The 115,343-nt window shown below is 66.1% G+C and carries 96 protein-coding genes and 1 tRNA gene (2 of these 97 cut by a window edge); 63 read left to right on the top strand and 34 right to left on the bottom strand.

Translation table 11 applies throughout. From position 1 onward, the window contains the following. From ACZ9BC_RS16085 to ACZ9BC_RS16075, 3 genes are all read right to left on the bottom strand, one after another. On the bottom strand, positions 1 to 422 hold the 5' portion of the coding sequence (locus tag ACZ9BC_RS16085) for a GntR family transcriptional regulator (protein ID WP_476246795.1). It extends 238 nt beyond the left edge of the window; 422 of the gene's 660 nt are visible here — the first part of the coding sequence; its start codon is at positions 420 to 422; its stop codon lies off the left edge, out of view. A 111-nt stretch (positions 423 to 533) separates the two neighbouring features. Further along, on the bottom strand, positions 534 to 1,247 hold the full coding sequence (locus ACZ9BC_RS16080) for a response regulator (protein WP_476246794.1): 714 nt from the start codon (positions 1,245 to 1,247) through the stop codon (positions 534 to 536). After that, on the bottom strand, positions 1,244 to 2,896 hold the full coding sequence (locus ACZ9BC_RS16075; protein ID WP_476246822.1) for a sensor histidine kinase: 1,653 nt from the start codon (positions 2,894 to 2,896) through the stop codon (positions 1,244 to 1,246). Before ACZ9BC_RS16075 ends, ACZ9BC_RS16080 begins: the two co-directional genes overlap by 4 nt. A 170-nt stretch (positions 2,897 to 3,066) precedes the next feature. On the opposite strand from ACZ9BC_RS16075, the gene ACZ9BC_RS16070 reads away from it, so the two are divergent. From ACZ9BC_RS16070 to ACZ9BC_RS16025, 10 genes are all read left to right on the top strand, one after another. Continuing rightward, positions 3,067 to 4,416 carry a cation:dicarboxylate symporter family transporter gene (locus tag ACZ9BC_RS16070; RefSeq protein WP_476246793.1) on the top strand — a complete coding sequence of 450 codons (1,350 nt, stop codon included), beginning with the start codon at positions 3,067 to 3,069 and terminating at the stop codon, positions 4,414 to 4,416. Positions 4,417 to 4,646: 230 nt separating this feature from the next. Further along, positions 4,647 to 5,546 carry a ParA family protein gene (locus ACZ9BC_RS16065; protein WP_476246792.1) on the top strand — a complete coding sequence of 300 codons (900 nt, stop codon included), beginning with the start codon at positions 4,647 to 4,649 and terminating at the stop codon, positions 5,544 to 5,546. 7 nt (positions 5,547 to 5,553) lie between these two features. Then, complete coding sequence (locus ACZ9BC_RS16060; protein WP_476246791.1) at positions 5,554 to 6,366, top strand: segregation and condensation protein A; 813 nt, start codon at positions 5,554 to 5,556, stop codon at positions 6,364 to 6,366. Then, the gene (gene scpB, locus ACZ9BC_RS16055; protein ID WP_476246790.1) at positions 6,363 to 7,013 is read left to right on the top strand and encodes an SMC-Scp complex subunit ScpB; all 651 of its coding nucleotides are present in this window, start codon (positions 6,363 to 6,365) and stop codon (positions 7,011 to 7,013) included. The genes ACZ9BC_RS16060 and scpB overlap by 4 nt, the downstream gene beginning before the upstream one ends. Before the next feature lie 109 nt (positions 7,014 to 7,122). Continuing rightward, positions 7,123 to 8,319, top strand: coding sequence for a pseudouridine synthase (locus ACZ9BC_RS16050; RefSeq protein ID WP_079597203.1), 1,197 nt, complete (start codon positions 7,123 to 7,125; stop codon positions 8,317 to 8,319). A gap of 3 nt (positions 8,320 to 8,322) precedes the next feature. Continuing rightward, complete coding sequence (locus ACZ9BC_RS16045) at positions 8,323 to 9,432, top strand: prephenate dehydrogenase (protein ID WP_476246789.1); 1,110 nt, start codon at positions 8,323 to 8,325, stop codon at positions 9,430 to 9,432. Next, the gene (cmk, locus tag ACZ9BC_RS16040; protein WP_476246788.1) at positions 9,432 to 10,145 is read left to right on the top strand and encodes a (d)CMP kinase; all 714 of its coding nucleotides are present in this window, start codon (positions 9,432 to 9,434) and stop codon (positions 10,143 to 10,145) included. The genes ACZ9BC_RS16045 and cmk overlap by 1 nt, the downstream gene beginning before the upstream one ends. A 31-nt stretch (positions 10,146 to 10,176) precedes the next feature. Continuing rightward, positions 10,177 to 10,857 (top strand): lysophospholipid acyltransferase family protein, encoded by a 681-nt coding sequence (locus ACZ9BC_RS16035; protein WP_476246821.1) that lies wholly within the window; start codon positions 10,177 to 10,179, stop codon positions 10,855 to 10,857. 10 nt (positions 10,858 to 10,867) lie between these two features. Next, a complete protein-coding gene (gene der / locus ACZ9BC_RS16030) occupies positions 10,868 to 12,418 on the top strand; it encodes a ribosome biogenesis GTPase Der (RefSeq protein ID WP_079597199.1) in 1,551 nt (516 codons plus the stop codon). A gap of 148 nt (positions 12,419 to 12,566) precedes the next feature. Then, positions 12,567 to 12,640, top strand: a tRNA-Pro gene (locus tag ACZ9BC_RS16025). Between the two features lie 94 nt (positions 12,641 to 12,734). Here ACZ9BC_RS16025 and ACZ9BC_RS16020 read toward each other — a convergent pair. Both ACZ9BC_RS16020 and ACZ9BC_RS16015 read right to left on the bottom strand, forming a co-directional pair. Then, positions 12,735 to 13,046: a hypothetical protein gene (locus ACZ9BC_RS16020; RefSeq protein WP_476246787.1), complete on the bottom strand. Its 312-nt coding sequence runs from the start codon at positions 13,044 to 13,046 to the stop codon at positions 12,735 to 12,737. A 431-nt stretch (positions 13,047 to 13,477) separates the two neighbouring features. Beyond that, positions 13,478 to 14,347, bottom strand: a complete 870-nt coding sequence (locus ACZ9BC_RS16015; RefSeq protein ID WP_476246786.1) for an Fpg/Nei family DNA glycosylase — start codon at positions 14,345 to 14,347, stop codon at positions 13,478 to 13,480. A gap of 164 nt (positions 14,348 to 14,511) precedes the next feature. Here ACZ9BC_RS16015 and gcvH point away from each other — a divergent pair, with 164 nt between their 5' ends. The 5 genes from gcvH to ACZ9BC_RS15990 all read left to right on the top strand — a co-directional run bounded on the left by gcvH (position 14,512) and on the right by ACZ9BC_RS15990 (position 17,600). Beyond that, a complete protein-coding gene (gene gcvH, locus ACZ9BC_RS16010; RefSeq protein ID WP_079597196.1) occupies positions 14,512 to 14,898 on the top strand; it encodes a glycine cleavage system protein GcvH in 387 nt (128 codons plus the stop codon). Positions 14,899 to 15,054: 156 nt separating this feature from the next. After that, the gene (locus tag ACZ9BC_RS16005; protein WP_476246785.1) at positions 15,055 to 15,531 is read left to right on the top strand and encodes an FHA domain-containing protein; all 477 of its coding nucleotides are present in this window, start codon (positions 15,055 to 15,057) and stop codon (positions 15,529 to 15,531) included. A 23-nt stretch (positions 15,532 to 15,554) separates the two neighbouring features. Further along, positions 15,555 to 16,271: a transcriptional regulator FtsR gene (gene ftsR, locus ACZ9BC_RS16000; protein WP_079597194.1), complete on the top strand. Its 717-nt coding sequence runs from the start codon at positions 15,555 to 15,557 to the stop codon at positions 16,269 to 16,271. Then, entirely contained in the window at positions 16,271 to 16,774 is a 504-nt protein-coding gene (locus tag ACZ9BC_RS15995) for a bifunctional nuclease family protein (protein WP_079597193.1), read from the top strand. Before ftsR ends, ACZ9BC_RS15995 begins: the two co-directional genes overlap by 1 nt. A 232-nt stretch (positions 16,775 to 17,006) precedes the next feature. Further along, positions 17,007 to 17,600 carry a MerR family transcriptional regulator gene (locus ACZ9BC_RS15990; protein WP_009358601.1) on the top strand — a complete coding sequence of 198 codons (594 nt, stop codon included), beginning with the start codon at positions 17,007 to 17,009 and terminating at the stop codon, positions 17,598 to 17,600. Positions 17,601 to 17,664: 64 nt separating this feature from the next. Here ACZ9BC_RS15990 and ACZ9BC_RS15985 read toward each other — a convergent pair whose 3' ends face one another. Then, the gene (locus ACZ9BC_RS15985) at positions 17,665 to 18,483 is read right to left on the bottom strand and encodes a ParA family protein (protein ID WP_476246784.1); all 819 of its coding nucleotides are present in this window, start codon (positions 18,481 to 18,483) and stop codon (positions 17,665 to 17,667) included. A 301-nt stretch (positions 18,484 to 18,784) separates the two neighbouring features. On the opposite strand from ACZ9BC_RS15985, the gene ACZ9BC_RS15980 reads away from it, so the two are divergent. Continuing rightward, on the top strand, positions 18,785 to 22,183 hold the full coding sequence (locus ACZ9BC_RS15980; RefSeq protein WP_476246783.1) for a pyruvate carboxylase: 3,399 nt from the start codon (positions 18,785 to 18,787) through the stop codon (positions 22,181 to 22,183). A 63-nt stretch (positions 22,184 to 22,246) separates the two neighbouring features. Here the strand turns inward: ACZ9BC_RS15980 and ACZ9BC_RS15975 are convergent, their stop codons facing one another. Beyond that, complete coding sequence (locus tag ACZ9BC_RS15975; protein WP_476246782.1) at positions 22,247 to 24,055, bottom strand: AMP-dependent synthetase/ligase; 1,809 nt, start codon at positions 24,053 to 24,055, stop codon at positions 22,247 to 22,249. Positions 24,056 to 24,352: 297 nt separating this feature from the next. On the opposite strand from ACZ9BC_RS15975, the gene ACZ9BC_RS15970 reads away from it, so the two are divergent. Continuing rightward, the gene (locus ACZ9BC_RS15970; protein ID WP_476246820.1) at positions 24,353 to 25,327 is read left to right on the top strand and encodes an ROK family glucokinase; all 975 of its coding nucleotides are present in this window, start codon (positions 24,353 to 24,355) and stop codon (positions 25,325 to 25,327) included. A 59-nt stretch (positions 25,328 to 25,386) separates the two neighbouring features. Here ACZ9BC_RS15970 and ACZ9BC_RS15965 read toward each other — a convergent pair whose 3' ends face one another. Genes ACZ9BC_RS15965 through ACZ9BC_RS15955 form a run of 3 tightly spaced genes read right to left on the bottom strand, consistent with a single transcriptional unit; the run spans position 25,387 to position 27,579 of the window. Next, positions 25,387 to 25,989, bottom strand: a complete 603-nt coding sequence (locus ACZ9BC_RS15965; protein ID WP_476246781.1) for a hypothetical protein — start codon at positions 25,987 to 25,989, stop codon at positions 25,387 to 25,389. Next, the gene (locus tag ACZ9BC_RS15960; protein WP_476246780.1) at positions 25,976 to 26,794 is read right to left on the bottom strand and encodes an alpha/beta hydrolase; all 819 of its coding nucleotides are present in this window, start codon (positions 26,792 to 26,794) and stop codon (positions 25,976 to 25,978) included. Before ACZ9BC_RS15960 ends, ACZ9BC_RS15965 begins: the two co-directional genes overlap by 14 nt. Next, a complete protein-coding gene (locus ACZ9BC_RS15955; protein WP_476246779.1) occupies positions 26,791 to 27,579 on the bottom strand; it encodes an alpha/beta hydrolase in 789 nt (262 codons plus the stop codon). The genes ACZ9BC_RS15960 and ACZ9BC_RS15955 overlap by 4 nt, the downstream gene beginning before the upstream one ends. A gap of 111 nt (positions 27,580 to 27,690) precedes the next feature. Here ACZ9BC_RS15955 and ACZ9BC_RS15950 point away from each other — a divergent pair, with 111 nt between their 5' ends. After that, complete coding sequence (locus ACZ9BC_RS15950) at positions 27,691 to 28,506, top strand: lysophospholipid acyltransferase family protein (protein ID WP_476246778.1); 816 nt, start codon at positions 27,691 to 27,693, stop codon at positions 28,504 to 28,506. A gap of 97 nt (positions 28,507 to 28,603) precedes the next feature. Further along, complete coding sequence (locus ACZ9BC_RS15945) at positions 28,604 to 29,995, top strand: class II 3-deoxy-7-phosphoheptulonate synthase (RefSeq protein ID WP_115524665.1); 1,392 nt, start codon at positions 28,604 to 28,606, stop codon at positions 29,993 to 29,995. 30 nt (positions 29,996 to 30,025) lie between these two features. Here ACZ9BC_RS15945 and pknB read toward each other — a convergent pair whose 3' ends face one another. Further along, positions 30,026 to 32,104: a Stk1 family PASTA domain-containing Ser/Thr kinase gene (pknB, locus tag ACZ9BC_RS15940; protein ID WP_476246777.1), complete on the bottom strand. Its 2,079-nt coding sequence runs from the start codon at positions 32,102 to 32,104 to the stop codon at positions 30,026 to 30,028. A gap of 99 nt (positions 32,105 to 32,203) precedes the next feature. Further along, positions 32,204 to 33,574, bottom strand: coding sequence for a LysM peptidoglycan-binding domain-containing protein (locus tag ACZ9BC_RS15935; protein ID WP_476246776.1), 1,371 nt, complete (start codon positions 33,572 to 33,574; stop codon positions 32,204 to 32,206). 266 nt (positions 33,575 to 33,840) lie between these two features. Between ACZ9BC_RS15935 and ACZ9BC_RS15930 the strand changes: the two genes are divergently transcribed. Next, entirely contained in the window at positions 33,841 to 34,173 is a 333-nt protein-coding gene (locus ACZ9BC_RS15930) for an Rv2175c family DNA-binding protein (protein WP_079597181.1), read from the top strand. A gap of 6 nt (positions 34,174 to 34,179) precedes the next feature. Here the strand turns inward: ACZ9BC_RS15930 and ACZ9BC_RS15925 are convergent, their stop codons facing one another. Together ACZ9BC_RS15925 and ACZ9BC_RS15920 are read right to left on the bottom strand one after the other, a co-directional pair. Next, positions 34,180 to 35,274, bottom strand: coding sequence for a polyprenyl synthetase family protein (locus tag ACZ9BC_RS15925; RefSeq protein ID WP_115524662.1), 1,095 nt, complete (start codon positions 35,272 to 35,274; stop codon positions 34,180 to 34,182). Then, entirely contained in the window at positions 35,271 to 35,798 is a 528-nt protein-coding gene (locus ACZ9BC_RS15920) for a hypothetical protein (protein WP_476246775.1), read from the bottom strand. Before ACZ9BC_RS15920 ends, ACZ9BC_RS15925 begins: the two co-directional genes overlap by 4 nt. A 74-nt stretch (positions 35,799 to 35,872) precedes the next feature. Between ACZ9BC_RS15920 and dinB the strand changes: the two genes are divergently transcribed. From dinB to dnaE, 23 genes are all read left to right on the top strand, one after another. Next, complete coding sequence (gene dinB, locus ACZ9BC_RS15915; protein ID WP_476246774.1) at positions 35,873 to 37,099, top strand: DNA polymerase IV; 1,227 nt, start codon at positions 35,873 to 35,875, stop codon at positions 37,097 to 37,099. A 274-nt stretch (positions 37,100 to 37,373) separates the two neighbouring features. Then, positions 37,374 to 37,748 carry a DUF3040 domain-containing protein gene (locus ACZ9BC_RS15910; protein WP_079597177.1) on the top strand — a complete coding sequence of 125 codons (375 nt, stop codon included), beginning with the start codon at positions 37,374 to 37,376 and terminating at the stop codon, positions 37,746 to 37,748. A gap of 378 nt (positions 37,749 to 38,126) precedes the next feature. Next, on the top strand, positions 38,127 to 38,555 hold the full coding sequence (gene mraZ, locus ACZ9BC_RS15905) for a division/cell wall cluster transcriptional repressor MraZ (RefSeq protein WP_476246773.1): 429 nt from the start codon (positions 38,127 to 38,129) through the stop codon (positions 38,553 to 38,555). 169 nt (positions 38,556 to 38,724) lie between these two features. Further along, positions 38,725 to 39,717, top strand: coding sequence for a 16S rRNA (cytosine(1402)-N(4))-methyltransferase RsmH (gene rsmH, locus ACZ9BC_RS15900; RefSeq protein WP_476246772.1), 993 nt, complete (start codon positions 38,725 to 38,727; stop codon positions 39,715 to 39,717). Continuing rightward, positions 39,714 to 40,433, top strand: a complete 720-nt coding sequence (gene ftsL / locus ACZ9BC_RS15895; RefSeq protein WP_476246771.1) for a cell division protein FtsL — start codon at positions 39,714 to 39,716, stop codon at positions 40,431 to 40,433. Before rsmH ends, ftsL begins: the two co-directional genes overlap by 4 nt. Positions 40,434 to 40,480: 47 nt before the next feature. Continuing rightward, positions 40,481 to 42,274 (top strand): peptidoglycan D,D-transpeptidase FtsI family protein, encoded by a 1,794-nt coding sequence (locus ACZ9BC_RS15890; protein WP_476246770.1) that lies wholly within the window; start codon positions 40,481 to 40,483, stop codon positions 42,272 to 42,274. Between the two features lie 87 nt (positions 42,275 to 42,361). Next, positions 42,362 to 43,990, top strand: coding sequence for a UDP-N-acetylmuramoyl-L-alanyl-D-glutamate--2,6-diaminopimelate ligase (locus ACZ9BC_RS15885; RefSeq protein ID WP_476246769.1), 1,629 nt, complete (start codon positions 42,362 to 42,364; stop codon positions 43,988 to 43,990). A 6-nt stretch (positions 43,991 to 43,996) separates the two neighbouring features. Next, positions 43,997 to 45,463 carry a UDP-N-acetylmuramoyl-tripeptide--D-alanyl-D-alanine ligase gene (locus ACZ9BC_RS15880; protein WP_476246768.1) on the top strand — a complete coding sequence of 489 codons (1,467 nt, stop codon included), beginning with the start codon at positions 43,997 to 43,999 and terminating at the stop codon, positions 45,461 to 45,463. Further along, a complete protein-coding gene (gene mraY, locus ACZ9BC_RS15875) occupies positions 45,460 to 46,569 on the top strand; it encodes a phospho-N-acetylmuramoyl-pentapeptide-transferase (protein ID WP_079597170.1) in 1,110 nt (369 codons plus the stop codon). The genes ACZ9BC_RS15880 and mraY overlap by 4 nt, the downstream gene beginning before the upstream one ends. After that, on the top strand, positions 46,551 to 48,128 hold the full coding sequence (gene murD / locus ACZ9BC_RS15870; protein WP_476246767.1) for a UDP-N-acetylmuramoyl-L-alanine--D-glutamate ligase: 1,578 nt from the start codon (positions 46,551 to 46,553) through the stop codon (positions 48,126 to 48,128). Before mraY ends, murD begins: the two co-directional genes overlap by 19 nt. A gap of 2 nt (positions 48,129 to 48,130) precedes the next feature. Further along, positions 48,131 to 49,471, top strand: coding sequence for a putative lipid II flippase FtsW (gene ftsW, locus ACZ9BC_RS15865; RefSeq protein WP_476246766.1), 1,341 nt, complete (start codon positions 48,131 to 48,133; stop codon positions 49,469 to 49,471). Positions 49,472 to 49,477: 6 nt separating this feature from the next. Continuing rightward, positions 49,478 to 50,578, top strand: a complete 1,101-nt coding sequence (gene murG, locus ACZ9BC_RS15860) for an undecaprenyldiphospho-muramoylpentapeptide beta-N-acetylglucosaminyltransferase (protein WP_476246765.1) — start codon at positions 49,478 to 49,480, stop codon at positions 50,576 to 50,578. Further along, complete coding sequence (gene murC / locus ACZ9BC_RS15855) at positions 50,575 to 51,951, top strand: UDP-N-acetylmuramate--L-alanine ligase (RefSeq protein WP_476246764.1); 1,377 nt, start codon at positions 50,575 to 50,577, stop codon at positions 51,949 to 51,951. Before murG ends, murC begins: the two co-directional genes overlap by 4 nt. Further along, a complete protein-coding gene (locus tag ACZ9BC_RS15850) occupies positions 51,944 to 52,939 on the top strand; it encodes a cell division protein FtsQ/DivIB (RefSeq protein WP_476246763.1) in 996 nt (331 codons plus the stop codon). Before murC ends, ACZ9BC_RS15850 begins: the two co-directional genes overlap by 8 nt. A 185-nt stretch (positions 52,940 to 53,124) precedes the next feature. Then, the gene (gene ftsZ / locus ACZ9BC_RS15845; RefSeq protein WP_476246762.1) at positions 53,125 to 54,363 is read left to right on the top strand and encodes a cell division protein FtsZ; all 1,239 of its coding nucleotides are present in this window, start codon (positions 53,125 to 53,127) and stop codon (positions 54,361 to 54,363) included. 8 nt (positions 54,364 to 54,371) lie between these two features. After that, positions 54,372 to 55,061: a purine nucleoside phosphorylase YfiH/LACC1 family protein gene (locus tag ACZ9BC_RS15840; protein WP_476246761.1), complete on the top strand. Its 690-nt coding sequence runs from the start codon at positions 54,372 to 54,374 to the stop codon at positions 55,059 to 55,061. Beyond that, positions 55,054 to 55,794 (top strand): YggS family pyridoxal phosphate-dependent enzyme, encoded by a 741-nt coding sequence (locus ACZ9BC_RS15835; protein ID WP_476246760.1) that lies wholly within the window; start codon positions 55,054 to 55,056, stop codon positions 55,792 to 55,794. Before ACZ9BC_RS15840 ends, ACZ9BC_RS15835 begins: the two co-directional genes overlap by 8 nt. Before the next feature lie 90 nt (positions 55,795 to 55,884). Next, the gene (locus ACZ9BC_RS15830; protein WP_079597161.1) at positions 55,885 to 56,415 is read left to right on the top strand and encodes a cell division protein SepF; all 531 of its coding nucleotides are present in this window, start codon (positions 55,885 to 55,887) and stop codon (positions 56,413 to 56,415) included. 121 nt (positions 56,416 to 56,536) lie between these two features. Then, positions 56,537 to 56,824 (top strand): YggT family protein, encoded by a 288-nt coding sequence (locus ACZ9BC_RS15825; protein WP_476246759.1) that lies wholly within the window; start codon positions 56,537 to 56,539, stop codon positions 56,822 to 56,824. Positions 56,825 to 56,998: 174 nt separating this feature from the next. Further along, complete coding sequence (locus tag ACZ9BC_RS15820) at positions 56,999 to 57,688, top strand: DivIVA domain-containing protein (protein WP_476246758.1); 690 nt, start codon at positions 56,999 to 57,001, stop codon at positions 57,686 to 57,688. A gap of 91 nt (positions 57,689 to 57,779) precedes the next feature. Beyond that, positions 57,780 to 58,352, top strand: coding sequence for a signal peptidase II (lspA, locus tag ACZ9BC_RS15815; protein ID WP_476246757.1), 573 nt, complete (start codon positions 57,780 to 57,782; stop codon positions 58,350 to 58,352). After that, positions 58,345 to 59,271 carry an RluA family pseudouridine synthase gene (locus ACZ9BC_RS15810; RefSeq protein ID WP_476246756.1) on the top strand — a complete coding sequence of 309 codons (927 nt, stop codon included), beginning with the start codon at positions 58,345 to 58,347 and terminating at the stop codon, positions 59,269 to 59,271. The genes lspA and ACZ9BC_RS15810 overlap by 8 nt, the downstream gene beginning before the upstream one ends. A 36-nt stretch (positions 59,272 to 59,307) precedes the next feature. Then, entirely contained in the window at positions 59,308 to 62,865 is a 3,558-nt protein-coding gene (dnaE, locus tag ACZ9BC_RS15805) for a DNA polymerase III subunit alpha (protein ID WP_476246755.1), read from the top strand. Positions 62,866 to 62,941: 76 nt separating this feature from the next. Here dnaE and ACZ9BC_RS15800 read toward each other — a convergent pair whose 3' ends face one another. Beyond that, positions 62,942 to 63,442 carry a flavin reductase family protein gene (locus ACZ9BC_RS15800; RefSeq protein WP_079597155.1) on the bottom strand — a complete coding sequence of 167 codons (501 nt, stop codon included), beginning with the start codon at positions 63,440 to 63,442 and terminating at the stop codon, positions 62,942 to 62,944. A gap of 127 nt (positions 63,443 to 63,569) precedes the next feature. Between ACZ9BC_RS15800 and ACZ9BC_RS15795 the strand changes: the two genes are divergently transcribed. The 3 genes from ACZ9BC_RS15795 (at position 63,570) to nrdR (ending at position 66,120) form a co-directional block, all read left to right on the top strand. Then, a complete protein-coding gene (locus tag ACZ9BC_RS15795; RefSeq protein ID WP_476246754.1) occupies positions 63,570 to 64,103 on the top strand; it encodes a hypothetical protein in 534 nt (177 codons plus the stop codon). Positions 64,104 to 64,107: 4 nt separating this feature from the next. Continuing rightward, on the top strand, positions 64,108 to 65,481 hold the full coding sequence (gene hisD, locus ACZ9BC_RS15790; protein ID WP_476246753.1) for a histidinol dehydrogenase: 1,374 nt from the start codon (positions 64,108 to 64,110) through the stop codon (positions 65,479 to 65,481). Positions 65,482 to 65,613: 132 nt separating this feature from the next. Next, positions 65,614 to 66,120, top strand: coding sequence for a transcriptional regulator NrdR (nrdR, locus tag ACZ9BC_RS15785; protein WP_275731020.1), 507 nt, complete (start codon positions 65,614 to 65,616; stop codon positions 66,118 to 66,120). Positions 66,121 to 66,232: 112 nt separating this feature from the next. Here the strand turns inward: nrdR and ppgK are convergent, their stop codons facing one another. Both ppgK and map read right to left on the bottom strand, forming a co-directional pair. Next, entirely contained in the window at positions 66,233 to 67,036 is an 804-nt protein-coding gene (ppgK, locus tag ACZ9BC_RS15780; RefSeq protein ID WP_079597151.1) for a polyphosphate--glucose phosphotransferase, read from the bottom strand. 100 nt (positions 67,037 to 67,136) lie between these two features. Further along, positions 67,137 to 68,015 carry a type I methionyl aminopeptidase gene (gene map, locus ACZ9BC_RS15775; RefSeq protein WP_476246752.1) on the bottom strand — a complete coding sequence of 293 codons (879 nt, stop codon included), beginning with the start codon at positions 68,013 to 68,015 and terminating at the stop codon, positions 67,137 to 67,139. Between the two features lie 121 nt (positions 68,016 to 68,136). Between map and ACZ9BC_RS15770 the strand changes: the two genes are divergently transcribed. Continuing rightward, positions 68,137 to 68,304: an SPOR domain-containing protein gene (locus ACZ9BC_RS15770; protein ID WP_476246751.1), complete on the top strand. Its 168-nt coding sequence runs from the start codon at positions 68,137 to 68,139 to the stop codon at positions 68,302 to 68,304. Positions 68,305 to 68,376: 72 nt separating this feature from the next. On the opposite strand, the gene panB is transcribed toward ACZ9BC_RS15770, so the two are convergent. Then, complete coding sequence (panB, locus tag ACZ9BC_RS15765; protein WP_476246750.1) at positions 68,377 to 69,270, bottom strand: 3-methyl-2-oxobutanoate hydroxymethyltransferase; 894 nt, start codon at positions 69,268 to 69,270, stop codon at positions 68,377 to 68,379. A 278-nt stretch (positions 69,271 to 69,548) separates the two neighbouring features. On the opposite strand from panB, the gene glnA (ACZ9BC_RS15760) reads away from it, so the two are divergent. From glnA (ACZ9BC_RS15760) to ACZ9BC_RS15750, 3 genes are read left to right on the top strand one after another with little or no spacing between them, the layout of a single operon-like run. Continuing rightward, a complete protein-coding gene (gene glnA, locus ACZ9BC_RS15760; RefSeq protein ID WP_079597235.1) occupies positions 69,549 to 70,889 on the top strand; it encodes a type I glutamate--ammonia ligase in 1,341 nt (446 codons plus the stop codon). Between the two features lie 9 nt (positions 70,890 to 70,898). Continuing rightward, on the top strand, positions 70,899 to 73,910 hold the full coding sequence (locus ACZ9BC_RS15755) for a bifunctional [glutamine synthetase] adenylyltransferase/[glutamine synthetase]-adenylyl-L-tyrosine phosphorylase (RefSeq protein WP_476246749.1): 3,012 nt from the start codon (positions 70,899 to 70,901) through the stop codon (positions 73,908 to 73,910). Between the two features lie 27 nt (positions 73,911 to 73,937). Then, positions 73,938 to 74,492 (top strand): N-acetyltransferase family protein, encoded by a 555-nt coding sequence (locus ACZ9BC_RS15750; RefSeq protein ID WP_476246748.1) that lies wholly within the window; start codon positions 73,938 to 73,940, stop codon positions 74,490 to 74,492. Between the two features lie 787 nt (positions 74,493 to 75,279). On the opposite strand, the gene glnA (ACZ9BC_RS15745) is transcribed toward ACZ9BC_RS15750, so the two are convergent. Further along, the gene (gene glnA / locus ACZ9BC_RS15745) at positions 75,280 to 76,704 is read right to left on the bottom strand and encodes a type I glutamate--ammonia ligase (RefSeq protein ID WP_079597146.1); all 1,425 of its coding nucleotides are present in this window, start codon (positions 76,702 to 76,704) and stop codon (positions 75,280 to 75,282) included. 273 nt (positions 76,705 to 76,977) lie between these two features. Between glnA (ACZ9BC_RS15745) and ACZ9BC_RS15740 the strand changes: the two genes are divergently transcribed. After that, positions 76,978 to 77,415: an RDD family protein gene (locus ACZ9BC_RS15740; RefSeq protein WP_079597145.1), complete on the top strand. Its 438-nt coding sequence runs from the start codon at positions 76,978 to 76,980 to the stop codon at positions 77,413 to 77,415. Between the two features lie 28 nt (positions 77,416 to 77,443). On the opposite strand, the gene ACZ9BC_RS15735 is transcribed toward ACZ9BC_RS15740, so the two are convergent. The 4 genes from ACZ9BC_RS15735 to lipB all read right to left on the bottom strand — a co-directional run bounded on the left by ACZ9BC_RS15735 (position 77,444) and on the right by lipB (position 80,441). Further along, complete coding sequence (locus tag ACZ9BC_RS15735) at positions 77,444 to 77,803, bottom strand: DUF3817 domain-containing protein (RefSeq protein WP_476246747.1); 360 nt, start codon at positions 77,801 to 77,803, stop codon at positions 77,444 to 77,446. A gap of 102 nt (positions 77,804 to 77,905) precedes the next feature. Then, positions 77,906 to 78,658, bottom strand: coding sequence for a DUF4191 domain-containing protein (locus ACZ9BC_RS15730; RefSeq protein ID WP_079597143.1), 753 nt, complete (start codon positions 78,656 to 78,658; stop codon positions 77,906 to 77,908). Positions 78,659 to 78,756: 98 nt separating this feature from the next. Beyond that, positions 78,757 to 79,776 (bottom strand): lipoyl synthase, encoded by a 1,020-nt coding sequence (lipA, locus tag ACZ9BC_RS15725; RefSeq protein WP_275726283.1) that lies wholly within the window; start codon positions 79,774 to 79,776, stop codon positions 78,757 to 78,759. Then, positions 79,773 to 80,441 (bottom strand): lipoyl(octanoyl) transferase LipB, encoded by a 669-nt coding sequence (gene lipB, locus ACZ9BC_RS15720; protein WP_476246746.1) that lies wholly within the window; start codon positions 80,439 to 80,441, stop codon positions 79,773 to 79,775. Before lipB ends, lipA begins: the two co-directional genes overlap by 4 nt. Positions 80,442 to 80,579: 138 nt before the next feature. On the opposite strand from lipB, the gene ACZ9BC_RS15715 reads away from it, so the two are divergent. Beyond that, positions 80,580 to 82,229 carry a serine/threonine-protein kinase gene (locus ACZ9BC_RS15715; protein WP_476246745.1) on the top strand — a complete coding sequence of 550 codons (1,650 nt, stop codon included), beginning with the start codon at positions 80,580 to 80,582 and terminating at the stop codon, positions 82,227 to 82,229. A 26-nt stretch (positions 82,230 to 82,255) separates the two neighbouring features. Here ACZ9BC_RS15715 and ACZ9BC_RS15710 read toward each other — a convergent pair whose 3' ends face one another. Next, positions 82,256 to 83,167 (bottom strand): TIGR01777 family oxidoreductase, encoded by a 912-nt coding sequence (locus tag ACZ9BC_RS15710; RefSeq protein WP_476246819.1) that lies wholly within the window; start codon positions 83,165 to 83,167, stop codon positions 82,256 to 82,258. Between the two features lie 72 nt (positions 83,168 to 83,239). Between ACZ9BC_RS15710 and ACZ9BC_RS15705 the strand changes: the two genes are divergently transcribed. Then, a complete protein-coding gene (locus tag ACZ9BC_RS15705; RefSeq protein ID WP_476246744.1) occupies positions 83,240 to 86,818 on the top strand; it encodes a S41 family peptidase in 3,579 nt (1,192 codons plus the stop codon). Positions 86,819 to 86,911: 93 nt separating this feature from the next. Here the strand turns inward: ACZ9BC_RS15705 and ACZ9BC_RS15700 are convergent, their stop codons facing one another. The 5 genes from ACZ9BC_RS15700 to ACZ9BC_RS15680 all read right to left on the bottom strand — a co-directional run bounded on the left by ACZ9BC_RS15700 (position 86,912) and on the right by ACZ9BC_RS15680 (position 93,023). Next, positions 86,912 to 87,340 carry an OsmC family protein gene (locus tag ACZ9BC_RS15700; RefSeq protein WP_476246743.1) on the bottom strand — a complete coding sequence of 143 codons (429 nt, stop codon included), beginning with the start codon at positions 87,338 to 87,340 and terminating at the stop codon, positions 86,912 to 86,914. Between the two features lie 148 nt (positions 87,341 to 87,488). Next, a complete protein-coding gene (locus tag ACZ9BC_RS15695) occupies positions 87,489 to 87,839 on the bottom strand; it encodes a hypothetical protein (protein ID WP_476246742.1) in 351 nt (116 codons plus the stop codon). Positions 87,840 to 87,989: 150 nt separating this feature from the next. Next, positions 87,990 to 89,744 (bottom strand): 2-oxoglutarate dehydrogenase, E2 component, dihydrolipoamide succinyltransferase, encoded by a 1,755-nt coding sequence (sucB, locus tag ACZ9BC_RS15690; protein WP_476246741.1) that lies wholly within the window; start codon positions 89,742 to 89,744, stop codon positions 87,990 to 87,992. Between the two features lie 114 nt (positions 89,745 to 89,858). Then, a complete protein-coding gene (gene lpdA / locus ACZ9BC_RS15685) occupies positions 89,859 to 91,241 on the bottom strand; it encodes a dihydrolipoyl dehydrogenase (protein ID WP_476246740.1) in 1,383 nt (460 codons plus the stop codon). Between the two features lie 255 nt (positions 91,242 to 91,496). Continuing rightward, positions 91,497 to 93,023 carry a leucyl aminopeptidase gene (locus ACZ9BC_RS15680; protein WP_476246739.1) on the bottom strand — a complete coding sequence of 509 codons (1,527 nt, stop codon included), beginning with the start codon at positions 93,021 to 93,023 and terminating at the stop codon, positions 91,497 to 91,499. A 257-nt stretch (positions 93,024 to 93,280) separates the two neighbouring features. Here ACZ9BC_RS15680 and ACZ9BC_RS15675 point away from each other — a divergent pair, with 257 nt between their 5' ends. From ACZ9BC_RS15675 to ACZ9BC_RS15660, 4 genes are all read left to right on the top strand, one after another. Next, positions 93,281 to 94,219 carry a proteasome assembly chaperone family protein gene (locus ACZ9BC_RS15675; RefSeq protein WP_079597132.1) on the top strand — a complete coding sequence of 313 codons (939 nt, stop codon included), beginning with the start codon at positions 93,281 to 93,283 and terminating at the stop codon, positions 94,217 to 94,219. A 64-nt stretch (positions 94,220 to 94,283) separates the two neighbouring features. After that, positions 94,284 to 95,639, top strand: coding sequence for an MFS transporter (locus ACZ9BC_RS15670; protein WP_476246738.1), 1,356 nt, complete (start codon positions 94,284 to 94,286; stop codon positions 95,637 to 95,639). A 77-nt stretch (positions 95,640 to 95,716) separates the two neighbouring features. Continuing rightward, entirely contained in the window at positions 95,717 to 96,979 is a 1,263-nt protein-coding gene (locus ACZ9BC_RS15665) for a DUF4192 domain-containing protein (RefSeq protein WP_476246737.1), read from the top strand. Between the two features lie 285 nt (positions 96,980 to 97,264). Beyond that, entirely contained in the window at positions 97,265 to 98,578 is a 1,314-nt protein-coding gene (locus ACZ9BC_RS15660) for an RNA polymerase sigma factor (RefSeq protein ID WP_079597129.1), read from the top strand. A 167-nt stretch (positions 98,579 to 98,745) separates the two neighbouring features. Here the strand turns inward: ACZ9BC_RS15660 and ACZ9BC_RS15655 are convergent, their stop codons facing one another. Continuing rightward, positions 98,746 to 98,967, bottom strand: coding sequence for a DUF7455 domain-containing protein (locus ACZ9BC_RS15655; protein ID WP_013600696.1), 222 nt, complete (start codon positions 98,965 to 98,967; stop codon positions 98,746 to 98,748). A 257-nt stretch (positions 98,968 to 99,224) separates the two neighbouring features. Between ACZ9BC_RS15655 and ACZ9BC_RS15650 the strand changes: the two genes are divergently transcribed. Beyond that, complete coding sequence (locus ACZ9BC_RS15650) at positions 99,225 to 101,333, top strand: DNA gyrase/topoisomerase IV subunit B (protein ID WP_476246736.1); 2,109 nt, start codon at positions 99,225 to 99,227, stop codon at positions 101,331 to 101,333. A 26-nt stretch (positions 101,334 to 101,359) separates the two neighbouring features. On the opposite strand, the gene ACZ9BC_RS15645 is transcribed toward ACZ9BC_RS15650, so the two are convergent. Both ACZ9BC_RS15645 and ACZ9BC_RS15640 read right to left on the bottom strand, forming a co-directional pair. Further along, entirely contained in the window at positions 101,360 to 102,346 is a 987-nt protein-coding gene (locus ACZ9BC_RS15645) for a M56 family metallopeptidase (RefSeq protein WP_079597126.1), read from the bottom strand. A gap of 6 nt (positions 102,347 to 102,352) precedes the next feature. Further along, a complete protein-coding gene (locus ACZ9BC_RS15640) occupies positions 102,353 to 102,739 on the bottom strand; it encodes a BlaI/MecI/CopY family transcriptional regulator (RefSeq protein WP_079597125.1) in 387 nt (128 codons plus the stop codon). Between the two features lie 257 nt (positions 102,740 to 102,996). Here ACZ9BC_RS15640 and ACZ9BC_RS15635 point away from each other — a divergent pair, with 257 nt between their 5' ends. From ACZ9BC_RS15635 to cydD, 3 genes are read left to right on the top strand one after another with little or no spacing between them, the layout of a single operon-like run. After that, positions 102,997 to 104,601, top strand: coding sequence for a cytochrome ubiquinol oxidase subunit I (locus tag ACZ9BC_RS15635; protein WP_079597124.1), 1,605 nt, complete (start codon positions 102,997 to 102,999; stop codon positions 104,599 to 104,601). Between the two features lie 33 nt (positions 104,602 to 104,634). Further along, positions 104,635 to 105,684, top strand: coding sequence for a cytochrome d ubiquinol oxidase subunit II (gene cydB, locus ACZ9BC_RS15630; RefSeq protein WP_476246735.1), 1,050 nt, complete (start codon positions 104,635 to 104,637; stop codon positions 105,682 to 105,684). 1 nt (position 105,685) lies between these two features. Then, positions 105,686 to 109,189 carry a thiol reductant ABC exporter subunit CydD gene (gene cydD / locus ACZ9BC_RS15625; RefSeq protein ID WP_476246734.1) on the top strand — a complete coding sequence of 1,168 codons (3,504 nt, stop codon included), beginning with the start codon at positions 105,686 to 105,688 and terminating at the stop codon, positions 109,187 to 109,189. On the opposite strand, the gene ACZ9BC_RS15620 is transcribed toward cydD, so the two are convergent. Both ACZ9BC_RS15620 and ACZ9BC_RS15615 read right to left on the bottom strand, forming a co-directional pair. Continuing rightward, positions 109,186 to 109,704 (bottom strand): DinB family protein, encoded by a 519-nt coding sequence (locus ACZ9BC_RS15620; RefSeq protein WP_115524620.1) that lies wholly within the window; start codon positions 109,702 to 109,704, stop codon positions 109,186 to 109,188. The two genes, cydD and ACZ9BC_RS15620, sit on opposite strands and share 4 nt — an antisense overlap. 9 nt (positions 109,705 to 109,713) lie before the next feature. Beyond that, on the bottom strand, positions 109,714 to 112,221 hold the full coding sequence (locus ACZ9BC_RS15615) for a DNA gyrase/topoisomerase IV subunit A (protein ID WP_476246733.1): 2,508 nt from the start codon (positions 112,219 to 112,221) through the stop codon (positions 109,714 to 109,716). A gap of 76 nt (positions 112,222 to 112,297) precedes the next feature. On the opposite strand from ACZ9BC_RS15615, the gene ACZ9BC_RS15610 reads away from it, so the two are divergent. Both ACZ9BC_RS15610 and ACZ9BC_RS15605 read left to right on the top strand, forming a co-directional pair. Beyond that, entirely contained in the window at positions 112,298 to 114,982 is a 2,685-nt protein-coding gene (locus ACZ9BC_RS15610; protein ID WP_476246732.1) for a bifunctional acetate--CoA ligase family protein/GNAT family N-acetyltransferase, read from the top strand. Positions 114,983 to 115,024: 42 nt separating this feature from the next. Continuing rightward, positions 115,025 to 115,343 carry the 5' portion of a DUF5998 family protein gene (locus tag ACZ9BC_RS15605; RefSeq protein WP_079597118.1) on the top strand. It continues 425 nt past the right edge of the window, so the window shows 319 of its 744 coding nt (coding positions 1–319); its start codon is at positions 115,025 to 115,027; its stop codon lies off the right edge, out of view.

Below are 115,343 nucleotides of genomic sequence, written 5' to 3'. Positions count from 1 at the left end.
GAGTTGGAAATTGCCGCGTCTATGGCCGCATCCAGATCACTGACCAGGCCGTAGTAGTCATCGACGGCGGGCGTGTCGCCGGTGACGAGCGCCGGGGCCGCCAGCAGGTCGGCCTGCAGCCTCCGGAATGTGGCAGGCTCGCCGCGCTCTGCGGCAAGCGCCGCAGCCCTTCCTTCCAGTGTCTCCCGGAGTTCGAAGAGTTCATCGATGTCAGCCAGGGAGATGGCGGTGACCATCACGCCGCGCCCGCCCGCCGTCGTCAGGCCTTCTGCAGTGAGGCGGCTAAGCGCTTCCCGGAGCGGCGTGCGTGAAACCCCCAGGCGCCCTGCTTGTTCCACTTCGGCCAGCAGCGTGCCGGGCGGAAGCCGCCACTCCACGATGTCGTCTCGCAGTGCCCTGTAGGCGCGTTCGCTTGCCCGCACTGCTGCTCCATTCCTTCGGCTTTCCAACTCAGTGTATACAAGCAACGGAGAAAAGGAAGACCCCGACCTGAAAAGGGCACCAGACCGGTGGACAGTGTATACAGCTGACCGCTACCGACCGCTCCAGCGGTATTCATTTTCCGGCCTGCCCGGCGTCCCGTACCGCGCAGTCCGGGACACGGTGCCGGCGTCGGCAAGATACTCAAGGTACCGGCGGGCAGTAACCCGGGACATCCCCAGCGCATCCATCACTTCGGTGGCGGACACGGCGTCGTGCTGCTGCCTCACGAAGTCCTGGACCGAGCCCAGCGTGGAGGCCGAGAGCCCCTTGGGCAGGGGAAGTTCGGAGGGGGCCCGCAGGCTGGCGAACGCCTGGTCCACTTCGCTCTGGGATGTGGCGGACTTTCCGGACGCTGTGCCCGGGCCTGCAAGTTGCTGGCGGAACTGCCGATAGCTTTCGAGCTTGTCCGCAAAGGTGGCGAACGTGAACGGCTTGATGAGGTACTGCACCACTCCGATAGCCACGGCACTGCGCACAATGGCCAGCTCCCTGACGGCGGTGATGGCGATGATGTCGGCAAGAATGCCGGCCGAGCGCATCCGCCGGGCAATGTCCAGCCCGTGGAGATCGGGCAGGTTCATGTCCAGCAGGACCAGCTCCACGGGGTTGCCTGCTGCCGAAAACTCGTTCAGCAGCCGAAGGGCGGACTGGCCGTCCGGGGCGGTCCCGGCGAGCGCAAACCCCGGAACACGCCCCACGTAGGCTGCGTGTGCGGCGGACGCGATGGCCTCGTCCTCAACGACGAGGACCCTTATGTCACTCACGCGTCATGCTCCTTCTTCGGGGACAATGTTGCCTCTGGGGACAATGCTGCGGGCAGGAACACTTCGAACTTGGCGCCGCGCCGTCCGTTGATGGTCAACGTACCTCCCAGCTGCTGTACAGCCTGGCGGACCAGGGCGAGCCCGATGCCCCGCCCGCCCGGCCCGGCGGGCTTCGTACTGTATCCGTGCCGGAGGATGTTCTCCACCGAGCCGGGATCAATCGGTGCACCGGAATCGTGGACGGCGATGTCGAGGCCTTCCTCGTCGGATTCCACCGTCAACTCCACCCGCCGGGGAGGCGTTCCCTCCGCGGCGGCATCGATGGCGTTGTCCAGCAGGTTTCCGAGGATGGTCACCAGGTCCTGCACGGCGATGCCCTCCACCGTGCCCGATCCCAGGGCGGCGACATCCAGCTGGACTCCCCGCTCATGGGCTTCCGCCACCTTTCCCATGACCAGCGCGCCCAATACCGGCTCGTCCACCGAGCTGACCATGTTGTCCGTCAGCTGCTGGCTGAGCTCCAGGTCCTTGGTGGCAAAGTCCAAGGCCTCCCGGGTGCGGCCCAGCTCCAGAAGCGAAACCAAGGTGTGGAGCCGGTTTGCATGTTCGTGGGTCTGTGCCCGCAGGGCGTCGGAAAGGGTCCGCATCGTTTCCAGCTCGTTGCCCAGGGCCTCGATTTCGGTCCGGTCGCGAAGGGTGGCCACTGTGCCGTAGACCGGGGTCCGGCCCCGGCTGCCGGCCGTCTCGGGCCCCTTCGCCGGCCCCTGGTTCACCACCAGGACCCGGGATCCGGAGAGGACTATTTCGTCCTTTGCGCTGCGGCCGGATTCAAACAGGTAGCGGAGCTCCTCGTCGAGGGGCAGTTCCGCCAGCGACGGCGGGCTGGTGGGGTCCTTGCTGCCCGTCTCATCCAGGCCCAGCAGCTCGGCGGCCTGGTCGTTGTACATCACCACTCTGCCTTTGGTGTCGATAAGGATCAGCCCTTCGCGGACTGAATGCAGCACGGACTCGTAGTAGGCGAAGAGCTGCGACAGCTGCTCCGGCCCCCAGCCCCGGGTGACCCGGCGAAGGTACCTGCCCAGCAGCCAGGACGCCAGGGACCCGCCCACCAGCAGGGCAAGCCCGATGGCCAGCAGGGCAGGCAGGCGTGCGGCGAAGGCGACGTCCACTGTCCCCACCGTGACGCCCACCGCCACCAGCGCCTTGACTGCACCGCCGGCGTCCTTGACCGGAACGATGGTCCGCACGGACGGGCCGAGGGTGCCAGCGGTGACCTCGGTGAATTCATCACCGCGCAGTGCAGCGTCAATGGAACCGATATAGGGGCGGCCGAGCTCTTCGCTCCGGGGATGGGTCCACCGCGTCCGGTCCGGAGCCATGATGGTGATGAAGTCGACGTCGGCACTGGCCATGACGTCCATGGCATAGGGCTGCAGGAGGGACGTGGGATCGTCGGAATCCGCCGCCTGCAGCACGAAGGGGCTGGCAGCAATTGCGTCCGCAATTCCTGCCATCCGCAACCCGGCCTCGTCGTAGGTGCGGTCACGGGCGTCGACATAGGTGGCGGATCCGACGATCGCGATAAACACCACCACGATCAGCAGGTTCGCCACGAAGAGCCGTCGGGCGATACTCCAGCGGTGGATCATCTGTACCTTCCCGCGCATCTTCCATGACGGTTATCTGCGCCACGACCAATATGAACGCAACGGTGAGCTGGGTCACGGCGTACCCAATGATGGATATCACACCGCAGGACGTGTTGAGCCCAGAGAATGTGCCCGCAGCGTCTACCAGATTATCCATAAGGAGACACATCATGGCTTCTCAACGAGGAGAGTCGCTCGACACCGTGAAGACGCGGCGCAAGGGCATCGACAAATCGCATTACCTCTACATCGCCGTCATCGCCGCCGTGATCCTGGGCGCCGTCGTCGGCCTGATGTTCCCCGAGGTGGGCAAGTCCCTCAAGCCCCTGGGCGACGGGTTCATCAAGCTCATCAAGATGATGATCGCTCCGGTCATTTTCTGCACCATCGTGCTGGGCATCGGCTCCATCGCCAAAGCTGCGACCGTGGGCAAGGTGGGCGGCCTGGCCCTGGGTTACTTCGTCCTCATGTCCACGTTCGCGCTCGGCATTGGCCTGGTTGTCGGCAACCTGATCCACCCCGGTGAAGGCCTGAAGCTTGCCCCTTACGATCCCAACAAGAAGGCGGAAGTAGACAGCACCGTCGCCTTCCTGCTCGGAATCATCCCGGGCGACATTCCGGTCCTCCCCACGTTGTTTGCTGCCATCCTCGTAGGGTTCGCCCTCCAGAAGATGGGCCCGCAGGGCGCCCCCATCCTCAAGGCCATCGGCCACGGCCAGGTCCTCGTCTTCCGCATCCTGATCATGATCATGTGGCTTGCCCCGGTCGGTGCCTTCGGTGCCATCGCCGCCGTCGTAGGAGCTACCGGCTTCCAGGCCATCGTCAGCATGTTCACGCTGATGGCCGCCTTCTACATCACCTGCGCCCTGTTCATCGTGATCATCCTCGGCGGCCTGCTCAAGGTGGTCACCGGCGTCAACATCTTCAAGCTCATGAAGTACCTGGGCCGGGAATACCTCCTCATTTTCTCCACCTCATCCTCCGAAGCCGCCCTGCCCCGCCTGATCGCCAAGATGGAACACCTCGGCGTCTCCAAGCCCGTCGTCGGCGTGACCGTACCCACCGGCTACTCCTTCAACCTTGACGGCACCGCCATCTACCTGACCATGGCGTCCCTCTTCGTGGCCAACGCCATGGGCACGCCGCTGGACCTCGGCGCACAGATCTCCCTGCTGATCTTCATGATCATCGCTTCCAAGGGTGCTGCTGGCGTCACCGGCGCCGGCCTGGCCACCCTTGCGGCAGGCCTGCAGGCCCACAAGCCCGAACTGCTGGGCGGCGTGGGCATGATTGTCGGAATAGACCGGTTCATGTCCGAGGCCCGCGCCCTGACCAACTTCACCGGCAACGCCGTCGCCACCGTCCTGATCGGCACGTGGGTCAAGGAGATCGACGGCGACCAGGTCAACAGCGTTCTCTCCGGCCAGGAGCCCTTCGACGAAGCAACCATGCTGGCCCACCACCACGGTGATGCCGCTCCCGAGCAAGCCGAAGCCCGCACCGTTCCGGTCAACGCCTGACCCCTTGGCCCGCCTTCTGGAAACCGCCCCCGCAGCCAACGCTGCGGGGGCGGTTTTCTGCACCCGGGCAGGAAACCTTCGACCTCAACTAGAGGGTCAAGGCTCAACATCCGCGAAAAGTCAAGTTCCGTTGAATACCGTGTCGGTCGCTGTAACCTTGGGATCAAGAACGAACGGCGCTGGCCATCCAGCGGCAGGAAATCACCGTCATCGAAAGTGTGGATAGATACGTGAGCAGCGAACAGGGTTCAGCAACTCTGGAGGGCACGGAATTCGACCTGGAAAACGCGGTGATGGGTCCCACGGGGCGCCCATACCGCGAGTTCCCGGAACCCGCGCCGCTGTCCTCCCACGGTCCGGCCCGCGTCATCGCCATGGTGAACCAAAAGGGCGGCGTCGGAAAAACCACCTCCACAATCAACCTTGCCGCGGCGCTGGCCGAATATGGCCGCCGTGTGCTGCTGGTGGACTTCGATCCCCAGGGTGCCCTCTCGGCCGGCCTGGGCGTCAACCCCCACGAGCTCGACCTCACCGTCTACAACGTGCTGATGGACCGCAAGGTGGACATCCGCGATGCCATCCACCGGACCGGCGTGGAGAACGTGGACCTCCTGCCGGCGAACATCGACCTCTCCGCCGCGGAAGTGCAGCTGGTCAATGAAGTAGCGCGTGAACAGGTGCTGGACCGCGCGCTGAAGAAGGTTGAAGACGACTACGACGTTGTCCTCATCGACTGCCAGCCGTCCCTGGGCCTCCTGACCGTCAACGCCCTCACCGCGGCGCACGGCGTGATCATTCCGCTGATTTGCGAATTCTTCGCCCTGCGCGCGGTGGCGTTGCTCGTGGAAACCATCGACAAGGTGCAGGACCGCCTCAACCCGCGGCTGCAGGTGGACGGTGTCCTCGCCACCATGTATGACGCGCGGACGCTCCACAGCCGCGAAGTCATCACCCGGCTGGTGGAGGCTTTCGGGGACAAGGTCTTCGAAACCGTCATCAAACGGTCCATCAAGTTTGCTGACGCCACCGTGGCTGCCGAGCCCATCACCAGCTACGCCGGAAACCATGTGGGCGCCGATGCATACCGCCGGCTGGCCAAAGAGCTGATCTCGCGCGGCGGCGCACCCTAGCCACGCCGTGGCCGAATCCAAGCCCGGCTTCGAGGTGCGGCTGGCCAACTTCACCGGTCCGTTCGACCTCCTGTTGGGACTGATCGCCAAGCACCAGCTGGACATCACTGAGGTGGCGATCGCCACCGTCACGGACGAATTCATCAAGTACATCCGCAAGCTGCAGAAGCTCGGTGAGGAATGGGCGCTGGACGAGGCCAGCGAGTTCCTGGTCATCGCCGCCACGCTGTTGGACCTCAAGGCCGCCCGCCTGCTTCCGGCCGGCGAAGTGGAGGACGACGAGGACATTGCACTGCTCGAGGCACGCGACCTCCTGTTCGCGCGGCTTCTCCAGTACAAAGCCTTCAAGCACGTGGCCGGCCTCCTGGGCGAAACCCTCCACCAGGAAGGCCGCCGCTTTCCCCGCCAGGTGGCGCTGGAGGAACACTTCGCCGCGATGCTGCCCGAACTCGTCTGGAAGCACACTCCGGAACAGTTCGCCGCCCTGGCAGAGGCGGCGCTGAGGCCGAAGGCTCCGCAGCCTACCGCGGTGGGGCTGGCCCACCTGCACGGCGCCAACGTGAGCGTCAAGGAACAGGCGGAAATTATGGGACTGCGCCTGCAGCAGGAATCCCCGCTGACTTTCCGGGCGCTGATTTCCGACGCCGATTCCACCATGGTGGTGGTGGCCCGGTTCCTGGCGCTCCTGGAACTGTTCCGGGACAAGGCGGTCTCCTTCGACCAGCTTTCGCCGCTGGCGGACCTGGCCGTGCATTGGACTGCGGGAACAGGGGACTGGTCGGCGGACAACCTGAGTGAGGAATACGAGGAGCACCTGTGAACGGGCAATTGCCGGACGGCGCAACGGATGTTTACAGCCTGCCGGGCGGGGCGAAGGCTGCCCTTGAGGCGGTGCTGATGGTCCTGGACCAGCCGGCCACTGAGGAGGAGCTGGCTGCGGGGCTTGACCTGACCGTTGATACGGTCAGGGCACTGCTCGAAGAACTGGAGCGCGAGTATAGCGGCTATACTGTTAAAGCCCCGGATGTGGAAACCGCCAGCGTTGCTGGTTTCGGCTCCACCCCCCGGGGTTTTGAATTGCGGAACATCGCCGGTGGCTGGCGCATCTACTCCCGTGCAGACTTTGCCGACATTGTGGGCAAGTATGTGCTCGAGGGGCAGACGGCCAGGCTCACCCAGGCAGCATTGGAAACGCTCGCGGTCATTGCGTACCGGCAGCCGGTTTCCCGGGCACGGGTGTCTGCGATTCGCGGGGTCAACGTTGACTCTGTCGTACGGACACTTGCCCAACGCGGGCTGATTGAGGACGCGGGAACCGATCCCGAGTCAGGCGCCATCCTTTACCGGACCACGTCATACTTCCTGGAACGGATGGGAATCAGCTCAGTCGCGGACTTGCCGCACCTGTCCCCGCACCTGCCGGGGCTGGAAGGCATCGCAGAGTTCTACGACGCCGACAGGATGTAGGCCGGAACTTCCGGCATGCACAAAATATTTATCAGGGCAGAGTAATTCTGCACGGCTGGCTAGGGTTGTCTGTGACACCTTTGACAGCCAAAACATTGAAGGACGGGTCATGACACAGGCGGGACGCCAGGGTTCACCACGTAACAGTTCGGGACGCAACAATTCCCAGCGCAACACCTCCCAGGGCGGCAATTCAGCGGGCGGGTTCCGCAGCGGCGCCCCCAAGCGGGCCGGCGGGTTCGGCAGCGGCGGGCCGCAACGCGCACCCAAGCCGCGCGAGGAGCGCTTCATCGATCCGGATTTGGCTTCGGACGGGCCCCAGCAGGGCCGCGGTGCGGATGCCAGGGCGGCCAAGCCCTCATCCCGGAAGCCGGCAGCCCGCAAGCCGGGAGCCAAAAAAGCCCCGGGCACTCCGGGCGCCCTCAAGCCGAAGCCCCGCACCGGCGCTCCCGGAGCAGCCGCTTCCCGTGCCTTCGGCAGCGAACGCTTCGGCCAAAACCTTGGCCCCGTCCGCAGGCCGTCCCGGAAGAAGGGACCCCGTGGCGACGTGCCCCAGTCGGAACTCCATGACGCCGACGGCGTGCGCCTGCAAAAGGTCATGGCCTCGGCCGGAGTTGCGTCCCGCCGCGTCTGCGAAGAGATGATTGCCGAAGGCCGCGTGGAAGTGGACGGACAGGTGGTCACCGAGCTCGGTGTCCGCGTGGACCCCAAAACGGCCGTCATCCACGTTGACGGACTGCGGATCCAGCTGGACGAGAACCTCGTCTACATGGTGTTCAACAAGCCGAAGGGCGTTGTTTCCACCATGGAGGATCCCGAGGGGCGTCCCTGCATCAGCGACTTCCTGAAGAACAACAAGAACAAGGGCGAACGGCTCTTCCACGTGGGCCGCCTGGACGTCGCCACCGAAGGGCTTTTGCTGCTGACGAACGACGGCGAACTGGCCAACCGCCTGACCCACCCCTCCTACGAAGTCCCCAAGACCTACCTGGTCCAGGTCCGTGGCCCGTTCCCGCAGGGAATCGGGGCGCAGCTCAAGGAGGGTGTGGAACTGGAGGACGGTTTTGCGTCCGTTGACTCCTTCCGGCTTGTCGACTCCACTCCCGGCCACGTCCTGATCGAGGTAGTGCTGCACTCCGGCAAGAACCGCATCGTCCGCCGCCTGTTCGACGCCGTCGGCTTCCCGGTCCTGCGCCTGGTCCGCGTCAAGGTGGGGCCCATTGGCCTGGGTGACCAGCGCCAGGGCAGCATCCGCAACCTCGGCAAGCAGGAAGTCGGCCACCTGCTGGCATCCGTAGGGCTCTAAGGCATGTCCGCCTTCAAAAGCCAGGGCCGCGGCCACCTGGATGGTCCGGTGGTGGTCATCGGGACCGGGCTCCTCGGAACCAGCATCGGGCTGGGCCTTCGGGGGCGCGGCGTGCCGGTGTTCCTCTCCGACCCTTCGCCCACAAACCAGGCGGTAGCTGTTGACATCGGCGCAGGGCGGCCGCTGCCGGAATTGGGCAGCAGCCGTCCGCAGTTGGTGGTCGTCGCCGCGCCGCCGGACGTCACAGCCGACGTCGTCCGGAAGGCACTGGCTGACTATCAGGACTCGGTGGTGGTGGATATTGCCAGCGTCAAGGCCGATATTCTGGCCCGGCTCCGGGGCAGTGGCGTGGACCTTTCGCGCTACGTTGGAACGCATCCAATGGCAGGGCGGGAAAAGTCCGGCCCGGTTGCAGCCCGCGGGGAGCTGTTCACCTCCATGCCCTGGGTGGTCTGCCCGTCAGAGGAAACCTCGGCTGCCGCCCTTCAGACGGCCCGGTCACTTGGCAACGACCTCGGCGCAGTGGTGTCCCAGTTCACGGCTGACGAACACGACGAAGCCGTCGCGCTGGTCTCCCACCTGCCCCAGGTGATGTCCTCGCTGCTGGCCAGCAGGCTGCAGGGAACACCGCTGCATGCGTTGTCCCTGGCGGGCAACGGGCTGCGGGATGTCACACGGATCGCGGCCAGCGACCCCACCTTGTGGGTGCAGATCCTCGGCGGAAACGCGGCGAAGGTGGTGGAGATCCTCTACGGCGTGCGCGAGGACCTGAACCGCCTCATCGGAACCCTGGAACAGCCCACGGCACCGGGCGCCAGGCTGGACCTTGCCCAGCTCATCAGCGAGGGCAATGCGGGCCAGGCCCGCATTCCCGGGAAGCACGGCGGTCCGCCGCAGGCGTATTCCTGGCTCACCGTGCTGGTGGACGACAGGCCCGGCCAGATTGCACGGCTGCTGACCGAAATTGGTGAAGTCGGGGTGAACGTTGAAGACCTGCGGCTCGACCATTCATCCGGACAGAACGTGGGCATGGTGGAATTGTCAGTGTTGCCGAACAAGCACGACCACCTGATCGAAGCATTAAACGACCGCGGATGGCGGGTACTTCAGTAATGACACAAGAACTCCTCGACACCATGCCCGCCCTGCGCGTCGGCAGGCCGCTGGTGGTTGCCATCGACGGGCCCTCGGGGTCCGGCAAGTCCAGCGTCAGCAAGGAAGTGGCCCGGCGGCTCCGGATCGCCTACCTGGACACCGGGGCCATGTACCGGGCACTGACCTGGTATTGCGTCACCAACGGCATCGACCTGGACGATGCCGCCGCCGTTGAGCAGGCTTCCCGGGACCTGGTGCTGGACCTCAGCACCAGCCCGCGGGAGGAATTCGTCCGCGTGGACGGTGTTGACGTCACCGACGCCATCCGCGAGCCTGCCATCTCCTCGGCGGTCAGCGCCGTCGCCACCACCCTGGGCGCACGGACTGAGCTCATCCGCCGGCAACGGGCGCTGATCGAAAAGCACCACCGCCGCATGGTGGTGGAAGGCAGGGACATTACCACCGTCGTCGCGCCCGGAGCCGAAGTGCGCATGCTGCTGACCGCCAGCGCAGAAGCCCGGCTGCGCCGGCGCGGCATCCAGCTTGGCGGCACGCAGAATGCGGAGCAACTGGCTGCCCAGGTGACGCACCGCGACGCCAAGGACTCCACAGTAGTGAACTTCACGCAGGCTGCCGACGGTGTAGTAACGCTGGACTCCTCGGACCTTGACTTCGAGCAGACCGTGGACGCTGCCCTCGTCATTGTCACCAAGGTCCTCAACCGTGACTGACGGCAGGCCGGGGGTGCCCTCCGGCTGGACCATGGCCTGGAGCCGGCCGGTGGGCTGGGCCCTGGACCATCTCGTCTACCGGACATCGGTGACCGGGAAGGCCAATGTCCCCACCGGGGGACCGGTGATCTTCGCCGGCAACCACATCAGCTTCCTGGATGGGCCCGTGATGTTCGGCGCCTCGCCGCGGCCCATGCACATCCTGGTCAAGCAGGAGATGTTCAAGGGATTCCTGGGCCGGGTGCTGACCGCTTCCGGGCAGCTGCCCGTGGACCGGCAGGGTGACCGGGCTGCGCTGCAGCGCAGCAAGGACCTCCTCGCCGCCGGCCGTTGCGTCGGAATCCTCCCTGAAGGAACCCGGGGGAGCGGTGAAGCCTCCGATATCAACGGCGGCGTAGCCTGGCTCGCCCTGAATTCCGGAGCGCCCGTAGTACCCGTGGCCATCCTGGGAACCCGGGCCGGGGACGAGCACCTTGACTTTGTGCCGCGGCCCGGCAGGAGGTTCCATGTCAGCTTCGGAACCGCCCTTACTTTAGGCCGCCGGGCCGGGGAAAGCGGCCGTGCTTCAATGGACAGGGCGGCGCAGGAGATCCGCGCAGCACTGGCCGGGCACGTCCGCGATGCCATCCAACTCAGCGGGCAGCCCCTGCCCTTCGCTGAAACCTCCAAAGACTTAATAGCAGTAGCCGGGACGCCGGCAGATGACCACTAAGGACAGTGCAATGAGCGATACGACTCAAACCCCCGGCCATTCCGGCGCCGGCGAAGACGAATACACGCCCACGGGCACCGACCAGGTTGCCGAACGGCTGGCGGCCATTGACGACGACGAGGCAGAGCTCCGCGCGGCCTCCCTCCGGGCAGGCCTGGAGGACTACGACCTCGACGAGGACGACGCCGCGCTGCTCAGCGGGGAATACGGCGACGAAGACTTCGACGGCCCCGTCAAGCTAGATCCTGTCCTGGCCATCATCGGACGTCCCAACGTGGGCAAGTCCACCCTGGTCAACCGCATCCTGGGCCGCCGCGAAGCCGTGGTGGAGGACACTCCCGGCGTGACCCGCGACCGCGTCATGTACTCGGCGAGCTGGAACGGCCGCAACTTCACCCTGGTGGACACCGGTGGCTGGGAGCACGACGCCCGCGGTATCCACGCCCGCGTCGCCGAGCAGGCCGAGATGGCCGTTGAACTCGCCGACGCCGTCCTGTTCGTCGTCGACTCGGCTGTCGGTGCCACGGCTACCGATGAAGGCGTAATGAAGATGCTGCGCCGCAGCAAGAAGCCGGTCATCATGGTGGCCAACAAGGTGGACGACTTCGCGCAGGAGGCGGACTCGGCCGCTCTGTGGGGCCTTGGCTTCGGCGAGCCGTACCCGGTCTCGGCGCTCCATGGCCGTGGCGTGGCGGACCTGCTGGACCACGTCATGGACGTGCTGCCCGAATTCTCCACCATTGAAGGGCTGGAACGCTCTGGCGGTCCGCGCCGCATCGCACTGATCGGCCGCCCGAACGTGGGCAAGTCCTCGCTGCTGAACAAGCTGGCCGGGACCGAGCGCGTCGTTGTGGACAACACGGCCGGAACCACCCGTGATCCCGTGGACGAATTCATCGAACTCGGCGGCCGCACCTGGCGCTTCGTGGACACGGCCGGCATCCGCCGCCGCCAGCACATGGCGCAGGGCGCTGACTACTACGCCTCGCTGCGGACGCAGGCCGCGCTCGAAAAGGCGGAGGTCGCCGTCGTGCTTCTCGCCGTTGATGAGGTCCTCAGCGAGCAGGACGTCCGGATCCTCCAGCTGGCCATCGAGTCCGGCCGTGCCATGGTCCTGGCGTTCAACAAGTGGGACCTGCTCGACGACGAACGCCGCCGCTACCTCGAGCGCGAAATTGAGCAGGACCTGGCGCACGTGGAGTGGGCGCCGCGCGTCAACATCTCGGCAAAGACCGGCTGGCACAAGGACCGACTGGTGCCGGCGCTGGACCTGGCCCTGGAAAACTGGGACAAGCGCATCGCCACCGGCCGCCTGAACGCCTTCCTGGGCGAATTGGTGGCCGCGCACCCGCACCCGGTCCGCGGCGGAAAGCAGCCCCGCATCCTCTTCGGCACCCAGGCCTCGAGCCGTCCGCCAAAGTTCGTGCTGTTCACCACCGGTTTCCTGGACCCCGGCTACCGCCGGTTCATCACCCGCCGGCTCCGGGAAACCTTCGGCTTCGAGGGCACGCCCATCGAAGTCAGCATGCGTGTGCGGGAAAAGCGCGGCAAGAAGCGTTAATTGCGACACACCAGGGCCCCGAATCCCGGAAAGTGTCACAGGCACCCTCTTGGATCGTGTAAGCTCTTCTAGGTGGTTCGGCCGGACTGCTGGTGGAAATCCTCGGAGGAATCCTTGGATGAAGCACAGCGGAGAACGGCGGAACTAACGGGCTGTAGCGCAGCTTGGTAGCGCACTTGACTGGGGGTCAAGGGGTCGCAGGTTCAAATCCTGTCAGCCCGACCGCATATGAAAGGCCGCCTTCGGAAAAATCCGGAGGCGGCCTTTTGGCATTTTAGCCCTCGTGCGCAACTGCTAGGCGCACCGGCACGCTTCGTCAGCGGTGCGTGTAGACCACAATGACGATGTACTTCCAGTCTCCGTGATGATCCTTGTAGTACACGCGCTGGTGGCGGTGGTCGCAGTCCCTGTCATACCGGCCATCACGATGATGTGAGTAATGGTTGTGATGATGGCGGGCATCGTGGTGGTGACACTTCCGGTCCTTGTCCTTCCGGTCCCTGTCGTGGGAAGACCAATTACGGTCATCGCCGCCGGCAAAAGCGGGGGCAGCCGCTATAGCCCCTCCGCTGACAGCCAAACCTGCGGCCAGGACGGTAGAGGCGAACGTACGGGTTACTTTGTTCATTGCACTTTCCTACTGTGATCGAATGATCGATGACCCGCAGGAACAGGAGGGCATGCAGGGGAAACGTCCGTCATGGGACGCTGTCCGTTACAGTGTTGGCCGCCTGTCTGCGGCGGAGGCTCAAGCCCGTAAAGTGCGCGTGAAGCACCGCGCTTGAGGATGCCAGTGCAGTCAGGATGTAAACCTAGAAATTCCCCCGGCTTACATCGAGAGGTGCGCTGTGGTGATGACTTAACACACGGAAAAGGCCCAGATAGGCACTCTGTGTGAGGAATGAGCGCCGGTTTCTGGACCCTCACGTAATCAGTTCCGTCCGCCCGTTTGATGCGCTGGGGCGTCGTGTTTTCCACGATAGTGACGCGCACCCCGGGTGTGAAGACCTCTGACTGTAATAGGGGAGGCTCCGGCAAAAAAAGGGGGTTGCGCTGTTTCTACTTCAGGAACTTCGAGGTCCGCCGGTCCGCGAGGATCTTGCCCTTGGTCTGGCACGTAGGGCAGTACTGCAGCGCCGTGTCCGCAAAGGAGACCTCCCGGACCGTATCCCCACACACAGGACAAGGCTGGCCGGTCCTGGCATGGACGCGCATGTGGCTTCGCTTCACGTCCTTGAGGTCCTTGGGCGGCTTGCCGCTTGCTTCTGCCACCGCAGTGCCGAGGATGTCATGGATGGCGTCGTACAGGACCTGCACCGTCTCCCGGTCCAAGGACCTGGCCGGGGCGAAGGGCGAAATCCGGGCCGCATGCAGGATCTCGTCGCTGTAGGCGTTGCCGATTCCGGCGATCACGCTCTGGCTCCGCAGGAGCCCCTTGATCTGCTGCGAACTGCCACCGAGGATCTCCGCCAGCATGCCGACGTCGAACGCTTCAGCGAAGGGGTCCGGACCCAGGGTGGCGATCCCCGGAACTTCCTGCGGGTCCCGCACCACATAAATGGCCAGGCTCTTTTTCGTCCCGGCTTCCGTAAGGTCAAAACCCCGGTCACCTTCCGCCCCCGCGAAAACGAGCCGGGCCGCGATGTGGCCGTTGCCCATCTTCAACTGTCCGGCTGTGGGGGAATCCGTGAAGCGGATCCACCCTGCCTTGGCCAGATGGAACACAAACGAGATGCCACCGGTGTCAATGCTGATGAACTTGCCAAACCGCTGGACGCCGGTCACCGTACGGCCCTCCAGCGCCGTGAAGGGTGGATCAGCCGTCTTGAGCACGGCGAAGGAGGCAATCTGCAGTTTGGCCAGGACAGAGCCCTGCAGTTGTTCTTTCAAAAACCCGGCCAGACCGGCCACTTCGGGAAGTTCCGGCATGGCTTACCTGCCTGGCCCCGGGCATCCGGCGTCAATGCGCGCGCTCATGCGACCCATCTTGTCAGAATCCCCGGTAAACGCCGCGGCAGATGTGCCTATACTTTCAGCGGCGGCCTGTTCCCGGCCCCAGTGACCTTGGTGTTTGACCCGATGAAAGGCCCCCGATGAGCAACATTCCCGAAGACCTGTCCTACACCGCTGAACATGAGTGGGTAACTGCCCCCAATGCCGACGGCGTGGTCCGCGTGGGCATTACCGACTTCGCCCAGGACGCGCTTGGAGATGTTGTTTACGCCCAGATGCCGGAAATCGGCACCAAGATTACGGCAAACGAAGTGGTGGGTGAAGTGGAGTCCACCAAGAGCGTCAGCGATATCTACGCCCCGGTTTCCGGCGAAGTAGTGGCCCGCAACGAGTCCCTGGACACTGATTCGGCGCTGATCAACACTGATCCGTACGGCGACGGCTGGTTGATTGAGGTCAAACTCGCCGAAGCTGACGCCGTTGACTCGTTGCTCAGTGCATCCGAGTACGAACAACAGGTAGGCTAAAGCTAACCGGTACATCCGGTCCGGCCCCGCGTCGCAGGCAGGACGTCTTCGCACGTCAGCGGCCGGATGGGGAGCCGGCGCCGGACCTGCTTTAGCGGGCCGGAGGGTAAACGTTGGCTGCAGGCCCAGGGGCTGCAGCGGGAAGAGGAGGAATCCATGGCTGGCCACAGACAGAACCCTGCCGATGGGGAATACGGCTCGGGTGCGGCTAGGGCGTCGGAGACCACCTCCATCCATCTCACTCCGGTCACCGATGAACCCACCATCGCCCCCAAGCTTTCCTCGGATGAGCGCAGTTCCGTGGAGGCACTGCCGGCCGGATCTGCCCTCCTCGTTGCCCACAGCGGGCCGAACGCCGGCGCCCGCTTCCTGCTCGACTCCGACGTCACCACGGCTGGCCGCCACCCGGACGCCGACATCTTCCTCGACGACGTCACGGTATCCCGCCGGCATGTGGAGTTCCGGCGTACTGCCCGGAGCTTTGAAGTGGTGGACAAGAACAGCCTGAACGGCACCTACGTCAACCATGACCGCGTTGACAGCGTTGAACTCAAGAATGGCAGCGAAGTCCAGATCGGCAAGTTCCGCCTCACCTTCTACCTGAGCCCTGCCAGTGCTGCAGGCCGCGGCTGAACCGGGGACCGCTGCCTGTGGCAATGGCACAACCGGAACGCCGGGGACCGCAGGTCCTCAACATCGGCGAAGTCCTCGCGCAGCTCAGCGGCGACTTCCCGGGCATGACTGCGTCCAAAATCCGCTTCCTCGAAGAAAAGGGGCTGATTAACCCGCGGCGTACGCCTGCGGGTTACCGGCAGTATTCCGACGGCGACGTGGAACGGCTGCGCTTCGTGCTGGCCCTGCAGCGGGACCAGTACCTCCCCCTGAAAGTCATCAAGGACTACCTTGACGCCATCGACAGGGGAGAGCGGCCGGAGAACCTTCCGCCCGGCGTCGTGGTGTCCCCGCGCATCGTCTCCGACGAACTGGCGGCCGAGCTGCAGAACCGCGGGCGCAGGCTCACGGAGGAGCAGCTGCGCACGGAGTCCGGCGCAAGTGTACCCCTGCTGCAGGCGCTCCTGGACTTCGGGCTGATCAGCCACAGCAACGGACAGTTCGACGAGCATGCCCTCCAGGTGGCGCGCGCCTGCGTGCAGCTGGAGGGCCATGGCCTGGAACCCCGCCACCTGCGCCCCTTCCAGGCCGCGGCGGAACGGGAATTCGGCCTGGTGGAACGCGCGGTGGCGCCACTTGCTTCCCGCAAGGACTCCGCCTCCCAGGCACGGGCCGCCGAGGCCGCCCGTGAAATCAGCGACCTCTGCCTCACCCTGCACCGGGCTCTGGTGCAGGACCACATCTCACGCATGGACATCTGATGATTGAAGTCGAGATCGTAGGCGTTCGGATCGAACTGCCTTCCAACCAGCCGCTGGTCCTGCTGCGGGAGATGCACGGGGAACGCCATGTCCCCATCTGGATCGGCACTCCGGAAGCCAGCGCCATTGCGCTGGCGCAGCAGGGCGTTGTCCCGCCCCGCCCCATGACCCATGACCTCCTGGTGGATGTGGTGGAATCCCTGGGCCACTCCGTTGTCAGTGTCAACATCGTGGCTGTTGAAGACAATATCTTTTATGGGCAGCTGCAGTTCGAAAACGGCACCACGGTGAGTTCCAGGGCTTCCGATGCGCTGGCGATCGCCCTCCGCGCGAAGTGCCGGATCTGGTGCGCCGATTCAGTGATGGAAGAGGCCGGTGTGCGGATCACCGAGCACGACGAGGGTGAGGACACCGAACCCGGGCCCACGGTCGACGAGGAACGCGAGCTGCGCCGCTTCCGTGAGTTCCTGGACGACGTGGAGCCTGAGGACTTCGACGGCTGAGGTCACGTTAAGGTTAAAGTTGAGGATGAAAGTTTCGACACGCCCTGCCAAAGGCCCCGGGGTCTTTGACCTTGGGACCTGCCGGGCCTAACGTCGAAGTATCAAGTTCCCATTGCTTACGGCAGCCGCGCAAGTCACACTGGAAAGTGCGCCCCGCGAAAATTACATGCATGGTCTTCATGCCAAGGCTGCTGCAGGTGTTCCCCGGGAGCGTACGACAAGGAGGATCCAGGTGAGTCCCAAAGGCGAAGCAGGCGGGCTTAAACAGCCCACGGCTGGTGTTGCTGTGCCCGCGAGTGGTGCCCAGGGCCTCCTGTTTACCGAGGACCTCCCGGTACTGGATGAAGACGCCGGCTACCGCGGACCCACTGCCTGCAAGGCAGCAGGCATCACCTACCGGCAGCTGGACTACTGGGCACGTACCGGACTCGTGGAGCCCGCTGTACGCGGTGCTGCCGGGTCCGGATCCCAGCGGCTGTACGGCTTCCGCGACATCCTTGTCCTCAAGGTGGTCAAACGCCTCCTGGACACCGGCGTTTCCCTGCAACAGATCCGCACGGCGGTTGAGCACCTGCGCGAACGCGGTGTGGAGGACCTCGCGCAGATCACCCTTATGAGCGACGGCGCCAGTGTCTACGAGTGCACCTCGGCCGATGAGGTCATCGACCTCGTCCAGGGCGGACAGGGAGTCTTCGGCATCGCCGTGGGCCGGGTGTGGCGCGAAGTTGAAGGCAGCCTCGCCTCACTGCCCAGCGAACACGCCGCGGAGCAGTCCTTTCCGGACGACGAACTGAGCAAACGGCGGGCAGCACGCAAGATCAGCTGACCGCATATATGGCAGAAGCCGCTCTCCCTCCGGAGGGCGGCTTCTGCCGTTAAGTCTGGACTTTCTACCGCGTGCGGCTGCGCAGCCCGCTGCCCACAGCCATCATGTTGGCCAGCAGCTCGTCAAAGAGTGCCGCCGCAGACTTGGCCGAGTCGCCCGGCCAATGGTGCACCGGATGCGCAGCGCCCTGGATCTGCTGCCAGTTCGCCTGCTCCGGGATGCGGGGACTCAGGAGGAGTTCGCCAAACATCGACTCCATCTCGGCGAGCCGGTAGGTGTGCTCGGAGGAACCCGTCCGGACCCGGTTGGCCACGATGCCGGCAGGGGAGAGGTTGGGGGCGAACTCCTGGCGGAACAGCTGTATGGCGCGCATGGTGCGTTCCGTTCCGGCCACGGAGAAGAGCCCTGGCTCGGCAACGAGCGCCACTTTGTCGCTGGCGGACCACGCCATGCGGGTCAGCCCGTTGAGTGACGGCGGGCAGTCGATCAGGACGAGGTCGTAGTTGTCGGCACCCGCCAGGACGGTGGAGAGGCGCCGCAGGTCACGGCGGCCGAGGTCGGGGCGGTCGTAGATTCCCGTGTAGGCGGAGCCGACGGCGACGTCCAGGACGGCGGGTCCGGAACCGTTGGTGTGGGCCCGCGCTGTCCAATTGCTGCCTGCCACGTTGTCGGCCAGCTTGGCGCGCCGGGGGCTTTTCAGCATCCTGCCGATGTCCAGCTGGTCGCCCGGCTGGACGCCGAGGGCGGTGGTTGCGTCCGCATGGGGGTCGAGGTCCACCACCAGTGTGCGGACGCCCGCGGCCAGCGCCGCAGACGCCAATCCTGTGGTGACGGAAGTCTTGCCGACTCCACCCTTAAGGCTGCTGATGCTGACTACTTGCACTTGAGAGACCAAAACCTAACGCCGGATGCCGTGTTGGGAGTAATGTTTGCTCCGGCAGAGCCGAAGCCGGACGGTCCTGCCGCCCTACTCATCATATGTGGATGCGTCGGCGAATCCTGCTTTACGGGGAGTCGGCATGGCATCGGCTGTGCTGCCGGGGCGCTTTCCGCCGGGCATGGGGAAAGCGATCGGGACATGACGGGGAAATCTGTGATGGTGGCCACAAAGATTTGTGTTTGTCCTTGGAGGTCCTAGACACTGTGACCACTCACCGATCCACCCGCAATGATGCAGGAGAAGTATGTTTTCCAAAGTTCTGGTGGCCAACCGCGGCGAAATCGCGATCAGGGCCTTCCGCGCCGGCTACGAGCTGGGCGCCAAGACCGTTGCCGTTTTTCCAAATGAGGACAGGAACTCTATCCACCGCCAGAAGGCGGACGAGGCCTACCTGATTGGCGAGGAAGGGCATCCCGTCCGGGCATACCTGGACGTTGCCGAGGTGATCCGCGTGGCCAAGGAGTCCGGGGCGGACGCCATCTACCCCGGCTACGGTTTCCTTTCGGAAAACCCCGATCTGGCACGTGCGGCCAAGGAAGCCGGCATCACCTTCGTCGGCCCTCCTGCTGAGGTTCTGGAACTCGCCGGCAATAAGGTGGCGGCCCTTAAGGCTGCCCGTGACGCGGGTGTTCCCGTCCTGAAGTCCAGTGCGCCGTCGAAGGACCTCGACGAGTTGCTGGCAGCGGCGGATGAGATCGGTTTCCCCATTTTCGCCAAGGCAGTGGCCGGCGGCGGCGGACGCGGCATGCGCCGGGTTGATACCCGCGAAGCGCTCCCCGAGGCACTGAAGTCCGCCATGCGTGAAGCGGATGCTGCGTTTGGTGATCCCACAATGTTCCTGGAGCAGGCTGTCCTGCGGCCCCGGCACATCGAGGTGCAGATCCTGGCCGACGCCGAGGGCAATGTCATGCACCTGTTCGAGCGTGACTGCTCCATCCAGCGGCGGCACCAGAAGGTCATTGAGATTGCCCCCGCCCCGAACCTGGACGAGAACATCCGGCAGGCCCTCTACCGGGACGCCGTTAAGTTCGCCCAGGCGCTGAACTACGTTAACGCGGGAACCGTCGAGTTCCTCGTGGATACGGTGGGTGAGCGGGCAGGCCAGCACGTGTTCATTGAAATGAACCCGCGCATCCAGGTGGAGCACACCGTCACCGAAGAAGTTACGGACGTTGACCTGGTGCAGGCACAGATGAGGATCGCCGCCGGTGAAACGCTGGCGGACCTTGGCCTCTCCCAGGACACTGTCAAGCTGCGCGGCGCCGCGCTGCAGAGCCGCATCACCACCGAGGACCCCGCGAACGGCTTCCGCCCCGACGTTGGAAAGATCACCGGCTACCGGTCCGCCGGCGGTGCGGGCGTACGGCTCGACGGCGGCACGGTTTACTCGGGTGCCGAGATCAGCCCCCACTTCGACTCCATGCTGGTCAAGCTGACCTGCCGCGGCCGGGACTACCCGGCAGCCGTGGCACGGGCACGCCGCGCCCTTGCAGAGTTCCGTATCCGCGGTGTCTCCACCAACATCTCCTTCCTGCAGGCGGTGCTTGACGATGCCGATTTCATCGCAGGCGACGTCGCCACCAACTTCATCGACGAACGCCCGCAGCTGCTGAAGGCGAGGGTTTCCGCGGACCGCGGTACCAAGCTCCTCACCTGGCTGGCCGAGGTCACCGTCAACAAGCCCAACGGCGAACTGACGGTCCACTCGAACCCGGCCGACAAGCTTCCGTCCGTCAAGGGCAAGCAGGCCGCCCCCGGCTCCCGGCAGCGGCTCCTGGAGCTGGGACCCGAGGGCTTCGCCAAGGCACTTCGTGAGCAGAACGCCGTCGCGGTTACCGACACCACTTTCCGGGACGCGCACCAGTCGCTCCTGGCCACCCGTGTCCGTACGCGCGACCTTGTGGCCGCAGGCCCTGCCGTGACCGCGCTCCTGCCGGAACTCCTGTCCGTCGAGGCGTGGGGCGGCGCCACCTACGACGTCGCGCTGCGCTTCCTGGGCGAGGACCCGTGGGACCGCTTGGCGGCGCTGCGCACGGCACTTCCGAACGTGTGCCTGCAGATGCTGCTCCGCGGCCGCAACACCGTGGGCTACACGCCGTACCCGGAAGAGGTCACCGAGGCCTTCGTCAACGAGGCCGCGGCAACCGGCATCGATATCTTCCGCATCTTCGACGCACTCAACGATGTCAGCCAGATGGCGCCGGCCATCCGCGCCGTCCGGGCAACGGGCACCGCCGTCGCCGAAGTGGCGCTCTGCTACACAGGCGACATGCTGGACCCCAGCGAGACGCTGTACACGCTGGACTACTACCTCGAGCTTGCCCAGAAGATCGTCGACGCCGGCGCGCACATCCTTGCCATCAAGGACATGGCAGGCCTGCTGCGGCCCGCTGCCGCAGCCAAGCTCGTTGCCGCCCTTCGGGAACGCTTCGACCTGCCGGTCCACCTGCACACCCACGACACCGCGGGTGGCCAGCTGGCCACCTTGCTGGCTGCCGTGGACGCCGGTGTGGACGCCGTGGATGTGGCTTCCGCGTCCCTGGCCGGAACCACCAGCCAGGTCTCGGCGTCGGCGTTGGTCGCAGCGCTGGAACACACGCCACGGGACACCGGCCTCAGCCTGGCTGCGGTCAGCTCGCTGGAACCGTACTGGGAGGCTGTCCGCCGCGTCTACGCGCCGTTCGAGTCGGGCCTTCCGGGCCCCACCGGCCGGGTCTACCAGCACGAGATCCCGGGCGGCCAGCTGTCCAACCTGCGCCAGCAGGCCATGGCGCTGGGGCTGGGGGAGCGCTTCGAGGCCATCGAGGACATGTACACGGCTGCTGACCGGATCCTGGGGCGCCTGGTGAAGGTGACACCGTCCTCCAAGGTGGTGGGCGACCTTGCCCTGCACCTGGTGGGCTTGAATGCGGACCCGGCGGACTTCAACGAGAACCCGCAGAACTACGACATCCCCGATTCCGTGATCGGGTTCCTGTCCGGCGAGCTGGGCGACCCTCCCGGAGGCTGGCCGGAACCCTTCCGCACCAAGGCCCTGCAGGGCAGGAGCGTGAAGGTCCGCGACGTCGAGCTCAGCGCCGAAGACAGCGCTGCGCTGAAGTCCGACTCCAAGACCCGCCAGCACACGCTGAACCGGCTGCTGTTCGAGGGCCCCACCAAGGACTACCTCAAGAGTGTCGAAACCTACGGCAACATCTCGGTTCTGGATACCCGTGACTACCTGTACGGGCTCCAGCGGGGCCAGGAGCACGAGATCACGCTGGAGCGTGGCGTGCGGCTGATCGCTTCCCTGGAGGCGGTCTCCGAGCCGGACGAAAAGGGCATGCGGACCGTGATGTGTACCCTCAACGGCCAGTCCCGGCCCGTGGTGGTGCGCGACCGTTCCGTAGTGAGCAACGTCAAGGCCGCAGAGAAGGCAGATCCGGCGCAGCCGGGCCACGTGGCTGCACCGTTCGCCGGCGCCGTCACCGTCACTGTCAAGACCGGTGACACCGTCAACGCCGGCGACACGGTGGCCACCATCGAGGCCATGAAGATGGAGGCATCCATCACGACGCCGGTGGGCGGCAAGGTTTCCCGCCTCGCCATCTCCGCGGTGGAGCAGGTGCAGGGCGGAGACCTGCTGCTGGTCGTGGAGCAATAGCCAAAAGCCAGTCAAAACGATGAAAGGGTCCTCCGCCAGGAGGACCCTTTCATTGTTTGCGGATCAGGAGCGGGGTGCCCCGTACATCTCCTCGATGACGGTCTCAAAGTCCTTCATCACCTGGGCGCGCTTCACCTTCATGGAGGGGGTAAGGTGCCCGGATGCTTCGGTGAAGTCGGCCGCCACGATCCGGAACGACTTGATGGCCTCGGCCTGGGAGACGGAGTTGTTGGCGGCAGTGATCAGGTCCTGCACCGCTGCCTTGACCACTGGGTTTGCCGCAGCGTCGGCCAGGGAGGTGTCGGCCGGAAGGTTGTGCCGCTGGAGCCAGCCCGGCAGGGCCTCCTGGTCCAGCGTGACCAGGGCGCCGATGAACGGCCGGTTGTCGCCAACCACCAGGACCTGCGACACGAGCGCATCGGCACGGATCTGGTCCTCCAGCAGCGCCGGGATCACGTTCTTGCCGCCGGCGGTGACGATGATCTCCTTCTTGCGGCCGGTGATCCACAGGAAGCCGTCGTCATCCAGCCGGCCAATATCCCCGGTGCGGAACCAGCCGTCGGAGAATGTCTCCGCCGTCAGGTCCTCACGCTTGTAGTAGCCGCGCATGACGCACGCGCCCTTGGCCAGGATCTCGCCGTCCTCGGCAATCCTGACGGCATTGCCGGGCAAGGGCTTGCCAACCGAACCAATCTTGATCCGGGACGGCGTGTTGACCGAGATGGGAGCCGTGGTTTCGGTCAGGCCGTAACCTTCCAGTACCTGTAGCCCGATGCCCTGGAAAAAGTGGCCCAGCCGTTCACCAAGGGGACCGCCCCCGGAGACCGCATGGGCAACGTGGCCGCCCATCGCGGCCCGCAGCTTGCCGTAGACCAGCTTGTCGAACAGGGCATGGCGCAGCTTCAGTCCCAGCCCCACGTGGCCGGCCTGCCGCGCCTTGGAGAAGGCGATGGCGGTATCGGCGGCCTTGTGGAAGATGGCGCCCTTGCCGCCATCCTCGGCCTTGGTCAGTGCCGAGTTGTACACCTTCTCGAACACCCGCGGCACGGCAAGGATGAAGGTGGGCTCGTAGCTCTGCAGGTCGGAGAGCAGGTTCTTGATATCAGGCGTGTGCGCCACCGTGGTTCCGGCTGCCATGGCCAGGACGGAGATGAAGCGGGCGAAGACGTGTGCCAGGGGCAGGAACATGATGGTCTTGGCGTTCTCATGGACGATTTCGCCGATGATCGCGAGTGCATTGTCCGAAAGCTCCACGAAGTTGCCGTGGGTCAGTTCGCAGCCCTTGGGCCGGCCCGTGGTCCCGGACGTGTAGATGATGGTGGCGATATCTGCCAGCTTCGCCGAGGTTCGGCGGGTTTCCAGATCGTCATCACTGACGCCGCTCCCGGCTTCCCGGAGGGCGTCAAGTCCGCCGCCCTCCAACTGCCAGACATGGTGGAGTGCGGTGAGGCCTTCGGCCGTCACTGCCTGCCGGATGACATTTTCGTGGTGGGCTGCCTCGCCGAAGGCGGCCACGGCGCCTGAATCGCCAAGGTTCCAGGCCACCTGCGAGGGCGAAGAGGTTTCGTAGATGGGGACGGAGACGCCGCCGGCGAACCAGATGGCGAAGTCCACCAACGCCCATTCGTAGCGCGTACGGGACATGATGCCCACGCGGTCGCCGGCACCCACGCCGCTGGCGATGAGGCCTTTTGCCAGGGCTTTGACATCAGCAAGGAATTCGGTGGCGGAGATGTCCTGCCAGGCACCGTTTGCGTCCAGCCGCGAGAACAGAGCCGGGTTGCTGGCCTTGTCCGCCTGCCGCAGCACCAGGTCGGTGATATTGGTTTCCGGTGGAACGACAACAAGAGGCGGAACACTGAATTCGCGCACTATAGCTCCTTTGATATCCGAAGTCCCGCTCAGGGGGTATGCCTAAAGACTAGTACGCCGCCGCGGGACCGTGCAGTATCTAAAGTTACTGGCGGGTAACTTTGCCGTCAATCGCTCTCCGGCTGCGACCGCGGCGGGGGTCCGGGCGCCGGGGCGGCGGAAAACCTAGAATTGGGAACTATGTACGCACAATCCTCAGGCGAGCAGGCCGGTCCCCTCAGCAGGCCCGCAGCATGGAGGCGGCGGTCTGCCTCCTACCGGGCCGGAAGGAGGCAGGGCGACGGCTTTCGTGAACAGATGCGCCTTGGCCGGAAGGGCCTTGCGATCGGGATCGATATCGGCGGCACCAAAGTGGCGGCAGGAGTGGTGGATGCCGACGGCACGATCCTGAGCGAGGCGCGCCGCTCCACGCCGGGCACCGACCCGCGGGCAGTGGAGCGCGTCATCGTGGACCTCGTTGAGGAGCTGGGCAGCGGGCACCGCATCCGCTCGGTGGGCATTGGTGCCGCCGGCTGGATGGACCTCGACGGCGGCACGGTGCTTTTCAGCCCGCACCTGGCCTGGCGCAATGAGCCCCTGAGGGCAAACCTGCAACACCTCCTGCGGCGCCCCGTGCTGCTGGCCAACGACGCCGACGCAGCCGCGTGGGCGGAGTGGCGTTTCGGGGCAGGGCAGGGGGAAGACCGGCTGGTCTGCATCACGCTGGGCACGGGAATCGGTGGCGCGATGGTCATGGACGGCAGGGTGGAGCGCGGGCGGTTTGGGGTGGCCGGCGAGTTCGGACACCAGGTCATCATGCCCGGCGGGCACCGCTGCGAGTGCGGCAACCGCGGGTGCTGGGAGCAGTACGCATCGGGCAACGCATTGGGCCGCGAAGCGAGGATCCTGGCCCGCAGCAACTCCCCGATGGCGCAGGACCTGCTGGGAGCGGTGGGCGGGCGCGCCGAGACCATTACCGGGGCCGTCGTGACCGAACTGGCGTTGGCCGGAGACGCCGCCTCGCGGGAGCTGATTGAGGAAGTGGGGGAATGGCTTGGCCTCGGGCTCGCCAACCTGGCCGCAGCACTCGACCCGGGGCTCTTCGTGATCGGCGGTGGATTGTGCTCCGCCGGAGACCTGCTGGTGGAACCGGCGCAAAAGGCGTTCGCCCGGAACCTGACCGGACGCGGCTTCCGCCCGGCGGCGGGAATCCAGCTTGCCGCCCTCGGACCGAACGCCGGACTGATTGGTGCGGCGGACCTGTCACGGGTCAGCAGCAAAGTCCGCAGCTGAGGCAGCGGTCCGCATGCCGGAGGTTCGGCAGGGGAGCATGCCCGGCCCGTTTGGTGACGCTAAACCCTGGCGCCGTCGTCGTCCTCGTCTTTTTCCTGGGGAAGCTTCATGATCAGGTACACCGTTCCCAGCACAAACGCAGCCACGATTCCCACGACGGCCAGCAGCGGCGCGGAGCGCCAGAACATAACCGAGAGCAGCAGCGCCACCGGCCCGCCCACGGCAGCCAGCCAGGCGAGCATGGTCAGCGGATCCGTGCCTGCCAGGCTGGGAGGTTCCTCGGGCACGAAGGCGCCCTCGTCGTCGTCCACCCCATAATCCCGCGGACCCGCCGGAGCATCGGCCGCATCGGTGCCGTCCTCGCCTGTCCCGGCGCGGGACGCCTCACGTTCCGCTGCGGACAGTTCGGCCGGTGCTGCGCCCGCCAGGCCCAGGGGATCGAAGTCCCGGAACGAAGCCCTTCCCGGATGGCCCGCCGGGGTGCCTGGTCCCGCCGGCGCGCCGGCGTCCGTTGTTCCGGGGCGTGAATCCGGTGCTGCATGGCGCGGGCCAGGGGAGGGGGAGTCTGCTTCCAGGCGCGCCACCAGGTCCAGCCAGACGGCATCGTCCTGGTTCGCGCCCTGGTCCTGCGAGTCGGGGGATTCGGAGTCATGCCTGGTCATGCCGGACCTCCTGGCCTGCCGCTGCCGGCGTCGTTGTCCCGGAGGGTCCGGCGGCAGCAAGTACGCGGCGGATGAAGTCCACTGAGCCCTGGAAAATCTGGTCGGCGTCGTTGTCCATCGTGGCCACATGGTAGCTGTTGTTGAGCCTCACCAGTTCCAGGGGCGCATGCGTCAACCCGCGCCGCAGCGCAGCGATGCTCGTATCGGAGACAACGTGGTCCACCGTGGACCGGTACACCTGGACGGGGGCGGTAACCCGCGGGAGAAGCCGCACCGTGTCCTTGAACATCTTATTCAGCTCGTGCGCGGCGGCCACCGGCGTGCGCAGGTACGCGCCTTCGTCCATTCCCCCCTTGAGGATGTCGTTTGCGATGGCAGGGGTGGTCTTCATGACCAGCTTCAGGATCCCGGCCAGCGGGGCGCGGGGATCGTCGATGACCAGCCCGGGGTTAACCAGCACCACGCCGCTGACCGGCCTGGTGGCCGCAATCCGCAACGCCAGCGCACCGCCCATGCTCAACCCGGCGGCGAAGACGTGGTCGCATTCAGCCTCGAGTTCGAGGTAGGCGTCGTCCAGGGCGCCGTGCCACTGCTGCCACCGTGTCCGGGAGAGGTCCTGCCAGCTGGTCCCGTGGCCGGGCAGCAGCGGCATCCGGACCGCAAAACCGGCCGCGGCAAAGGCCTGGGCCCATGCGCGGAGTCCATGCGGGCTCCCGGTGAAGCCGTGCGACAGGACCACGCCCGTCCGCGGGCCTTCACCGCTGGACATGCTGCTGAAGGGACTGTGGTCCGGGCTGGAGGTCATGGCGTCTCCGAATTGCTGGTCTGGCGGGAATGGGCGCGGATGAAGGCGCTGGACCTGGCAAAGATCTCCGGCGCGTCAACGTCCAGCGTAGCCACATGGCCGCTGCTATCAAGGCCAACCACTTCTGCAAGCCCCGCAGGAAGCCGTTGTCGAAGCAACTCAAGGGAGGTTGGCGGAACCACGGCGTCGGTCCGCGATTTGAACACCTGCACCGGTGCCGTGACGCCCGGCAGGCCGCGGATGGCCGCCCCGAAGAGCTTCTTGAGCTCATGCACTGCCGAGAGCGGAGTGCGCGTGTAGTCACCGTCCTCGGTGGCTGGCGCCGTCGTCTGTTCTTCCTGGAGGGGGATGGTGGTCCGTTGAAAGTATTTGAGCACCCCGATGACCCGGACCCGGCGGTCATAGAAACTCAGGCCGGGGTTGACCACTGAGACGCCTGCCGCGCTGTGCCGGGACGCGGTCAGCAGGGCCACCGCCCCGCCCATGGACAGCCCGGCCACGAAACACGTGTCGGTCTGCGACTGGAGTTCCAGGAAGGCTGTTTCGTAGCTGCGGTACCAGTCGGTCCAGCGCGTGCGGGCGAGCTGGCGCCAGTCGGTTCCGTGCCCGGGCAACAGCGGGACGGTCACGGCGTAACCCTGCCCGGCAAGGTGCTCCGCCCAGGGCATCACGCTGAGTGGACTGCCCGTGAAGCCGTGGCAGATGGCGACGCCAATCCGTGCGTTGGCCCCATGGCCCGGATAGCTGAAAGCGGCAGGACGGGGCGGGATGCTGCTTTCAGTCATGACACCATCGTGTCACTGTTCCGGACAAATCTCACTAGAGTAGGGTTGCATTGGACTGCTGACCAGGCCCGGCGCGGAGCCTGAGGGCCGCCTTCCGGAGAGGTTCACCACGTGTTCTATTGGGTCATGAAAAGGATCTTCCTGGGGCCGGTTCTGAAGCTTCTTTTCCGTCCCTGGGTCAAGGGCCTGGACAACATCCCGGCGCAGGGCGCAGCGATCATCGCTTCCAACCACCTGTCGTTTTCCGACTCGATCTTTATGCCGCTGATGGTCCGCCGTCCCGTGGTCTTCCTGGCCAAGTCCGAGTACTTCACGGGCACCGGGATCAAGGGCAGGCTGACGGCCATGTTCTTCCGCCTGACCAACCAGCTGCCCATGGACCGCTCGGGTGGTGCCGCGTCCGCCGCCTCCCTCAGCGCCGGAATGGACGTCCTGAACCACGGCGGGCTGCTGGGCATCTACCCTGAAGGCACGCGCAGCCCCGATTCCAGGCTGTACCGGGGCAAGGTGGGCGTGGCCCGGCTGGCGCTGCAGGCCGGAGTCCCGGTCATCCCGGTGGCCATGATCGGCACCGACAAGGTCCAGCCCATCGGGAAACGGCTGCCCAACATCCGCCGGATCGGCATGATCTTTGGTGAACCGCTGGACTTCAGCAGCTACCGGGACCAAGCCGAGGACCGTGACGTCCAACGGAAAGTCACGGACCAGATCATGTTCGAACTCATGCGGCTCTCCGGGCAGGAATACGTGGACGAGTACGCGGCCGTCGTGAAGCTTCGGCTGGCCGGCAAACCGGTGGAACCGGCAGCAGCGGCCGAACCCCTGGCTTCGCCGGAGCCAGCGGAAGGCGCCGCGGATTCCGGCGCCACCCATCCGGCCGGTGAACGCGCCGGGAACGACGACGGCGGGGCTGCCGCCGCCGGATAACCGGAGCAGCCTTCGCTGCGCGGCTGTTGTGACGCCCGCTTCAGTCACCGTGACGGTGTGGTGTCCAGCAAACCCGCGCTGCCGTTAGTCTTAGAGGGTGACTGAGCTATCTGCAAAACCCGCCTTTTCGCTGTCCAGCACCGCCCAGAGCGGAGCGGCCAACTATCCCGGACTTGACGACTGGCGGGACCTTCCCATCTCCCAGCAGCCCAGCTGGCAGGACAGGGAAGTCTTCGACGCCTCGGTGAAGGAACTTTCCGCGCTTCCCCCGCTGGTGTTCGCCGGCGAGGTGGACGTGCTGCGCGAGCGGCTCGCGGCAGCAGCCCAGGGCAAGGCATTCCTCCTGCAGGGCGGCGACTGCGCCGAAACCTTCGAGGCCGCCACGGCGGACAAGATCAGCGCCCGGGTGAAGACTATCCTGCAGATGGCGGTGGTGCTCACGTACGGTGCCGCCATGCCGGTCATCAAGATGGGCCGGATGGCCGGCCAGTTCGCCAAGCCGCGGTCGTCCAATGACGAAACCCGGGACGGCGTCACCCTTCCGGCCTACCGCGGCGACATCGTCAACGGGTACGACTTCACGCCCGAATCCCGCGGCCACGACGCCGCGCGCATGCTCCGCGCGTACCACACCTCCGCTTCCACCCTGAACCTGATCCGGGCCTTCACGCAGGGCGGCTTCGCCGACCTGCGCTCCGTGCACCAGTGGAACAAGGGCTTCACCGAGAACCCCGCCCACGCCCGCTATGAGTCGCTGGCCCGGGACATCGACCGCGCCATCAAGTTCATGGCTTCCTGCGGGGCCGACTTCGAGGCCCTCAAGCGCGTTGAATTCTTCGCCAGCCATGAAGCCCTGCTGCTGGACTACGAGCGGGCGCTGACCCGGATCGACTCCCGCACCGGCTTCCCGTACGACACGTCCGCCCACTTCCTGTGGATCGGGGAGCGGACCAGGGAACTGGACCACGCCCACGTGGACTTCCTGTCCCGCGTCAGGAACCCCATCGGGGTCAAGCTGGGCCCGTCCACCACCGGTGATGATGCCCTGCGCCTGATCGACCGGCTGGACCCGGAGCGCGAGCCCGGCCGCCTGACCTTTATCACCCGCATGGGTGCCGGCAACATCCGCGAGAAGCTGCCCGCCGTCGTCGAGAAGGTCACCGCTTCCGGCGCCCAGGTGCTGTGGGTTACGGACCCCATGCACGGCAACACCGTCACGTCCCCCAACGGCTACAAGACCCGGAACTTCGACGACGTCATCGACGAGGTGCGCGGCTTCTTCGAGGTGCACCACGCCCTGGGAACGGTCCCCGGCGGCCTGCACGTCGAAATGACCGGTGACGACGTCGCCGAATGCCTTGGAGGTGCCGATCCGATCGACCAGGACGCCTTCCTTGACCGCTACGAATCAGTCTGCGATCCGCGGCTGAACCACATGCAGTCCCTGGAAATGGCCTTCCTGGTGGCCGGCGCCCTCGCCAAGCACTGATCCTGCACGGTGGTGTAGGCGGGTTTCGGCCTACACCACCGTCAGGGTGATCACGGAACCTTCGGGAACCTCGGTATCCACCGGATCCTGGTCGCGGACGGTTCCAAAGAACCCGCCCAGCACCTCGTTGACCCGCACCTGGAAGCCCAGGGCCTCCAGTGCCCGACGGGCCTCGGTGGCCTGCCGGCCGATGTAGCTGGGCACTTCCACCATCCTCGGGCCCTTCGAGATGGTCAGGGTGACAGTGCTGCCACGGGTCAGCGTGCCGCTGGCCGGTGACTGGCTGACAACCGCGCCCTCGGGAATGTTCCTGTCGAACACCTCTTCGGGCGCCACCTCGGCGCGCAGGCCGGCCGCCTCGATGGCGTCTTCGGCATCCTTTTCGTCCTGGCCCACCACCGAGGGGACGGGAATCGGCTCAGGTCCCTTGGAGACCGCCATGCCCACCGGAGTCCCGCGCCGGGCGGGCGTACCGGAAGCGGGGTCCTGGGAGAGGACGACGCCGGCCGGTTCCTCCTCGTTGAACTCTTCCGTGACCGTGCCCAGTGCCATCCCGGCAGCATTAAGTGCGTTCTTGGCTTCGTCCAGCGTCCCGCCGGTCAGTTGCGGCAGGGGGAACAGTTGGGGGCCCTTCGAAACGAACAGGGATACCGGCTGGAACTTACGGATCTCCGTTCCTGCCCCCGGCTCGCTGCCCACCACCAGGCCGGTGGGGACGTCGTCGTCGAAAACGTCGCTGGTGGTGGACCTGAAGCCGGCATCGCTGAGCACCTGCTGGGCCTGGGCGACGGTCTTGTTTGCCACCTCGGGAATAGTGGCAGCGGCCCCCGGTCCCATGCCAAAGAACCATCCTGCTCCCGTGGCAAGCAAGGCGGCCAGGACCAGGACAACCACCCAGAGCACCCCCCGCCGGCGGGGATTGCCTTCGCGCAGCGTCCTGGCCGGGGTGGCCGCAGCGCGGGCGCGGGCCTTCTCTTCTTCCTTCTCCGCTTTACGCTGTGCCCGCTTGCTGGGCAACGGCGTCGGGGGAGCCCAGGCCTCTTCGGCATCTTCGCCGGGTGGCGTGAGGATGTGGCTCCCATGGGCTTTTGCGTTGCCGGGGTTCCGGTCCGATGGTTCCTGCCGCTGCAGTGGAACGTAGGGCGGCGGGACCGCCCGGCCCGAGGGCATGATGGTTGTTGGATTGCTGGTCCGCGCGATGAACTCGGTGCGGTGAGGGGAGCCGGCAGGGTCCGGGGCTGCCGGGGGCTGCAGATCGAGCTCGGCGTCTGTCAGGTTGGTCCGGATGTGGCGGAGCTCGTGCAGGAGTGCGCTTCCGTCCACCGGCCGGTTCTCCGGATCGTTGGCAGTGCACCATTGCACCAGCTCGTCCACTTCGCCGGCCAAGCCCGGCACCAGTGCCGAGGGCGGGCCCACTGTTCCGTTTACATGCTGGTAGGCGACCTGGATGGGGACCTCGCCGTCGAACGGCTGTTGTCCGGTGAGCATTTCGAACAGCATGATGCCCACGGAGTAGACGTCGCTCCGGGCGTCCGCCGGTTTGCCCAGGACCAGCTCAGGAGAGACGTAGGCGACCGTTCCCATGAGGGTTCCGGAGCTCGTGGACGTCGTGACCGCCCTTGCCAGTCCAAAGTCGCCGATCTTGATCCTGCCGTCATCCGCAATCAGGACATTTTCGGGCTTGACGTCCCGGTGGATGAAGCCGGCGGCGTGGGCAGCGGCAAGGCCCTCGACAACGGGGTCGATGAGGGCAAGTGCCAGGCGCGGCGGCAGGGCACCTTTGCTGTTGATGACGTCGCGGAGGGTGTGGCCCTTGATGTATTCCATGACCAGGTACGCCGTGGTGCCGTCGTTGCCCTGGTCCAGGACGCCCACGACGTGCGGATGGGACAGCCGTGCAGCGGCCTTCGCTTCGCGCCCCAGCCTGGCGATGAAACTTTCATCGGCGGAGAGGTGCGGGTGGAGCACTTTCAGTGCGACGTCCCTTTCCAGCCGCTGGTCCACCGCCAGGTAGACAGTGGACATGCCACCGCGTGCCAGCCGGGAGCGGACGGCGTACCGGTTGTCCACCAGCGTTCCTACAAAAGGGTCAGACACGTGTTCCTGCACCCTTCGATCCTAGTCCCGCAACGAAACGGGTCCGAACCTGTAGCCGGTTCGGACCCGTTCTGAACTCTTCCAGAGCCATGGCAGGCCAGGGCGCAGGGACTAGCCGAAGTTCTTCTGGTGTGCCTTGATGGCGGCGACGTAGGCCTTGGTGTCGTCGTACATGCCGTACTTGCTCACCGAGTATTGGCCCTGGTAGTAGCCGGCGATCGCAGTCTGCTCGTCCTTGCTGGTGGCCAGGAGCTGGCGGATGATGGCCACGCCCGCGGTTGCGTTGTCGTACGGATCCAGCAGGTTCAGCTTGCGGCCCACAAGATCCGAGGCCCACTGGCCCGAGCTCGGGATGACCTGCATGGTGCCGATGGCGTTCGCCGGCGAGACCGCGCGCTGGTCGAAACCGGACTCCTGGTGTGCAAAGGCGAGGGCAAGCGAGGGATCCACTCCCATCCGGCGTGCCGTGTCGGCCACGATATTCCGCATTTCGGCACGGGAGGGAACCGGCGCAGCGTTCAGGAGGGCCTTGTTCTCGTTCGCGGAACTGACCACGGCCGCGGGGTAGCTGAACCCGAGGAATGAACTCGGCACAAGCGGAGTTACGGACGCGGCCGGCTGCGGGGCTGCCGGCTGGCCCGGGCCACCGGGAATAACCAGCTTGTTGCCCGGGAAGATGACCGTGGTCATGCTCATCCGGTTGGCGGAGAGCAGCTCGGAGAGCTTGACCCCGTGGCGCGAGGCAATGGCGGACAGTGTGTCGCCGGCCTTGACAGTGTAGGAGCCGGTAGCCGGTGCGGGGGTGGCAGAGGTGTTGGCCAGTGCAGGGGCTGGTGCGGGGGCCGGCGCCGCAGCGGGGGCGGCCTGTCCTCCGCCCACCTTGATCTTCTGCCCGGGATAAATGATGGACCGCATGGAGAGGTTGTTCCAGCTGAACACATCGGCAAGGCTCACGTTGTGCCGCGCCGCGATGGCTCCCAGGGTGTCACCGGCTTTCACGGTGTAGGTTGCACCCTCGGCAGGGGCAGGTGCTGCCGCCGGTGCTGGTGCGGCCGCGGGTGCCGCGGCAGGGGCACCGGAAAGTTTGATCTTCTGCCCGGGATAAATGAGGGTGTTCGGCTGGAGGTTGTTCAGCTTGAGGACTTCAGAGGTTTTCAGGCCAAACTTCCCGGCAATGCCGCTGATGGTGTCGCCGCGGGCGATGGTGTACTCCGCGGGAGCAGAAGGCTGGGCAGGCTTGAAGGCAGCAGGAATGGTGGTGGAGACCGACGATGCAGGGATGACAGCCGGAGCCGCTTGTGCAGCCTGTGCCTTCATGGCCGCAGCCAGGGTTGCAGGAATGGACCGGGCCGGCTGTTCTGCGGCAGCAGGCTGGGCGAGGGCCAAGGATGACAACACGACCGCCGGCAGCGCGGCGGTTGTGGCGGCAAGCACCGGCAGACTCGGCCTGGGGGGCTGCTTGGGCGAGCGGGACATCGTCATGGAAAGAATCCTCTTCTCAACTGCGGGCGCGGACGGGGATGCCGCTGACATTCCTGATACTACTGTTACTCAAGTTATTACTGTTACGAGCGTGAACAATGTGAATCTCTCACGAATTCGGGATTAGCACAAGAATTCCGGGATTCCCCGCAAAGAAAGATTTACGGAGTGTTTGCAGGTCAACCGCGCACAGTGATTGCATCGACTAGGCGGCGGGGCGCACCCCATGGCAACCTTGATCCGTGAGTAATAACGTAGAAAACCTCGTGGGCGAGTGGTTGCCCCTGCCCGACGTCGCCCGGCTCCTGGATGTTTCCATCACCAAGGTTCATAGCCTTTTGGATGAACGGGCCCTGGCGGCATTGCGGGTAGGGGAGCGGAACATCAGGTCCGTTCCCGCGGAATTCATTCAGGATGGCCAGGTAGTGGACAGCCTTAAGGGCACCATCGTGGTGCTGTCGGACGCAGGGTATTCGGATGAGGACCTTATCGTCTGGCTGTTTACGGCAGACGAATCCTTGCGTGGCCGCCCCATCGACGCGCTGCGCGAGGGCCGCAAAACCGAGATCCGGCGCCGGGCGCAGACCCTGGCCTGGTAGCCGCGTCTAGGAGGCTCGGCTGACGGTGGCCTCAGCCAGCCTCCGCAGGGCGGTTTTTGGCAATTCATCGAGCGGAAGGGCCTCCAGGGCTTCATAGGCCGCAGAACCAAATCCGTTAATAAGGACCTCTGTGGCCTGCAGGGCGCCGGATTCCTCAATGATCCGCCGGATCTCAAGGATGTCTTCGTCCGAAAGGTCCGGGCTGCCCAGCCGGGAATCAATAAAAGCGGATTCAGGGGCTGAGGCCTGGTCCAGTGCAAGCGCGACCAATACCGTCCTCTTGCCTTCGCGCAAATCGTCCCCTGCAGGCTTGCCCGTGGTGAGCGGATCGCCGAAAACGCCCAGCACGTCGTCGCGAAGCTGGAAAGCCTCGCCCAGGGGGAGCGCGAACGCTGAGTAGCCGCGCAGGAGCTCGTTTGAAGCGCCCGCCAGTGCTCCGCCCAAGGCCAACGGGTGCTCGGTGGAGTACTTCGCGCTTTTGAACCGGATGATCGACTGGGCGCGGCTGACGGCACCCGCCCGGTCGCGGACCGGGCCTGCGACTTCCTCAAGGATGTCCAGGTATTGACCGGCCATGACCTCGGCCCGCATGAGGTTGAAGATCAGTCGCGCCCTGCTGCCGGATGCTGCACGCTCCCCGATGTCCGTGAACGCCTCCTCGCTGAAGGACAGGCAGAGGTCGCCGGCGAGGATTGCTGCCGCCTGGCCGAACCGCTCGCTGTCCAGCGCCCAGCCCTGTGCACCGTGCAGCTGGCTGAAACGGCGATGGACGCTCGGTCCTCCGCGCCTGGTGTCGGAGCGGTCAATGATGTCGTCATGAATCAGGGCTGCCGCCTGGAACAGCTCGAGGGCGGCACCGGCAGTCACCACCTCCGTGGCCGTGGGCTCGCCGCCGGCGCCGCGCCAGCCCCAGTAGCACATGAGCGCCCGGAGGCGCTTGCCTCCGGTCACAAGGTTTGAGATGGAGCCCATGATGGGGTCGATGTCAGGGGAGATGGCAGACATCACGGACTGCCGGGAGGTCAGGAAGCCGGTCAGTTCGCCGGCCACTGCCGCCACAAAGTCTGCCTGTTCGTGCCTCAGTTGCTCGGCGGCGGTCACTTGGCAGACTCAGCTGCCACGTTGGCTCCGATGGTGAACGTGGCCACGCCCGCGGCTTCCACAACGGAGAGGTTAACTGTCTCGTTGTCGCCCCGCACGAAGTCCTTCGACGCCACCGCTCCCACCGACTCACCGGGAACCGCCTTGAACCCCTGGGCTTCAAGCGACGTGGTGTAGAAATCGACAACGGCAGCGGTGGGCGCCGTCACGGTGGCCACCAAGGCGGCAGTTGCCGGCGCCGATGCTTTGTCGAAGCTGCTCGAAACTACGGTGGCTCCCGGCATGAGGGGCAGGAGCTGCTGGGGGAATCCTTCCACCACGGCACCGACAGTGGCGGACGTATTCGGTGAGGCTGAGGGGCTGGCCGACGCGGTCATGGTGGCCTGCGACGTTGCCGGGGTGGAAGCCGAAGAGCTGGATTCGGGCACCTGTGACGGGGTGGGGCTGCAGGCAGCCAGGGCCAGGGCTGCACCGGCAGCGAGAGTGGCCAAGCCTGCAGGCTTAAGGTTTCCAAAGACCGTCACAGGGACTTTCCTCCTGGTGTTGATGCCGGATTCAGCCTCCAGTTTAGTCAGTACCAACGGATAGGATTGCAGCCGTGGGGCCCGACCGTACGAACCAGCCAGCCGCAGCGCGCCTTCCGGGCCGTCGGCGCAAGTGCATCATGCACGTGGACATGGATGCCTTTTTCGTTTCAGTGGAGCTGCGGACGCGTCCCGAACTCCACGGCAAACCGGTGATTGTCGGCTTCCCGGCAGAGCGTTCCGTAGTGTTGTCGGCGTCCTACGAAGCCAGGGCTTTTGGCGTCAAATCCGCCATGCCCATGGCGCTTGCCACCCGGTTGTGTCCCCAGGCCGTCATTATCGAACCGCGCCATTCACTGTATTACGAGGTGTCCGGCCAGCTGATGGCCGTTTTCGAATCGATCACCGAACTCGTCGAACCGCTGAGCGTGGACGAAGCGTTCCTGGACGTCAGCGGCGCCATCCGGAGGCTGGGACCGCCCAGGGGAATCGGTGAACTGATCCGCCGGCGGGTTGCTTCGGAACTGGGCATCACGGCATCTGTGGGCATCGCTGAGACAAAGTTCGTGGCGAAGATCGCGTCCACCCGCTGCAAGCCCGACGGCCTGCTCATGATCGGGCCTGACCAGACGGTGCCTTACCTTCACAGCCTGCCGGTAGGGGCGCTCTGGGGCGTCGGTGCGAAAACGGCAGAGGCCCTGGCGAAGATGGGCATCAGGACGGTGGCGGACGTAGCGGCAACACCGGTCTCAGCCCTCCGCAAAATGCTTGGCGCTACCGGAGAGCACGTTCACCAGCTCTCCTGGGGCATCGATCCGCGTCCGGTGACCCCTGTGCGGTTGGAGAAGAGCATCGGGGCTGAAGAGACCTTCGCCGTGGATACGGCGGACGATGCCCTGCTGCACCGGGAATTGCTTCGTCTCTCGCACCGGACGGCCACACGGCTGCGCAGTTCGGGAATGGTGGCGCGGACCATTGCCCTGAAGCTGCGCTTTGCCGATTTTTCCACCATCACGCGAAGCCGGACCGTGCAGACTCCGGTGGACAGCGCCCAGCTCATCTATGCGGTGGCCCTCCAGTTGCTGGATTCTGTAGGCGCCCGTGCCATGCCGGTGCGCCTGGTAGGGGTCAGGGCAGAGCAACTCGAAGACGCTGCCCGGACCTCACTCCAATTAAGCATTGACAGGCGGGACGACAACTGGCGTGCGGCAGAGCAGGCGCTCGATGAAGTCACGCGCAAATTCGGTAATAAGTCCGTCCTGCCGGCACGGCTCATGGAACCCGGAAGCAGCGCCGGGTAAGCCCTAAAACATAAGGCCGGGAGGCGTCTTCGAACGTCATTGCCGTCTTTCAGAACGGCCCTGAACAAACTATCCTTAGAGATACATAGTTTTCGAGTGACTGGACTTACTGCCGGACCCTCTTGGACATGCTCCCGCTCCGGCGACTGCATGCCAGGTTTCAGCTTTTGCCAATGCTGGCGGAGCGGGAACCTCTTAGGCATAACGGTCGTTAACGGTGCAGAAGTTGTGGCTGGGAATCAGCCCGGACGTTGGCCTACAAAAGGAGGTCGTGATGCCGCTGTCGGAGCACGAACAGAAGCTGCTTGAGCAGCTGGAGAAGCAGCTTCACGAGGACGACCCGAAGTTCGCGAATTCCATGGGGTCCGATCCCGGACGTTCATGGTCCACGCGGCATGTGGTGATCGGTGTCCTCTGCGCCTTGGCGGGTGTCTTCCTGTTATTGGTTGGTGTGACGCTGCAAAACATCTTCGTTGGGGTACTCGGGTTCATCGTGATGGGTGGCGGAGTCTACTTTGCAACGATGCGCAGTTCGGCGGCGTCAAAACCTGGCGCCAAGGGCGGCAACGGCAAGCCCGGCAAGCAGCGAAGCTCATTCATGAGCAGCCTGGAGGAGCGCTGGGACGAGAGGCGCCGGGGCGAACCGTAACGGCCCGGCTGCATTACCGCCCCTCCACCTTGCACCCCTGATCGGGGAGCGCGACGAAAAGACCCGCTTCGGCGGGTCTTTTCGCATTTAATCTCCACTTTCCTCCCCGCCCTGCCGCAATACCTCTTCCGGGAACATGCCGCATTTCGGTTGCACAGCGATATTCGGATTTCGGGGAGTCCAATCATGGCAAACTCCTCCACTTCCCACCACAAGCGCAATTCCGCGGCTTTTCGGGCATTTCTACCCACACTCATCCGCTGGAAAGGAGCCTTTTGCGTTGACTGTGGGGGAAAGTGGAGTAATGTGGAGGACATAAGAGGGTGGTTGCAACATTAGGGGATGTGCAGTTCCTGACGGCGGACAGGCGGTGGACCAGTGTTCCTGGGCACTCACTCGCCACGTCTGGATGAAAAGGGACGGATCATTCTCCCCGCGAAGTTCCGTGAGGAGCTTGCCAGCGGGCTGGTACTCACGAGGGGCCAGGAACGTTGCATCTACGTCTTCAGCGAGCAGGAATTTGCACGGGTCCATGAGCAAATGCGGGAGGCACCAATATCCTCCAAGCAGGCACGTGACTACATCCGCGTTTTTCTCTCTGGAGCCTCTGATGAGGTACCTGACAAGCAGGGGCGCGTGACCATTCCACCGGCGCTCCGGGAGTACGCAGGCCTCGGCAGGGAGCTGGCCGTGATCGGCGCAGGATCCCGGGCCGAGATCTGGGATGCCCAGGCCTGGACGGAATACCTTGCTGAGAAGGAAACAGCCTTCTCGGAAACTGATGACCCCATTCCGGGCATTCTCTGAATGCCGGAACGGCCAACAGGAAGCTTCTTGGACGAGATCTCCAGCCGGCCCATCGGCTGGCCAACCTGGCTCACTTCCCCGGAGCCAGGCGGGCGGGACGATAGGCGCGGATGGGGATCTGGTCCCAGAAGCATGCACGGTACACCACGACGGCGAGAAAGGACGAGGCGTGAACGAACAACCAAAGCCCACGTCCGAACGCCATGTGCCGGTTCTTAGGGACCGGTGCATCAATTTGTTGGCCCCCGGATTTGAGGCGGCAAGGCTCCGCGGCGAAACTCCGGTGGCAATCGATGCAACCCTGGGAATGGGCGGACACTCTGAAGCGATGCTCCAGCGGTTCCCCGACCTCCATCTCATCGGCATAGACCGGGATGAGGAAGCCCTGGCGCTGGCCGGAGAACGTCTGGCGCCCTTTCGTGCCCGCACGGACCTGGTCCACGCCGTCTACGACGAAATCGAGGACGTCCTCGCCGATCTCGGCGTGCCGGAGGTCCACGGAATCCTCATGGACCTTGGTGTCTCCTCGCTCCAGCTGGATGAACGCGGACGCGGCTTTGCCTACTCCTTTGATGCGCCCCTTGACATGCGCATGGACACCAGCCGCGGCCAGACCGCCGCTGACGTGGTGAACAACTACAGCGAAGAGGAACTGGTCAGGATCATCCGCAAGTGGGGCGAAGAAAAGTTCGCCGGACGCATCGCGAACAGGATTGTCACCACCCGGGCCGTCAAGCCCTTCACCACCACCGGCGAGCTGGTGGAACAGATCCGCTCCGTGGTACCGGCCGGAGCAGCCAAGTCCGGCGGCCATCCGGCCAAAAGGACTTTCCAGGCGCTGCGGATCGAGGTCAACGAAGAACTCGACGTGCTGGAACGGGCGGTACCCGCAGCCGTGGACTCCATGGCACTCGGCGGCCGCATCGTGGTCATGTCCTACCACTCCCTGGAGGACAAAATCGTCAAGAGTGTTCTCCAGGCCCGTTCCAAGTCCTCAGCCCCGCTCGGCTTCCCCGTGGAGCTGGAGGAACATAAGGCGGAACTCAAGACCCTCACCAAAGGCACCGAGGTGCCCACCGCCGTCGAAATCGCTGAAAACCCGCGTGCAGCCTCAGCCAGGCTGCGCGCGGCAGAACGAATCAGAGCCAGGAGAGCTGCATGAGCACCGCCGCCGTCAAGAACTTTCCCGTCGCTGCAGGCAGTTCGGCGGCCAGCAGGGCTCTCCCTGCCGGTGCACCCGGTGAAGGCCGGAAAAGCCGCACACCGCTCTCGGTGGTACGCAGCGTTCCGCGGAAGCGCCGCGCGCCCTTCGTTGTCCTCTGCTTCGCCATGCTGGCGGTGGCCCTGATCGCTGTGCTCGTCCTGAATATCTCGGTCTCCACCGCGCAGTACCAGCTGGTGGAACTGCGCGCCCGGCAGAGCACCTTGACCAAGCAGAACCAGGACCTCACCCAGCAGGTCCAGAACTTCGAGGCGCCGCAGAACCTGGCCGCGAAGGCCAAGGACCTGGGAATGGTGGCATCGACCGTTAAAGGCCAGATCGACCTGTCCACCCTTTCCGTCACGGGCAAGGCGACGCCGGCGGCCAAGGGCGGTTCCGAGGGCGCGGTCATCCCCGCCCCGGCCGTGGCCGGGCAGCTGATCGTGGTCCCGCCGGCAAGTAAGGGCGAACCGCTCGAAAACCGCAAGCCTGCGCAGGACGCAGCCGCCGCAGCCCCTGCTGCTGGAGCGCCGGCGGCCGGAGCTCCCGCCGCTGACACTCCTGCCGGCGGTACCCCGGCAGCCGCCGCACCCCCCGCTCCTCCAGCAGGCGTGCCGGCGGCTGAACTTCACGGCGGCACCGTTCCCGTGCCCCAGCAGAAGGTGCCGGGGCAGTAAGCGGCAGGTCTGGCAGGCAACAGGGTCGAACAGCAAGGAATTCCACGGTGGCGCAGAGGACCGGCAAGGCAGTAAACGGCAGGGTGCCCAACGCCACGAAGCGGTTGCGTCTGGGGCTGGGCATCATGCTCACGCTCCTGCTGGTGGTGGGCGGCAAGCTTTTCCTTGTCCAGGGCCTGGACGTCGGAGGAATGGCGGCAGCGGCGCTGGACAAGCGCATGACCCAGACAGTCCTGCCCGCCGAACGTGGCAGCATCCTGGACTCCAGCGGTACAGTCCTGGCCAACAGTGTGATCCGCTACAACGTGGTGGTGGACCAGAGGCTCAACACCAAGACGGAAACGTTCAAGCGCCTGGACGAGGCCAAAGAGAAACTGGTGGACGTTTCCCGCGACCAGGGGCTTACGGAGCTGGCAGCGGTTCTGGGCATGGAAAAGGACGCCATCATTGACGCCGTCACGGGTGACTCGCGGTATTACATCGTGGCCAAGGATGTAAAGCCCGACGTTGAGGACCGGATTTCGAAGCTTCAGATTCCCGGCATCGTGACGGAGGGCGTCAGCAAACGTGTCTACCCGAACGGGTCCGTAGCCGGGGGCATCATCGGCTTCCTGAAGGACGGCACCACCGGCCAGGCAGGCATCGAACAAACACAGGACGAACTCCTGAAGGGCAAGGACGGCGAACGGCTGTTCGAGATCGGCGCCGACGGCCTGAGGATTCCCGTGGGTGTGGACGAGCTGACCCCGCCGGAAGACGGCAAGGACGTCAAACTCACCATCAACTCCGACCTTCAATACTTTGCGCAGCAGGCCATCCAAAGCCAGTCGGACAAGCTGGGTGCCGAGTGGGGCGTGATCATTGTGATGGATGCCAAGACCGGCGACCTCGTGGCCATGGCAGACACCAACTCGCCGGACCCCAACGACCCCGGCCGCGTGGCAGCAAAGGACCGCGGCGTCCGTGCCGTTACAGCCGCCTACGAGCCCGGGTCCGTTCAGAAGATGATGACAGTGGCCGCCCTGATCGAAGAGGGCAAAGCAGGTCCGCTCGATACCTTCACACTCGGGCCTTCCTACACGGTGGACGGCCAGACCTTCAGCGACTCGTTTGCCCATGGCACCGAGGAACGGACCCTCGCCGGCATCCTGGGATATTCGATGAACACGGGCACCGTGATGGCCGGGCAGCGGCTGAGCAAGGAACAGCGCTACGACTGGCTGAAGAAGTTCGGCATCGGCGAGGCCCCCGACATCGGATTGCCGGCCACCGCGTCCGGCATCCTGACGCCGTGGGAGCAGTGGGACGGGCGGCAGGAATACACGGTCCTGTTCGGCCAGGGCGTCTCACAGTCCACCCTCCAGACCGTGCGGGCCTTCCAGTCCATTGCCAACAACGGCGTGATGCTCCAGCCGCGCCTGATCGATTCCTATATTTCCGCTGACGGGACCGAGGAGAAGGTTCCGGCCGCACCGTCCCGGCAGGTTGTTTCGGACAGCACAGCCCAACAGGTCCAGGACGTCCTGGAAAGCGCCGTCACCGAAGGCCAGATCAAGGACGCGGCCATTGACGGGTACCGGGTGGGCGCCAAGACGGGCACCTCGGAGTCCCCGTGCGACGACGGCGCGGGCTTCTGCGGGTACACCGCCTCCATCGTGGGCATGGCACCGATGGATGATCCGCGGTTTATTGTTGAGGTGGTACTCCAGCGGCCCAAGGGCAGCATCTACGGGATTACCCAGGGGCCGGTCTTCCGGTCGGTCATGAGCCAGGCACTGCGGACCTACAACGTCCAGCCGTCCACCGGCGAACCGGCCAGGCTGCCCCAGTTCGCCAAGTAACACCCCGGCACCAACGGCGTAACAGCTTCTGCTGTTACCGCTGCTTATCCATGCCGGGCACGATTCACTAGCACCATCGGAGATCCCTTGTCAGAATTCAACGCGTCCGAGAGCAATACCGCGCCCGCGGCTCCTGCCAGCAAGGTCCGGTTCAGGCCCTCTGCCGTCAAGGCGGTCCGCCTGGAGAGCATTGGCGACGCAATCGGCGTCGCTGTTCCCGGGGCTGCTGCGGACGCGTTGGTCACCGGGGTCTCCTTGAATTCCCGCACGGTGGAGCCCGGGGATCTGTATGTCGCCCTTCCCGGCGCTGTCCGGCACGGCGCCGATTTTGCTGCGCAGGCGATCGGGGCCGGGGCAGTTGCAATTTTGACGGACGACGCCGGTGCCCGCCTGCTGGCATTGTCGGCCGACACGTCCGTGCCGGTGCTCGTCGTAAAATCTCCGCGGAACGTGGTGGGTCCGCTGTCAGCCATGATCTACGGCAGCGGCGCGGGTGCACTGCAAATGTTTGGGGTCACCGGCACCAACGGCAAAACCACCACCACCTACTTCATCAATTCCCTGCTGAGGGCCCTCGGCAAGCCGGCCGGGTTGATTGGCACGATAGAAATCCTCGCCGGAGGCGAGCCCATTCCGAGCGTGCTCACCACCCCGGAGTCTCCCGACGTCCACGGACTGCTCGCGCTGATGAAGGAGAGAGGACTGGCTGCGGCGGCCATGGAGGTGTCCTCCCACGCCATTTCGTTCCAGCGCGTGGACGGGGTGATGTTCGACGTCGCCGGCTTCACCAACCTCACGCAGGACCACCTTGACCTGCACCACACCATGGACGAATACTTCGCCACGAAGGCCGAGCTTTTCACGCCAGGCCGCGCGCGCAAGGCAGTGGTAACGGTCGACGACGAGTGGGGCCGCCGGCTTGCGGGCAGCGGCAGCGTGCCGGTCACTACCCTTGGCACGGCTGCGGGAACGGCCGCGGACTGGACAGTGACGTCAACCGCGCCGCGCGGGCTGGGTACGGAGTTTACGCTCACGGGACCTGGCGGCACTGAACTCAACGTCCATACCGGCCTCCCCGGCAGCTTCAACGTCGCCAATGCTGCCCTGGCAGTCATCATGGTGCTCGTTTCCGGCGTGGATGCTGCAACCCTGCAGGCTGCACTCGACGCCGCCGACCCCTTCACCGTTGCCGTGCCGGGACGCATGCAACTGGTATCAGAGCAGCCCGCAGCGGTGGTGGACTTCGCCCACAACACCGACGCCCTCGCCCGGGCGCTGGAGGCTGTCCGTTCCCCCGAGGCCGGCTCCCGGCTGATCGTCGTTTTTGGTGCCACAGGCCAGCGCGACCAGGGCAAACGCCCGGCCATGGGCGCCATCGCAGCCCGCCTTGCCGACACCGTCATCATCACCGACGACGACCCCCACGATGAGGATGCGGCCGCCATCCGTGCCGACGTCCTGGCCGGCGCGCAGGAAGCCCGGGACAAGGATGCCCTTCCCTGCGACGTGCTTGAGGTGTTCCCCCGGGATGAAGCGATACGCCGCGCCGTGGAACTGGCGCAGCCGCAGGACACCATCCTGGTGGCAGGCCGCGGGCACGAGGTCTGGCAGGAAGTGAAGGGGGTCAACCTTGCCCTCGATGACAGGGTGGAACTGCGCAGCGCCTTGACAGCCAGGGGATTCAACGTTCTCCAAGCCGACCGGATAGAGTCCTAGACCGAGATGATTGCACTTACTGCGGCGGAAATCGCCGAAATCACCAACGGGCGCCTGGACGCCGATCCCGGAATCACGCCCGTTTCGGTGGTGACGGATTCACGGGAAGCCACACCGGGCTCGCTCTACGTCGCAAAACCGGGCGAGCAGGCGGACGGCCACGACTTTGTCGCTGCTGCCTTCGCGGCCGGGGCTGTCCTGGCCCTGGTGGAGCGGCCGGTGGCAGCACCCGACGGAACGCCATACCCGTGTGTACTGGTACCTGATTCCGTCCTGGCCATGGGTGCGCTGGCTGCCGAGGCAGTGCGCCGGATCCGCGACGCCCGGGCAGAAGCCGGCGGGGAACTCACCGTGGTGGGCATTACCGGTTCAGCCGGCAAGACCACCACGAAGGACCTGCTGGCAGGAATATTTTCCACCCAGGGCAAGACCGTGGCCCCGCAGGGTTCGTACAACGGCGAAGTCGGGGTGCCCCTCACGGTCTTCCAGGCGGACGCGGAGACGCGTTACCTGGTGATCGAGATGGGTGCCACCGGCGTGGGACACATCAAGTACTTGGCCGACATGGTCAAACCGGACATCGGGGTGGTCCTCGCTGTCGGCACAGCCCACGCTGGCGAATTCGGGGGAGTGGAAAACATCGCCCGGGCCAAGGGCGAACTTGTGGAAGGCCTGGCCGCCACAGGAACAGCAATCATCAACCTCGACGACGACAGGGTGGCGGCCATGCGCGGCCGCACCACAGCAGCGGTCCTCGGATTCTCCGCAGAAGGACGCGGGGACGCGGCCGTGCAGGCGCTCAATGCCGACACCAACGGCGAAGGAAACCCTGAATTCGACCTCCTGCTGCCGGGCGGGGATGGGCCCCACCACGTCCGGAGCCGCCTCATCGGCGCGCACCACACCGGCAACCTGCTCGCGGCGGCAGCAGCCGCCTTCGCTGCAGGGGTTCCCGGCGCCGACATCGCCGCCGCCCTGGGCCGCCAGGCAGCTGCCAGCCGCTGGCGGATGGAGCGGACCGAGCGCGCCGACGGCGTCACCATCATCAACGACGCGTACAACGCCAACCCGGAATCCATGAGGGCCGCACTTCGGACCCTGGCGGATCTGGGGCGCGGCCGGCGCACCTGGGCCGTCCTGGGCGCCATGCTGGAACTCGGGGAAGATTCAATCCGCGAACACACAGCGGTTGGCACGCAGGTGGTCCGCCTCAACATTTCCCGGCTGGTGGTGGTAGGCCGGGAGGCCCGCGCCCTCTACGTCTCGGCCGTTCAGGAAGGGTCCTGGGGGGACGAATGCATCTTCACGGAAACCGCCGACGAGGCTTACGAACTTCTCAATGCCGAGCTCCAGCCCGGAGACCTGGTGCTGTTCAAGTCCTCCAACAGCGTGGGACTTCGGCATTTGGGTGATCGGATAGCATTACCCCCACAAACCCCGCAACCCGCCGATGAAAGGAGCACTCTGCTGTGATTGCACTTTTGATCGGCGCCGGGCTGGCACTCCTGTGCGCCCTGGTGGGCACCCCGCTCTTCATCCGGCTCCTGGTCCGCCGCGGCTACGGCCAGTTCATCCGGGACGATGGTCCCACCTCCCACCACACCAAACGCGGCACGCCCACCATGGGCGGAACAGTGGTGGTGGGGGCCGTGCTCCTGAGCTACGGCCTGACGCACCTCATCATGCTGATGATGAACCCGGATTCGCCCGGGCCGTCCGCGTCCGCGCTCATCCTGCTGTTCCTGATGGTGGGCATGGGGCTTGTTGGCTTCCTGGACGACTTCATCAAGATTTCACGGCAGCGCAGCCTGGGGCTCGACGCCAAGGCGAAGCTCATCCTGCAGGCGGCCGTGGGCATCATCTTTGCCGTGCTGGCACTGAACTTCCCCAACGAGGACGGCGTCACGCCTGCCTCCTACAAAATATCCCTGGTCCGCGACCTGCCGTGGCTGGACCTGGCCTTCGGCGGAACCGTCCTTGGCGCCATCCTGTTCGTCATCTGGTCCAACCTCATCGTGACTGCAGCCACCAACGGCGTGAACCTGACGGACGGCCTCGACGGCCTCGCCGCCGGCGCCTCGGTGATGGTTTTCGGCGCGTACACCCTGATGGGAATCTGGCAGAGCAACCAGGCCTGCGGGTCACCACGGGAAGCCGGCAGCGGCTGCTACTCCGTCCGGGATCCCCTGGACCTGGCCCTGCTGGCCGCCATCATGAGCGCCGCACTGGTGGGTTTCCTCTGGTGGAACACCTCACCGGCCAAGATCTTCATGGGAGACACCGGATCGCTCGCCATCGGCGGTGCCATCGCCGGTTTCGCCATCCTGTCCAGGACGGAACTGCTGCTCGGAATCATCGGCGGCCTCTTTGTCCTGATCACCCTGTCCGTCATAATCCAGGTGGGCTACTTCAAGGTCACCGGCGGCAAACGCGTCTTCAAGATGGCGCCGCTGCAGCACCACTTTGAATTGAAGGGCTGGGCTGAAGTCACCGTGGTGGTCCGGTTCTGGATCCTGGGCGGACTTTTCGTGGCCGTGGGCCTGGGCATTTTCTACGCTGAATGGGTTGTGCTGCTGTGACCGTTTCCCCCCGCCTCAAGAACCTCGTCTCCTGGGACTCCGACTGGGCAGGGCTGCGTGTGGCAGTCACCGGCATCGGGGTGTCCGGCTTCGCCGCGGCAGACACGCTGATCGAACTGGGCGCCCGCGTGGTGGTGGTCGACGCCGCCACCAGCGAGACCGCCAGGGCGCACGCGGACACGCTGAAGATCGTGGGCGCCGCAGACGTCCTGCTGGGGGAGGAGGCCGTGGCCCGGATACCCCGGATCGACGGCGAACTGCCGGAACTGATCGTCACGTCCCCCGGCTGGCGCCCCGACCAGGCGCTCCTCGCCGCCGCTGCCCGTGCACACATCCCGGTGTGGGGCGATGTTGAACTGGCGTGGCGGGTGCGGACCAGGGAAGGCCGGAAGACCGCCGACTGGCTGGCCATCACCGGCACGAACGGAAAAACCACCACGGTAGGCCTCACCGAATCGATGCTCCGCGCAGCCGGCCTGAAAGCCATCGCGGTCGGAAACGTGGGCACGCCAATTCTGGATGCCATCCGGGACCCAGTGGAGTACGACGTCTTCGCGGTTGAGCTCTCCAGCTTCCAGCTGCACTGGGCGGAATCCCTGTCGCCGGTGGCGAGTGTCTGCCTGAACGTCGCGGAGGACCACGTTGACTGGCACGGCTCCTATGAGTCGTACCTCGCGGACAAAGCCAAGATTTACGAACGCACCCAAAAGGCCTGCATCTACAACGCGGAGCAGTTTGAAACCGAGCGCATGGTGGAAAACGCCGACGTCGTGGAAGGATGCCGTGCGGTCGGGTTCACCACGGTGACTCCCGCCATCAGCATGCTCGGTGTGGTGGAGGGGCTCCTCGTTGACCGCGCCTTCATTGAAGAGCGCAAGGACAGCGCGGCCGAACTCGCCGCAATGAACGACCTCGGCGCCTTTGCTCCCCGCCATATGGTGGCCAACGCCCTCGCTGCCGCCGGGCTGGTCCGGGCGTACGGCGTGGAAACCTCAGCGGTCCGGCAGGGCATCCGGGACTACATTCCCGGTGACCACCGCATCCAGCCCGTCGCGCGCCACAACAACGTGCTCTGGGTCAATGATTCAAAGGCAACCAACCCGCATGCAGCGGCCGCCTCCCTGGCCGCCTTCAGCAATGTGGTCTGGATTGCCGGGGGCCTGTCCAAGGGCGTCACCTACGACGACCTGGTGCGGGAGCATGCCCACCGGCTCAAGGCCGTCGTGCTGATCGGCACTGACCCGGGGGTGTTGGCCGGTGCCCTCCAGCGACACGCGCCGGATGTCCCGGTCATCACGGCGCTGCCGGGTGACACTGAAGGGGTGCAGACTGCTGCAGGTCCTGGCGCCGTCGATGCCGGTTCTTCCATATCCGGAGAACGGGTGATGTCCCTGGCCGTAGCGTCAGCAGCCCAGGTGGCCGAACCCGGCGACACTGTGCTGATGGCTCCGGCAGCTGCGTCCATGGATCAGTTCTCTTCCTATGCTCACCGTGGCGACACTTTCATCGAAGCTGTCCGCGAGCTGGTGGAAGGGCAGGCCCAGACCGGCGAGGAGTAACAATGGTCAGTACGCCCACCCGGCCCCAGCCAGAAAAACAGCAGGCCCGCAAACAAGGCCCCGGGTCCACGGCCACGTCCGTCAGGCCCCCGGCGACGCTTCCCGCAAAGCTGCGGACCATGTACCGCCGGTTCTGGTCCGCCCTCGAGGGCAACGGAACCTCCAGGAACGGCTCCACGTACTACCTGATCCTCGGATCCACCCTTGCCCTGACAGCCATTGGCATCATGATGGTGCTCTCCGCGTCCAGCGTGGAATCCATCGCGGCCGGTAAATCGCCCTACGGGGACGCGCTGAAGCAGGGATTGTTCGCCGGCATCGGCATCTTCACCATGTTCGCGCTGTCGCGCATCAACGTGGTGTGGCTCAAGCGGCTCGCGTGGCTCGCCATCATTGCCGCCGTGGTCCTCCTGGGCCTGGTGCAGCTTGTGGGTGCGGAGGTCAACGGCAACAAAAACTGGATCGACATCGGCGGCATCACCTTCCAACCGTCGGAGGCGTCAAAGCTGGCCCTCGCGCTCTGGATGGCCACCGTGCTGGCCAGGAAGGGCAAGCTGCTCGGCCGCTGGCAGCACGTGGCGGTCCCTGCCGTGCCCATGGCGATCATCATCGTTGTGCTGGTCCTGGTCGGAAATGACCTGGGAACGGCCATGATCATCATGATGATCACCGCTGCCGCGCTCTTCTTTGCCGGGGCGCCCCTCTACCTCTTCGGCATTGCCGGGCTCGTGGCAGCGGCCGGAACAGCCGTCATGGCGGTCACCAGCTCCAACCGCATGTGCCGCATCACCTCGTGGTGGACCGGGGAATCCTGCGCCGACGGCATCGACGCCAACTACCAGGCAACCAACGGCCTCTACGGACTGGCGTCGGGCGGCTGGTTCGGTGTCGGACTGGGCCAGAGCCGGCAGAAGTACAGCTGGATCCCGGAAGCGCACAACGACTTCATCTTCGCCATCATCGGCGAGGAGCTCGGCCTGGTGGGGACCGTCGTCGTCCTCATCCTCTTTGCCATCCTCGGTGCTGCGATCTACCGCGTGGTGGTGGCGCAGGAGGACATGTTCCACCGGGTCCTGGCCGGAACCATCATGGTGTGGCTGCTCGGCCAGGCCACGGTCAACATGTCCGTGGTGACCGGCCTGATGCCCGTCATCGGCGTGCCGCTGCCCTTCATTTCCTACGGTGGCTCCGCGCTGCTGATGTCGCTCTGCGCCATCGGCGTTGTGCTGTCGCTCGCCCGGGAACAGATGGCCCCGGCCATCCGGCCGAAGAAGATGCTGAAGTTCAAGGCCAAGGGCCGCGGAACGGCCCCGAAGAAAAAGACTGCAAGAAAGCGTGCCTGACCCGACATGACCCCGAACAACCCCTCCATCGTCCTGGCGGGTGGCGGAACAGCCGGCCATATCAGCCCGCTCCTCGCCATCGCCGCAGCCCTGCGCACAGCATCCCCGGACGCGGCACTCCTCGCCGTCGGAACACCCAACGGAATGGAAACCCGGCTGGTCCCGGCTGCCGGCGTTGAACTGGCCACGATCGACCGCGTGCCGTTCCCCCGGAAGCCATCCGCTGACCTGTTCCGGCTGCCCGCACGGCTGGCCGGGGCCATCCGGCAGGCCGGAGCCATCCTGGATGAGGCCGGGGCTGACGTGCTGGTAGGTGTAGGCGGCTATGTCTGTACGCCGATGTACCTGGCCGCGCGCAAACGGCGCATCCCCATCGTGATCCACGAGGCCAACGCCCGGCCCGGATTGGCGAACAGGGTCGGGGCCGGGCTGACCAAGCGCGTGGCAGTTGCCTTTGAAGGCACCCCGCTCCGGAATGCGGTGCACGTGGGCATGCCCATGCGTACTGCAATTTCGGGACTTGACCGGGCAGCAGCCCGCATTTCCGCACGCCAGGCGCTGGGACTGGACCCCGAAAAGCCCACACTAATCGTCACGGGTGGCTCCCTGGGCGCGCAGAGCATTAACCGGACGGTGGCCGCTGCCGTGGGACAACTGGCCGCCGCCGGGATCCAGACGCTGCACATCACCGGGCGCGGCAAAACCGTCCTGGATGACGCCGGCCAGCCCCTCGCTGCCGAAGGTTACCGGCAGGTTGAATTCGTCGACGGCATGGAGCTGGCCTACGCGGCGGCCGATGTGCTGCTTGCCCGTGCCGGCGCAGCGACGGTCTGTGAGGTTGCCGCCGTCGGAGTCCCCGCCGTCCTGGTGCCGCTGCCCATCGGCAACGGGGAACAGGCCCTGAACGCTGCAGGCCTCGTCGCAGGAGGCGGCGCACTGCTGGTGGCCGACAGGGATTTCACCCCGGAATGGGTGGCAACGGAACTCATTCCGCTGGTCACCGACAAGGCCCGGCTGGCCACCATGGAAGCCAATTCCCACCGGCTTGGCATTCGAAACGCTGACCAGCGCATGGCTGGTCTTGTCCTGGAAGCGGTATCCGCATGACCCCCCCTAACCCCACCGCCCTCGAATCCCTGGGCAAGGTCCACTTCATCGGCGTCGGGGGTGTCGGGATGTCCGCCGTGGCAAGGATCATGGTGGCCCGGGGGGTCCCCGTGAGCGGTTCCGACGCCAAGGACCTGCCGGTGATGGCGGACCTCGCGGCGGCAGGCGCCCGCATCGCCGTCGGCTACGACGCCGCCAACCTGGGCGATGCCCGGACCGTGGTGGCCGGTTCGGCCATCCGCGCGGACAACCCGGAGCTGGCTGCCGCGAAGCAGGCAGGGCTGCCTGTACTGCACAGGTCCGAGGCGCTGGCAGCCACTATGGGGAAGGACCTGGTGGTGACCGTGGCGGGAACCCATGGAAAATCCACCACAACCTCGATGGTGACCGTCCTGCTGCAGGGGGCAGGCCTGGACCCCTCATTTGCCATTGGAGCCAACGTCCCCTCACTCGGCGTCAATGCCGCGCACGGCAGTTCCGGCGTCTTTGTGGCAGAAGCGGATGAATCGGACGGATCATTCCTCAATTACCGGCCGCAGATCGCCGTGGTCACCAACGTGGAGCCCGACCACCTGGACCACTACGGCACGGCAGAGGCCGTGTATGAGTCGTTCGACCGGTTCACGGCGCTGCTTCCCGCTGACGGGGTGCTGATTGCCTGCGCTGACGACGCCGGGGCCCTGGCACTGGCGGAGCGGACCCGGGCGCGCGGCAACACCCGCGTGGTCCTCTACGGAACCAGTGAGGAGGCAGGGCTGGTCCTGCACGACGACGGCCCGGGCCAGGTGGCGGTGTCCGGACCGGCGGGCCGCTTTGGGCTTTCCCTGCAGGTCCCGGGCCGGCACAATGCCCTGAACGCCGCAGCCGCTTTTGCGGTGGCCCTTGAACTGGGCGTCGAACCCGCGGATGCTGCCGCTGCCCTGGCCCATTTTTCGGGCGCTTCCCGGCGCTTCGAACTGAAGGGCCAGGCCAGGGGAGTGCGGGTTTTCGATGACTATGCCCACCACCCCACCGAAGTGCGGGCAGCCCTCACAGCGGCCCGCTCGGTGGCCGGAGGCCACAAGGTGCACGTGCTCTTCCAGCCACACCTGTTTTCCCGGACACGCGAATTTGCCCAGGATTTTGCGGAGGCCCTGAACCTCGCCGATACGGCCCTGGTGCTGGACATCTACCCGGCCCGCGAGGACCCGATTCCGGGGGTTACCAGCCAGCTCATTGCCGACCACCTGGGCGAAGGCGGGCGGTTGATTCCGGCCGCCGAGGCCGTGGCAGCCCTGGCGGCTGCCGCGTCCGACGGCGACATCGTGCTGACTGCCGGCGCGGGGGATGTCACCGCCTATGGGCCGCTGATCGTTGAGGCCCTGCATGGCTAGCACCCGCCGTCCCACCTACCGGCCGGCCGGCCGCAGCGGGAGTTCGGCAACCGGTGCGGGCAACGGAACCGCGCCGCCGTCCGGCCGCACCTCCACGGGCAGCGACGACGTTATTTCCGCTTCACGGAGCGTTCCCGAACCAGCGCCGGCACAGCAGGCCAGGCCACCGAAGACGGCAGCGTCCCCAAAGACTGCAGCCTCCCGGAAACCGCGGTTCACCGGGCGCAGCAAGGACAAACAGGCGGAACCGTCAGCCGAGCCTGCCGCGAACGTTCTGACCTTCCCGGAGCCCAAGGGCAAGCGCCGCAGGAGGAACCTGCTGATGGTTCTCGCCGCCGTGGCCGCCGTTGTGGCCGGCCTGTTGGCCGGGGCGGTCTATTCACCCGTGCTCGCCGTGGACACCATCTCCGTTTCCGGCACACGGCTCCTGACTCCTGCCCAGGTGCAGGCCGCGCTGGAACCCCTGCGCGGCAAGCCGCTGCCCCAAATCACGGACGAGGAAGTGGGCCGGCTCCTCGAGCCGCTGGTCCAGGTCAAGGCGGTCTCCGCTGAGGCCCGGCCGCCGTCGGGCCTCGCTGTTGCCGTGCGGGAGCGCGTCCCGGTGGCACTGGTCAAGCAGGGGGAGCAGTACCAGCTGGTGGATGTGGACGGCGTGCAGCTGGCCGCTACGGACGATCCGGCGTCAGTGTCATTGCCCGTGATCGACGGCGGTGCCGGAGCCATCGGCCAGGACCTGTTCCGCGCCACGGCCGCGGTCTTGGGTGCCCTGCCCGCCGATGTCCTGGCCAAGCTGTCCAACGCGTCCGCGCAGTCTGTGGATGCCGTGGAGCTGAAGCTCGTGGACGGCCAGACAATCATCTGGGGCAATGCCTCGGAGAAGGAACTTAAGGCTAAAGTTCTGGAGGCACTCCTGAAGGTTCCGGCCGATCCGAAGAATCCCGTCAGGGTGTACGACGTGAGCGTGCCCCGGCATCCTGTGACGCGCTGAACCCCAATCTTTACCGGTATTAATCCGACACGCGGACCCGGTTATTGAATGTGGGAAGCAGAGGAAATACCGTCACAGACAAGAGTTACTTGACATAACTATAACCTTCAACCCGAAGGTTAAGGTTGCAGGCTTCAAGCTCACCATCAGTTTTCGCAATAAGACACGAACAAGGGACACGTAACGTGGCAGCTCCGCAGAATTACTTGGCCGTCATCAAAGTCGTCGGCATCGGCGGCGGTGGCGTGAACGCAGTCAACCGCATGATCGAGGTGGGCCTCCGGGGCGTTGAATTCATCGCCATCAACACGGATGCCCAGGCCCTGCTGATGAGCGATGCCGACGTCAAGCTTGATGTCGGGCGCGAGCTGACCCGCGGCCTGGGAGCCGGTGCCAACCCCGAGGTGGGCAAGCAGGCGGCCGAAGACCACGCGGACGAGATCGAAGAAGTGCTTCGCGGCGCTGACATGGTGTTCGTGACCGCCGGCGAAGGCGGCGGCACCGGGACCGGCGGCGCCCCCGTCGTCGCCCGTATTGCACGCTCCCTCGGTGCCCTCACCATCGGTGTGGTGACCCGCCCGTTCACGTTCGAAGGCCGTCGCCGCGCCGGCTCCGCAGAGGCCGGCATCGACGCCCTGCGGGACGAAGTCGATACCCTGATCGTGATCCCCAACGACCGCCTGCTGTCCATCAGCGACCGCAACGTCTCGGTCCTGGACGCCTTCCGCTCCGCCGACCAGGTGCTGCTCTCCGGTGTCCAGGGCATCACAGACCTCATCACCACGCCCGGCCTCATCAACCTCGACTTCGCCGACGTGAAGTCGGTCATGCAGGGCGCAGGCTCCGCCCTCATGGGCATCGGCTCCGCCCGTGGCGAGGACCGTGCCGTCAAGGCTGCCGAGCTGGCCATCGCATCCCCTCTGCTGGAAGCCTCCATTGACGGCGCGCACGGCGTGCTGCTGTCCATCCAGGGCGGGTCCGACCTCGGCCTCTTCGAAATCAATGAGGCAGCCCGGCTCGTGCAGGAAGTCGCCCACCCCGAGGCGAACATCATCTTCGGCGCCGTCATCGACGACGCCCTCGGCGACGAAGCACGCGTCACCGTCATCGCCGCCGGGTTCGACGACGTCAAGGCCACCTCGCCCTCCATGGACCAGTCCCAGCCGCAGGCGGCCCCGCAGCGGCCGGCCGCTCCTGCCGCCGCCCCCGCTCCGGCGCAGGCGCCCTCTGCAGGGAACCACCAGTCGAACGTCCAGCCGGTCCACGCCGGCGTGGGCGCAGCAGGGCTCAGCAACTGGGGCCAGCAGCGCCCCTCCGCCATTCCCGCTGACTCCGGATTCGACGTGGACCTGCCGTCCGTCGTCGAGCCGGACCTGACCGGCAACCACTCGGATGACCTGGATGTCCCCGACTTCCTGAAGTAGGCACCGGCTTGTTCCACTGGCGCGCCGACATCCTTCCCGGGGTGTCGGCCGCATTCACTGACACCGGCGCCGGAAACCTGGCCCTTCACGTGGGGGATGATCCCGGCCAGGTGAAGCGACGCCGTGAGGACCTGGAGCAGCGCCTGGGCATGGCGCCTCACGGCCTGCGGTTCATGAACCAGGTCCACGGCGTCACCGTGGCGGTCATTGACGAGGACAGCGGGGCCCCTGAAGCGGACGCCATGGTGTCCCGCCGGCTTCCGCTGGCCGTCATGGTGGCGGACTGCATTCCCGTGCTGCTCGCCGGGGAGTCCGCGGACGGTCCCGTCCTTGCTGCCGTGCATGCAGGACGGCCCGGCATCGCCAACGGCGTGATTCCTGCAGCCGTGGACAGGATGACGTCCCTCGGTGCCTCCGGCATCAAGGCCGTCATGGGACCCTCCATCTGCGGAAACTGCTACGAGGTGCCGGCCGCCCTGCAGGACGAGGTGGCACTGCGGGTGCCCGCCACCCGGAGCACCACCTCCTGGGGTACGCCCGGTCTCGATCTCCCCGCCGGTGCACGGAGCCAGTTGGAGAACGCCGGTGTGGAAGTGGCGTATACCGGGGTCTGCACCCTGGAGACGGAATCCCTCTACTCCTACCGGCGTAACCGGGACACGGGTCGCTTTGCCGGGCTGGTGTGGTGCCATGACTGACGGGCGCCCAGCCGGGGGAGACCCGCGGGCCGCGGAACTCGCGGACAGGCTCGCCGCCGTCCACCGGCGGATAGCTTCCGCAGCAGAATCAGCCGGTCGCGCCGACCGGCTGCCCACACTGATCGTGGTCACCAAGTTCCATCCCGCCGAAGACATTCGGCGGCTTGCGGCGCTTGGTGTGACGGACGTCGGCGAGAACAGGGACCAGGAAGCTGCCAATAAGGCTGCCGAACTGGCTGACTGCGGGTTGACCTGGCACTTCGTGGGCCAACTGCAGACCAAGAAGGCCAAGTCGGTGGCCCGCTATGCCGCAGCCGTCCATTCCGTGGACCGGCCGCAGCTGGTGGACGCATTGGCAAAGGCCGCGGCCGCTGAGCGGAAGGACGCGGGGCTGGCGCCCCTGGACTGCTTCATCCAGGTGAGCCTGGAGGACGACGCCGGTACGCACCGCGGCGGAGCCGGTCCCGCCGACGTGCCGCTGCTGGCGGACCGGATAGCATCCGCCGAGGGCCTTCGGCTGGCGGGCGTGATGGCCGTGGCCCCTTTGGGTGCGCCGCCGGAGCCGGCCTTCGAAAAGCTCGCCGGAGTATCGGCACGCCTGATTGCCGGCCACCCGGCCGCCACCGCCATTTCCGCGGGCATGAGCCAGGACCTCGAAGCAGCAATCATGTTCGGGGCGACACACCTGCGAATCGGTTCCGATATTCTCGGATCACGTCCCGCCGTGGGGTAGCGTCGGTCCTGTTGGAAGTGATGGGCGGGGGACTCCAGTGCTGTCAAGTCATTGGGCGGCCCGCTTACGGGACACGATTAGGAGTCGACCATGGCCGGCGCTCTGCGCAAGACAATGATCTATCTTGGGCTCGCCGACGGCGATGAGCATTACGAGTCCGAGCAACAGACCACACCCAAGGATGAGGACGAAACGATGGAAGCTGACCGCGAGGAACGCCGTGCACCTGCACCCGTCCGCGAGGTCAGCCGCGAAGCGTCCTACACCCCCGAAGAGGAATACCGCGCCCCAGTGACCCCCATCAAGCGTGCGGCCTCAAGCCGCGAAGAGACCACCGGACTCCGCCAGATCACCACAATCCATCCGCGGTCCTACAACGATGCCAAGCTTATCGGCGAGAGCTTCCGTGACGGCATTCCGGTCATCATGAACGTCACGGACATGGGCGAGGCCGACGCGAAACGCCTGGTGGACTTTTCCGCCGGGTTGGTTTTCGGGCTGCGGGGCAGCATTGAGCGGGTGACCAACAAGGTATTCCTGCTGTCGCCGTCGTACGTTGAGGTCATCGGCGATGACAAGAAAGCCAGTGACACCCAGGCCAGCTTCTTCAACCAAAGCTGACCGTCAGGCAGGATTTGGATGCCAGGCAGGGACACCTGTCTGGCATCTGTGCTGAAATAGACAAGAAACATCGGCAGGACACCGCGGTATCCACAATGGACATGGAGATATGAGTTAAGTCATGGGAATTGTTTTCGGACTTGTCTATCTCGCGCTCCTGTTCTTTTTCGTAGCACTCATCATTCGCCTGGTGTTCGACTGGGTCCAGATGTTCGCCAGGGATTGGCGTCCGCGGGGCGCCGCGCTGGTGGCAGCACATGCCGTGTACTCCATCACGGATCCGCCCCTGAAGGTACTGCGCCGCCTGATTCCGCCGCTTAGGCTGGGCGGCATCTCCCTCGATCTGGGATTCCTGATTCTCTTCATCGCCGTCAGCATCGCAATGGGAATCACCCGGGGACTCGCCTGATTTATCACATAAGACCTAGCAGCGCAGCCTGGACCCCCGGGAACAGTTACTGTGAAGCGAAGAAACTCGCGTTTGACACCGCAGTGTTGAATTAGAGTAAGCAGACCAAATTTAGGTACCGTAGTTTTGACGGCCGGAAGGCCTACTGACTAACCAGACCAGTGAGGTGACCAGATGGCTTTGACGCCAGAAGACGTTGTCAACAAGCGCTTTCAGCCGACCAAGTTCCGCGAGGGCTACGACCAGGATGAAGTTGATGACTTCCTGGACGAAATCGTCGTTGAACTCCGCCGCCTGAACCAGGAGAACGACGAGCTTCGCAAGAAGCTTGCCGAAGCAGGATCCAGCGTTCCCGCCAGCGCCGCTGCCGCCCCCGTGGTGGAGAAGGTCCCCGCGCCGGTCAAGTCCGACAAGGACGAGGCACGCGAGAAGGCAGAGGCTGAAGCCAAGGCTGCCGAAGCGAACAAGAAGAAGGACGTCCAGCCGGCTGCTCCGGTTGCCGCAGCCCCCGCTGCTGCCGCTCCGGCCGCCCCCACGGCCTCAGCCGAATCCGCCGCTGGCCTGCTGGCCATGGCCCAGCAGATGCACGACCGCCACGTTGCCGACGGCCAGGCGCAGAAGGACAAGATCATCGCCGAGGCGCAGATCGAAGCCAGCAGCCTGGTCAACGACGCCCAGGAGAAGTCCCGCAAGATCCTCGGTGCACTCGAACAGCAGCGGTCCGTCCTGGAGCGCAAGGTGGAGCAGCTTCGCGGTTTCGAGCGCGATTACCGCTCACGCCTGAAGGCCTACATCGAGGGCCAGCTGCGCGACCTCGACGCCCGCGGTTCGGTTGCTACGCCTGAAGTGAGCGAAGCCAACTAGTCCGTCAAGCACGTATTCTGAAAGCCGGTGGCTGAGGATTCCTCGGCCACCGGCTTTTGGCATTGACACCGGTATAACGAATGAAAGCACCATGACTGACGAACTTGCCGCAGGCGCCGCACGCCCTGTCCCGCCTTCACCGCGCCCCCGCAGGGCCGTGCTGCTGTCCCTTTTTGCCGGTTTTGCGGTTTTTGCCTACGGGCTGGACCAGCTGACCAAATTCTGGGTCACGTCCACCATGGTGGAAGGCGAACGGATCCCGGTATTTCCGCCTTTGCTGCATTGGTACTTCATCCGTAACTCTGGTGCGGCGTTCTCCATCGGCGAGAATGTCACCTGGGTGTTCTCCATCATCATGGCAGCGGTGGCCGTTGCCATCCTCTTCCAGGTCCGCAAGCTGGGCTCCATGTGGTGGTCCCTGTCGCTGGGCCTGCTGCTCGGCGGAGCGCTGGGCAACCTTACGGACAGGCTGTTCCGTCAGCCGTCGTTCGGGATGGGCCACGTTGTGGACTTCATCCAGCTCCCCAACTTTGCCATTTTCAACATCGCCGATTCAGCCGTCGTGTCCGCTGTGGCCATCATCTGCATTCTCACGCTGCGCGGCATCGCCCTGGATGGCACCAGGCATACGGCAGAAGCCAGGGAAAAGTCCGGCGATGCCTGAAAAGTATGTCGTCGCCGACGAGTACGCCGGCGCACGCGCAGATGCCGGGGTGGCCGGGATACTGGGAATTTCGCGTTCCCTTGCGGCCACCCTGATAGCCGAGGGCAACGTCGTGAGCAGGGGCAAAGCCCTGGGCAAATCAGCCAAACTGGTGGCCGGTGACGTCCTGCAGGTCAGCATGCCGGAGCGGCGGGACCCGCTGGAAGTCGTGGAGGAAGTTGTGGAAGGCCTGAAGATCCTGCTGGACGACGATGATTTCGTCGTCGTCGACAAACCCGTGGGCGTTGCCGCGCACCCGTCCCCGGGCTGGGTGGGACCCACAGTGGTGGGCGGCCTGGCCGGCGCCGGTTACCGCATCTCCACGTCCGGCTCGCCGGAGCGGGCCGGGATCGTCCACCGGCTCGACGTCGGCACGTCAGGTGTGATGGTGGTGGCGAAATCCGAACGGGCCTACACCGCCCTGAAGCGGGCCTTCAAGGAACGGACCGTGGACAAGGTCTACCATGCAGTGGTCCAGGGGCTGCCCGATCCGCTGGCCGGAACCATCGACGCACCCATCGGCCGCCACCCCGGCCACGACTGGCGCTTCGCCGTCATCGAGGACGGCCGGCCGTCGGTCACCCATTACGAAGTCCTCGAAGCATTCGGCAAGGCCAGCCTGGTGGAAGTGCACCTCGAAACCGGGCGGACCCACCAGATCCGGGTCCATTTCTCCGCCCTCCGCCATCCCTGCGCCGGCGACCTGACCTACGGCGCGGATCCCCGCCTGGCCGCCACCCTGGGACTGACCCGGCAGTGGCTGCACGCCCGCGAACTCGGGTTTGACCACCCGGTCACGGGGGAGCGCGTCCGGGTCACCAGCCACTACCCGCAGGACCTGGCGTTCGCGCTGGAAGTACTGGGATCAGGCCGGGCCTGACGCAGTCGGCCGGTGGCCAGCGCATAGAATAGTGCGGTGACTTCCAGCAATGATTCGTTTGTCCACCTGCACACCCACACCGAATACTCCATGCTGGATGGAGCAGCCCGCCTGGGGGAGCTGTTCGATGAGACCGAGCGCCTGGGCATGCCAGCCCTAGCCACCACCGACCATGGCTACCTGTTCGGCGCCTTCGACTTCTGGCGCAAGGCCACGGACAAGGGCATCAAGCCGATCATCGGCGTCGAAGCCTATGTGACACCCGGCACCGCCCGCACGGACAAGGAACGCGTGCGCTGGGGCGATGAATCCCAGCGCAAGGACGACGTCTCCGGCGGTGGCTCGTACACCCACATGACGCTCCTGAGCTACAACAACGTGGGGATGCGGAACCTGTTCCGGGCGTCCTCCATCGCTTCGCTGGACTCGGTCTTCGGCAAGTGGCCGCGGCTGGACCGGGAGCTGCTCAACACCTATTCCGAGGGCCTTATCGCCACCACCGGATGCCCGTCCGGGGAGGTCCAGACCCGCCTGCGCCTGGGCCAGTACCGAGAAGCCCTCGAAGCGGCGGCCGAATTCCGCGACATTTTCGGTGCCGAGAACTACTTCTGTGAACTGATGGACCACGGCCTGGACATCGAGCGACGGGTCACCGGCGACCTTCTCCGGCTTGCCAAGGACCTGAACCTTCCCCTGGTGGCCACCAACGATCTGCACTACACCCACGAACACGACGCCAAGGCCCATGAGGCCCTGCTGGCCATCCAGTCCGGCTCCACGCTGCTGGAACCCACCTATGACAACGGCGGTTCGCGCTTTGCGTTCTCCGGCAGCGGCTACTACCTGAAGTCCCCGCGGGAGATGCGGGAACTGTTCCGCGACCACCCGGACGCCTGCGACAACACGCTGCTTATCGCTGAGCGCTGCGAGGTGTCCTTCAACACGGACGCCAACTACATGCCGCGCTTCCCCTGCCCGCCGGGTGAGGACGAAACGTCCTGGCTGGTTAAAGAGGTGGACAAGGGGCTCCAGTACCGTTACCCCGCGGGGATCCCGGACGAGGTCCGCAAGCAGGCCGACTATGAGCTGGGCGTCATCACCTCGATGGGCTTCCCGGGCTACTTCCTGGTGGTGGCCGACTTCATTAACTGGGCCAAGAACAACGGCATCCGGGTGGGCCCGGGCCGTGGTTCCGGTGCAGGTTCCATGGTGGCGTACGCCATGCGCATCACCGACCTCGATCCGCTGCGGCACGGCCTGATCTTCGAACGCTTCCTCAACCCCGACCGCGTCTCTATGCCCGACTTCGACGTCGACTTCGATGACCGTCGCCGCTCCGAGGTCATCGACTACGTCACCAAAAAGTACGGTGACGAGCGCGTGGCGATGATCGTCACCTATGGCACCATCAAGACCAAGCAGGCGCTCAAGGACTCCTCCCGCGTGCTCGGGTACCCCTTCAGCATGGGCGAGCAGCTCACCAAGGCGTTGCCCCCCGCGGTCATGGCCAAGGACATTCCGCTGGCGGACATCCAGAACCCGGACGCCAAGCGCTACGGCGAGGCCGGCGACTTCCGGCAGCTGATCAGCACGGATCCGGAAGCTGCCAAGGTATTCGAGACCGCCCTCGGCATCGAGGGGCTGAAGCGCCAGTGGGGTGTGCACGCCGCCGGCGTGATCATGTCCTCGGACCCCATCATCGACGTCATCCCGATTATGCGCCGTTTCCAGGACGGCCAGGTCATCACCCAGTTCGACTACCCGACGTCCGAGGGCCTTGGCCTGATCAAGATGGACTTCCTGGGCCTCCGGAACCTGACGATCATTTCGGATGCCCTTGAGAACATCAAGATGAACCGCGGCATCGACCTCGACCTCGAAAACCTCGAGCTCGACGATGCGGCTTCCTATGAGCTGCTGGCACGCGGCGACACACTCGGCGTTTTCCAGCTCGACGGCGGCCCCATGCGGTCGCTGCTCAAGCTGATGAAGCCTGACAACTTCGAAGACATCTCCGCCGTCCTGGCGCTGTACCGGCCGGGGCCCATGGGCGCCAACGCCCATACCGACTACGCCCTTCGCAAGAACGGGATCCAGGAAGTCATCCCCATCCACCCGGAACTGAAGGAACCACTCGCCGAAATCCTCGGCGGAACGTACGGCCTGATCGTGTACCAGGAACAGGTTATGGCCGTGGCCCAGAAGCTGGCCGGCTACTCGCTGGGCCAGGCAGACATCCTCCGCCGGGCCATGGGCAAGAAGAAGAAATCGGAGCTGGACAAGCAGTTCGCGGGCTTCTCCCAGGGCATGCAGGACAACGGCTACTCGATGGAAGCCGTCAAGACCCTCTGGGACATCCTGCTCCCTTTCTCCGACTACGCCTTCAACAAGGCACACTCCGCCGCGTACGGCGTGATTTCCTACTGGACCGCGTACCTCAAGGCGCACTACGCGCCGGAGTACATGGCCGCCCTTCTGACGTCGGTGGGCGACGACAAGGACAAGTCGGCCATCTACCTGAACGAATGCCGGCGCATGGGCATCACGGTGCTCCCGCCGGACGTCAATGAGTCAGCGTTGAACTTCACCCCTGTTGGCAACGACATCCGCTTCGGCATGGGAGCCATCCGCAACGTGGGCGTCAACGCTGTTGAAGCGATGGTGGCTGCCCGTGAAAGCGAGGGCGCGTTCACGTCCTTCAAGGACTACCTGATGAAGGTCCCGGCCGTGGTCTGCAACAAACGGACTATCGAATCGCTCATCAAATCGGGTGCCTTCGACTCGCTGGGACACCACCGGCGTGCCCTTGCCATGGTCCACGAAGAAGCCATCGACTCCGTCATCACGCTGAAGCGGAATGAGGCAATTGGCCAGTTCGACCTCTTCGCCGGCTTCGAGGAAGCCGAATCCGAGTCGTCGCTGAGCATCGAGATCCCCGACCTGCCGGAGTGGGAGAAGAAGGACAAGCTTTCCTTCGAACGGGACATGCTCGGCCTGTATGTTTCCGACCACCCGCTGCAGGGCCTCGAAGGGGTCCTGAGCCAGCACGCCGAAATGAGTATCACGTCCGTGCTGGGCGAGGACGGGCCGCAGGACGGCGCCATCATCACCATCGCCGGCATGATCACGTCCCTGAGCCGGCGCATCGCCAAGGCCAGCGGCAACGCCTACGCCCGGGCCGAGGTGGAGGACCTCGGCGCGTCGATGGAAGTCATGTTCTTTGGCCAGGTCTACGGACCCATTGCCTCGGTCCTCGCCGAGGACCTGATCGTGGTGGTCAAGGGGCGCCTGCAGAAGCGCGACGACGGCGCGATCACCCTCAACTGCATGGAACTGTCCGTTCCGGACCTCAGCGAAGGCCTGGGCGGCCCGCTGGTGATCACCATGCCCACCCACAAGGCCACCGAGGCTGTGGTGACCGAGCTTGGTGACGTGCTCCGGACCCACCGCGGTAACTCGGAAGTCCGCCTGCACCTGCAGGGTGATACGCGCACGGAGATCATGGGACTGCCGGTCCACCTTCGCGTGAATCCCAGCCCGTCCCTGTTCGGCGACCTGAAGGTACTGCTTGGCCCGGCGTGCCTGGACGCCTGAACGGGCGCAGGGGAGGGGCACGTAACAGCCGACGACGGCGGGAGCCAGTCCCGCCGTCGTCGGCTGTTTGCTGGGGTCAGATTTCGTAGTCGAGGGGGACAGGCTGGCTGTAGCCCCCGCCGTGGTACAGCAGGGGAGAAGCGTCCCCGCCCACCTGCCCGTCAACCACCTGCACCACCACCACGGCGTTGTTCTCAAAGGACAGCCGCATCTGCACCTCGCCGATGAGCCACCCTGCCACATCCTTCAGGACGGGCACGCCGTGCGGGCCCACCTCCCAGTGGTCACCCTCGAAGCGGTTGCTGGTGCCGGCAAAACGCTCGGCCAGTTCCTGGTTTTCGAGCCCGAGCATGTGGACGCCCAGGTAGGTGGTGTTGGCCACCGCAGGCCACGACCTGGAACTGCGGGCCATGTTGAAGGTGAAGCGCGGAGGTTTGGCGGAGAGTGAGGCCACGGAGGTTGCCGTGAACCCGAAGGGCTTGTCCTCGTAGTTCACCGTGATGATGGCAACCCCGGCGGCATGCCGGCGGAACATTTCCCTGAACGTCCGCTCGAAGGGAGCGCTATTGTCGGTCACCGGAACTCCTGACAGCTGGATGGCTTGGTGCTTCCTTCAAGCGTATGGTCCCCGGGCCGCGCCGGGTAACTCCTGACACACCACGTCACCGGATGGCGGTGCAGGAACATTTGTTAAGGTTTGTTGCATGATGAAACTCTTCCGCCGTACCCCGTCGCGGCTGCCGTGGGCAATGCTGGCGGTTCCGGCGGTGGCAGGGGTGCCCGCGGGTATCCTCTGGTGGCTCCTTGCCCCGGGCGGCCTGAACCTGGTCACCAGGGATCCGGACCTGGGCAGCGGGGGCAACCCGGTAGTCTGGCTTCCGCGTGACCTGACCCTTGCCGGGCTCATGCTCTTCGCCGGCTGCCTCCTGGCGGTGTTCCTCACCGACAAAAAACGCGCGGATCCGCAGGCTGCACTGCTCATGGGCCTCGCGGGCGCGCTGGTGGGCAACCTCCTGGCGTGGCAGGCGGGCATGCTGTCCGCCCGGCTGTGGGGACCGGCGGTGGACGCCACCGCCAACGCCAGCATCGAGTTCTCGCTGCGCGCCCTGCCGGTACTGCTGATGTGGCCGGCTGCCACGGCGGTTGCGGTCTTCGTGCTGGAACTGCTGAACCTGCTGCGGAAGAAGCCGGACGGCGGTGCCGGTTCGGAAGAGGCACGGTTCAGCCACGTAAAATAGTCCGGTGACCATTTCTCCGGAGTTTCCTGCCACGCCCGCCACCGCCGCCGTGAACTTTCGCACCGTCGACGTGCGGGGGCAAAGCCTCACGCTCGCGGGCCTGCGTGCCGCCGTGCCGCGGGCACAAGGCCAGACGGTAGCCAACGCCGAAGAAAAGGTCCTGGACATCATCTCGGACGTCCGGCAGCGGGGCTTTGAGGCCCTCGCCGGGCTGGCACTCCGGTTCGACGGCGTCACCCAGGACCACCCGCTCGTTCCACAGGAAGCCCTCGCCGCTGCACTGGACCAGCTGGACCCGGCGGTCCGGCGTGCGCTGGAGGAGTCAATCAGCCGCGCGCGGAAGTTTGCCGACGGGCAGCGCCCCCGCAACCTCGACGTGGAACTTGGCGACGGCGCGGTGGTCAGCCAGAACTGGGTCCCGGTGGCACGCGTGGGCCTCTACGTGCCGGGCGGCCTGGCCGTGTACCCGTCCTCGGTGATCATGAATGTGGTTCCGGCACTGGCAGCGGGCGTGGAGTCCATCGCCCTGGCATCGCCTCCGCAAAAGGAATTCGGCGGTCTTCCGCACCCCACCATCCTGGCCGCGGCAGCACTCCTGGGCATCACGGAGGTGTACGCGATCGGCGGTGCGCAGGCCATCGCCGCATTCGCCTACGGCGTGGCCGGAACCCAGGCCGGGCCCGCGCTGGAGCCCGTGGACGTCGTCACAGGGCCCGGCAACATCTTCGTGGCCACCGCCAAACGCCTGGTGAAAGGCGTGGTGGGCATCGACTCCGAGGCCGGCACCACCGAAATCGCCATCCTTGCCGATTCCTCCGCCCAGCCTGCGCTGGTGGCGGCGGACCTGATCAGCCAGGCCGAACACGACCCCCAGGCGGCGTCGGTGCTTATCACCGATTCCGAGGACCTTGCAGCGGCTGTCCGCGCGGAGCTGGACCGGCAGGCGGCGTCCACCAAACACGCCGCCCGGGTCAAGGAAGCCCTGTCCGGGCCGCAGTCCGGCGTGGTACTTGTGGAGGACCTTGACCAGGGCATCGCCGCCTGTGACGCCTACGCGGCGGAACACCTGGAAATCATGACCCGGGACGCTGCTTCCGTGGCGGCGCGGATCCGGAACGCCGGTGCCATCTTCGTCGGGGACTACAGCCCCGTCAGCCTGGGTGACTACTGCGCCGGGTCAAACCACGTGCTCCCCACCAGCGGCACGGCGGCATTCTCCTCCGGCCTCAACGTCAACACCTTCCTGCGGGCCATCCAGGTGGTCAACTACAGCAGGGCCGCGCTGGAAGAAGTCAGCAGCCACATCGTAAACCTGTCCCGTGCCGAGGATCTGCCCGCGCACGGTGATGCCGTGACCGCCCGCTTCCCCGCCTCCTAAGCACTACATGTAGTAATTACAGGCTTGTTATTACGCTAGATGTGCCCGTAAACTGGAAGACGCTACGGCGCGGCACCACTTCGCCGCAAATTGGGAAGTCCCGGCACCGGGACCGTGCGAGAGAGGGACGCCATGTACTGTCCGTTCTGCCGCAATCCTGATTCGCGGGTCGTTGACAGCCGCATGGCGGACGACGGTTCAGCCATCCGCCGGCGCCGGCAGTGCCCCGAGTGCGGCCGCCGGTTCACCACCGTTGAAACCACCAGCCTGTCCGTCATCAAGCGTTCGGGCGTTGGCGAGCCCTTCAGCCGCAGCAAAGTGATTAACGGTGTGCGCAAGGCCTGCCAGGGCCGCCCCGTCAGCGAGGATGACCTTGCGCTGCTGGCGCAGGAAGTCGAAGAGCAGATCCGCGCCTCAGGCGCAGCGGAAATCGACGCCCACGAGGTGGGGCTCGTTATCCTCGGGCCGCTGCAGAAACTGGACAAGGTGGCATACCTGCGCTTTGCGAGCGTTTACCAGGCCTTTGAGTCCCTCGAAGACTTTGAAACGGCCATCTCCCTGTTGCGCCACGAGGCGGAGGAAGACGCCAAGGGGACACCGGCCAAGAGCGCCAAGGGTTCAGAGAAAAGCCCCCTGTAATCTCCGGTGGCGGCGCTGGAGGGGAAGCCGCAGCCGCCACCGGCACCAAAAGACAGGACGCCCCCTTCCGGTACCGGAAGGGGGCGTCCTGTCTTAACTGACGGCTCCTGGGTTACTTTGCGAGCTTGTGCTTCAGGGCAATCTCGATGGCGGCGCCCACGATGCCTGCCTCGTTGCGCAGGACGGCCGGCACGATCGGGGTGCGCAGCTTCAGGTTGGGCAGGTATTCGTCGGCCCGCTTGGAGATTCCGCCGCCCACGATGAACAGCTCGGGGGAGAACAGGAACTCCACGTGGGAGAAGTAGCGCTGCAGCAGCACGCTGTATTCGTCCCAGGTCAGGCCGTCGCGCTCACGGGCTACGGCGGAGGCTTTGGTTTCCGCGTCGAAGCCGTCAATCTCCAGGTGCCCCAGCTCGGCGTTGGGAACGAGTTTGCCGTCGAAGATGAAGGCAGAGCCGATGCCGGTTCCCAGGGTAATCACCAGGACTGTGCCGGCAACGCCGGCGCCGGCGCCGTAGCGCGCCTCCGCCAGGCCCGCGGCGTCGGCGTCGTTGATGACCTCAACCGGCCGGCCGAGGCGCTCCGTCAGGAGGGCGTCAATATTGGTGTCCAGCCAGGCCTTGTCCACGTTTGCCGCGGAGTGCACCACTCCGTGCTGGATGATGCCGGGGAAGGTGACGCCCACGGGTGAACCGGCTTCGGGCGCTTCCGGACGGGCCGAGAGTTCGGCCACCACCAGTGCCACGGCCTCCGCCACGGACTCGGGCGTGGCGGGCTGCGGGGTGGGCACCCGGAAGCGTTCGCCCAGGAGCTTGCCCTTTTTGAGGTCGACGATGCCGCCCTTGATTCCCGTGCCTCCGATGTCGATGCCGATCAGCGGGGCGTTCTTGTGCGACTTCTCGTCCTTCTTGGCCAATGGGTTTCCGTTCGTGGCAGGGGCGGGCAGGGAAGGGCGGCCGGCGGCCGGCCCGGATGGGTGTCCGGTCAGGAACCGGAAAAGCTAATAGTGCATCAGGCTAGGGCAGGGTGAGGATCTCGGCGCCGGATTCGGTCACCAGCAGCGTGTGCTCGAACTGGGCGGTGCGCCTGCGGTCCTTGGTGACCACGGTCCAATCGTCCGCCCACATGTCCCACTCCACGGTGCCCAGGGTGAGCATCGGCTCGATGGTGAACACCATGCCCGCCTCGATGACCGTGTTGTAGGCCGGAGCGGCATCGTAGTGCGGGATGATGAGGCCCGTGTGGAAGGCTTCGCCCACGCCGTGTCCGGTGAAGTCGCGCACCACGCCGTAGCCGAACCGCTTGGCGTAGGACTGGATGGCGCGGCCGATGACGTTGATTTCGCGGCCGGGGGCCACGGCCTTGATGGCGCGGTTCAGCGACTCCTGCGTCCGTTCCACCAGCAGCCGGGATTCCTCGTCCACATCGCCCACCAGGAAGGTGTAGTTGGTGTCACCGTGGACGCCGTTGATGAAGGCAGTGATGTCGATGTTGATGATGTCGCCGTCCTGCACCACCGTGCTGTCCGGGATGCCGTGGCAGATGACCTCGTTCAGGGAGGAGCACAGCGATTTCGGGAAGCCCCGGTAGCCGAGGGTGGACGGGTACGCCTTGTGGTCAAGCAGGAATTCGTGGCCCACCTTGTCCAGCTGGTCCGTGGTGACGCCCGGCTGGATGTGCTTGCCCACCTCCACGATGGCCTGGGCCGCGATCTTTCCCGCGATCCTGATCTTCTCGATGGTCTCGGCGGACTTGACCTCGGACCCCGTGAACTTGGCGGGGGCGGGCTTGCCGACGTACTCCGGGCGGGGGATGGAGGCCGGGACGGGACGCTGCGGGCCGATAGTACCGGGGATGAGGGTGCCGATGGGTGCAGTCGAGGCAAGGGAAGGCATAGATTGATCATATAAGGCACCACAGAACGCCTAACAACCGGAAGCCGCGGAGGACCTGCGTAGGGCTTTAAGTTACGCGCGTCACGCTGCGGCTTCCCTGCCTGCCGGAACGGGAGCAACGATGAGTGAGTACTGGTACAACATCAAAACCCATGAGGTGGAAGAGGACCGGCTCTCGGACTGGAGCCAGCTGATCGGCCCCTACAAAACCAGGGAAGAAGCCGAACACGCCCTCGAGAAGGTCCGGGCCCGCAATGAGGCCTGGGAGAAAAACGACGACGACGACTGAGGCACGTGTCCCGCCCCGCCCCGGGTGCGGGCCGGGGCAGCAGGCGGGCCTGTGGCGGGCAGGGCGTGCGGCCTAGAAAGAGTGCTCGGGCCCGGGAAACTGCCCCGACCGGACGTCGTCGCCGTAGGCTGTGGCAGCGTCCAGGAGGGTGCTGCGAAGGTCTGCGTACTGTTTGACGAACTTGGCCATCCGGCCGCCGCGGAGGCCGGCCATGTCCTGCCAGACAAGCACCTGGCCGGTGGTTTCCTTGCCGGCGCCGATGCCCACCGTTGGAACGCTGACGGCCGCGTCCACCGCGGCCGCCGTGTCCGCGGGCACCATTTCCATCAGCACACAGAACGCTCCGGCGTCGGCCAGGGCCACGGCGTCGTCAATCAGGCGCTGGGCGTCATCGCCGCGCCCCTGCACCCGGTAACCGCCCAGGGCGTGCTCGCTCTGCGGGGTGAAGCCGATGTGGGCCATGACCGGGATGCCGGCCTGCACCATGGCGCGGACGGTGGGCGCGTAGTACGCCCCGCCCTCGATCTTGACGGCGTGGGCGAGGCCTTCCTTGAGGAAGCGGACGCCGGCGGAGACGGCCTGCTCCGCGGAGACCTCGTAGCTGCCGAAGGGCAGGTCGGCCACCACCAGGGCCCGTTTGGCGGACCGGGCGACGGCGCGGCACAGGGGGAGCAGTTCGTCCACGGTGACCGGCAGGCTGGTTTCGTTGCCGAACACATTGTTGGAGGCGGAATCTCCCACCAGGAGCACCTCGATGCCGGCGGCGTCGAAAATCTCGGCCGTGTACTGCTCGTAGGCGGTCAGCATCGCGAACTTCGTGCCGTCCTTCTTGGCCTGCTGCAGGTGGTGGATGCGCACCTTACCCGGCTTCGATCCTGAAGCGGGTGCGGCCTGCCCGGGCCCGCTGCCGTAGGGGGCGGGAACGTCGGCGGACACGCTTGAGTCAGAACTGCTGCTGGAGGCCATGGCATGAGCGTAATGCGGTACCCGCCGTCCTAGCTACCGCCGAAAGCCTGACGTGCGGGTGATAAGCGTCATACAGAGGCCTCCGGCGGCCGCTGCGGGAGGCCGGGATCACCTGACGCGCGGCCCTCAAAGCGCGTGTGGGGTGTTAACGCTGTGTTACGCGCGGCCCAGGCTCCAGCATCGGCGCCGAATGCTTAGTACAGTGTTTGTGAACTGCTGCCGGCATCCCCCATCCTGCGGACCCCGGAGCATGCACGTTGACCGGAGAAGAGGCCATCATGGACCGCCAGCAAGAGTTTGTCCTGCGCACAATCGAAGAGCGCGACGTACGTTTCGTGCGCCTGTGGTTCACCGACGTCGTGGGTTCGCTCAAGTCTGTGGCCCTGGCGCCCGCCGAGGTTGAAGGCGCTTTCGAGGAAGGGCTCGGTTTCGACGGATCGGCCATCGAGGGCCTGGCCCGTGTCTTCGAGTCGGACATGCTGGCGCAGCCGGATCCGTCCACCTTCCAGATCCTGCCGTGGCGCGGTGAGACGGAGCAGACGTCGCGGATGTTCTGCGACATCCTGACGCCCGACGGCGAGCCCTCCGCCGCGGATCCGCGGAACGTCCTCAAGCGGACGCTCGCCAAGGCAGCCGATATGGGCTTCACGTGCTACACCCACCCGGAAATCGAGTTCTACCTGCTCAAGTCGCAGGACCTTGGTCCGGATGGCGCACCGGTACCGGTGGACGAGGGCGGCTACTTCGACCACGTCCCGGGCGGCGTTGCCCAGGACTTCCGCCGCACCGCTGTCACCATGCTGGAGTCCGTGGGCATTTCCGTGGAGTTCAGCCACCATGAGGGCGGACCCGGCCAGAACGAGATCGACCTGCGCTACGCCGACGCCCTGCAGACGGCGGACAACATCATGACCTTCCGGACCGTCATCAAGGAAGTGGCGCTGCAGCAGGGCACCTATGCCACCTTTATGCCCAAGCCGTTCACCGCGCACCCGGGTTCCGGCATGCACACCCACTTCTCCCTGTTCGAGGGCGACACCAACGCCTTCTACGAGGCCGGCGCAGAGTTCCAGCTGTCCAAGACCGCCCGCCAGTTCATCGCAGGTATCCTCAAGCACGCCCCCGAATTCACGGCCGTCACCAACCAGTTCGTGAACTCCTACAAGCGGCTCTGGGGCGGCGGCGAGGCGCCGAGCTACCTGAGCTGGGGCCACAACAACCGCTCCGCGCTGGTCCGCGTCCCGCTGTACAAGCCGGGGAAGGGCCAGTCCGCCCGGATCGAGTACCGCGGCATCGACTCGGCCGCCAACCCGTACCTCGCCTACGCGGTGCTGCTCGGCGCCGGGCTCAAGGGCATCGAGGAAGGCTACGACCTGCCAGCTGCTGCCGAGGACGACGTCTGGTCACTGAGCTCGGCTGAGCGCCGCGCCATGGGCCACGACCCGCTTCCGGCCAGCCTGCACGATGCAATCCGTTCCATGGAGGATTCTGAGCTAATGCCGCAGATCCTGGGTGAGCAGGTCTTCGAGCACTTCCTGCGCAACAAGCGCGCAGAGTGGCAGGACTACCGGCTCCAGGTGACGCCCTACGAGCTGCAGCGCAACCTCGGCATTCTCTAGGCGGCGGGCGTGAGCCTGGCACGCCGCCTTATTGCGGCCGGTTTCAGCGACCTGGAGAAGGGTGAGCGGTTCCTCGCTGCCCGGGAACTGGAAGGGCTGGACCAGGACACGCTGTTCACCGGACTGCAGATGGCGGCCAGCCCGGACACCGCCCTGCAGTCCCTGGTCCGGCTGATCGAAAAACATCCGGACCTGCGGACGCTGGCGGCCGCGGACCCGGAAACCAGCGAACCGCTGTACCGGGTGCTGGGCGCGTCGGAGGCGCTGGGCGAGTTCCTCATCAGGCACCCCGAGCACCTTGACGCCTTCAACGTCCGTGCCAGCCCCGAGCCCCTGCCCTCGGATCCCGCTGAGCTGCGCGCAACCCTTCTGCAGGCAGTAGGCGCCGATCCGCGCGCCGCCCGTCCGGTGGCAGCAGCCACCGGTGCGGAGGCCTACGCCGCGCTGCGCACGGCCTACCGCAGGGGAGTGGTGGACCTTGCGGTCAAAGACCTGTGTGCCGCCGATCCGCTCGACTTCCTGCCCGCGGTGGGCGGCGAACTCGCAGACCTCGCCGGCGCAGCCATCGAGGCCGCCCTCGCGGTCTCCCGGGCCGAAGCGGCGGACCAGTACAGCGCCGCCGAAGTGGCCGACGTCGGGCTGGCCGTCATCGGCATGGGCAAATGCGGGGCCCGCGAGCTGAACTACATTTCCGACGTCGACGTCATTTACGTGGTGGACGGTGGAAGCCTTGACGACGCGCAGGCCAACACGATTGGCACGGCCCTGGCGAGCGGGATTTCCCGTGCCATTTCCTCCGTGGCACGCGAACCGGGCCTGTGGGAGGTGGACGCGAATTTGCGGCCCGAGGGCAAGTCCGGGCCCCTGGTGCGGACCCTTGCCTCGCATGAGACGTACTACGCGCGGTGGGCCGAAAGCTGGGAATTCCAGGCCCTGCTCAAAGCCCGCACCATCGCCGGGGACGCCGACCTTGGGCGGCGCTACGAGGATGCCGTGGCGCCGCTGATCTGGAGTTCGGCAAGCCGGGACGGCTTCGTGGAGTCGGTCCAGGCGATGCGGCGCCGGGTGACCGAACACATCCCGCCGGCGGAGGAGCAGCGGCAGATCAAATTGGGGCGCGGCGGGCTGCGGGATGTTGAATTCACTGTCCAGCTGCTGCAGCTGGTCCACGGCAAGGCGGATGAGACATTGCGGCGGCGTGACACCACTTCCGCGATCGCTGCCCTGTCCGCCGGCGGCTACATCGGCCGCTCGGACGCCGCCGCATTCGATAACGCCTACCGCTACCTGCGGCTGTTGGAGCACCGGATCCAATTGTTCCAGCTGCGCAGGACACACCTCATGCCCGTCGCGGAACCCGCACTGCGCTCGTTGGCCAAGGCGGTTTTGGGTCCCTTCTCGAATGAGCGGCCCCACCCCGACGCGCTGATGGCTGCCTGGCAGAAGACCAAGCGGTCCGTCCGCGAACTGCATGAGCGGATCTTTTACCGGCCGCTGCTGAACACGGCCGCCAAGCTCAGCAGCGAGGACGCCAGGCTGTCGCCGGAAGCCGCCCAGGGCCGGCTCGCGGCCCTTGGCTACCGCGACCCCCAAGGCGCCATGCGGCATATCGAAGCACTGACGGCGGGAGTCAGCCGGCGTGCCGCGCTGCAGCGGCAACTGCTGCCCATCCTCCTGGACTGGCTGGCCGAAGGAGTGGACCCCGACGCCGGGCTGCTCGCCTTCCGCCGGGTCAGCGAGGCGCTGGGCACCACCCACTGGTACCTGGGGATGCTCCGGGATTCCAACGCGGCCGCGGAGCGGTTGTGCCACATGCTCTCGAATTCACGGCTCATAGCGGACCTGCTGGAGGTGTCGCCCGAATCGGTGGCCTGGCTGGGCCAGGACAAGGACCTGGTGCCGGTGGCCTTTGAGGCGCAGTGGCAGGAGATCACCTCAAAAATGTCCCGGCACGCCGATCCGGAAAGTGCCATGCGCCTCATCCGGCTGATCCGGCGGCGTGAAACCCTGCGGATTGCGATCGCGGACTCTGCCGGGCTGCTGGACCAGGACCAGGTGGGTGCCGCCCTTGCGGACACCGACAGGGCAGCAGTCCTGGGCGCCCTCCGGGTGGCGGAAGGCATTGTCTCCGCCAACGGGCCGTTGAAGACCGCTGTGTTGGTGGTGGCGATGGGACGGCAAGGCGGCCGCGAGATCGGCTACGGCTCCGACGCCGATGTGATGTACGTGCACCGGGCCCTGCCCGGCTACTCCGATGAAGAGGCACAGGAACAGGCGTCCCGGATTGTCGCCAAGATCTCCAGCCTGCTGACCCAGCCGCTGAAACCGGCCATTATGGCCGAACGGGTCCTGCAGATGGACGCGGACCTGCGCCCGGAGGGAAAGAGCGGGGCCATGGTGCGGTCCCTGGAGTCCTTCGCCGAGTACTACCGCCGCTGGTCGCTAATCTGGGAAGCCCAGGCGCTGCTGCGTGCACGCCCCATGGCAGGGGACGACGGGCTGGCCCGGGATTTCCTGCAGCTCATCGACCCCATCCGGTACCCGGAATCGGTGCCCGAACAGGACATCCGCGAAATCCGCAGGATCAAGGCCCGGGTGGAATCCGAACGGCTGCCCCGCGGTGCCGATCCCGCACGGCACCTCAAGCTGGGCCGCGGCGGCCTGAGCGACGTCGAGTGGCTGGTCCAGCTGCTCCAGCTCCAGCACGCCGGCAAACAGCCGGAACTGCGGACCACCTCCACCGTGCCCGCCCTGGAAGCCGCTGCCCGGGCGGGCCTGCTCACGCAGGACGATGCTGACCTCCTGGCCCAGGCATGGCGGCTGGCCAGCAGGATCAGGTCCGCGAACGTCATCTGGAACGGCAAGGCCTCGGACCTCCTGCCGTCGTCCCGCCGGGACCTGGAAGCGGTGGCCAGGTGGTGCGGCTACGAACCGGGCAATGCCGCCGCTTTGGAAGAGGATTACCTGCGTGTCAGCCGGCGCGCCCGCGCGGTCTTCGAACGGGTTTTCTACGGGCAGTGACGGTGCAGGAAGGGCCGGGGCTGTTCCGTGTCATCGGAGGGGGGTGTTACGTTGGGCAGCGTCTGGCTTATTTCGCTGCGGGACCTGGACGCTGACGCCTGCGCCATCCAGCTCGGTGCGGCAGCGAAACTGCAACTCCGCCCAGGCCAGGAACGGTTCGTGGGCGACCCCCTGCGTATGGCCCTGGCAGGACTGGCGGAGGAATCGCGGCGGCCCTATGTCATTGAATCCGATGGCCGTGCTGTCGGTGTACTCACCCTGCAGAGCGGTGCAGCGCGCCTGGCCGGCTGGCCGGACGACCACAGCGCCTGGCTGCTGAGGGGGTTCCTGATCGACCGGCGGCACCAGGGCAGGGGCCTTGGCCACAAAGCCGCCGCCGCTGCCGTGGCTACTGCGGAAAAGCTGACGGCGCGGCACCAGACCGGGGAGACCGGCGTCGTACTGTCCGTCAACGAAGCGAACCCGGCGGGCCTGGCCGCCTACCGCCGCGCCGGATTCGTGGACCACGGCCAATACAACGGAGGCGCGGCAGGGCCGCAAAGGATCATGTTCCGGGGCTTTGCGGATGCCACGATGAGGTAACGGCAGCGGCGCGGCATTGCACTCGGCAGGTGTTTGGTCGATTATGTGGGTGGCGGTGTTCTTCAACCTTGTTGGGGGGAAGGCTCGAACAGTCTTCGTCTCGGGGGGCATTCGTCAGGAGGTCCGGCTCCCGGTCTCAGCACGTCTGGAGCCGGGCCTCCACCTTCTGTGCACCCAGTGCCGGCAGCGTGGCGCCCGGGCAGCTTCGTCACTGAGCCTTGTCTCCCCGCCGAACTGGTGCCTTGGCCGTCCCTGCTGTTTCATCATTCGGAACGCGGTTGAGCGACTGATGCCGGACAGGTCAGCTACCTCTTGGATCTTCAGGAACGCTGTGCCCGTAGCCGTGATTATGTAGCTACGGGCACAGCGTCATGCCCTGCGAGCCTCTGTTAAGCAGGGGCGACCTGGGGAACAGTAGATATGCGAAAGGCCCCGCGGCATTGGGGGTAGCCGCGGAGCCTCTCTTTGGCGTCCGCCCAAATGGGGGAAATGGGAAGTCGCCTCGACAAAGCTACTGGCAAGTAGAAGATTCATCAACATGCAGTTTCGCAGGGTTGGCCTGCATTTATGCAGGTGTGGATGCGTCCGCCGAAGCTACGTTTCGTTATGGCAGGTAGCCGCGTCTCACGTGTGTTGGAGCGGCTAAGCTCGCGGACTGCGCAGCAGGCCTAGCGGACTTGGGCAGCAAAAAGGCCGGTCCCAGGGGTTGACCTGGGGCCGGCCTTTTCTGTCTGCAGATTCTTGCGGACGGTGTGCGGACTATGCCCGCTCCAGCCGCATGATCTGACTAGACGCCGTAGTAGAGCTCGAACTCGTAGGGGTTCGGGCGCAGGGACAGCGGGCGGATCTCGTTCTCGTACTTGTACTCGATCCAGGTGTCGATGAGGTCCTGGGTGAACACGCCACCGGCCTGCAGGAACTCGTTGTCCTCGCGGAGGGCCTCAAGGGCTTCCTCGAGCGTGCCCGGAGCCTTGGGGATGTCCTTGGCTTCCTCGGCGGGGAGCTCGTAGAGGTCCTTGTCGATGGGAGCGGGCGGTTCAATGCGGTTGCGGATGCCGTCGATGCCGGCCATCAGCTGGGCAGCGAATGCCAGGTACGGGTTGGAGGAGGGGTCCGGAGCGCGGAACTCGATGCGCTTGGCCTTCGGGTTGGTGCCCGTGATCGGGATACGGATACCGGCGGAGCGGTTGCCCTGCGAGTACACCATGTTGACCGGGGCCTCGAAGCCCTTGACCAGGCGGCGGTAGGAGTTCACGGTGGGGTTCGTGAACGCCAGTACGGCCGAAGCGTGCTTCAGCAGGCCGCCGATGTACCAGCGGGCGGTGTCGGACAGGCCGGCGTAGCCCTTCTCGTCGTAGAACAGCGGCTGGCCGCCGTTCCACAGCGACTGGTGGCAGTGCATGCCCGAGCCGTTGTCACCGAAGACGGGCTTCGGCATGAAGGTTACGGACTTGCCCCAGGCGTCTGCGGTGTTCTTGATGACGTACTTGAACTTCTGCAGGTCATCGGCAGCGTGGGTCAGGGTGGTGAACTTGTAGTTGATCTCAGCCTGGCCGGCGGAGCCGACTTCGTGGTGGCTGCGCTCGACCTCAAGGCCGGCTTCATCCAGCGCCACGCACATGGCGTCGCGCAGGTCAGCCTGCTTGTCCGTGGGGGAGACCGGGAAGTAACCGCCCTTGACGGGGGTCTTGTAGCCGAGGTTTCCACCCTCTTCCTCGCGGCCGGTGTTCCAGTGGGCTTCCTCGGAGTCGATCTTGTAGAAGCTGCCCTGCGGGGAGGACTGGTACTGGACGTTGTCGAACACGAAGAACTCAGCCTCGGGAGCGAAGAACGCGGTGTCGGCGATGCCGGTGGAGGCCAGGTACGCCTCGGCCTTCTCAGCCACGCCGCGCGGGTCGCGGTGGTACGGGTCACCGGTGCGGGGGTTGACGATGGAGAAGTTCAGCGCGAGGGTCTTCTCCATGCGGAACGTGTCCAGGAACGCGGTGGTGACGTCCGGGATCAGCTGCATGTCGGATTCGGCGATGCCCTGGAAGCCGCGGATGGAGGAGCCGTCGAAGAGCTGGCCGTTGATGAAGAAGTCGGCGTCAACACTCTTGGCGGGAACGTTAAAGTGCTGCTGGACGCCCGGAAGATCGGTGAAGCGGATATCGACGAATTTAATATCTTCGTCCTTGATGAACTTGAGGACTTCGTCCGCAGTCTTGAACATCTATGCTCCTAACGCATATGTAAATATCTGGCGTGCAAGCCATCTGATCCAGCGCAATCCGAAAGCAGGGAGAACTCAAGGTTTTCCCTGCTTTAGGTATTGCTTGAAACTGCTAACAGCCTATGGACGCGGCATTTCCCGTCCGTGTCCACATTGTTTCGGGCAGGTTACAGAATGCCCTGATAACGCAACGCTATCCGCAGTCCACACTGTGGTCTAACTCCATCCACCATCCGGGCGTGGCGGTTAAGGTGAGGCCGGTAAACTTGGACGGTGGTAGATCGCAAAGACATTGGCTCCTGGCTCAGCGGACCGGATACGTCCGGTATCTCGAAGTATCCCGGTGAGCGGCTGGGCCTGCCGGAATCCGGTCCCGGCTCCATCGCGCGGGCGGGACGGCGGATTGCGGCGATCATGATCGACTGGGGCATCGCGCTGCTGATCAGCAACTTTGCGTTTGGTGGAAATTCCTGGGCAACCCTGGCCGTGTTCGCCGTCGAACAGACCCTCCTGGTGGGCACCCTCGGCTACAGCATCGGCCACCGGGCGATGGGCATTTCGGTGGTGAGGCCAGGCGGCGGGGTTCCCGGACCGCTGGCTGCGCTGGTGAGGGCAGTCCTGCTTTGCCTCGTGGTCCCCGCCGTGATTTTCGATCCTGACCAGCGCGGACTCCATGACAAGGCCATGAACACGCTGCTCATCCGCCGGTAGCGGTTCCGCAGCGACGCTGGAAAGCCCGCTAAACGCGGCTCGACTCCCTGGCGGAGACGGCGGCGGTCTCGGGTGCCGCGCCCGGGCTGAGGTGTCCGCGCTTGCCGGCCCAGCTTTCGAACAAGATGGTGGCGAACGGGAAAACGGCTGATACACCGGCGAACAGGGCCACCAGGAATGGCCAGCGCTGCAGGCGCCACAGAGCCAGCGCCGCGATGCCATAGCCCACGAACAGGGCACCGTGGATTGGCCCGGCCACCTGCACACCGATTTCCGTGGTGCCGGCAATCCACTTGAAGTACATGCCGATGAGCAGGGCAGCCCAGCTGAACGCTTCGGCGACCGCGAGGATCCGGAAAGCGCGGATTACTACGTTCTTGAGGGGCATGGGAAGTCCTGTCCTGGGAGATGTTTAACGTGACGGAGGTCTGGGGGGCAAGAAAAACGCCCCGGCGTCCGGCGGGAGGCCGGTACCGGGGCGCTGTCAGGTCTAGCGTCCGCGGTTGGGACGGGCCTTGTAGGGATCGATGCCCTTGGGGATGGGAAGCTTGTTCCCCAGGGATGCGATCCGCTTTGAGACGGCGTTGACCTCAAGCTTGGTCAGTTCCTTCTTCAGCTTGCCCATCTTCTTGGCAACCTGGCTGAGCGGCACCTGGCCTTCGCCGCGGCCGCTCTCGATGACGTGGACCGTAACGTTGGGCAGGATCCGGGCGAGGCGCTTGCGCTCCGCATCCAGCAGCGGCTTCACCCGGTGCGTGGGGCCTTCACTGACGAGCACGACGCCGGGACGGCCGATGGCACGGAACACGGCGTCCTGCGTGCGGGGGTTAACGGCTACCGGCTGTTCCTCGGTGATCCAGCCGCGGCGAAGGGTCCCGAGGGCGGCGCCGGAGGCACCCGGCTGGTTTTCGATTTGTGCGAAGGCGGCACGTTCAGCACGGCGCGAGAGGATCAGCGTGGCGCCCAGCAGGCCGAGCGGAATGCCGATGATCAGGCCGGTAATCCAGTTTTCCAGCCAGAAGCCCACCAGGAAGCTCACAGCCACAACGCCAAGGAAGACCAGCAGCATCAGCCACGGCACCATGGGGTCATGCCGGCGGGTCATGTTGAAGACTTCGCCGATCTGCTTGAGCCGGCTGGGCTTCTTAACCTTGGCTTCTTTCGGCTTGCGCGAGAAGAGGCCGCGCTTCACCGCGCTGGAGCCCGCCGGAGTGGAGTTGCTGGAGTCAGGGGATTTCGCCATAGTGCCTCAATTCTACGTGACTTAAGCCCAAAGGCCGGACGCCGGAATCTTCCGGTGCCGGCCCTTGGGGACGCTATGTGCAGTGGCGGGAGCCTGGGTCAGGAATGCGCTGCCAGGAGTGAGCTGGCTTCCTGGCGGGTGGTGCCGGAGTCCTGGATGCCGTCGGCGATGTGGGCGAGGGCGGCGGGGATGTCGCGGCCTTTTTTGCGCATCGCGGTGGCCCAGAGCCGGCCGGCCCGGTAGGAGGAGCGGACCAGGGGGCCGGACATGACGCCGAGGAAGCCGATCTCGTCCGCTTCCTGCTGCAGGTCCACGAATTCCTGGGGTTTGACCCAGCGGTCCACGGGCAGGTGGCGTTCGGAGGGGCGCAGGTACTGGGTGATGGTGATCAGGTCGCAGCCGGCGGCGTGCAGGTCGCGGAGGGCTTCGGAGATTTCCTCGCGGGTTTCGCCCATGCCCAGGATCAGGTTGGACTTGGTCACCATGCCCAGGTTCCGGCCCTGGGTGATGACGTCCAGAGACCGGTCGTAGCGGAACGCCGGGCGGATCCGCTTGAAGATCCGGGGCACGGTTTCGACGTTGTGCGCGAACACCTCCGGCTTCGAGTCGCAGATCGCGGCGATATGCTCTGGCTTGCCGGAGAAGTCCGGGATGAGCAGTTCGACGCCGGTGCCGGGATTCAGCTCGTGGATTTTGCGGACGGTCTCGGCGTAGAGCCAGACGCCTTCGTCCTCGAGGTCATCGCGGGCCACACCGGTGACCGTGGCGTAGCGCAGCTGCATGGCCTGGACCGAGCGGGCCACCTTGGTGGGTTCGAACCGGTCCACGGGGGAAGGCTTGCCGGTATCGATCTGGCAGAAGTCGCAGCGGCGGGTGCACTCGGAGCCGCCGATCAGGAACGTGGCTTCCTTGTCTTCCCAGCATTCGAAGATGTTGGGGCAGCCGGCTTCTTCACAGACGGTGTGCAGGCCTTCCTTTTTCACCAGGTTCTTCAGCCCGACGAACTCCGGGCCCATCTGGACCTTGGCCTTGATCCAGTCCGGCTTGCGCTCCACCGGGGTGGCCGCATTGCGCTGCTCGATCCGCAGCATCTTCCGGCCTTCAGGTGCCAGTGTCACAGTAGAGCTCCTTCGGGGCTTAAAACGAGTGCTTCTTGGTGCTTGCGGAATTCTTCCACAATGCGGTCAATGATGTGCGCCGGGCGGATGTCCCGCCCGGTCTCCTGCGACATGGTGGTCACACCGGCGTCGGTGATGCCGCAGGCGATGATCTGCGAATACGGTGCGAGGTCATTGCTGCAGTTGATGGCGATGCCATGCATGGTCACCCCGTTGAGGACACGGATTCCGATGGCGGCTATCTTGCGGTCAGGGCCCTTGGCGTCTGCCTTGACCCATACCCCGGCGCGCCCCTTGATCCGTTCGGCCTTGATGCCGTACTCGTCCATAACGGCGATCATGATGGCTTCCAGGCGCTCCACGTAGTCACGGATTCCGGCGCGGTTCTTCAACTTGAGGATGGGATAGGCGATCAACTGCCCAGGGCCATGCCAGGTCAGCTTCCCGCCACGGTCCACAGCCACCACGGGCGTTCCGTCGAACGGCCGCTCGTGGTCTTCGGTGAGCTTGCCTGCCGTATAGACGGCGGCATGTTCCAGCAATAGGACGGTGCTTGGCGTTTCGCCGGCGACTACTTTGTCATGGAGTTCGCGCTGGATGTCCCAGGCTTGCTGGTAATCGACGAAGTCGGGGGCAAGACCCAGCTGTGAAAACTCAAGAGTCATGGAATCCAGCTTAGACCCCGGAACCCGGCGTTCCCGGTTTAGTGTCTAACCTCACCATCGTCCCCGGATGTGCCCGGCAAGGGACTGTGCCTGTGGATAACTTCTGCAGGCAACGGCGGATTGGGCTAAACATGGGGGATGGATGATGTTCAGGCTCCAAGTGTTCCTGGCTACGCGGTGGGCCGGCTGCTGGGCCAGGGCGGCAGCGCTTCGGTGTGGTTGGCTACGGAAACGCTGACGGGCCGCGACTATGCCCTGAAGTGCTTCCGCCCGTCTTCGCGCGGGGTGCGGACCGGGAAAAACCTGACGGAAGATGCCGTGAAACGCGAAATCCGTATCCTCTCGGTCCTGGATCACCAGCACCTCGTCAAAGCCCACGATGCAGTCCGGGTGGAAGAGGTCCCGGGGGCGGGTACAGCCCTGGTGATGGACTACGCCTCCGGCGGTTCGCTTGCCCAATTGGTGGGCAGCCGCGGCCGCCTCAGCGTCGGTGAAACAATCACGGTGGTGACGCCCATAGCGCAGGCCCTGGGCTACCTCCACGCCAACGGGTTCACGCATTCAGACGTCTCGCCCGGCAACGTGCTGTTCACCGGTCAGGGCAAACCATTGCTGTCCGACGTCGGCATTGCCCGGATGCTCGGTGATCCCGGCCGGGCAGCAAGCCCTGGAACTCCCGGTTTCGTGGACCCCGCGCCCGTGGATGCCGTCCGTGCAGGCCTGCAGCCCGAACGCGACGTCTACGCTGCGGCCGCCCTGGGCTGGTACTGCCTGACCGGGGAGGCACCCGCGCGGACCGCTGACCGTCCGCCGCTGTCCCTCCTCGTCCCGGGGGTGCCCAGGGAACTGGCTGCTGCCCTGGAATCCGGGCTGAATGAGGACCGCCGGCTTCGCCCCACGGCTTCCGCCCTGGCCACCGCCGTCTACCGCAGCGCCTCGCCGCGGCCCCTGGATTTGGCGGCCGCCGTCCATCCCACGGTGATTCCGGAACTGCTGACGCGCAGGCACGTCCCGCCGTCGTCCTCGCCGAACCGGATCAAGGAGCAACTCGAGGACATGCGCCGGCGGCTGGCGACATCTCCATGGACGGGGAAAGGGACAAGTCTCCACAGGCTGCCCTTTCCGGATACCCGGAAGCCCGCGGCCGGCAGGGGAAAGCACGCCGGCCTCTTGCGTCAGGCGCCGCCGACTCGCCGGTATATGGTGAGGATCGCCCTGCCCGCCGTCGCCGTCCTGGCCATCGCGGGCGGTTGGTCGGTGGCTGGTGGCAGTTCCGTCTTTCCGCCCGGTGACGCTGCACCCGGAGCCACTGCGGTCCCTGCGGATCCGGGTTCACTGGGGAAAAGCCCACACCCCGGCGAGGCCGCCGATCCTGCCGGGGCTGCCAGGCATCAGGCAGCGGCCGCCGACCCCGCGCAGGCCCTGGTGGGCCTGGCGGCACTGCGGGACCATGCCTTCAGCAGCGGCAACCTGGAGCTGTTGGGCGAGGTGAACGCTGACGGTTCCCCCGCGGCGGCGGCAGACAGCCGGACGGCCGGCAGGCTTCGAAGCTCGGGTCTTGTCCTGGCCGGGTTTGCCACTTCGCTGTCCGGCCTGGCCACGGAAGACGGGGTCACGGAAGCGCATGCCGTAGTCCGTGCCACGTCCGCTACCTCCGCCTATCAGGAGCAGGATCCCCAGGGCTCCGTCCATGCAGCAGGCGAAGCCAGCACCGGCCAGCCCCTTCGGCTGGTACTGGTCTCCGTGGACGGCGAATGGAGGATCAGCGAAATCCTGCCGGGATCCTGATGACCTGTTGAGGGAACGGGAGCCGGCTAACCCCTGGCCCCCGCACCCTCCTTGCCGGCCACCCATTGCGCGGCCTGGGCCAGCGCCGGATGCTGCCACCGGAAGCCGGCATCCTGCAGGACTGCAGGCTCCATGCGCTGGCTGGACAGCAGCAACTCTTCCGCGAGGTTCCGCATCACAAGCCGCAGCGCAAAGGAGGGGACCCGCAGCACCGCAGGCCGGTGCAGGGCAGCGGCAAGTGCTGCCACGATGGCGTTGACGTCGGCGTCCTCCGGCGCGCACAGGTTGACCGGCCCCCGGACCTGCGACTCGAGCAGGAAAAGGAAGGCTGCGGACACGTCCGGCAGGGTGACCCACGGCCAGAACTGCCTGCCGTTCCCGAAGGGCCCGCCCACGCCGAGGCGCAGCAATGGAAGCATGCGGCCCAAGGCGCCGCCGGTCCGGCTGAAGACCACGCCGGTCCGTGGAATGACCACGCGGACGCCGGCCGGGGCGGTGGCCGCCGCAGCTTCCCACTCAGCGCAGATCCGTGCCAGGGTGCCCTCTCCCGGTGGCGCGGATTCGCGCAGAACTGTGTTTCCGGCGTCACCGTAGTACCCCGAGCCGGACTGGCTGATGAACGTTGCCGGCGGAACATCCAGTTGGTGCATCGCCTGCGTGAGCGTCCGCGTGGCACCGACCCGGGAACTGAACAGCTCGTCCACGCGCTTGCGCGTCCAGGGCCTGTCCCCGATACCGGCGCCGGACAGGTTCACCACGGCGTCTGCCCCGGCCAGCGCCACTGGGTTCAGCTGGCCGGCGGCGGGGTCCCAGCGGATTTCGGAGTCTGAGGCGGGCTCCCGCCTGACGAGGGTAACGACGTCGTGGCCGGCGTCACGGAAGGTTGCGGAGATGGAGGTGCCGAGCAGCCCGGAGGCTCCTGCGATGACGATGCGCATGCTCCATCTCACCACGGCCGTAGGCTTTGGCACGTCCCGCAGGGGCGGCGGAGGGTTGACTATGATCGAACGATGACTTCTTCCAGCTACTTCCGTTTCCCGCATCTGCACGGTGATCTGGTCACTTTCGTGGCCGAGGACGACGTGTGGATCGCGCCCCTGGGCGGTGGGCGTGCCTGGCGTGTCTCCGCGCTTCAGCTGCCCGCCCGCAACCCCCGTTTCACCCCGGACGGGAAGAAGCTGGTGTGGACGGTGGTGCAGGGAACGGCGCCGGAGGTAGTGTCCGCGGACGTCGACGGCGGAGGCTACCGGCAACTGACCTATTTTGGGCACAGCACCACCAGGGTGAAGGGGTTCACCGCCGGCGGATCCGTGGTGGTCACCAGCGCTTTCCGCCAGGCCGAAAGCCGGCACACGTACGCCTACAGCCTTCCCTTGGACGGTGGCTGGGCCGAGGAGCTTCCTTTCGGTCCGGTGGAGTCAGTGGCCTTCGGGCCGGAAGTGGGCGACGAACGTCCGGTGGTGGTGGGCAGCGTACTGTCCCGCGAACCGGCCTGGTGGAAGCGCTACCGGGGCGGCACGGCCGGAAAGCTGTGGATAGATACGGACGGCAACGGCGAGTTTGAGCGGCTCGTGCCGGAACTGAACGGCAACCTCGCCGATCCGATGTGGGTTGGCGGACGCATCGCGTTCCTGTCGGACCACGAGGGCTACGGCAACCTCTATTCCGTCCTTCCCAGCGGAAAAGACCTGCGCCGGCACACCGACCATGAGGACTTCTACGTCCGGCATGCCGCCACGGACGGACAACGCGTCATTTTCGAGTCGGCCGGTGAGCTGTGGGTCCTGCCCGATCTTGGCTCGGACGCCGTGCGCCTGGACATCACCCTGGGGTCCGCTTCGCAGTCCAGGCGCCCTGCCCTTCTTAAGACGTCCAAGCACCTGGGCGCCGTGGTGCCGGACGCCACCGGCGCGGCAAGCGCCGTGGAGGCCCATGGCACCATCCACTGGCTGCGGCACAAGGATGGCCCGTCACGCATTATCGAAGCCACGCCCGGCGTCCGGGGCCGCCTGCCCAGGCCCCTCGGCGATGGACGAATTGCCTATATCGCTGACCACGACGGCGTGGAGGCACTGCACATCAAGGCCATTGTGGCGGCGGTGCCCCACGCTTCCGGCGCCGTATCCGTCCCCGCCCGGGCCGCCGTCGAACCCCAGGCCGGCGCCGACGCGTCGGAGGCGGCTCCCGGTGCGGAGGAAGCCACGCCGTTGCCACGGCCCGTTCCCGCTGCAGGAGCTGCTGTCCTGTCTGGCGGCAGCACCTTTGCCCCTGCCCCCGACGGCCAGCAGGCCGGCGGCGGGCAGTCCGACGACAGCCCGCAGCCAGACGCACTGCAGTCCGACGCGCAGCAGGCAGACGTCGCCCCGGAGGGCGGCGGGACAGGGGCAGGGGCGCAGGCAGCAGCCGCCGGTACCGAAGCTGCACGTTTCCCGATACCCGTACCGTCCCGCGCCAGCTCGCTGGAGGCCAGCCCCGATGGCCGCTGGATAGCCCTGGGTACCTCCTTTGGCGAGGTGTACGTGGTGGACACCCGGACCGGCGCTTTGTCGCTGATGGCCAGCATCGGGGAGGGAACAATCGCGGACCTGGCATGGTCCGCGGATTCGCGGTGGCTCGCCTGGTCCGAGCCCGTCACGTCCTTTGGTGCCCGCAGCCGGCTCCGGCTGGCGGATCCGGAGCATCCCGACGCCGGCCCGGTGGATGTCACTGACGGCCGCTTCGGCGACAAATCGCCCGTCTTTACGCCTGACGGCAAGTACCTTGCGTTCCTTTCCAACCGGAGTTTTGACCCGGTCTACGACGGCCACTCCTTCGACCTGTCATTCCCCAGCCCCATCAAGCCGTACCTGGTGGCACTCGCGGCCGGGACGCCGTCGCCGTTCGGGCCGGCCGTCGCCCCGGATGCCGAAACAGTACCTGTCGAAACGCCGAAGGGGACGTCAGCTGAGGCCTCCAGCATGCCGGAGGTCCTGGTGGACGCGGAAGGCCTGGCCCATCGGGTCATCGGCGTGCCTGTACCTCAGGGCAACTACACCTCCCTCGCGGCCACCGACGGCGCGCTGTTGTGGCTGGACTGGGCGCTCTCAGGCGTCACCGGCGACGGCAAAGCCAGCCAGGAAGACAAGGATGCCCGGCCCAGCCTGGTGCGGTTCGACCTGGACCGGAAGAAGCAGTCCACGCTGGTGGAATCGCTGGACAGCTTCCGGTTGTCAGGCGACCGGACCAAGGTGGTGCTGGTCTCCGACAAGCAGGTGCAGGTTGTTCCTTCCGATGCCAAGGCCGATGAGGAGTCCGGAAAACTGGTCAAGGTGGACCTCGGCCGCATCCGCGTCATGATGGATCCGCTCAGCGTGTGGGGCCAGGCCTTTGATGAGGCCTGGCGGCTGCAGCGCGACTTCTTCTGGGCAGAGGACATGGCGGGCCAGGACTGGGAAGGCGTCCACCGCCGTTACCGGCCATTGGTGGACCGGCTGGGCTCGCACGACGACCTGGTGGACCTGCTGTGGGAGCTGCACGGCGAACTGGGTACCTCCCACGCGTACGTCCGGCCGGCCCCGGTCACCGAAAACGGCAGCCAGGGGCAGGGCCGGCTGGGTGCCGACCTCGCGCACACGCAGGCGGGCTGGGAAATCACCCGCGTCCTCGCCGGTGAATCCTCTGATCCGCTGGCCACCTCGCCCTTGGCCAGGCCGGGCGTGGACGCCAAGGCCGGTGACATCCTGCTGGCCATCGACGGTGTTCCGCTGACCGCGGCCGTCACGCCCGCCATGCAGCTGGTGGGTGCGGCGGGCCGTGCCGTGGAGCTGACCCTCCTTAACGGTGCGGGGCACGGCGGTGCCGCCGGCACCCAGCGGCGCGTCGCCGTCGTTCCCGTCAAGGACGAAGAACGCCTGCGGTACCAGGAATGGGTGGCATCCAACCGGCGGACCGTCCGGGAAGCATCGGACGGCACCTTTGGCTACCTGCACGTTCCGGACATGATGGCCAACGGGTGGGCGCAGCTGCACCGGGACCTGGACACCGAAACCGCGCTGGACGGACTCATCGTGGATGTCCGGCGGAACCGGGGCGGCCATACGTCCCAGCTCGTTGCCGAACTCATCGGCCGCAAGGTCACCGGCTGGAGCATGCCCCGGGGTGAAAAGCCGCGCACGTACCCGCACCACGCACCACGCGGTCCTGTGATCGTCCTGGCGGACGAATTTGCAGGGTCCGACGGCGACATCATCACCCAGGTGTCCAAGCTTCGGGGAATCGGCCCGGTCATCGGAACCCGCACCTGGGGCGGCGTGGTGGGAATCGACAACAGGTTTGCGCTTGCCGACGGCACGGGTGTCACCCAGCCCCGTTACGCCACCTGGTTCGGCGAGGGCGTGGGCTGGAGCGTCGAGAACCATGGAGTGGACCCGGACATCGAGGTGACCTTCCCGCCGCACGCGTATGCCGCCGGCCGCGACCCGCAGCTGGAGTACGGCATCGGCGCGCTGAAGGAAATGATCCAGGAACTGCCCACTGACCGGCCGCCGGCACGGGAAGGCTACCGCCGGCTCCGTCCCGCCCCGCTGCCTGCCCGGCGGCAAGGGAGCTAGGAGCCGGGGGCTTCAGCCATTAAAACGAAAGGCCCTGCCTGGCCGGAACATTCCGGACAGGCAGGGCCTTTGCGTTTGTTGCCTGCGCCAGGTTCAGGAATCCAGGGTGGCATCCAGGGTGATGTCAATGCTGGCAAGGGCTCCGGAGACCGGGCAGCCCACCTTTGCTTCGGCGGCGATCTTCTGGAATTCGTCCTGCGAGATGCCGGGAACCCGCGCGGACATGGTCAGGTGGCTGCCGGTGATGCCTGTGCCGGGAACGAAGGTCACGTCGGCTTTGGTGCGGACTTCCTCCGGAGTGTGGCCCGCTTTGGCCAGCTCGTTGCTGAAAGCCATGGAGAAGCAGGCGGCGTGGGCCGCGGCGATGAGTTCCTCCGGGCTGGTTTTGCCGTTGGCCGCTTCCGTGCGCGCCTTCCAGGTGACATCAAAGGTGCCAAGGCCTGAGGTGGCCAGGCTGGTGGTTCCGGAGCCCTCCGTCAGGTTGCCGTTCCATACTGCGTTTGCTGAACGTGTTGCTGCCATGTTCACTCCTCAAGTTGATTCGTACCGGGGCAGGCAGCCGCCTGAACCCCGCCGCTTCCCATCCTAGGGACTTCGCCGGGAGGGTGCACCCGGTGTCCGCTGCTGGTGGATTATGACTCCCGGACCAGGAGCGGCGCCCGTAAAAGGGTCAGTTCCAGATGGTGGCGATGGCGATGTTGAGCAGCGCGAGTCCGCCCACGGCGTGTGCCAGGCCCGGGCTGACCGCTTCGCCCTTCTTGTACTTCCGGCGTCCGATGAAGGCCAGAACGCCGACAACCACGGCAATGACGAGCTTGATGCCCAGCTTGGCGTAGTTTGCGTCCATGTCCAGGGCCGGGATGAGCCCCATCAGGGCGACGCCGGTGAGAAGCTGCAGCATGGCGCCGTCGAACTGGCGGGGGTGGACGGTGGGCTTCTTCATCTGGCCGATCCAGATGCCCACGATCATGGCTGCGCCGACGATGTGCAGGAAAACCACAATGTTATAGACGATGTTCATGGGACCAGTGTAGCCAGTTGTTCTACAGCCGGTAGTAGGTGCGTCTGCGTTGTGCCGCGGTGGCGCCAGGACGTACAAAAAACGACGGCGGCACGGGCTGTGCGGTGGTTTCCCACCGCGGCCCGCACCGCCGTCGTTCGTCGTTGGCTGTTACAGCCCCAGATCCGCTTCGAAGGCGCCTTCTTCAAGGCGTGCCTTCAGGGTCTGGAGGAAGCGGCCTGCGTCCGCGCCGTCCACCAGGCGGTGGTCGTACGTCAGCGAGAGGTACATCATGGAGCGGATGGCGATCGAATCGTCACCGTTTTCGTCAGCAACCACAACGGCACGCTTGACGATGGCGCCGGTGCCGAGGATGCCCACCTGCGGCTGGTTGATGATCGGGGTGTCGAAGAGGGCGCCCACGGAGCCGATGTTGGTGATGCTGAAGGTGCCGCCGGACAGCTCGTCCGGACCGATCTTGCCGTCGCGGGTACGGGAGGCGACGTCAGCGATCTTGCCGGCCAGGCCGGCGAGGTTCAGGTTGCCGGCGTCGGAGATGACCGGAACCAGCAGGCCCTTGTCAGTGTCGACGGCGATCGCCAGGTGCTCGGCGTTGTGGTACGTGATTTCCTGCTTGTCCTCGTCGTACGCAGCGTTGAGCTTGGGGTGCTGCTTGAGGGCCTCGGCAACAGCCTTGGCGATGAACGGCAGGAAGGTGAGCTTCACGCCGTTCTGGGCCTGGAACGAGTTCTTGGCACGGGCGCGGAGCTTGGCGACCTTGGTCATGTCCACTTCGTGGACCTGGGTCAGCTGGGTGGAGATCTCCAGCGATTCGCGCATGCGGCGGGCGATGACCTGGCGGATGCGCGGGGCCTTCTGGCTGGTGCCGCGCAGCGAGGAGACAGCGGCGTTGGACGCTGCAGGAGCGGACGCGGCGGGTGCTGCAGCCGGTGCCGCCGCGGGGGCGGCCTTGGCTTCGGCAGCGGCCATGACGTCCTGCTTGCGGATGCGGCCGCCGACTCCGGTGCCGGAGAGGGACGCAATGTCCACGCCGTGCTGGTTGGCCAGCTTGCGGACCAGGGGAGTTACGTAGCCGGACTCGGATCCGCCGTTTGCCGGTGCGGCCTCGGCTGCTGCCGGTGCAGCTGCGGGAGCCGGAGCCGGTGCTGCTGCCGGTGCGGGCGCTGCCTGCGGTGCGGCTGCGGGTGCTTCGGCCTTCGGCGCCTCGGCCTTGGGAGCCTCCTGTGCAGGTGCCTCCGGGGCGGGGGCGGCCTTGGGTGCCTCGGCGGGTGCAGCGGCGGCGCCGGATCCAATGACGGCCAGGACGGAGCCAACCTCGGCGGTCTCGTCCTCGCTGACGCGGATCTCCTGGAGCGTGCCGGCTACCGGCGACGGGATTTCGGTGTCTACCTTGTCGGTGGAAACCTCCAGCAGGGGCTCGTCAACCTCGACGGTGTCTCCTACGGCCTTGAGCCAGCGGGTGACGGTGCCTTCGGTGACGCTCTCACCCAGGGCGGGGAGGGTGACCTCGTGGCCTTCGCCGCCGCCGGCGGCGGGGGCCTCCTGGGCGGGTGCTGCGGGGGCGGGAGCCTCTTCAGCCGGTGCCGCGGGGGCTTCCGGTGCCGCTGCTTCTTCAGCAGGGGCGGCGGCGGGGGCTTCCGCGGCCGGGGCTGCAGCGCCGTTTCCTGAGCCGTCGCCGATGCGGACCAGGGGTGCGCCCACCTCGGCCGTCTCGTCTTCAGCGACCAGGATTTCCTCAATCACGCCAGCTACAGGAGAGGGGATTTCAGTGTCTACTTTGTCGGTGGAAACCTCGAGCAGCGGCTCGTCCACCTCTACCCGGTCACCTACCTGCTTGAGCCAGCGGGTGACGGTTCCTTCGGTGACGCTCTCACCGAGGGCGGGCAAGTTAACGGATTCAGACATAACGTCCCCGTTCTCCTTATTGATCTTTAGTGCGATTGAATGCTGCCTGGGTTTGAGCCTGGTGCACCCGGTTTTCGGCGCCGGGTGCACCAGGCTCGATAGTGCTGGGGAAAACTAGCCGTGAAGCGGCTTGCCCGCGAGGGCCAGGTGGGCTTCGCCCAGGGACTCGTTCTGGGTGGGGTGGGCGTGCAGCAGCTGGGCCACATCCTCAGGGTAGGCTTCCCAGTTCACGATCAGCTGGGCCTCGCCCACCTGCTCGCCCATACGGGCGCCGATCATGTGGACGCCGACGACGGGGCCGTCCTTCTGGCGGACCAGCTTCACCAGGCCGGAGGTGCCCAGGATGGAGCTCTTGCCATTGCCGGCAAGGTTGTATTCCTGGGTCTGCACCTGGTCCTCGCCGAACTTCTCCTTGGCGGCCTTTTCGGTGTAGCCCACGGTGGCGATCTCGGGCTCGGAGTAGGTGACCTTGGGGATGTTGATGTCCTCGACGATCACGGGCTTCAGGCCGGCGATTTCCTCGGCCACGAAGATGCCCTGCTGGTAGCCGCGGTGTGCAAGCTGGACGCCGGGGACGATGTCGCCCACTGCGTAGATGTTGCCAACACCGGTGTGCAGGCGCTCGTTGGTGATGACGAAGCCGCGGTCGATAGTGATGCCGGCTTCCTCGTAGCCCAGGTTGGCGGTGACGGGGCCACGGCCCACGGCGACCAGGAGGAGGTCTGCTTCGAACGTCTTGCCGTCCACCAGGGTGACCTTGACGCCGTCGTTGTTCTGCTCAACGCCCTGGAAGAAGATGCCGGTGGAGAACTTGATGCCGCGCTTCTTGAAGGCGCGCTCGAAGTTCTTGACGATGGTGGCGTCCTCGTTGGGGACCAGTGAGGGCAGGCCCTCCACGATGGTGACGTCCACGCCGAAGGACTTCCAGACCGATGCGAACTCGACGCCGATCACGCCGCCGCCCAGGATGATGGCGCTCTTGGGGATGTAGTCCATGGTCAGGGCCTGGTCCGAGGTGATGACCTTGCCGCCGATTTCCAGGCCCGGAAGGGTGCGGGAGTAGGAACCCGTGGCCAGGATGATGTTCTTGCCCTTGTAGGCGGTGCCGTTCACTACGACGGTGTCGGTGCCCTGGAGCTTGCCTTCACCCTCGATGACGGTGATGCCCTTGGACTTGATGAGTCCCTGCAGGCCCTTGTACTTGCCGGCAATGATGCCGTCCTTGTACGCGTTGACGGCGTTGATGTCGATGCTGTCCAGGGTGACGTTCACGCCGTACTTGGCGGAGTCACGGGCATGGTCGGCCAGCTCTGCGGAGTGCAGGAGGGCCTTGGTGGGGATGCAGCCGTTGTGGAGGCAGGTGCCGCCCAGCTTTGCCTTCTCCACGAGGCCGACGGTAAGGCCAAGCTGTACGGCCCGCAGTGCGGCGGCGTATCCGCCGCTGCCGCCACCGAGTACCAGGATGTCGAATTCTTGCGCAGTTGCCTGATCGGCCACTTAAACGCTCCCTCGCGTGAACGATGACGCGATCCTGCGCATCATCTGGTCTTGGAACTTGCACTGCCGTGATTATGTCAGCAGGGCAACTCTCTTGCATTTGTGACTACCGTGGTTCACCTTAGCGAACCACTTATCCATGCTCCACCTTGGCACAGTGTTTGTGGAGCGCTTTGTGTCGAGTGTCACGCGGCTTTGTGGCGGAGGGATCACCACCATGCCACAAAGCCGCTTTCCACTCCCTCCGGGCTGGTGTCAGGCGGCAGCAGCCAGGATGTCCTCCACGTACGCCACCAGGGTGCGGACGGTGCAGCCGGTTCCCTGCTTGTGCGTGTAGCCGTAAGGGCTTCCATTATTAAAGGACGGCCCGGCGATGTCGATGTGCGCCCAGGGGATCTGGCCGCCGTCCTTGTCCTTGCCGACGAACTCCCGCAGGAACACTGCGGCGGTCATCATGCCGCCGTGGCGTTCCCCGATGTTGGCCAGGTCCGCCACCTGGGAGTCCAGGCTGGGGCGCAGTTCCTCCGGGAGCGGCATTGGCCAGACGAGTTCGCCTGCACGGTCAGCCGCGGCCTTGAGGGCGGCCGTCACGGTGTCGGATCCCATGACGCCGGCGGTCCGGTTGCCCAGGGCGATCAGCTGCGCGCCGGTGAGCGTGGCGACGTCGATGATGGCGTCCGGGTACTCGCGGCTTGCCGCGACAATGCCGTCGGCCATCACCAGGCGGCCCTCTGCGTCAGTGTTCAGGACCTCAACGGTCTTGCCGCCGAACATGGTGAGGACGTCGGCGGGCCGGGAGGCCGCGCCGGAGGGCATGTTTTCCGCGATGCAGAGCCAGGCGGTCGCCTTGACCGGCAGGCCCAGGCCGGCCAGTGCAAGGACAGTGTTAAGGACGACGGCGGCGCCCGCCATGTCACTCTTCATGTCGCCCATGCCGAGGGCCGGCTTGATGGAGATTCCGCCGGTATCGAACGTGATTCCCTTGCCGACCAGTGCAATTTTGGACGTCGCCCTGGCGGGGGAGTACTCCACCTTGACCAGGCGGGGCTGCCGGGCGGAGCCCTTGCCCACGCCCATGATGCCGCCGAAGCCCTCCTTCTCCAGCCGCTTCTCGTCCCAGACCGTCACCTTGACGGGCAGGCCCTTCGCAAGTTCCTTCGCCGCCTCGGCAAACGTTTCAGGGTAGAGGTGGCTGGGCGGCTGGTTGACCAGGGTCCGGGTGGCGTTGACCGCCTTGCCAATCAGGCCGGCCCGCTTCAAGGCTGCGGCGAGCTGCTGCTGTTCGGCCACATCGGTGAAGATCACGGCGTTGCGGACCGGGTCCTTCAGCCCGTCCCTGGACGACCGGAACTCGGTGAACGAATAGGCGCCCAGGGCGGCACCTTCGGCGACCGCGGCAACATCGGCGACGGACGCCGTCGGGAATGCCAGGGTGACGGTGGGGAGGCCAGCCAGCTGGCGGACGGCGGAACCTGCTGTCCGGCGGAGCGCTTCAGCAGCCAGCGGAGCGCCGGCGGCCACCTTGCCCACTCCGGCAAGGACCAGAATGCCCGCGCCGGTTTCGGGGAGGCCGGGCAGGCGCACCAGCTGGTCTGCTGCGCCCGTCACGCCCAGTGCTTTAAGGGAGTCGGTGAGGGCTTCGGCGGACCTGGCCGTCAGCGGGTTGTCCAGCAGGACCGGCCCGTCGGTTCCCTGCCCCACGCCGATGACCACTGCGTCGCTGGGGCTCTTCTTAAGGTCGCGGGAGAGGGTACTAAGGTTGATTTCAGTATTCTTGACCACAGGGATGAGTCCTCAATTCTCGAAAGATGGTACGGGCAGGGATGCATGTTCGGCGCTCTGCCATTGATGCCGGATGCAGCCGTTCGGGACGCATCCGAAGATGTACAGGCCCGTCCGGCAGGCCAGTTCCGATCGTAGTCCTTTGGCGCCCCGGCGGCAGAATCTTCTGAGATGTGCGCCACACCGGACGGCGGAATGCCGGGCTGCCTGCCTGCGTTGTAATTGATGTCCACCCGCACCCATGAAAGGAACATGCCGTGCTTGAACGGATCTCCGGCTCCCTGCTGGACCCTGATGCGCTCTATGCGAGCAACATTGAGCTGTTCCACAGCCCCGATCTCCGCGGGCTGAATCTGGTGATGGGCTTCACCGGATTCGCCGACGCCGGGCAGGTAGTGAAGCAGATCAATGCCGAGCTGCTGGACACGCTCGACGCCCAGCCTGTGGCCGTGTTCGACGCCGACCAGCTGATCGATTACCGGTCACGGCGGCCGCACCTCACCTTTGTCGAGGACCATCTGCAGGATTACCAGGAGCCCCGGCTGGCGCTGTACCGGCTGGTTGACGGCCTGGGCAACCCCTTCCTGCTGCTGGCAGGCTTCGAGCCGGACCTCCAGTGGGAGCGGTTCGCCCGCGCCGTGGTGGGCATCGTGGAGAAGCTCGACGTCAACCTGGTCACCTGGATCCATTCCATTCCCATGCCGGTGCCGCACACCCGGCCCGTGGGCGTCACGGTGCACGGCAACAGGCCGGAACTGATCGAAGGAATTTCGGTGTGGAAGCCGACTGTCGAGGTCCCCGCCGCTGTTGGCCACATCCTGGAACTCCGCCTGGTGGAGGCCGGACGGAACGTTGCAGGCTACGTCATCCACGTCCCGCACTACCTTGCGGAAGCGGAATACCCGACTGCCGCCGTCGCCGGCCTGGAGTACCTGGGCGCTGCAACCTCGCTCATGCTGCCCACGGACCGGCTCCGCGAAGCGGGGCGGGAAGTCAGCCGCCAGATCGCCGAACAGATCGACGCTTCCGAGGATGTCCAGCAGGTGGTGTCCCGGCTGGAGACCCGTTACGACGAAAAGGCCGACGGCATCGTCAGGCGTTCGCTCCTTGCCGACGAGAATGACGAGCTCCCCGACGGCGATGTCCTGGGTGCCGCCGTGGAGGCCTACCTGGCGCGGGAGAACCCCACGCAGTAAGCCTTTGCCGGAGGCGGCGCGCAGGTGCAGGGGCCCGCGGCAGGCATGCGGGCATAATGAAGACGTGACTGCACCCCGCGCCTGGCTGATCTGGACCATCGGAATCTTCGGGTACCTGGTGGCCGTGTCGCAGCGCACGTCGTTTGGCGTGGTGGGTCTTGAGGCCACGGAGCGGTTCAACGCCAGCGCGTCGGCCATCTCGTTCTTTACGGTCCTGCAGCTCCTGGTCTACGCCGGGCTCCAGATTCCCGTGGGGCTCCTGGTGGACCGGTTCGGCTCACGTGCCATGATCGCCGGCGGCGCCATCCTGATGGGGCTGGGCCAGCTTCAGCTCGCGTTCGCGGACAGCATTCCCGGCGGCATCCTGGGCCGGGTCCTGGTGGGTGCGGGGGACGCCATGACGTTCATCTCGGTGATCCGCCTGATTCCATTGTGGTTCGCGCCTGCCCGGGTGCCCCTGGTCACCCAGCTGACAGGCATGACCGGCCAGCTGGGCCAACTGGTGAGCGTCATCCCCTTTGCGTTCGTCCTCCATGCCGCCGGCTGGACTCCGGCGTTCCTGATGCTGGCGGGGATGTCGGCAGTGGCCGCCGTGCTTGTGGTGCTCCTCCTCAAGGACGTCCCGCCGGGCACCGAGCGTCCGCAGTCCCACCAGGGACTGAAAGCCACCGGAGTCTCCCTGTCCCGGGCCTGGCGCCAGCCGGGTACGCGGCTGGGAATGTGGAGCCACTTCACCATCCAGTTCAGCGGCACCGTTTTTGCCATGACCTGGGGCTATCCTTTCCTGATCTCCGGCCAGGGCCTGGACGCCGGGACGGTAGCGGCCCTGATGGGGCTGTATGTGGCGGCCGGCATGGCCGTGGGGCCCTTCATCGGGCGGTTTGTCTCGCGGCATCCGCTGCGTCGCTCCACCATGGTGCTGCTGATCGCCGGCGTCACGGCCGCGGCCTGGGCTGCTGTCATATTGACCCCCGGACGGGCACCGCTGTGGCTGCTGGCGGGACTGGTGGTAGCGCTTGCCATCGGCGGGCCGGGTTCCATGATCGGCTTTGATTTCGCCCGGACTTTCAACCCGGCGCACCGCATCGGTACGGCCACCGGCATTGTGAACGTGGGCGGATTCATCGCTGCCCTCATTGCGATCTTCCTCATCGGGCTGGTGCTGGACGTGCTGTACGCCAGCGGATTCTCCAACGGGAACCTCTACGGGCTGGACCCGTTCCGCATCGCCCTGAGCGTACAATTCCTGCTGCTCGGTTCCGGTGCCGCAGCCCTGGTGGTGTGCCGGCGGAAGGTACGGCGCCAGATGGCCGCGCAGGGGGTTGTGGTGCCGCCCCTCCGCGCCGCACTTGCCCGGCAGCGCCGCGAAAACCTCGCCCGCCGGCGGCAGACGTCGCCGACGGACCGCGAAAGCGACTAGTCCTCCACCCCGGCCGGATCTTCACATAGCCAAAATTTGTGCGGACCGGTACGGCCGGGAGGGCGAATGCTGGAGCCATGACAGCTCCAGAGCAACTCAAAATTTCACGGCCGGAAGACATCCTCGGGTTCATTCCCCACTCGCTGGGCTACTGGCCGGACGCCAGCCTTGTTGCCATGACTCTGCACGGCAAGAGGCTCGGGGCCACGCTGCGGCTGGACCTGCCGGGTCCGGAGGTCCTGGCCTCACCTGCCAAGTACCTGCGGGCCGTCCGGCGCTACCTTGAGGCGGACAAAGACGCCGACGGCACGTTGCTGGCGGTCTTCACCAGCAACGGCGGCGCGTTGTCACCGTCCCGGTACGACAGTTTGCTCGCTGGCCTGGACTCCGTTCTCGAACGGGCCGGAATGCCCGTCCGGGAAGCGTGGTACGTCGGGAATGACTACTGGCGGGAGGCCTGGTGCATGGATGTTTCGTGCTGCCCGCTGCCGGGCCGGCCGGTGCAGGACATCCGGGACAGCGCGCTGAATGCCGAGATGGTCTACCGGGGCAGCAGCATCGGCCCGGCGCCGGAGCGGCGACCGTCCGCCGTCCGCCCTGTTCCCAGCCTGCACCAGGCCGCCGTCCTGGAGGCGCAGGCGGCGTGGGCCCCGGAGCTGGATCTCCGCCGCAGAAGCAGGGCACAGTTCCGTGCCGTCCTTGACGTCTGGGATGCCCTGCTGGCCCGGCGGGACGGGGCGCCGTGGCTCCCTGAGGCGGAGCGCGACGGGTTTTTGCGTGCGTCCCTGATGTTTCCGGCGTGGCGGGACGCCATCCTTGTCATGACCGTTGCGGGGAAAGCTGCTGCCGAGGCCGGTGCGGACCAGTTCGGCATCCTCGATGACGCAGCCCAGCCAGACCCGGTGTCCCCTCCCGTGCAGTGGCCGGACCCGGATCCCCAATTAACCCGCGGCATTCCGGCGGAGTGGAGTGCCTCCGGCTGCACCGGCGCCGGATATGCCGACGTGCTGATGGGCGTCGTACCCGCGGTGCCGGACTGGGCCCGCCTTGAGGCACTGGACCGGATCCTCGAACAGCTCGTTGTGCTGGGCGGGCCGGCCGCGGCGGCGTCACTGACAATCCGCGGCTGGATCGCGTGGTGCCGTGGGCGGGGATCCTACGCTGCCGCGTACTTGGCGGAAGCACTGGAAACCGAACCGGGTTACCGGCTCGCCGAACTGCTGCTGGAGTTGGTGGGGCGCGGAGCAATCTGCGGGTGGGCAGCACGGAAGGACGCTGCCTGGCAGAAATTCGGCCCGGACAATGCTTCCGCCGGGACGGACCCCGGCGGTGGGAGGTAGGCCTCTGTTGCACCCGGCTGCGGGCAGGGCGTGTCCTTAACCGTGCCTGAAGGGCGGGAGGTCCGATTCGGCGAAAACATGAGACAATGGATGCCGAGACCCGGTTGGGTCCGTGTATCGAGTGCTTGTGGTTGAGCCCTTCGGGGAACAATACGGCCGCTCCGGCAGTTGTCTTAACAGACTCTGCCGGCCGTGGTGGCGCTTGGTTTCCACCACGGACTTGACAGGGTCATAGTGGTGTTGCCCGTATGGCGATTCCACAGACCACCGCTAGAAAGGTTTTCTGTGACCCCGTCTTCCACGAAGAAGGACCCCGCCGCCCAGGACGACTTGTCCGCAGACGAGAAGCAGGCTGCGACCAACGCCAAGCGGGCAGCTACGCGGGCAGCCAACAAGGCTTCCGCCGGTGACGGTGCGGCTGACGGCAAGCCCGGGCCGAAGAAGCGCGGCCCCAAGCCTGGTGCCAAGGCAGCTGCCGAGGCCGCCAACAAGGCCTCCGGTGACGTTGACGCCGACGAAGCAGACGACGTCGAGGAGGACCTCGACGACATCATCCTCGAAGGACCTGACGTGGTTGACGACGCCGAGGCTGATCCCGCCAAGGCTGTCGCCGGCAGCGGCAAGGGCTTTGTCTACTCCGACGCCGACGATGATGACGCCCCGGTGCAGCAGGTCATGTCCGCCGGCGCCACGGCCGACCCCGTCAAGGACTACCTGAAGCAGATCGGAAAGGTCGCACTGCTCAACGCCGAGCAGGAAGTGGACCTTGCGCTCCGGATCGAAGCCGGCCTGTTTGCCGAAGAGAAGATCGCCGCTGACGACGGCTCCATGGACCCGAAGTACAAGCGCGAGCTTGAATTCATCATCCATGACGGAAAGCGCGCCAAGAACCACCTGCTGGAGGCCAACCTCCGCCTGGTGGTCTCGCTGGCAAAGCGCTACACCGGCCGCGGCATGCTGTTCCTGGACCTCATCCAGGAAGGCAACCTGGGCCTGATCCGCGCTGTGGAGAAGTTCGACTACACCAAGGGCTTCAAGTTCTCCACCTACGCCACCTGGTGGATCCGCCAGGCAATCACCCGTGCCATGGCCGACCAGGCGCGCACCATCCGTATCCCGGTGCACATGGTTGAAGTCATCAACAAGCTGGCCCGTGTCCAGCGCCAGATGCTCCAGGACCTCGGCCGTGAACCCACGCCCGAAGAGCTGGCGCTGGAACTGGACATGACCCCCGAGAAGGTTGTTGAGGTCCAGAAGTACGGCCGCGAACCCATCTCGCTCCACACGCCGCTGGGCGAGGACGGCGACTCCGAGTTCGGCGACCTGATCGAGGACTCCGAGGCCGTGGTTCCGGCGGACGCCGTGAGCTTCACGCTGCTCCAGGAGCAGCTGCACTCGGTCCTGGACACGCTGTCCGAACGCGAGGCCGGCGTCGTGGCCATGCGCTTCGGCCTGACCGACGGCCAGCCGAAGACTTTAGACGAAATCGGCAAGGTCTACGGCGTCACGCGTGAGCGCATCCGCCAGATCGAATCGAAGACCATGTCCAAGCTCCGCCACCCCTCGCGGTCGCAGGTGCTGCGGGACTACCTGGACTAAGTCAGGTCCAAACAACGCGGGGTCATTCCCCTGTCATCCCCGGATGATGGGCCGTACATGACCCCGCGTTGCTGCGTTAAGGGCACCGGCTTAACGGGCAGGGGTTAAACGAAGGATGGGATCCCTCCGAGTGGAGGAACCCCATCCTTGTGTTGGTCCTGGTGCACCTAGTCGATTTCGACGGCAGCCTTTTCGTGAAGCTTGCCCGTCTCATCGTGCCAGTCGGAGCTCAACGGCTTGAGCGTCGCCTCGACTGCACGCGCATGGTGGCCGCAGAACAGCAGCTCACCGCCGGAGGACTCGAGTACAACCCGCACATATGCCTGAGCTCCGCAACGATCGCACCGGTCGAGTGCATTGAGTGTGCGGTCTGCCACTGCTGTTGTCATGTCGGCCTCCTTAGTAGATCAGTACATCTATATAACCAGTATTCGTAACAAAACCATCGCAAGGATGGGGCAAGTTCGCTGTGCGCGTATCCACAAGGTTGGGTCAAGTTTTTCCCGGAGAGCCGCCGGAATGCATGAGTGGCGGGGTCCACACTGGCCGCCAGGTGTGGCAGGCGGGCGTCCGCGCCGGGGCCGACTACCCTAGAGGGAGCGCTTTCGGCGTGTGTTTCATCCGTCCCTGAAGGAGTTCAACACCAGTGGCACCAAGTTCTGATTACACTGCCCGGCACCTGTCTGTGCTGGAGGGCCTTGAAGCCGTCCGCAAGCGCCCGGGCATGTACATCGGTTCCACCGATTCCCGAGGCCTCATGCACTGCCTCTGGGAAATCATCGACAACTCAGTGGACGAAGCACTGGCCGGGTTCGGCCACGACATCAAGATCATCCTTCACGCGGACAACTCCGTGGAAATCCACGACGACGGCCGCGGCATCCCGATCGACAAGGAACCGAAGACCGGTCTCACCGGCGTTGAGGTGGTCTTCACCAAGCTTCACGCGGGCGGCAAGTTCGGCGGTGGCTCCTACACCGCCTCCGGCGGCCTGCACGGCGTCGGCGCTTCGGTGGTCAACGCCCTGTCCGCGCGCCTTGACGTGGAGGTGGACCGCGGGGGGAAGACCTACAAGATGTCCTTCCGCCGCGGCGAGCCCGGGCGCTTCCAGGACACCGGCTCCCGGATTGATCCTGCTGCACCCTTCACCCCATTCGTGGACGACTCCGTCCTCGACGTTGTGGGAAAGGCCAAGCGCGGCGTTACCGGTACCCGCATCCGCTATTGGGCCGACCGCCAAATCTTCACCCCGGACGCGAAGTTCTCCTATGAAGAACTCGCAGCCCGCGCCCGGCAGACCTCCTTCCTGGTCCCCGGCCTCAAGCTCACCGTCCGGGACGAGCGGAGGATCGCCGGCACGCCCGGCGAGGCCGGGCCGCACGAAGAAGTGTTCCACCACGATGGCGGCATCTCGGAGTTCGTCGACTTCCTGGCCGCCGACCCCGCGGTCACCGATGTGTGGCGGCTGCACGGCTCAGGGAAGTTCAAGGAGACCGTGCCCGTGCTGGACGAGCGCGGCCACAGCCAGCTGGCCGAAGTGGAACGTGACTGCGAGGTGGACGTGGCACTGCGCTGGGGCATCGGCTATGAGAGCACGGTCCGCAGTTTCGTCAACATCATCTCCACGCCCAAGGGCGGGACGCACCAGTCGGGTTTCGAGCAGGCCCTGGTGAAGACCTTCCGCAAAGCCGTGGAAACCAACGCCCGCAAGCTCAAGGCCGGCAACGACAAAATTGAAAAGGACGACATCTTCGCCGGCCTGACGGCGGTCCTGACCGTCCGCCTCGCGGAGCCCCAGTTCGAGGGCCAGACCAAGGAAATCCTGGGCACCTCCGCTGTGCGGGCAATTGTGGCCCGTGTGGTGGAGCGCGAAATTTCGGCAAAGCTCACCTCCTCCAACAAGAACGACAAAGCACAGTCCGCACTGCTGCTCGAAAAGATCGTCAACGAGATGAAGTCGCGCATTTCGGCCCGCGTGCACAAGGAAACGCAGCGGCGCAAGAACGCGCTGGAAACGTCGTCGATGCCCACCAAGCTGGCTGACTGCCGCACGGACGACGTCGACCGTTCCGAACTCTTCATCGTGGAAGGCGACTCGGCGCTGGGAACCGCCAAACTCGCCAGGTCCTCCGACTTCCAGGCGCTGCTGCCCATCCGCGGCAAGATTTTGAACGTCCAGAAAGCCTCGGTGGGGGACATGCTGTCCAACGCGGAGTGTGCTGCACTCATCCAGGTGGTGGGCGCCGGCTCGGGCCGCAGCTTCGACATCAGCGCTGCCCGCTACGGCAAAGTCATCCTGATGACCGACGCCGACGTGGACGGCGCGCACATCCGCACGCTCCTGCTGACCCTCTTCTTCCGGTACATGCGGCCGATGATCGACGAAGGCCGGGTTTTTGCCGCGGTGCCTCCGCTGCACCGCGTGGAAGTGATCAACGCAGGCCAGAAGGCCAACGAGATGATCTACACCTACTCCGAAGCCGAGCTGCACGTGCTGCTGGCACGGCTGGCCAAGGAGGGCAAGCGGTACAAGGAGCCCATTCAGCGCTATAAGGGCCTGGGGGAGATGGACGCCGAACAGCTGGCCGAGACCACCATGGACCCGCGGCACCGCACGCTCCGCAAGGTGGGCATCGAAAACGCCAAGCAGGCAGAGGAGATTTTCGACCTGCTGATGGGCTCGGACGTGTCGCCGCGCAAGGACTTCATTATCGCCGGCGCCGCCAGCCTCGACCGGGAGCGCATCGACGCCTAAGGGCAGGAAGTACGACGGCGGGAGGTTCAGCCCAGCAGGCCGGGAACCACCAGCAGGGCCGTGGGCAGCGCCAGCAAAAGGATGCAGCCGGCCAGGACCAGGTTGCGCACGGCGCCCGGGAGCTGCGGCTGCGGCGACAGCAGGCGGCTGACGCGGGAAGCCGTGGTGCGGGCCGAGTCGGAGCCGCCCATCCCGGCCTCAAGCCCGGACAGGGCGAGGCCGGAAGTGGCCGGTTGGAGCTCCGGGCTGCCGGCGGCCGGGGCTGACCCGCTGGCCACAATGGCGATCGCCTTGATGAGGGTGGCTTTGCTCTCGGTCTTGAGCGCGACGTCGTCCGCCAGCATTTCGATCAGCGAGTTGACGGATTCCTGGGCCAGCCGGGTGGTGGGAAGCCACGGCAGCGCCTGCCGCCACGCCGCGAAGGCCCACAGGAGCAGGTGGTGCCGCTGGCTGAGGTGGGCGTTCTCGTGGATCAGGACGGCGCGCAGTTCCGCCGGTTCAAGGGCCGCCATCAGGCCGTCCGATAAGACCGTCACCGAGCGGGCTCCGCCGGGCAGGCAGTAGGCGACGGGGGAGTCGTGGCTGATCACAAGGGTTGCAGCGTCCTGCCCTGACGGCGATGCCAGCAGGGCCAGCAGCTCGCGGTGGCGCCGCCGCTGGCGTTCAATCTTGTAATAGGTCAGCAGGAGGGTGAAGACAAGGTGCGCGGTGAGCAGCGCTGCTGCGGACAACGCGAAAATATGCCAGAACCCCAGGGCCGTAGTGGGGGCATTGAACAGCACCATGCCCGCCAGCGCGCGTAGCCCGGCGATCAGGTTGTCCCCGATGGGTTCCAGGCCGTACACCAGCATGGCGCCGATCATGGACAGCCCGCCGGCGAGGGCGATGGCCTGCCACAGGAGCATGGCGGTAAACGGCGAGCGCGCGGGCCACTGGGCGCGCGAGAGCAGGATGGGCACTGGCCACGCCAGTATTATCGCCAGGACCGCCAGCAGGTATGAGGCCCAGAACATGGTTTGCTAGAGGTGGCCAAGCAGTTTGCGCAGCGTTTCGGCTTCACCTTCGGAGACCGATCCAATGAAGCGCGCCAGGACGGCTTCACGGTCCGGCGCGGACCCCAGGACTTCATGCATGAGCTCAGCCGTGTGCTCCTCGCGGCTGGACACGGCCTGGTAGCGGTGCGGCCGCATACCGCGTTCGCGCTCCACAAGCCCCTTCTTTTCCAGCCGGGACAGCACCGTGAGGACGGTGGTGACGGCGAGCTCCTTGCCTTCGTGGCCGGCTGCTCCGCCCTGTCCTGCTGACGTCTGCGCGAGCCGGTCCCGCAAGGTGTTCGCGGTGGCCGCTTCCTGGCCCGCCCAGAGCAGGTCCATCACTGCCCGTTCCAGTTCACCGAGACTAGCCATTGCACTTTTCCTTTGTTTCCCCGCACCGTGCGCCTGGCGGCGTCGGTGACTTCACGCGATTTCGACTACGGAATCAAATTTACCCCGAATCCGCCGTACTTTCTACGTTGGGTAGAACATGGGGCGCGCCGCGCCCCCTGCCGGCGTACTGCCAGGGAAAGGCCGGTTTACACCGTCGCGGCAGTTGTTCTACACTTTGTAGAAGTTGAAGTTCTACGAAACGTAGAAAACTGCGTTGGCTAACAGTAGGGACTGCCTTGGACGCCTTGGAAATCGCACGCTGGCAATTCGGTATCACCACCGTCTACCACTTCATGATGGTGCCGCTGACCATAGGCCTTGGCCTGGTGGTGGCCCTCATCCAGACCGCCTGGCACCGCACGGGCAAGCCCGAGTACCTCCGCATGACCAAGTTTTGGGGAAAGTTGTTCCTCATCAACTTCATCATGGGCGTGGCCACCGGCATCGTCCAGGAATTCCAGTTCGGCATGGCCTGGAGCGAATACAGCCGCTTCGTCGGTGACGTCTTCGGCGCTCCGCTGGCCCTTGAAGCCCTCCTGGCGTTCTTCGTGGAGTCCACCTTCCTGGGCCTGTGGATCTTCGGCTGGAAGCAGCTCAAGCCCGGCATCCACCTCGCCTGCCTGTGGGTGGCGGTCATCGGCTCGGTCTTCTCTGCCTACTTCATCATCGTGGCCAACAGCTGGATGCAGCACCCCGTGGGCGTCGAGATGGTCGACGGGAGGCCGGTCATGACGGACGCCTGGGCGGTCTTCACCAACAACACCGCGCTTGTTGCCGTGCCGCACACCCTGTTCGGTGCGCTGGCCGTGGCAGGCGGCTTCCTGCTCGGCATCGCCTGGTACCACCTCTGGCGCAGGCGCCGCGACGGCGTGGACACCCTGGGTGCCGACGGCAAGGTGATCCCTGGCGAGTCCGCAACCATTCCCGGCCGTGACAAGGCAGACCACACCGTCTGGATCCGGTCCCTGCGGATCGGCGCGGTGGTGGCCATGATCTCCTTCGCCGGCACCGCCCTCACCGGCGACCTCCAGGGCAAGCTGATGTTCGAGCAGCAGCCCATGAAGATGGCAGCGGCGGAAGCAGCCTGCCATGACGGCACCGGCTTCTCCGTCCTCAGCATCGGCAACCTGGGATCGCAGAACTGCGATGACATCGTGGCCCTGATTGAAGTCCCCGGCATCCTCTCCTACCTGGCCAAGGGCGATTTCACCACCGAGGTCAAGGGCGTCAACACCCTGCTGCCCGAGTACCAGGAAAAGTACGGGACCAACCTGCCGGACAACCCCATCTACGGCGAACGCGCCGGCCAGGAAATCGACTACCTGCCCGTCATGGAGGTCACCTACTGGGGCTTCCGCATGATGATCGGTTTCGGTGGGCTCGCCGCCCTTGCTGCCCTCGTGGCACTGTGGCTTACCCGGAGCGGCACCGTTCCCCGGTCGCCGTGGCTCATGCGCCTGGCCGTGCTGGGCATCATGGCCCCGTTCGGTGCCAACGCCGCCGGCTGGATCTTCACCGAGATGGGCCGCCAGCCGTTCGTGGTGGCACCCAACCCGGACCCCAACGGCATCGACCAAGTGTTCATGTTCACCGCAGCCGCCGTCTCCCCGGGGGTCTCGGCCGGGGAACTGCTGGCATCGCTCATCACCCTGACCGCCGTGTACGCCGTCCTGCTGGTGGTGGAGGTGAAGCTGCTGGTGAAGTACATCCGCGGCGGTGTGGTCTCGGCGATGCCCGAACTCGCCCACGTCCCCGCGGACGAAAACGAGGACGCCACCCCCGGACCGGGAGGACAGGGCGGCGGAAAGCCCGCCGACGACGTCCTCGCCTTCGCCTACTGATCCGCGCACCGGAAGAGCAAGAGGAAACGAAGAATGGAACTGCTGCCAACCATCTGGTTCATCGCCATTGCGGTGCTGTGGACCGGGTACCTCTTCCTTGAGGGCTTCGACCTGGGTGTCGGAATGCTGATGAAGACGTTTGCCCGCAACAACACCGAACGCCGCGTGCTGCTGAACACCATCGGTCCCGTCTGGGACGGCAATGAAGTCTGGCTCCTCACGGCCGGCGGCGCCACGTTCGCTGCCTTCCCGCTCTGGTACGCCTCCTTGTTCTCTGCGCTCTACCTGCCCCTGCTGGTGGTCCTGGTCGCCCTGATTTTCCGTGCCGTGGCCTTCGAATACCGCGGCAAGGTGGACACCGACCGCTGGCGCGCCCGCTGGGACTGGGCCATCGCCCTGGGATCATTCTTCGCGGCCTTTGGCATTGGCGCTGCCCTTGCCCTCACCACCACCGGCCTGCCCCTGAATGCCAACGGGGACCGCGAGGGCGGGCCCCTGGCCTGGTTCAGCGGCTACGCAGTGCTGGGCGGGCTCGCCGTCGTTGGCTTCTCGCTCGTCCACGCCCTGGCCTTCCTGGCACTAAAGACCGACGGCGACATCCGGCATCGCGCCCGCCAATGGTTCGTCCGGCTGCTGCCGCTCCTGCTGCTGCCCATCGCCGCCTGGGCGCTCAGCATCCAGTTCATGGAGGGCAAGCTCTGGACCTGGGCCGCGGTGGTGCTCGCCGTTGCCGCGGCAGCGGTTGCCTGGGCACAGGCCCGCACCGGCGCCGAAGGCAAAGCGTTCCTGGCGCTGGGCGCCTTCCTGGTGCTCGGCACGGTGTCCATCTTCGGAGCGGTCTACCCCGTGGTGCTGCCGTCCACCCTGGACGGAGCCTTTGACCTCACCATTTCAAACGCTTCCTCCTCGGACTACACTCTGGGCCTTATGAGCATCGTCGCCGCGTTCGGCCTGCCCCTGGTGATCGCGTACCAGGCCTGGACCTACTGGGTGTTCCGCCGCAGGGTGAGCGCCGCCTCCATACCGGAAGCCCACAGCTTCCTGCCCGCAGTCGCCGCCAAGGCGTTCACCACAAAGGGCTGACGTGCGGCCAACGTTCCCCTCCGGTCCGGCAACCCGTTCCGCCCTGTACTGGCTCGGCCTGATGGCGGCGCTCAAGGCGCTGTCGCTGGTCCTCATCGGCCAGGCCGTGGCCTCCGTTTTGGCGGGGCTGGCCAGCGGGGAGCCTGACTTGACCGAAGGCATTCTGGCCGGACAGATAGCGCCGGGGCTGGCCGGCGTCGTCCTCCGGTCGCTCGCCGTCTGGGGGCAGGCCGTCGCCGCCCGCCGGGCTGCCCTGGGCATCAAGGAGGAGCTGCGCTCGGGGCTCCTGGAACGCGCACTGCGCAACGGCGCCAGGGGAACCGGCCCGGCCGACGGCGGCCTGGCGGTGCTGGCCACCCGGGGCCTGGACGCCCTGGACAGCTACTACACCCAGTTCCTGCCCGCCCTGGTGAACTGCGCCACCATCCCGCTGCTTCTGGGCGCACGGATCCTTTTCGCCGACTGGGTCAGCGCCGTGGTGATCGTCCTGACCGTGCCGCTGGTGCCGCTGTTCATGGTACTGATCGGCCGGTACACCGAGGACAAGGTGCGCGAGGCACAGGCCTCGCTGGCCCGGCTGTCCGCGCACATGCTGGAACTCGCGAAGGGCCTGCCAGTCCTGGTGGGTTTGGGCCGGGCAACCGCCCAGCGCAAGGCACTGGAAGAGATTTCCGAGGAATACCGGTCCCGCACCATGGGCACCCTCCGCACGGCATTTATGTCCGCGCTGGCACTGGAGCTGATCGCCACCATCTCCGTCGCCGTGGTGGCAGTGTTCATCGGCGTGCGGCTGGTGCACGGCGACATGCCGCTCGAAGCCGGGCTCCTGGCGCTCATCCTCGCCCCGGACTGCTACCTGCCCCTGCGCGAGCTCGGCACCGCCCACCACGCCAGCGACGACGGCCGGGTGGCCCTTGCCGAGGTGACGGCGGTGACCGGCGCGCCCGAACCGCAGCCGCTCGCTGCCGTCCCCGCCGGCCGGCCCGGCGCCCCCATCACTGTCGCCGCACTCACGGTCACCTACAGCGGAAGGTCCCGGGCCGCCGTCGGCCCCCTCAGCTTCGACGCGCCGCAAAGCAGGATCACCGCCCTTGACGGACCCAGCGGAGCGGGAAAGAGCACCGTCCTGGGCGTCCTGGCCGGCACCATCGGGGACGGTGGCGGAACCACCATCACCGGCTGCGTCAAGGGCCTGGACCGCGGCGCAGTTGCCTGGGTGCCGCAGCACCCGGTGATGGTGGCGGAAACGGTCCTCGACGAGGTGGTGCTCTACCTCTCGGCGAATGCCCGCAACGCCCGCGACCGTGCCCGCACGGAGGCCGCTGCCCGGTCCTGCCTTGGGAAGGCCGCCGCCGGGCACCTGGCCGACAAACACCCGGCCGAGCTGAGCCCCGGCGAGCTGCGGCGGGTGGCCCTCGCCCGGGGGCTCGCCAGGATCGAAGCCGGGGCAACCGTCCTGCTCCTTGATGAGCCCACCGCGCACCTGGACGATGTTTCGGCGATGCTGGTGGAAGACGCCATCCGCAGGCTGCGCGGCCAGGTCACGGTGATCCTGGTGGCGCACAGCGAACGCACCCGCAACCTCGCCGACCACCTGGTGCCGGTTTCGCCCGCTGACACGGGCGCCGGCCGCGACCCAGGCACGGACAGGCCTGTGCACGCCGCCGTCCTGCCGGTCCCTGCCGCTCCCGCCGCAGCAGCGCAAGCTGGCGGCGCTGTCCCCGGGACCACCGCTGCTGTTCCAGCCACGGTCGCGGCCGCCGGCGGGGCTTCACCAGCCCGGACTGACCGCCCGGTCCGGCTCCTGGCAGCACTCCTTGCACCCGTGCAGGGCAAGTTCGCCGCCGCCGCCATCGTTGGTACCCTGGCCGCGGTCTTCGCCGTCGCCCTGTCCGGCCTTTCCGGCTGGCTCATCATCCGCGCCAGCGAACAGCCGCCCATCCTGTACCTCCTGACAGCCATTGTGGGGGTCCGGTTTTTTGGCATCGGCCGCGCCGTGCTCCGGTATTGGGAACGGCTCCTGCTCCATGACGCCGTCTTCGCCGCCCTTACCCGGCTCCGCGGCCGGCTCTGGGAGTCGCTGAGCCGCCGCGCCCTTGCGCTCCGGCGCCTGCTCCAGGGCGGCAACGTGCTGGGAACGGTGATTGACGACGTCGACACCGTCCGCGACCTCCTGCCCCGCGTGGTCCTGCCGCCCGTCACCGCCGTGGCCGTGTCGGTGCTCGCCGTGGTCACCACGTGGCAGCTGGTGCCGCCCGCGCTGCCCGCCGCCGTCGGCGCCGGCATCGCAAGCCTGGTGCTGGCACCGGCCGTTGCGCTCTGGGGCGACCGGAAATCCGCTACCGCGGAGCAGGTGCTGCGTTCTGGCGTCCTGCGCCAGGTCTCGGCAGCGCTTGACGCGCGCGCCGAACTCCATGCCAACGGCGTGGCGCCCCTGGTCCTTGGCAGGCTGCAGGCCAGGGACCGAAGCGCCACCCGGGCCTCCCAGCGCTCTGCCTGGGCAGACGGGCTGGGCCACGCCATCACCACCGCCTGCTGCGGCGCCGCGGCGCTCGCCGCCGCCTGGCTGGCAGCCCCGGCAGTGCTGGACAGCCGGATTGCCCCGGCCACCGCAGCAGTGGTGGTCCTGCTGCTTCTCGCGCTCGTGGAACCCTACGCAGCCATGACGACGGCGGTGCGCCAGTATCCCGCGCTGCGGACAGTCCTGCGGCGGGTGGGGGAGTCCGGCGCCCTGGACGCAGCAGGCGCCGCCAGAGACAACGCTGACGGTCTGCAGCCGGTACCCGCCCGCAGCGGCAACCGGCCCGGCGTCGAACTGGAAAATCTTGCGGCTGCCTGGCCCGGCGGCGCGCCCGTGTTCACCGGCCTGGACGCCGTGGCGGAGCCGGGGCGCTGGCTGGCCGTCACGGGGCCGTCCGGTTCCGGCAAATCGACGCTGCTCTCGGTCCTGCTGGGCTTCCTGCCCGTCGCAGCCGGACAGGTGCGGGTCACCGGGCGGGCAGCCTGGTGTCCCCAGGAGGCGCACCTTTTCGACTCGACCATCCGCGGCAACCTGCTGTTGGGCCGCCCCGCCGGAAGCGGCGACGGCCCCAATGACGGAACCCGCGGCGATGCGGACATGGAGGCCGTCATCGCTGCCGTGGGGCTCACCGGCCTGATGGAGCGGCTGCCCGACGGCCTGGGCACCCGGATCGGCCCAGGCGGAGCCTTCCTCAGCGGTGGGGAGCGCCAGCGCCTGGCCGTTGCCCGCACGCTGATGACGGGGGCGGAGGTCATCCTGCTGGACGAGCCGACAGCGCACCTGGACGCGGAATCTGCCCGGGCCATGCTGGCCGACCTGCGCAAGGGGCTGCGCCACCGCGCCGTGGTGCTGGTGACGCACAACCCTGCGGACATCCATCCGGAGGATGCCCGGCTGGTTTTGACCGGCGCGGCACTGAAGGATGACCTGGCCGGGGAAGGCCTGGTGTCCTCCCGCCCCGGGACAAATGTGCGGGAGGCTTAGCCGTCCACGTCGTGGAGGTGGTGGACGACGTCGTGCAGGAAGTACTGGGCGAGCGTCAGGACGGTGAACCTGGAGCCGTTGCTGCGCAGCCCCGTGCGTTCCCACTCCGCCTCGCGGACGCCGGCGAAGGACTCCGCCACCTGCTTCCCCTCGGCCGTGAGCTCGGCGCTGACAACCGCGGGGTCGGCGCTGCCGTAGTCCTTGTCGATGGCCGTCTGGTCCTGGTCCCAGTTCTCGAACCGGGCGTCGTCTGAATCCAGCATGAGGTTGAGCCGCTGGTCAAAGAGGCTGAAGACATCCCGGACATGGCAGGCATACTCCAGCGCTGACCAGGTCTGGTCGTCCGGGCGTTCAGCCACATCCGGCCGGCGGAGCACAGCCCGCCACCGGGGGAGCATGTTCTCGATGCTCCCCGGGACGGTGGACGGGGTGACAGTGGAGGCGTCGAACGAGCATTCCGGGCAGGGACGGGTCAGGACCCAGGTCCAGTCCTTCTCATCAGGAACGATAGGCATGGAAGCAGTCTAAGCGGGATCCGGCCAGGCCATGGCGGGACCCACCGCTTCCACCGGCTGGGACAGCGGGACGCCCGACCCGTCACGCCGGCCATGCTCCTGCGGCAGGGACCGCGCAACACCGGCGGCCGAGGATGCCTTGGCCGGGCCATGCCCCGCCCAGGCCAGCAGCAGCGTGTCCTCGCCGCGCAGGAACCGGTGTGCGCGGACCCCTGCGGTGGCACGGCCCTTGGCGGGGTACTCGGAGAAGGCGGTCACTTTTGCCGTGCCCGGGGCGGTGCCGGGAAGGGCGCTGGTGGTGCCGGCTATGGTGACCACGACGGCGGCCTCGTCCTTGGGCTGGACGGCACCGAAGAACAGCACGCGGTCGTCGGCGGCGAGTTTGATGCCGGCCATGCCGCCCGCGGTGCGTCCCTGCGGCCGCACGGCGGCCGCCCCGAACTTGAGCAGCTGCGCCTGGCTGGTGAGGAACGCCAGCTCCGCGTCATCCGCTCCTGCCGGCGCAACGCCCACGACGTAGTCCTTGTCCTTCAGGGCGATGACTTCCCAGTCTTCGCGGTTCAGCGGATAGTCCGGCTGGACGCGCTTCACCACTCCCTGGGCGGTGCCGATGGCCAGCACCTCATCCAGCGGCGCGAAGGCCACCAGCGTCTCGCCCTTCAGCAGGGTGATGAAGTCCCGGGCCGGGACTCCGCCGGCGAGGTTGGGCAGCCCCGACATCGGCGGGAGGACCGGCATGTCCATGACCTGGAGGCGGAGCATGCGGCCCTGGGAGGTGACCGCGGCGATCTCCCCGCGCGCCGACGTCTTCACCACGGAGGTGAACACGTCGTGCTTGCTGCGCGGGCCGGCTTCGGCCAGCGGCTCCTGGTTGCTGGTGCGGGCCACCTGGCCGGACGCCGTCAGGATCGCCCAGCAGGGGTCATCCGCGATTTCCAGGGCCAGCGGTACGGCTTTGCCCTTCTTGCCCGTCACTGCGGCCATGTCTGAAGCAACGGTGGGGGAGACCGCTTCGGATTCCAGGAGCACTGTCCGGCGCGGGGTGCCGTGCTGCTCTGCAATCTCGCCGAGCTCGTCCGAGACCAGGGTGCGGAGCCGTTCCTCCGAACCCAGGATGGCTTCCAGTTCCGCGATCTCGCGGCGCAGCTCGTCCTGTTCCTTCTCCAGCTCGATGCGGGAGTACTTGGTGAGCTGCCGCAGCCGGAGCTCCAGGATGTAGTTGGCCTGGATCTCCGTGAGGTCGTAGATGGACATCAGGCGGGCACGGGCAGCGGCGGCCTCGTCCGAGGACCGGATGATCTGGATGACCTCGTCGATGTCCACGATGGCAATGAGGAGGCCCTCCACCAGGTGTAGGCGGTCCTTCTTCTTGCCCAGCCGGAAGACGGTGCGGCGGCGCACCACGTCGATCCTGTGGTTCACGTAGACGGTCAGGAGCTGCACCAGGCCCAGCGTCTGGGGCTGGCCGTCCACCAGCGTGACGTTGTTGATGCCGAAGGAGTCCTCCATCGGCGAGTAGCGGTACAGCTGCTGGAGCACGGCGTTGGGGTTGAAGCCGTTCTTGAGCTCAATCACCAGGCGCAGGCCGTGCTTGCGGTCCGTCAGGTCAACGATGTCGCTGATGCCGGTCAGTTTCTTGGCGTTGACGGCGTCCTTGATCTTTTCGATCACCTTTTCCGGGCCCACCATGTACGGCAGCTCGGTGACCACCAGGCCGGTGCGGCGGGCGGTCAGCTGCTCCACCTCCACCTTGGCCCGGGTCTTGAAGGAGCCCCGGCCGGTGGCGTACGCGTCACGGATCCCGTCCAGGCCCACGATCCGCCCGCCGCTGGGCAGGTCCGGGCCCGGCACGAAGCGCATGATGTCATCCAGCGTTGCGTCGGGGTTGGCGATCAGGTGCCGGGCGGCCGAGATCACCTCCACCAGGTTGTGCGGGGCCATGTTGGTGGCCATGCCGACGGCGATGCCGGTGGCGCCGTTGACCAGGAGGTTGGGGAACGCGGCGGGCAGGACATCCGGCTGGGTCAGCTGGTTGTCGTAGTTGGGGACGAAGTCCACCACGTCTTCGTCGAGGTGGTCGGTGAGCGTGAGGGCGGCGGCGGCCAGCCTGGCCTCCGTGTACCGGGGAGCCGCGGGGCCGTCGTCGAGCGAGCCGAAGTTGCCGTGGCCGTCGATCAGCGGCAGGCGCAGCGAGAAGTCCTGCGCCATGCGCACCATGGCGTCGTAGATGGCGGTGTCGCCGTGCGGGTGCAGCTTGCCCATGACTTCGCCCACCACGCGCGCGCTTTTGACGTGGCCGCGGTCCGGGCGCAGGCCCATGTCGCTCATCATGTACAGGATGCGGCGCTGCACCGGCTTCAGCCCGTCGCGGGCATCCGGAAGCGCCCGCGAGTAAATCACGGAATAGGCGTACTCCAGGAAGGAGCCCTCCATTTCGGAGGTGACATCGATATCCACGATGTTCTCCGTGTAGGGGGTGTTGTCCACGGGAGGGGCTGAGCTTTGGCGGCGGGCCATGGGGCGGGTAAATCCTTCTGGGGGTTACTGTGCAGCGTTCGGGGGTGCTGCGGAAGTTTTTGGCTAGGCTAAGCCTATGGTGGATCAGCCCGGGGACGGCGAATATCCGGAACATTGGGAAGCCGATGTCGTCTTGCGTGACGGCGGGACCGCGCATTTGCGCCCCATCCATCCCTCGGACGCCGATGCTGTCCAGGCCTTCCACATGGGCCAGTCGCAGGATTCAATCTACATGCGGTTCTTCGCCTTCAAGGCACGGCTGTCCAGCAAGGAGCTCAAACGCTTCACGGAGGTGGACTACAAGGACCGGGTGGCCTTCGTCATCACCAGCCGGGACGAGATCATCGGGATCGGCCGTTATGACCGGCTGGATGACCCCGCCGAGGCGGAGGTTGCGTTCAACATCGCCGACGCCCACCAGGGGCGGGGCCTCGGGTCCATCCTGCTCGAACACCTGGCCGCTGCGGCGCATGAAAACGGGATCCGCCGGTTCAGCGCCGAGGTGCTGCCGGAGAACCGCAAGATGCTGATGGTGTTTTCCGATGCCGGCTATGACGTGAAGCGCCACTTCGATGATGGCGTCGTCAGCCTCGAGTTCAACATCGACCCCACGGAGAAATCCCGGGCCGTGATGGAATCCCGCGAGCACCGCGCGGAGGCGAGGAGCGTCCGCGACCTGCTGACGCCGTCGTCCGTTGCCGTCATCGGGGCCAGCCGCAAGTGGGGGACGGTCGGCTACCAACTCCTCGAACACATCATCGAAGGCGGGTTCCCCGGTCCGGTCTACGCGATCAACCCCGAGGCGCTGGAACTGGCCGGCATGATGTCCTATGGCAGCCTGTCCGAAGTGCCGGACCCTGTGCAGCTGGCCGTGATCGCCGTTCCCTACGAGGAAGTTCCGCGCGTGGTGGCGGAGTGCGCGGCGGCGGGCGTGAAGGGCCTGGTGGTGGCCTCGGCAGGCTTCGCGGACGACGGCGAACGCGGCCTCCTGCGCCAACGGGACCTGGTGCGGCAGGCCAGGGCGAACGGCATGCGCGTCATCGGCCCTGCCTCGCTGGGCATCGTGAACACGCACCCTGACGTCTCGCTCAACGCCTCAATGGCACCCACCCTGCCCCTGCGCGGAGGCCTGGGCCTGTTCAGCCAGTCCGCAGCGATCGGCGTCTCCCTGTACGCCGCTTCCAGCCGGCGTCGGCTGGGCCTGTCCACGTTCCTCTCGGCGGGAAACCGGGCGGACGTCTCGGGCAACGACATGATGCAGTACTGGGAGGACGACGCCGACACCGCCGCCGTGGGCCTGTACCTGGAATCGATCGGCAACCCCCGCAAGTTTTCCCGCCTGGCCCGCCGGCTGGCACGCACCAAGCCGGTGATCGTGGCCAAGTCCGACACGATGGGCCTGCGCCTGCCCCCTGGCCATGCAGTCCGCACCACCCAGGCTCCGGCCGGGGCGCTGGACGCCATGCTGCGCCAGTCCGGCGTGATCAGGGTGGAGACCGTTGAGCAGCTGGTGGACGTGGCGCAGGTTGTTTCAGGCCAGCCGCTTCCAGCCGGGCCCGGCCTGGCGATCTTCAGCAACTCCCAGGCGCTGGGCAAGGTGGTGGCCGACAGCGCCGCCGACCACGGGCTCAGTGTCACAGAGCTGGTGACGGGAGTGGACCTCGACGCCGGCCGCTCGGTCGCCCTGCCGGCCCTGCGCAGCGCAGTCCTCAAGACCCTGGAATCGGACACCGTGCACTCGGCCGTCGCCGCACTGCTCCCGGCCCGCGGCCTCACCGTGGACAGCATCGCCGAGGTCCTCGCCGAATGCTCCGCGGTGGCCGGAAAGCCGGTGGTGGCGGCGTTCACCGGAATCCTGGACTCCTCGGTCTACGTCGAAGGCATGGTGGGAAGCCTGGAGCAGACCGTCCCCTGCTTCTCCAACCCCGGCGCCGCCGTGGCAGCGCTCGCGGCCGTGGTCAGGTATTCGGAGTGGGCATCCCGCGACCAGGGACATTTCGTGGAGCCCGACGGCTGCGACCCGCGGCGGGCCCAGGCCGAACTCGGGATCCAGCTCCGGGACGTCAGGGGGGAACAGCTCAAGCAGCTTGACCCGGCCGCGGCCGCGTCCCTGCTGGGCCACTACGGCATCACGGTCCTCCCGTCGGTGGGCTTCGACACGCCGGACCAGGCCGTTGAGGCGGCCGAATCCCTCGGCTGGCCGGTGGCGCTGAAAACCACCGATCCCGCCCTCCGGCACCGGCTGGACCTGGGCGGCGTCCGCCTGGATATCCAGGACCCGGAGTCCTTGCGTCAAAACGTCCTGCAGATGCGCCGGGCGCTCGCTGCCTACGGTAACCCGTCGCTGGAGGTGCAGTCCATGGCGCCCGTGGGCCAGGCCTGCACCTTCCGGGCCATCGAGGACCCGCTGCTGGGTCCGGTGATTTCGTTCGGGCTGGCCGGGGACGCCACCAGCCTGCTGGATGACTGGTCCCACCGGGTGCCGCCGTTGTCCGCCGCGGATGTGCACGACTTTATCCGGGCGCCGCGGGCTGCCCGGAAACTGTTCGCCTACCAGGGACTGCCGGCCGTTGATGTGCAGGCCCTCGAGGATCTTGCCGGCAGGCTGGCCTGGATGAAGGACAACCACCCGGAGATCGCCCTGGTGGAATTCAACCCGGTGCTGTGCGGAACGGCAGGTGCCACCATCCTGGCCGCGGACGTCCGGATCGGTAACGCCGCCCAGCGGACGGACAGCGCCCGGCGGGCCATGCTGGGCTGAGGCGGTTAGCAAAGTGACCGGACCATCTGTGAAAATAGGGTAATGAGCTCACAGCCTCCCGCGTCGGCGCCCGAAACGCCCGGCAATGACAACCAGGCAGTCCGTCACCACAGCTCACACAGCCACAGTTCCCAGGGCCAGAGCCTGGATGGCGCGCTGCAGAAGGCAGGTTTCTACCCCCGCCTTGTGGCAGATGTCGTGGACGACGCCCTGGACGGCCGCGACTGCGTTGCCCACCTGGTGCACCTGGAAACCCACTTTGACCGCGCCGAAGTCCGCCGGCACATCACGGTGCTGGTGCTGACCGCGGACATGCTGGTGATCACGCACGTTGACGACCAGCAGCTGGACGAAGCCGGCG

The organism is Pseudarthrobacter sp. TE3704, from assembly GCF_056279405.1.
The sequence above is the reverse complement of the archived record's forward strand: the minus strand, read 5'-3'. Positions and strand labels throughout refer to the sequence as shown.

Coding starts and splice junctions, on each gene's coding strand:
- murD (WP_476246767.1), top strand. CDS start 46,551: ATGGGTTGTGCTGCTGTGACCGTTTCCCCCCGCCTCAAGAACCTCGTC.
- murC (WP_476246764.1), top strand. CDS start 50,575: ATGACCCCCCCTAACCCCACCGCCCTCGAATCCCTGGGCAAGGTCCAC.
- ACZ9BC_RS15700 (WP_476246743.1), bottom strand. CDS start 87,340: ATGGCAGCAACACGTTCAGCAAACGCAGTATGGAACGGCAACCTGACG.
- ACZ9BC_RS15835 (WP_476246760.1), top strand. CDS start 55,054: ATGACTGACGGGCGCCCAGCCGGGGGAGACCCGCGGGCCGCGGAACTC.
- lipB (WP_476246746.1), bottom strand. CDS start 80,441: ATGACTCTTGAGTTTTCACAGCTGGGTCTTGCCCCCGACTTCGTCGAT.
- ACZ9BC_RS16070 (WP_476246793.1), top strand. CDS start 3,067: ATGGCTTCTCAACGAGGAGAGTCGCTCGACACCGTGAAGACGCGGCGC.
- ACZ9BC_RS15610 (WP_476246732.1), top strand. CDS start 112,298: ATGGTGGATCAGCCCGGGGACGGCGAATATCCGGAACATTGGGAAGCC.
- nrdR (WP_275731020.1), top strand. CDS start 65,614: ATGTACTGTCCGTTCTGCCGCAATCCTGATTCGCGGGTCGTTGACAGC.
- ACZ9BC_RS15810 (WP_476246756.1), top strand. CDS start 58,345: ATGCCTGAAAAGTATGTCGTCGCCGACGAGTACGCCGGCGCACGCGCA.
- ACZ9BC_RS15830 (WP_079597161.1), top strand. CDS start 55,885: ATGGCCGGCGCTCTGCGCAAGACAATGATCTATCTTGGGCTCGCCGAC.
- ACZ9BC_RS15770 (WP_476246751.1), top strand. CDS start 68,137: ATGAGTGAGTACTGGTACAACATCAAAACCCATGAGGTGGAAGAGGAC.
- ACZ9BC_RS15695 (WP_476246742.1), bottom strand. CDS start 87,839: ATGAACATCGTCTATAACATTGTGGTTTTCCTGCACATCGTCGGCGCA.
- ACZ9BC_RS15710 (WP_476246819.1), bottom strand. CDS start 83,167: ATGCGCATCGTCATCGCAGGAGCCTCCGGGCTGCTCGGCACCTCCATC.
- cydB (WP_476246735.1), top strand. CDS start 104,635: ATGGAACTGCTGCCAACCATCTGGTTCATCGCCATTGCGGTGCTGTGG.
- ACZ9BC_RS15995 (WP_079597193.1), top strand. CDS start 16,271: ATGATTGAAGTCGAGATCGTAGGCGTTCGGATCGAACTGCCTTCCAAC.
- ACZ9BC_RS15705 (WP_476246744.1), top strand. CDS start 83,240: ATGACTTCTTCCAGCTACTTCCGTTTCCCGCATCTGCACGGTGATCTG.
- ACZ9BC_RS15960 (WP_476246780.1), bottom strand. CDS start 26,794: ATGACCTCCAGCCCGGACCACAGTCCCTTCAGCAGCATGTCCAGCGGT.
- ACZ9BC_RS15715 (WP_476246745.1), top strand. CDS start 80,580: ATGGATGATGTTCAGGCTCCAAGTGTTCCTGGCTACGCGGTGGGCCGG.
- ACZ9BC_RS15965 (WP_476246781.1), bottom strand. CDS start 25,989: ATGACCAGGCATGACTCCGAATCCCCCGACTCGCAGGACCAGGGCGCG.
- ACZ9BC_RS16035 (WP_476246821.1), top strand. CDS start 10,177: ATGGCCTGGAGCCGGCCGGTGGGCTGGGCCCTGGACCATCTCGTCTAC.
- ACZ9BC_RS15980 (WP_476246783.1), top strand. CDS start 18,785: ATGTTTTCCAAAGTTCTGGTGGCCAACCGCGGCGAAATCGCGATCAGG.
- sucB (WP_476246741.1), bottom strand. CDS start 89,744: ATGTCTGAATCCGTTAACTTGCCCGCCCTCGGTGAGAGCGTCACCGAA.
- ftsW (WP_476246766.1), top strand. CDS start 48,131: ATGGTCAGTACGCCCACCCGGCCCCAGCCAGAAAAACAGCAGGCCCGC.
- ACZ9BC_RS15935 (WP_476246776.1), bottom strand. CDS start 33,574: ATGACGATGTCCCGCTCGCCCAAGCAGCCCCCCAGGCCGAGTCTGCCG.
- ACZ9BC_RS15820 (WP_476246758.1), top strand. CDS start 56,999: ATGGCTTTGACGCCAGAAGACGTTGTCAACAAGCGCTTTCAGCCGACC.
- murG (WP_476246765.1), top strand. CDS start 49,478: ATGACCCCGAACAACCCCTCCATCGTCCTGGCGGGTGGCGGAACAGCC.
- cmk (WP_476246788.1), top strand. CDS start 9,432: ATGACACAAGAACTCCTCGACACCATGCCCGCCCTGCGCGTCGGCAGG.
- glnA (WP_079597235.1), top strand. CDS start 69,549: ATGGACCGCCAGCAAGAGTTTGTCCTGCGCACAATCGAAGAGCGCGAC.
- ACZ9BC_RS16015 (WP_476246786.1), bottom strand. CDS start 14,347: ATGCCGGAACTTCCCGAAGTGGCCGGTCTGGCCGGGTTTTTGAAAGAA.
- ACZ9BC_RS16020 (WP_476246787.1), bottom strand. CDS start 13,046: ATGAACAAAGTAACCCGTACGTTCGCCTCTACCGTCCTGGCCGCAGGT.
- map (WP_476246752.1), bottom strand. CDS start 68,015: ATGCCTTCCCTTGCCTCGACTGCACCCATCGGCACCCTCATCCCCGGT.
- ACZ9BC_RS15645 (WP_079597126.1), bottom strand. CDS start 102,346: ATGTTCTGGGCCTCATACCTGCTGGCGGTCCTGGCGATAATACTGGCG.
- gcvH (WP_079597196.1), top strand. CDS start 14,512: ATGAGCAACATTCCCGAAGACCTGTCCTACACCGCTGAACATGAGTGG.
- ACZ9BC_RS16005 (WP_476246785.1), top strand. CDS start 15,055: ATGGCTGGCCACAGACAGAACCCTGCCGATGGGGAATACGGCTCGGGT.
- ACZ9BC_RS16050 (WP_079597203.1), top strand. CDS start 7,123: ATGACACAGGCGGGACGCCAGGGTTCACCACGTAACAGTTCGGGACGC.
- ACZ9BC_RS15955 (WP_476246779.1), bottom strand. CDS start 27,579: ATGACTGAAAGCAGCATCCCGCCCCGTCCTGCCGCTTTCAGCTATCCG.
- ACZ9BC_RS15735 (WP_476246747.1), bottom strand. CDS start 77,803: ATGCCCCTCAAGAACGTAGTAATCCGCGCTTTCCGGATCCTCGCGGTC.
- ACZ9BC_RS16075 (WP_476246822.1), bottom strand. CDS start 2,896: ATGATCCACCGCTGGAGTATCGCCCGACGGCTCTTCGTGGCGAACCTG.
- ACZ9BC_RS15615 (WP_476246733.1), bottom strand. CDS start 112,221: ATGGCCCGCCGCCAAAGCTCAGCCCCTCCCGTGGACAACACCCCCTAC.
- ACZ9BC_RS15640 (WP_079597125.1), bottom strand. CDS start 102,739: ATGGCTAGTCTCGGTGAACTGGAACGGGCAGTGATGGACCTGCTCTGG.
- ACZ9BC_RS15655 (WP_013600696.1), bottom strand. CDS start 98,967: ATGACAACAGCAGTGGCAGACCGCACACTCAATGCACTCGACCGGTGC.
- ftsL (WP_476246771.1), top strand. CDS start 39,714: ATGAGCACCGCCGCCGTCAAGAACTTTCCCGTCGCTGCAGGCAGTTCG.
- ACZ9BC_RS15970 (WP_476246820.1), top strand. CDS start 24,353: ATGCGCCTTGGCCGGAAGGGCCTTGCGATCGGGATCGATATCGGCGGC.
- ACZ9BC_RS15665 (WP_476246737.1), top strand. CDS start 95,717: ATGACAGCTCCAGAGCAACTCAAAATTTCACGGCCGGAAGACATCCTC.
- ACZ9BC_RS15910 (WP_079597177.1), top strand. CDS start 37,374: ATGCCGCTGTCGGAGCACGAACAGAAGCTGCTTGAGCAGCTGGAGAAG.
- ACZ9BC_RS15880 (WP_476246768.1), top strand. CDS start 43,997: ATGATTGCACTTACTGCGGCGGAAATCGCCGAAATCACCAACGGGCGC.
- ACZ9BC_RS15795 (WP_476246754.1), top strand. CDS start 63,570: ATGATGAAACTCTTCCGCCGTACCCCGTCGCGGCTGCCGTGGGCAATG.
- der (WP_079597199.1), top strand. CDS start 10,868: ATGAGCGATACGACTCAAACCCCCGGCCATTCCGGCGCCGGCGAAGAC.
- ftsR (WP_079597194.1), top strand. CDS start 15,555: ATGGCACAACCGGAACGCCGGGGACCGCAGGTCCTCAACATCGGCGAA.
- ACZ9BC_RS15850 (WP_476246763.1), top strand. CDS start 51,944: ATGGCTAGCACCCGCCGTCCCACCTACCGGCCGGCCGGCCGCAGCGGG.
- ACZ9BC_RS15730 (WP_079597143.1), bottom strand. CDS start 78,658: ATGGCGAAATCCCCTGACTCCAGCAACTCCACTCCGGCGGGCTCCAGC.
- ACZ9BC_RS15620 (WP_115524620.1), bottom strand. CDS start 109,704: ATGCCTATCGTTCCTGATGAGAAGGACTGGACCTGGGTCCTGACCCGT.
- lspA (WP_476246757.1), top strand. CDS start 57,780: ATGACTGACGAACTTGCCGCAGGCGCCGCACGCCCTGTCCCGCCTTCA.
- ACZ9BC_RS15825 (WP_476246759.1), top strand. CDS start 56,537: ATGGGAATTGTTTTCGGACTTGTCTATCTCGCGCTCCTGTTCTTTTTC.
- glnA (WP_079597146.1), bottom strand. CDS start 76,704: ATGTTCAAGACTGCGGACGAAGTCCTCAAGTTCATCAAGGACGAAGAT.
- panB (WP_476246750.1), bottom strand. CDS start 69,270: ATGGCCTCCAGCAGCAGTTCTGACTCAAGCGTGTCCGCCGACGTTCCC.
- ACZ9BC_RS16045 (WP_476246789.1), top strand. CDS start 8,323: ATGTCCGCCTTCAAAAGCCAGGGCCGCGGCCACCTGGATGGTCCGGTG.